The sequence below is a fragment of the Cryobacterium sp. Y82 genome (assembly GCF_002929495.1).
Lineage (GTDB): Bacteria > Actinomycetota > Actinomycetes > Actinomycetales > Microbacteriaceae > Cryobacterium > Cryobacterium serini.
Map to the genome: position 1 here is coordinate 114352 of NZ_PJJJ01000037.1, position 113831 is coordinate 228182.

The 113831-nt window shown below is 64.2% G+C and carries 105 protein-coding genes, 2 pseudogenes and 1 riboswitch (2 of these 108 only partly in view); of the genes and pseudogenes, 31 read left to right on the forward strand and 76 right to left on the reverse strand.

Annotated features, from left to right (window positions below):
* Positions 1-509, forward strand: the 3' end of a protein-coding gene (galK, locus tag CXY70_RS15835) for a galactokinase (RefSeq protein ID WP_104193566.1). It extends 655 nt beyond the left edge of the window; 509 of the gene's 1164 nt are visible here — the last part of the coding sequence; its start codon lies beyond the left edge, outside the window; the stop codon is at positions 507-509.
* Between the two features lie 74 nt (positions 510-583).
* The gene (locus tag CXY70_RS15840) at positions 584-1126 is read left to right on the forward strand and encodes a gamma carbonic anhydrase family protein (protein ID WP_104193307.1); all 543 of its coding nucleotides are present in this window, start codon (positions 584-586) and stop codon (positions 1124-1126) included.
* Positions 1127-1244: 118 nt separating this feature from the next.
* On the opposite strand, the gene CXY70_RS15845 is transcribed toward CXY70_RS15840, so the two are convergent.
* From CXY70_RS15845 to CXY70_RS17885, 3 genes are all read right to left on the reverse strand, one after another.
* Complete coding sequence (locus CXY70_RS15845) at positions 1245-2129, reverse strand: bifunctional methylenetetrahydrofolate dehydrogenase/methenyltetrahydrofolate cyclohydrolase (RefSeq protein ID WP_104193308.1); 885 nt, start codon at positions 2127-2129, stop codon at positions 1245-1247.
* Between the two features lie 140 nt (positions 2130-2269).
* A complete protein-coding gene (gene glyA / locus CXY70_RS15850; RefSeq protein WP_304481728.1) occupies positions 2270-3562 on the reverse strand; it encodes a serine hydroxymethyltransferase in 1293 nt (430 codons plus the stop codon).
* Between the two features lie 23 nt (positions 3563-3585).
* Positions 3586-3674, reverse strand: a riboswitch (ZMP/ZTP riboswitch).
* Positions 3652-3798, reverse strand: coding sequence for a hypothetical protein (locus CXY70_RS17885; RefSeq protein ID WP_158251006.1), 147 nt, complete (start codon positions 3796-3798; stop codon positions 3652-3654). (Overlaps the previous riboswitch by 23 nt.)
* 28 nt (positions 3799-3826) lie before the next feature.
* Here CXY70_RS17885 and CXY70_RS15855 point away from each other — a divergent pair, with 28 nt between their 5' ends.
* Complete coding sequence (locus CXY70_RS15855; protein WP_104193309.1) at positions 3827-4921, forward strand: LLM class flavin-dependent oxidoreductase; 1095 nt, start codon at positions 3827-3829, stop codon at positions 4919-4921.
* An 87-nt stretch (positions 4922-5008) separates the two neighbouring features.
* Here CXY70_RS15855 and mnhG read toward each other — a convergent pair whose 3' ends face one another.
* The 6 genes from mnhG to CXY70_RS15885 are packed head-to-tail and all read right to left on the reverse strand — an operon-like array spanning position 5009 to position 11323.
* Entirely contained in the window at positions 5009-5341 is a 333-nt protein-coding gene (mnhG, locus tag CXY70_RS15860; protein WP_104193310.1) for a monovalent cation/H(+) antiporter subunit G, read from the reverse strand.
* Between the two features lie 37 nt (positions 5342-5378).
* Positions 5379-5648 (reverse strand): monovalent cation/H+ antiporter complex subunit F, encoded by a 270-nt coding sequence (locus CXY70_RS15865; RefSeq protein ID WP_174844548.1) that lies wholly within the window; start codon positions 5646-5648, stop codon positions 5379-5381.
* A gap of 2 nt (positions 5649-5650) precedes the next feature.
* Complete coding sequence (locus tag CXY70_RS15870) at positions 5651-6247, reverse strand: Na+/H+ antiporter subunit E (protein ID WP_104193311.1); 597 nt, start codon at positions 6245-6247, stop codon at positions 5651-5653.
* Positions 6244-7851, reverse strand: coding sequence for a Na+/H+ antiporter subunit D (locus tag CXY70_RS15875; RefSeq protein WP_104193312.1), 1608 nt, complete (start codon positions 7849-7851; stop codon positions 6244-6246). Before CXY70_RS15875 ends, CXY70_RS15870 begins: the two co-directional genes overlap by 4 nt.
* On the reverse strand, positions 7848-8378 hold the full coding sequence (locus CXY70_RS15880) for a sodium:proton antiporter (RefSeq protein WP_104193313.1): 531 nt from the start codon (positions 8376-8378) through the stop codon (positions 7848-7850). Before CXY70_RS15880 ends, CXY70_RS15875 begins: the two co-directional genes overlap by 4 nt.
* Positions 8375-11323, reverse strand: coding sequence for a Na+/H+ antiporter subunit A (locus tag CXY70_RS15885; protein WP_104193314.1), 2949 nt, complete (start codon positions 11321-11323; stop codon positions 8375-8377). The genes CXY70_RS15880 and CXY70_RS15885 overlap by 4 nt, the downstream gene beginning before the upstream one ends.
* 417 nt (positions 11324-11740) lie before the next feature.
* Here CXY70_RS15885 and CXY70_RS15890 point away from each other — a divergent pair, with 417 nt between their 5' ends.
* The gene (locus CXY70_RS15890) at positions 11741-13198 is read left to right on the forward strand and encodes an amino acid permease (protein ID WP_369852852.1); all 1458 of its coding nucleotides are present in this window, start codon (positions 11741-11743) and stop codon (positions 13196-13198) included.
* Between the two features lie 36 nt (positions 13199-13234).
* Here the strand turns inward: CXY70_RS15890 and CXY70_RS15895 are convergent, their stop codons facing one another.
* A complete protein-coding gene (locus CXY70_RS15895) occupies positions 13235-14500 on the reverse strand; it encodes an MFS transporter (protein ID WP_104193315.1) in 1266 nt (421 codons plus the stop codon).
* A gap of 197 nt (positions 14501-14697) precedes the next feature.
* On the opposite strand from CXY70_RS15895, the gene purU reads away from it, so the two are divergent.
* Together purU and CXY70_RS15905 are read left to right on the forward strand one after the other, a co-directional pair.
* A complete protein-coding gene (gene purU / locus CXY70_RS15900) occupies positions 14698-15558 on the forward strand; it encodes a formyltetrahydrofolate deformylase (protein WP_104193316.1) in 861 nt (286 codons plus the stop codon).
* Positions 15559-15677: 119 nt separating this feature from the next.
* Positions 15678-16034 (forward strand): YrdB family protein, encoded by a 357-nt coding sequence (locus CXY70_RS15905; RefSeq protein WP_233205983.1) that lies wholly within the window; start codon positions 15678-15680, stop codon positions 16032-16034.
* Here the strand turns inward: CXY70_RS15905 and CXY70_RS15910 are convergent.
* The 8 genes from CXY70_RS15910 to CXY70_RS15940 form a co-directional block, all read right to left on the reverse strand.
* A complete protein-coding gene (locus CXY70_RS15910) occupies positions 16006-16686 on the reverse strand; it encodes an alpha/beta hydrolase (RefSeq protein ID WP_104193317.1) in 681 nt (226 codons plus the stop codon). The two genes, CXY70_RS15905 and CXY70_RS15910, sit on opposite strands and share 29 nt — an antisense overlap.
* A gap of 34 nt (positions 16687-16720) precedes the next feature.
* Positions 16721-17728, reverse strand: a complete 1008-nt coding sequence (locus CXY70_RS15915; RefSeq protein ID WP_104193318.1) for a ring-cleaving dioxygenase — start codon at positions 17726-17728, stop codon at positions 16721-16723.
* 73 nt (positions 17729-17801) lie between these two features.
* Positions 17802-19049, reverse strand: a complete 1248-nt coding sequence (locus tag CXY70_RS15920; protein WP_233205984.1) for an MFS transporter — start codon at positions 19047-19049, stop codon at positions 17802-17804.
* Positions 19050-19195: 146 nt separating this feature from the next.
* On the reverse strand, positions 19196-22870 hold the full coding sequence (locus tag CXY70_RS15925; protein WP_104193571.1) for a S8 family serine peptidase: 3675 nt from the start codon (positions 22868-22870) through the stop codon (positions 19196-19198).
* 256 nt (positions 22871-23126) lie between these two features.
* Positions 23127-26702, reverse strand: coding sequence for a S8 family serine peptidase (locus CXY70_RS15930; protein ID WP_233205985.1), 3576 nt, complete (start codon positions 26700-26702; stop codon positions 23127-23129).
* 286 nt (positions 26703-26988) lie between these two features.
* Positions 26989-28926 carry a heavy metal translocating P-type ATPase gene (locus CXY70_RS15935; protein WP_104193320.1) on the reverse strand — a complete coding sequence of 646 codons (1938 nt, stop codon included), beginning with the start codon at positions 28924-28926 and terminating at the stop codon, positions 26989-26991.
* On the reverse strand, positions 28923-29063 hold the full coding sequence (locus CXY70_RS17890) for a hypothetical protein (protein WP_158251007.1): 141 nt from the start codon (positions 29061-29063) through the stop codon (positions 28923-28925). The genes CXY70_RS15935 and CXY70_RS17890 overlap by 4 nt, the downstream gene beginning before the upstream one ends.
* Before the next feature lie 18 nt (positions 29064-29081).
* The gene (locus CXY70_RS15940) at positions 29082-30296 is read right to left on the reverse strand and encodes an NADP-dependent isocitrate dehydrogenase (RefSeq protein WP_104193573.1); all 1215 of its coding nucleotides are present in this window, start codon (positions 30294-30296) and stop codon (positions 29082-29084) included.
* A 158-nt stretch (positions 30297-30454) separates the two neighbouring features.
* Between CXY70_RS15940 and CXY70_RS15945 the strand changes: the two genes are divergently transcribed.
* Positions 30455-30907 carry a GNAT family N-acetyltransferase gene (locus tag CXY70_RS15945; protein WP_104193321.1) on the forward strand — a complete coding sequence of 151 codons (453 nt, stop codon included), beginning with the start codon at positions 30455-30457 and terminating at the stop codon, positions 30905-30907.
* A gap of 18 nt (positions 30908-30925) precedes the next feature.
* Positions 30926-31264, forward strand: a complete 339-nt coding sequence (locus tag CXY70_RS15950) for an MGMT family protein (RefSeq protein ID WP_104193322.1) — start codon at positions 30926-30928, stop codon at positions 31262-31264.
* Positions 31265-31368: 104 nt separating this feature from the next.
* On the opposite strand, the gene CXY70_RS17635 is transcribed toward CXY70_RS15950, so the two are convergent.
* A complete protein-coding gene (locus CXY70_RS17635) occupies positions 31369-31791 on the reverse strand; it encodes a LacI family transcriptional regulator (RefSeq protein ID WP_146066164.1) in 423 nt (140 codons plus the stop codon).
* Positions 31792-31812: 21 nt separating this feature from the next.
* On the opposite strand from CXY70_RS17635, the gene CXY70_RS15955 reads away from it, so the two are divergent.
* The 3 genes and pseudogenes from CXY70_RS15955 to CXY70_RS18410 form a co-directional block, all read left to right on the forward strand.
* Positions 31813-32556 (forward strand): extracellular solute-binding protein, encoded by a 744-nt coding sequence (locus CXY70_RS15955; RefSeq protein WP_233206009.1) that lies wholly within the window; start codon positions 31813-31815, stop codon positions 32554-32556.
* A pseudogene (locus CXY70_RS18405) lies at positions 32532-32882 on the forward strand (ABC transporter permease subunit); the annotation flags it as partial. The gene CXY70_RS15955 and the pseudogene CXY70_RS18405, both read left to right, overlap by 25 nt.
* Positions 32863-33705 (forward strand): annotated as a pseudogene (locus CXY70_RS18410) (sugar ABC transporter permease); the annotation flags it as partial. The pseudogenes CXY70_RS18405 and CXY70_RS18410, both read left to right, overlap by 20 nt.
* A gap of 45 nt (positions 33706-33750) precedes the next feature.
* On the opposite strand, the gene CXY70_RS15970 reads toward CXY70_RS18410, so the two are convergent.
* Positions 33751-35349 (reverse strand): DUF4389 domain-containing protein, encoded by a 1599-nt coding sequence (locus CXY70_RS15970; RefSeq protein ID WP_199183464.1) that lies wholly within the window; start codon positions 35347-35349, stop codon positions 33751-33753.
* Positions 35350-35503: 154 nt separating this feature from the next.
* On the opposite strand from CXY70_RS15970, the gene CXY70_RS15975 reads away from it, so the two are divergent.
* Complete coding sequence (locus CXY70_RS15975) at positions 35504-35860, forward strand: cupin domain-containing protein (RefSeq protein WP_104193326.1); 357 nt, start codon at positions 35504-35506, stop codon at positions 35858-35860.
* Between the two features lie 143 nt (positions 35861-36003).
* Here CXY70_RS15975 and CXY70_RS15980 read toward each other — a convergent pair whose 3' ends face one another.
* Together CXY70_RS15980 and CXY70_RS15985 are read right to left on the reverse strand one after the other, a co-directional pair.
* A complete protein-coding gene (locus tag CXY70_RS15980) occupies positions 36004-37809 on the reverse strand; it encodes an ABC transporter ATP-binding protein (RefSeq protein ID WP_104193327.1) in 1806 nt (601 codons plus the stop codon).
* Positions 37806-39668 carry an ABC transporter ATP-binding protein gene (locus CXY70_RS15985; RefSeq protein ID WP_104193328.1) on the reverse strand — a complete coding sequence of 621 codons (1863 nt, stop codon included), beginning with the start codon at positions 39666-39668 and terminating at the stop codon, positions 37806-37808. Before CXY70_RS15985 ends, CXY70_RS15980 begins: the two co-directional genes overlap by 4 nt.
* Positions 39669-40254: 586 nt before the next feature.
* On the opposite strand from CXY70_RS15985, the gene CXY70_RS15990 reads away from it, so the two are divergent.
* On the forward strand, positions 40255-40944 hold the full coding sequence (locus tag CXY70_RS15990; protein WP_104193329.1) for a DedA family protein: 690 nt from the start codon (positions 40255-40257) through the stop codon (positions 40942-40944).
* Positions 40945-41037: 93 nt separating this feature from the next.
* Here the strand turns inward: CXY70_RS15990 and CXY70_RS15995 are convergent, their stop codons facing one another.
* The 6 genes from CXY70_RS15995 to sucC all read right to left on the reverse strand — a co-directional run bounded on the left by CXY70_RS15995 (position 41038) and on the right by sucC (position 48035).
* Positions 41038-42117, reverse strand: coding sequence for a Glu/Leu/Phe/Val dehydrogenase dimerization domain-containing protein (locus tag CXY70_RS15995; RefSeq protein WP_104193330.1), 1080 nt, complete (start codon positions 42115-42117; stop codon positions 41038-41040).
* 227 nt (positions 42118-42344) lie between these two features.
* Positions 42345-44012 carry a bifunctional phosphoribosylaminoimidazolecarboxamide formyltransferase/IMP cyclohydrolase gene (gene purH, locus CXY70_RS16000; RefSeq protein WP_104193331.1) on the reverse strand — a complete coding sequence of 556 codons (1668 nt, stop codon included), beginning with the start codon at positions 44010-44012 and terminating at the stop codon, positions 42345-42347.
* A 3-nt stretch (positions 44013-44015) separates the two neighbouring features.
* Entirely contained in the window at positions 44016-44600 is a 585-nt protein-coding gene (gene purN, locus CXY70_RS16005; RefSeq protein ID WP_104193332.1) for a phosphoribosylglycinamide formyltransferase, read from the reverse strand.
* Between the two features lie 10 nt (positions 44601-44610).
* Positions 44611-45858, reverse strand: coding sequence for a DUF6350 family protein (locus CXY70_RS16010; protein WP_104193333.1), 1248 nt, complete (start codon positions 45856-45858; stop codon positions 44611-44613).
* Between the two features lie 106 nt (positions 45859-45964).
* Positions 45965-46852: a succinate--CoA ligase subunit alpha gene (sucD, locus tag CXY70_RS16015; protein ID WP_104193334.1), complete on the reverse strand. Its 888-nt coding sequence runs from the start codon at positions 46850-46852 to the stop codon at positions 45965-45967.
* Positions 46853-46865: 13 nt separating this feature from the next.
* Positions 46866-48035 carry an ADP-forming succinate--CoA ligase subunit beta gene (sucC, locus tag CXY70_RS16020; RefSeq protein ID WP_104193335.1) on the reverse strand — a complete coding sequence of 390 codons (1170 nt, stop codon included), beginning with the start codon at positions 48033-48035 and terminating at the stop codon, positions 46866-46868.
* A 253-nt stretch (positions 48036-48288) separates the two neighbouring features.
* Between sucC and CXY70_RS16025 the strand changes: the two genes are divergently transcribed.
* Entirely contained in the window at positions 48289-48999 is a 711-nt protein-coding gene (locus CXY70_RS16025; protein WP_104193336.1) for a VIT family protein, read from the forward strand.
* An 88-nt stretch (positions 49000-49087) separates the two neighbouring features.
* Entirely contained in the window at positions 49088-49498 is a 411-nt protein-coding gene (locus CXY70_RS16030) for a DUF3054 domain-containing protein (protein WP_369852775.1), read from the forward strand.
* 34 nt (positions 49499-49532) lie between these two features.
* Here CXY70_RS16030 and CXY70_RS16035 read toward each other — a convergent pair whose 3' ends face one another.
* The 7 genes from CXY70_RS16035 to CXY70_RS16060 all read right to left on the reverse strand — a co-directional run bounded on the left by CXY70_RS16035 (position 49533) and on the right by CXY70_RS16060 (position 56560).
* Complete coding sequence (locus CXY70_RS16035; protein ID WP_233205986.1) at positions 49533-50294, reverse strand: FAD:protein FMN transferase; 762 nt, start codon at positions 50292-50294, stop codon at positions 49533-49535.
* A 9-nt stretch (positions 50295-50303) separates the two neighbouring features.
* Positions 50304-50777: an FMN-binding protein gene (locus CXY70_RS16040; protein ID WP_104193338.1), complete on the reverse strand. Its 474-nt coding sequence runs from the start codon at positions 50775-50777 to the stop codon at positions 50304-50306.
* Positions 50774-52198, reverse strand: coding sequence for a ferric reductase-like transmembrane domain-containing protein (locus CXY70_RS16045; RefSeq protein WP_233205987.1), 1425 nt, complete (start codon positions 52196-52198; stop codon positions 50774-50776). The genes CXY70_RS16040 and CXY70_RS16045 overlap by 4 nt, the downstream gene beginning before the upstream one ends.
* Positions 52199-52263: 65 nt before the next feature.
* A complete protein-coding gene (locus tag CXY70_RS18415; RefSeq protein WP_369852778.1) occupies positions 52264-52668 on the reverse strand; it encodes an FUSC family protein in 405 nt (134 codons plus the stop codon).
* Positions 52669-52672: 4 nt separating this feature from the next.
* Entirely contained in the window at positions 52673-52909 is a 237-nt protein-coding gene (locus CXY70_RS18420; protein ID WP_233205988.1) for a hypothetical protein, read from the reverse strand.
* A 64-nt stretch (positions 52910-52973) separates the two neighbouring features.
* Complete coding sequence (locus tag CXY70_RS16055) at positions 52974-55514, reverse strand: ATP-dependent helicase (RefSeq protein WP_104193339.1); 2541 nt, start codon at positions 55512-55514, stop codon at positions 52974-52976.
* A gap of 50 nt (positions 55515-55564) precedes the next feature.
* Positions 55565-56560 carry a glycerophosphodiester phosphodiesterase family protein gene (locus CXY70_RS16060; protein WP_104193340.1) on the reverse strand — a complete coding sequence of 332 codons (996 nt, stop codon included), beginning with the start codon at positions 56558-56560 and terminating at the stop codon, positions 55565-55567.
* A gap of 220 nt (positions 56561-56780) precedes the next feature.
* Here CXY70_RS16060 and CXY70_RS16065 point away from each other — a divergent pair, with 220 nt between their 5' ends.
* The 3 genes from CXY70_RS16065 to CXY70_RS16070 all read left to right on the forward strand — a co-directional run bounded on the left by CXY70_RS16065 (position 56781) and on the right by CXY70_RS16070 (position 59276).
* A complete protein-coding gene (locus tag CXY70_RS16065; RefSeq protein ID WP_104193341.1) occupies positions 56781-57599 on the forward strand; it encodes a Bax inhibitor-1/YccA family protein in 819 nt (272 codons plus the stop codon).
* A gap of 90 nt (positions 57600-57689) precedes the next feature.
* Positions 57690-57839, forward strand: a complete 150-nt coding sequence (locus tag CXY70_RS17895; RefSeq protein ID WP_158251008.1) for a hypothetical protein — start codon at positions 57690-57692, stop codon at positions 57837-57839.
* Between the two features lie 225 nt (positions 57840-58064).
* A complete protein-coding gene (locus CXY70_RS16070) occupies positions 58065-59276 on the forward strand; it encodes an MFS transporter (protein WP_104193342.1) in 1212 nt (403 codons plus the stop codon).
* 66 nt (positions 59277-59342) lie between these two features.
* Here the strand turns inward: CXY70_RS16070 and CXY70_RS16075 are convergent, their stop codons facing one another.
* The 11 genes from CXY70_RS16075 to guaB all read right to left on the reverse strand — a co-directional run bounded on the left by CXY70_RS16075 (position 59343) and on the right by guaB (position 71739).
* Complete coding sequence (locus CXY70_RS16075; RefSeq protein ID WP_104193343.1) at positions 59343-60299, reverse strand: phosphotransferase; 957 nt, start codon at positions 60297-60299, stop codon at positions 59343-59345.
* 298 nt (positions 60300-60597) lie between these two features.
* Positions 60598-61182: a GNAT family N-acetyltransferase gene (locus CXY70_RS16080; protein ID WP_369852782.1), complete on the reverse strand. Its 585-nt coding sequence runs from the start codon at positions 61180-61182 to the stop codon at positions 60598-60600.
* A 508-nt stretch (positions 61183-61690) separates the two neighbouring features.
* The gene (locus CXY70_RS16090; protein WP_233205989.1) at positions 61691-61936 is read right to left on the reverse strand and encodes a hypothetical protein; all 246 of its coding nucleotides are present in this window, start codon (positions 61934-61936) and stop codon (positions 61691-61693) included.
* A 148-nt stretch (positions 61937-62084) separates the two neighbouring features.
* The gene (gene guaA, locus CXY70_RS16095) at positions 62085-63698 is read right to left on the reverse strand and encodes a glutamine-hydrolyzing GMP synthase (RefSeq protein ID WP_104193345.1); all 1614 of its coding nucleotides are present in this window, start codon (positions 63696-63698) and stop codon (positions 62085-62087) included.
* Complete coding sequence (locus tag CXY70_RS16100) at positions 63695-64129, reverse strand: DUF3817 domain-containing protein (RefSeq protein ID WP_104193346.1); 435 nt, start codon at positions 64127-64129, stop codon at positions 63695-63697. Before CXY70_RS16100 ends, guaA begins: the two co-directional genes overlap by 4 nt.
* Positions 64130-64138: 9 nt before the next feature.
* Positions 64139-64918 (reverse strand): SURF1 family protein, encoded by a 780-nt coding sequence (locus CXY70_RS16105; RefSeq protein ID WP_104193347.1) that lies wholly within the window; start codon positions 64916-64918, stop codon positions 64139-64141.
* Positions 64919-64923: 5 nt separating this feature from the next.
* Positions 64924-66399 (reverse strand): cation:proton antiporter, encoded by a 1476-nt coding sequence (locus tag CXY70_RS16110; RefSeq protein WP_104193348.1) that lies wholly within the window; start codon positions 66397-66399, stop codon positions 64924-64926.
* Positions 66400-66402: 3 nt separating this feature from the next.
* The gene (locus tag CXY70_RS16115) at positions 66403-66936 is read right to left on the reverse strand and encodes a cation:proton antiporter regulatory subunit (RefSeq protein WP_233193339.1); all 534 of its coding nucleotides are present in this window, start codon (positions 66934-66936) and stop codon (positions 66403-66405) included.
* A gap of 148 nt (positions 66937-67084) precedes the next feature.
* Positions 67085-68815 carry a glycerol-3-phosphate dehydrogenase/oxidase gene (locus tag CXY70_RS16120; RefSeq protein ID WP_104193349.1) on the reverse strand — a complete coding sequence of 577 codons (1731 nt, stop codon included), beginning with the start codon at positions 68813-68815 and terminating at the stop codon, positions 67085-67087.
* A gap of 207 nt (positions 68816-69022) precedes the next feature.
* Positions 69023-70141: a GuaB3 family IMP dehydrogenase-related protein gene (locus CXY70_RS16125; RefSeq protein WP_104193350.1), complete on the reverse strand. Its 1119-nt coding sequence runs from the start codon at positions 70139-70141 to the stop codon at positions 69023-69025.
* A gap of 95 nt (positions 70142-70236) precedes the next feature.
* A complete protein-coding gene (gene guaB, locus CXY70_RS16130; protein ID WP_104193351.1) occupies positions 70237-71739 on the reverse strand; it encodes an IMP dehydrogenase in 1503 nt (500 codons plus the stop codon).
* A 296-nt stretch (positions 71740-72035) separates the two neighbouring features.
* Between guaB and CXY70_RS16135 the strand changes: the two genes are divergently transcribed.
* Genes CXY70_RS16135 through CXY70_RS16150 form a run of 4 tightly spaced genes read left to right on the forward strand, consistent with a single transcriptional unit; the run spans position 72036 to position 75991 of the window.
* Positions 72036-73301: a branched-chain amino acid ABC transporter permease gene (locus CXY70_RS16135; RefSeq protein WP_104193352.1), complete on the forward strand. Its 1266-nt coding sequence runs from the start codon at positions 72036-72038 to the stop codon at positions 73299-73301.
* Positions 73302-73310: 9 nt separating this feature from the next.
* The gene (locus tag CXY70_RS16140; protein WP_104193353.1) at positions 73311-74291 is read left to right on the forward strand and encodes a branched-chain amino acid ABC transporter permease; all 981 of its coding nucleotides are present in this window, start codon (positions 73311-73313) and stop codon (positions 74289-74291) included.
* A gap of 55 nt (positions 74292-74346) precedes the next feature.
* The gene (locus CXY70_RS16145) at positions 74347-75237 is read left to right on the forward strand and encodes an ABC transporter ATP-binding protein (RefSeq protein WP_233206011.1); all 891 of its coding nucleotides are present in this window, start codon (positions 74347-74349) and stop codon (positions 75235-75237) included.
* A complete protein-coding gene (locus CXY70_RS16150) occupies positions 75224-75991 on the forward strand; it encodes an ABC transporter ATP-binding protein (RefSeq protein ID WP_104193355.1) in 768 nt (255 codons plus the stop codon). Before CXY70_RS16145 ends, CXY70_RS16150 begins: the two co-directional genes overlap by 14 nt.
* 57 nt (positions 75992-76048) lie before the next feature.
* Here the strand turns inward: CXY70_RS16150 and CXY70_RS16155 are convergent, their stop codons facing one another.
* The 4 genes from CXY70_RS16155 to groES all read right to left on the reverse strand — a co-directional run bounded on the left by CXY70_RS16155 (position 76049) and on the right by groES (position 79601).
* Positions 76049-77350: an ABC transporter substrate-binding protein gene (locus CXY70_RS16155; RefSeq protein WP_104193356.1), complete on the reverse strand. Its 1302-nt coding sequence runs from the start codon at positions 77348-77350 to the stop codon at positions 76049-76051.
* 127 nt (positions 77351-77477) lie between these two features.
* Positions 77478-78185, reverse strand: a complete 708-nt coding sequence (locus CXY70_RS16160; protein ID WP_104193357.1) for an ABC transporter substrate-binding protein — start codon at positions 78183-78185, stop codon at positions 77478-77480.
* A 75-nt stretch (positions 78186-78260) separates the two neighbouring features.
* Entirely contained in the window at positions 78261-79205 is a 945-nt protein-coding gene (gene rarD, locus CXY70_RS16165; RefSeq protein ID WP_104193358.1) for an EamA family transporter RarD, read from the reverse strand.
* 99 nt (positions 79206-79304) lie between these two features.
* Positions 79305-79601 (reverse strand): co-chaperone GroES, encoded by a 297-nt coding sequence (gene groES / locus CXY70_RS16170; RefSeq protein WP_092107311.1) that lies wholly within the window; start codon positions 79599-79601, stop codon positions 79305-79307.
* Positions 79602-79726: 125 nt separating this feature from the next.
* Here groES and CXY70_RS16175 point away from each other — a divergent pair, with 125 nt between their 5' ends.
* A complete protein-coding gene (locus tag CXY70_RS16175; protein WP_104193359.1) occupies positions 79727-80932 on the forward strand; it encodes a class I SAM-dependent methyltransferase in 1206 nt (401 codons plus the stop codon).
* Between the two features lie 55 nt (positions 80933-80987).
* Here CXY70_RS16175 and CXY70_RS16180 read toward each other — a convergent pair whose 3' ends face one another.
* The 10 genes from CXY70_RS16180 to glmS all read right to left on the reverse strand — a co-directional run bounded on the left by CXY70_RS16180 (position 80988) and on the right by glmS (position 88968).
* Complete coding sequence (locus CXY70_RS16180; RefSeq protein ID WP_104193360.1) at positions 80988-81389, reverse strand: hypothetical protein; 402 nt, start codon at positions 81387-81389, stop codon at positions 80988-80990.
* 102 nt (positions 81390-81491) lie between these two features.
* Complete coding sequence (locus CXY70_RS16185) at positions 81492-81929, reverse strand: DUF4190 domain-containing protein (RefSeq protein WP_104193361.1); 438 nt, start codon at positions 81927-81929, stop codon at positions 81492-81494.
* Positions 81930-82013: 84 nt separating this feature from the next.
* The gene (gene tsaD / locus CXY70_RS16190) at positions 82014-83084 is read right to left on the reverse strand and encodes a tRNA (adenosine(37)-N6)-threonylcarbamoyltransferase complex transferase subunit TsaD (protein ID WP_104193362.1); all 1071 of its coding nucleotides are present in this window, start codon (positions 83082-83084) and stop codon (positions 82014-82016) included.
* Positions 83081-83587, reverse strand: coding sequence for a ribosomal protein S18-alanine N-acetyltransferase (rimI, locus tag CXY70_RS16195; RefSeq protein WP_104193363.1), 507 nt, complete (start codon positions 83585-83587; stop codon positions 83081-83083). Before rimI ends, tsaD begins: the two co-directional genes overlap by 4 nt.
* Positions 83584-84219: a tRNA (adenosine(37)-N6)-threonylcarbamoyltransferase complex dimerization subunit type 1 TsaB gene (gene tsaB / locus CXY70_RS16200; RefSeq protein WP_104193364.1), complete on the reverse strand. Its 636-nt coding sequence runs from the start codon at positions 84217-84219 to the stop codon at positions 83584-83586. Before tsaB ends, rimI begins: the two co-directional genes overlap by 4 nt.
* Positions 84220-84273: 54 nt before the next feature.
* On the reverse strand, positions 84274-85041 hold the full coding sequence (locus CXY70_RS16205; RefSeq protein ID WP_104193365.1) for a sulfite exporter TauE/SafE family protein: 768 nt from the start codon (positions 85039-85041) through the stop codon (positions 84274-84276).
* Positions 85042-85109: 68 nt separating this feature from the next.
* Positions 85110-85631, reverse strand: coding sequence for a tRNA (adenosine(37)-N6)-threonylcarbamoyltransferase complex ATPase subunit type 1 TsaE (gene tsaE, locus CXY70_RS16210; RefSeq protein WP_104193366.1), 522 nt, complete (start codon positions 85629-85631; stop codon positions 85110-85112).
* Positions 85624-86745, reverse strand: coding sequence for an alanine racemase (gene alr, locus CXY70_RS16215; protein WP_104193367.1), 1122 nt, complete (start codon positions 86743-86745; stop codon positions 85624-85626). Before alr ends, tsaE begins: the two co-directional genes overlap by 8 nt.
* The gene (locus CXY70_RS16220) at positions 86742-87098 is read right to left on the reverse strand and encodes a holo-ACP synthase (RefSeq protein ID WP_104193368.1); all 357 of its coding nucleotides are present in this window, start codon (positions 87096-87098) and stop codon (positions 86742-86744) included. The genes alr and CXY70_RS16220 overlap by 4 nt, the downstream gene beginning before the upstream one ends.
* Before the next feature lie 19 nt (positions 87099-87117).
* A complete protein-coding gene (glmS, locus tag CXY70_RS16225; RefSeq protein WP_104193369.1) occupies positions 87118-88968 on the reverse strand; it encodes a glutamine--fructose-6-phosphate transaminase (isomerizing) in 1851 nt (616 codons plus the stop codon).
* 34 nt (positions 88969-89002) lie between these two features.
* Here glmS and coaA point away from each other — a divergent pair, with 34 nt between their 5' ends.
* Complete coding sequence (gene coaA / locus CXY70_RS16230) at positions 89003-89959, forward strand: type I pantothenate kinase (protein ID WP_104193370.1); 957 nt, start codon at positions 89003-89005, stop codon at positions 89957-89959.
* A gap of 54 nt (positions 89960-90013) precedes the next feature.
* Here the strand turns inward: coaA and glmM are convergent, their stop codons facing one another.
* The 4 genes from glmM to truA all read right to left on the reverse strand — a co-directional run bounded on the left by glmM (position 90014) and on the right by truA (position 93460).
* Entirely contained in the window at positions 90014-91375 is a 1362-nt protein-coding gene (gene glmM, locus CXY70_RS16235) for a phosphoglucosamine mutase (protein WP_104193371.1), read from the reverse strand.
* A 19-nt stretch (positions 91376-91394) separates the two neighbouring features.
* The gene (rpsI, locus tag CXY70_RS16240) at positions 91395-91880 is read right to left on the reverse strand and encodes a 30S ribosomal protein S9 (protein ID WP_104193372.1); all 486 of its coding nucleotides are present in this window, start codon (positions 91878-91880) and stop codon (positions 91395-91397) included.
* 50 nt (positions 91881-91930) lie between these two features.
* Entirely contained in the window at positions 91931-92377 is a 447-nt protein-coding gene (gene rplM / locus CXY70_RS16245) for a 50S ribosomal protein L13 (protein ID WP_104193373.1), read from the reverse strand.
* A gap of 132 nt (positions 92378-92509) precedes the next feature.
* Complete coding sequence (gene truA / locus CXY70_RS16250) at positions 92510-93460, reverse strand: tRNA pseudouridine(38-40) synthase TruA (protein ID WP_233205990.1); 951 nt, start codon at positions 93458-93460, stop codon at positions 92510-92512.
* A gap of 109 nt (positions 93461-93569) precedes the next feature.
* On the opposite strand from truA, the gene CXY70_RS16255 reads away from it, so the two are divergent.
* From CXY70_RS16255 to CXY70_RS16270, 4 genes are all read left to right on the forward strand, one after another.
* Positions 93570-95525: an acyltransferase family protein gene (locus CXY70_RS16255; RefSeq protein ID WP_104193375.1), complete on the forward strand. Its 1956-nt coding sequence runs from the start codon at positions 93570-93572 to the stop codon at positions 95523-95525.
* Positions 95526-95934: 409 nt separating this feature from the next.
* Positions 95935-96834, forward strand: coding sequence for a 3-hydroxyisobutyrate dehydrogenase (mmsB, locus tag CXY70_RS16260; protein WP_104193376.1), 900 nt, complete (start codon positions 95935-95937; stop codon positions 96832-96834).
* Entirely contained in the window at positions 96831-98318 is a 1488-nt protein-coding gene (locus CXY70_RS16265) for an aldehyde dehydrogenase family protein (protein ID WP_104193377.1), read from the forward strand. The genes mmsB and CXY70_RS16265 overlap by 4 nt, the downstream gene beginning before the upstream one ends.
* 11 nt (positions 98319-98329) lie before the next feature.
* The gene (locus CXY70_RS16270; protein ID WP_104193378.1) at positions 98330-99631 is read left to right on the forward strand and encodes an MFS transporter; all 1302 of its coding nucleotides are present in this window, start codon (positions 98330-98332) and stop codon (positions 99629-99631) included.
* A gap of 109 nt (positions 99632-99740) precedes the next feature.
* Here the strand turns inward: CXY70_RS16270 and CXY70_RS16275 are convergent, their stop codons facing one another.
* Complete coding sequence (locus CXY70_RS16275) at positions 99741-100661, reverse strand: LysR family transcriptional regulator (protein WP_104193379.1); 921 nt, start codon at positions 100659-100661, stop codon at positions 99741-99743.
* Positions 100662-101074: 413 nt separating this feature from the next.
* Between CXY70_RS16275 and CXY70_RS16280 the strand changes: the two genes are divergently transcribed.
* From CXY70_RS16280 to CXY70_RS16290, 3 genes are all read left to right on the forward strand, one after another.
* On the forward strand, positions 101075-102511 hold the full coding sequence (locus tag CXY70_RS16280) for a GntP family permease (RefSeq protein WP_158251009.1): 1437 nt from the start codon (positions 101075-101077) through the stop codon (positions 102509-102511).
* An 81-nt stretch (positions 102512-102592) separates the two neighbouring features.
* Positions 102593-103423 (forward strand): enoyl-CoA hydratase/isomerase family protein, encoded by an 831-nt coding sequence (locus CXY70_RS16285; RefSeq protein WP_104193381.1) that lies wholly within the window; start codon positions 102593-102595, stop codon positions 103421-103423.
* The gene (locus CXY70_RS16290; RefSeq protein WP_104193382.1) at positions 103423-104610 is read left to right on the forward strand and encodes a CaiB/BaiF CoA-transferase family protein; all 1188 of its coding nucleotides are present in this window, start codon (positions 103423-103425) and stop codon (positions 104608-104610) included. The genes CXY70_RS16285 and CXY70_RS16290 overlap by 1 nt, the downstream gene beginning before the upstream one ends.
* A gap of 126 nt (positions 104611-104736) precedes the next feature.
* On the opposite strand, the gene CXY70_RS16295 is transcribed toward CXY70_RS16290, so the two are convergent.
* The 11 genes from CXY70_RS16295 to ptsP form a co-directional block, all read right to left on the reverse strand.
* Positions 104737-105780: a GNAT family N-acetyltransferase gene (locus CXY70_RS16295; protein ID WP_104193383.1), complete on the reverse strand. Its 1044-nt coding sequence runs from the start codon at positions 105778-105780 to the stop codon at positions 104737-104739.
* Positions 105781-105866: 86 nt separating this feature from the next.
* Positions 105867-106412 (reverse strand): 50S ribosomal protein L17, encoded by a 546-nt coding sequence (gene rplQ, locus CXY70_RS16300; protein ID WP_104193384.1) that lies wholly within the window; start codon positions 106410-106412, stop codon positions 105867-105869.
* A 50-nt stretch (positions 106413-106462) separates the two neighbouring features.
* Positions 106463-107452 (reverse strand): DNA-directed RNA polymerase subunit alpha, encoded by a 990-nt coding sequence (locus tag CXY70_RS16305; RefSeq protein WP_104193385.1) that lies wholly within the window; start codon positions 107450-107452, stop codon positions 106463-106465.
* Positions 107453-107577: 125 nt separating this feature from the next.
* Entirely contained in the window at positions 107578-107976 is a 399-nt protein-coding gene (gene rpsK, locus CXY70_RS16310) for a 30S ribosomal protein S11 (RefSeq protein ID WP_092107270.1), read from the reverse strand.
* Between the two features lie 46 nt (positions 107977-108022).
* A complete protein-coding gene (rpsM, locus tag CXY70_RS16315) occupies positions 108023-108397 on the reverse strand; it encodes a 30S ribosomal protein S13 (RefSeq protein ID WP_092449488.1) in 375 nt (124 codons plus the stop codon).
* Positions 108398-108540: 143 nt separating this feature from the next.
* A complete protein-coding gene (gene rpmJ, locus CXY70_RS16320) occupies positions 108541-108654 on the reverse strand; it encodes a 50S ribosomal protein L36 (protein WP_035834639.1) in 114 nt (37 codons plus the stop codon).
* Positions 108655-108722: 68 nt separating this feature from the next.
* Positions 108723-108944 carry a translation initiation factor IF-1 gene (infA, locus tag CXY70_RS16325; RefSeq protein WP_035834638.1) on the reverse strand — a complete coding sequence of 74 codons (222 nt, stop codon included), beginning with the start codon at positions 108942-108944 and terminating at the stop codon, positions 108723-108725.
* A gap of 127 nt (positions 108945-109071) precedes the next feature.
* Positions 109072-110220: a mannitol-1-phosphate 5-dehydrogenase gene (locus tag CXY70_RS16330; protein WP_104193386.1), complete on the reverse strand. Its 1149-nt coding sequence runs from the start codon at positions 110218-110220 to the stop codon at positions 109072-109074.
* Positions 110217-110654: a PTS sugar transporter subunit IIA gene (locus CXY70_RS16335; RefSeq protein WP_104193387.1), complete on the reverse strand. Its 438-nt coding sequence runs from the start codon at positions 110652-110654 to the stop codon at positions 110217-110219. Before CXY70_RS16335 ends, CXY70_RS16330 begins: the two co-directional genes overlap by 4 nt.
* Positions 110651-112141 (reverse strand): PTS mannitol transporter subunit IICB, encoded by a 1491-nt coding sequence (locus CXY70_RS16340; protein ID WP_104193388.1) that lies wholly within the window; start codon positions 112139-112141, stop codon positions 110651-110653. The genes CXY70_RS16335 and CXY70_RS16340 overlap by 4 nt, the downstream gene beginning before the upstream one ends.
* Positions 112138-113831: the 3' portion of a phosphoenolpyruvate--protein phosphotransferase gene (gene ptsP / locus CXY70_RS16345; RefSeq protein WP_104193389.1), read on the reverse strand. 22 nt of this gene lie beyond the right edge of the window; 1694 of the gene's 1716 nt are visible here — the last part of the coding sequence; its start codon lies off the right edge, out of view; the stop codon is at positions 112138-112140. The genes CXY70_RS16340 and ptsP overlap by 4 nt, the downstream gene beginning before the upstream one ends.

Genomic DNA, 113831 nt, shown 5'->3' on the forward strand with positions numbered 1-113831 from the left:
CGCACGCGACGGGCGGGTACGCTGCCCGCCGAACGTCGTGCGAGGCCGGCGCCCGCGCTTTGGGCGTGCCGGCTCTGCGCGATCTCAGCCTGGACGATCTCCCCCGAGCGCACGCACTGCTCGACGACGAAACTTTTCGCCGAGTGCGTCACATCGTGACGGAGAACCAACGCGTGCTCGACACCGTGCAGATCCTGCGATCGAGCGGATGCACCGCGATCGGACCGCTGTTGGATGCCTCACACCGGTCGATGCGTGACGACTTCGAGATTTCAGCCCCCGAACTAGACGTGGCCGTGGACACCGCCCGGAGTGCAGGTGCCATCGGCGCGCGCATGACCGGCGGCGGCTTCGGTGGCGCCGCCATCGCCCTGACGCCGACCGACCGAGTGCCGGCCGTGACGGCCGCCGTGATGGCGGCCTTCGCCGAGCGAGGCTTTGCAACCCCCGACCTGTTCGTAGTGCACGCTGCCGATGGGGCAGCCCGCGACAGTGGCGAGCGCCCCTGAGCCGTTAGGTCCCGGGCTTCTCGGGGCTTCTCAACGGAGGGGGCCCCGGGAGCGGCTCGGCTAGGCTGACGCGTATGACTACTGAGCGCGCCGCCCGAATCATTGCCCTGCCGAACACCCCGGCTCCGAGCATCGCTGAAACCGCGTTCATCGCCCCCGGCGCCGTCATCGTCGGAAATGTCACCCTCGCCGACCGGGCCAGCGTCTGGTACAACTCCGTGCTGCGCGCAGAACTCGAGCCGATCACGATCGGGGCCGGTTCGAACCTGCAGGACAACGTCTCCTGCCACGTCGACACCGACTTTCCTCTCACTCTCGGCACCGGAGTGTCGGTCGGGCACGGCGCCGTGCTGCACGGCTGCACGATTGAAGACAACGTGCTCGTCGGCATGGCCGCGACCATTCTGAACGGCGCCGTCATCGGCTCCGGATCGCTCGTGGCTGCCGGAGCCGTCGTGCTCGGTGGCACCGTCGTGCCGCCCGGATCGCTCGTAGCCGGTGTCCCCGCCAAGGTTCGGCGCCCCCTGACCGACGAGGAGATCGCCAGCATCCGTCATAACGCAAAGAACTATCTCGAGCACACCGAGCTGCACCGCGCAGCCCTCGCCCAGCACTAGCTGCGAGTAAATGCCGCGCGTCCGTTGTGCCGGTAAACATGCGACACGCCGGGCCAGTTATGCTGAGGCGACGGCGTGTCGCGAAATTTACCGGCGTTAGCTACCTGCGGCCGAGCCGCTACCCCAGCAGGGACTGTTCGGCGGCCTTCACCACGTTGGAGAGCAGCATGGCGCGGGTCATCGGCCCGACTCCGCGCGGGTTGGGCGAGAGGTGCCCAGCGACGGATGCCACGTCGGGGTGCACGTCACCGGTCAGCCGGCCCTTACCCGTGAGCGGGTCGTGCACCCGGGTGATTCCCACGTCGAGCACGGCAGCGCCCGGCTTGATCCAGTCGGCCTGGATCAGCTGCGGCACGCCAACAGCGGCCACGACGATGTCGGCGCGGCGCACCTCCCCGGCCAGGTCGACCGTGCGCGAGTGGGTCAGGGTGACCGTCGCGTCGAGGCCCTTACGGGTGAACAACAGGCCGAGCGGGCGACCGACGGTGAGGCCACGGCCGACCACGACGACCTTCTTGCCCACGATCGGCACATCGTAGCGGCGCAGCAGCTCGACGATGCCGGCCGGAGTGCAAGGCAGCGGAGAGCGCAGCTCGCCCTCGATCCCGAGCACGAGGCGCCCGAGGTTGGTCGGGTGCAGGCCGTCGGCGTCTTTCGCCGGGTCGATCAGCTCGAGCATGGCGTTCTCGTTGTGGCCGACCGGAAGCGGCAGCTGGATGATGTAGCCGGTCACCTCGTGGCTGTTGTTGAGATCCTTGATCGCGGCGCGCACATCGGCGCTGGTCGCCGAGCCGGGAAGGTCGATGCGCAGCGATCCGATACCAACCTCGGCGCAGTCGCGGTGCTTGCCCGCGACATAGGTCTCGGAGCCCGGGTCGTTGCCGACGAGCAGGGTGGCCAGACCGGGTACCACGCCGTGCGAGCGCAGGGCAGCGATACGGCCCCGCAGCTCGGCCTTGATGTCGGACGCGGTCTTGACCCCGTCGAGTGTGATTGCCGTCATGGTTCCCTACTGTTGTCGTTCGGTTCAGTTCAGTCGCTGGGACGGGGCCCGGGCCCCGCCCGATGGGGATGACCGGGTACGGGGCGGGCTGGGCGCGAGCGGATGCCGCCGGCCGGCCCGGCCGGCGGCATCCGCGAAAGCTACTGCTGCAGGCCGGAGTACAGCGGGAACGCCTGGGTGAGTGCGCCGACGCGGGCGCGGAGCGCAGGGATATCGGCGCCGGGCTTGAGAGCCTCGGCGATGACGTCGGCGACCTCAGCGAACTCCACGTCGCCGAATCCGCGGGTGGCGAGGGCCGGCGTGCCGATGCGGAGGCCGCTCGTGACCATCGGCGGGCGCGGGTCGAACGGAACCGAGTTACGGTTCACGGTGATCCCCACCTCGTGCAGGGCATCTTCGGCCTGCTGGCCGTTGATCTCGGAGTGGCGCAGGTCGGCGAGCACGAGGTGCACGTCGGTGCCGCCGGTGAGCACGTCAATGCCGTGTGCCCGCGAGTCGTCGGCGGTGAGGCGATCAGCGAGGATGCTGGCACCGCGCAGCGTGCGCTCCTGGCGTTCCTTGAACTCGGGCTCGGCGGCGAGCTTGAACGCGGTGGCCTTGGCGGCGATCACGTGCATGAGCGGCCCGCCCTGCTGGCCGGGAAACACGTTGGAGTTGAGCTTCTTGGCCAGGGCCATGTCGCGCGACAGGATGAAGCCAGAGCGCGGGCCGGCGAGGGTCTTGTGCACGGTACTCGACACGACGTCGGCATAGGGAACGGGCGAGGGGTGCAGGCCGGCGGCAACGAGACCAGCGAAGTGGGCCATGTCGACCCAGAGCAGCGCGCCGACCTCGTCGGCGATGGCGCGGAAGGCTTCGAAGTCGAGGTGACGCGGGTAGGCAGACCAGCCGGCGATGATGACCTTCGGCTTGCTCTCGAGCGCCTTGTCGCGCACGACGTTCATGTCGACGCGGAAGGTCTCCGGATCGACACCGTAGGCGACCGGGTTGTACAGCTTGCCGGAGAAGTTCAGTTTCATGCCGTGGGTGAGGTGGCCACCGTGGGCCAGCTCGAGGCCGAGGATGGTGTCGCCGGGCGTGGCAATGGCGGAGAGCACGGCAGCGTTGGCGGTCGCGCCAGAGTGCGGCTGCACGTTTGCGTAGGCAGCACCGAACAAGCTCTTGGCCCGGTCGATGGCCAGCTGCTCAGCGACATCGACGTACTCGCAGCCGCCGTAGTAGCGGCGCCCCGGGTAGCCCTCGGCGTACTTGTTGGTGAGCACCGAACCCTGCGACTGCAGCACGGCGCGCGGAACGAAGTTCTCACTCGCGATCATCTCGAGGTAGTCGCGCTGGCGGCCGAGCTCCTGCGCGAGCACGGCGGCGATCTCGGGGTCAACGACCGAGAGCGGTTCGTTGAAGGTTGACGTCAAAGCGGTGGCGGAATCAGGCACGGAGTTCTCCTTATATATATGGATGTTGCGGCCCAGGCGTGCGGCCACTAACCGTGTCAGTCGCTCCCCGATGGTGACCCATCTTCGTGCTACGCCAGTTGCGACTCCGCCAGCATATCAGCGGATGCCGTTGCCTGCGCCGAATCGCGGACGACAACGGCCAGAGCCACGCGAACGGATCGACCGCATAGTGCGGGAATAGCTGCGGGCTGCCCGCCGTTGACATTGATATACATGCAGACGCATTGAATTTTGGAGGATGGTATGCAGTTCGGAATTTTCACGGTCGGAGACAGGACCACCGATCCCACCACGGGCGAAACACCGACCGAGAACACCCGGATCAAGGCCATGCTCACCATTGCGCAGAAGGTCGAGGAGGTGGGCCTCGACGTCTTCGCGACCGGCGAGCACCACAACCCGCCGTTCGTTCCGTCGTCACCGACGACCATGCTCGGCTACATCGCGGCGAAAACCGAACGGATCATCCTATCCACTGCGACGACGCTGATCACGACGAGCGACCCGGTGAAGATCGCCGAGGATTTCGCCATGCTGCAGCACGTCGCCGACGGCCGCGTGGACCTCACGCTCGGCCGAGGAAACACCGGCCCGGTCTACCCGTGGTTCGGAAAAGACATCCGTGAGGGCATCCCGCTGGCCCTGGAGAACTACGCCCTGCTCCGCCGCCTTTGGCGCGAGGATTTCGTCGACTGGGAAGGCCAGTTCCGCACCCCACTGCAGGGGTTCCAGTCCACCCCGCGGCCACTCGACGGTGTGCCGCCCTTCGTCTGGCACGGCAGTATCCGCAGCCCCGAAATCGCCGAGCAAGCCGCCTACTACGGCGACGGATTCTTCTCCAACCACATTTTCTGGCCCGCCTCGCACACCGCGAAAATGGTGCAGTTTTACCGCCAACGCTTCGAGCACTACGGCCACGGCACCGCGGCACAGGCCATCGTCGGACTCGGCGGCCAGGTGTTCATGAGTAAAAACTCCCAGGACGCCAAACGTAGGTTCCGCCCCTACTTCGACAATGCGCCGGTCTACGGCAATGGCCCGAGCATGGAGGACTTCACCGCACAGACCCCGCTCACCGTGGGCAGCCCCCAGGAAGTCATCGACCGTACCCTCGGCTTTCGGGACTACGTCGGCGACTATCAGCGCCAGCTCTGGCTGATGGATCACGCCGGCCTGCCGCTGAAGACCGTGCTCGAGCAACTCGACATTCTGGGCGAACAGGTCGTGCCCGTGCTCCGCCGCGAGTTCGCGAAGAACCGCCCGGCCGACGTGCCAGAGGCCCCGACCCACGAGTCCCTGCGTCTGGCCGTCGTGGCTCCGGTGACCGCCGCGCGCTAGTGGCACTCGCGGCACTCGTTGAGGAAGCAGGCACCCCGAGGTAGAGGTGCCGTCATCCCCCATCAGTGCCGCGAGCGATGCCGCCGGTCAGCGGTTCTTTAGCTCGTCGACGATGAGCAGGTCGGGCCTTCGGTGCTCGGTCTCGTAAGCAGCCCGGCCCACGAGGTGCGCGGCCATCGGCGCTGTCAGGGCTTGGAAGACGACGATCGCGACAACGAGGGTCACTGTGCCGACGGAGAAATTGTTGATCGCGACATCCGCTGTCACGGCCAGGAGACCGAAGATCTGCGGCTTGGTCGCCGCGTGCAGGCGCGACAGGACGTCGGGAAAACGGATGAGCCCGATTCCGGCGGCGAGGCACATGGTTGCGCCGGCGAGCACGAGAATCGCCGTGAGCACATCATGCAGCACGGCACTCATTCGTGCACCTCGCGTCGGGTCGGGTTCAAGACGGCACTCATGCGCTGTCCCGGCCGGGCAGAAAGCGGGCGACGCTCAGCGAGCCGAGCACCGCGAACAGGGCCAGCACGAGCAGCACCGGCAGGGTGTCGGTATGCCGATTCAGGGCCATCTCGGCGCCGAGTGCGCAGATGATCGTCGCGACGAGCACGTCGGAGGCGATGACCCGGTCGAGCACGCTCGGGCCGATGACGATGCGATACACCGAGAGCAGCGCCGCGATCCCGAACATGATCGAAGCGAGCACGGCCACAATCTGCAGAATCATGATTATCCCTGTTTGTTTTGGTCGGCGCGACGAGCATCGAGCCGGTTTGCGGGGATAACCCCGCGCATCCGCTCGACGTCTTCGCGAGAGCCGAAAGCGCGCACAATACGCCGCTCGGTGTCGAGTACCTGCCGCCGAAAACTCTCGATGTGAGCGGCGCTGTGCATGTTGAGCACGTGCAGGTACAAAATAGATGATTCCCGGTCGATGTCCACCACGATCGAGCCGGGCACGATCGACGTGGCGACGGCGGTCCAGGTGAGAATGAGGTCGCTGCGGGTGTGCAGCCGAATCGCCAGGATTGCGTTCGACGCGATCAGCCGGGGCTTGACGGCCAGCCAGGACACGTCGATCGACGCCCGCACGATATCCAGAATGAGGCGCACGAAGAACACGACGGTGTGCAGCGGATGCACCCGCCCACTCAGTTGCACCGGCACCAGATAGAAAGCCACGGTCACCACGAGGCCCACGACGAACGCGACCAGCAGGTTGAGCCAGGAGAACTCGCCCCAGAGCAGCATCCACAGCACGATCAGGGCGATCAGTGGAGGAATCTGGTTGCCGATCGCTTCGAGGCGTTCGCGCGGTGTGGTCACTTCACGCCACCCTCGAAGTTGGTGCCCACGTTACTGTCGGCGATGGAACCGGTGCCGCCAGGGAACACGGCGTCGATATAAGTCGATGGCGAGCTGATGTTGGCAGCGGCGCGGGTAGTCAAGTCGAAGATCGGCCCGGCGAAAACGCTGAGGCTGACGGTCAGCACGAGCATGGCGCTGGTCGCGCCGACCATGAGCGGTGAGATCGTCTTCTTGAGTACAAGCCCCGCGTCTTCAGGGTCTTCGGTGAGCGACATCGACATCGACGAGGTGTAATCCTCGACCTGCTTTTTGGGCCGCCAGAACGCCATGTTCCAGGCCCGGGCGAGGGCATACAAGGTGAGCAGCGAGGTGAGCGCGCCGACCGCGATCAGAACGTAGATGATTGGGTCGCCGACGATCGTGCCGGCCTGAAAGAGTGCGATCTTGCCGAGAAAGCCCGAGAACGGCGGAATACCACCGAGGTTGAGGGCCCCCAGAAAGAACAGAATAGCCACCAGCGGCGACGACCCCAGCAGCCCGCCGAGCCGCGACAGCGATGTGGTGCCGCCGACCCGGTCAACGAGCCCCGCTGCCAAAAACAGGGTCGTCTGAACGGTGATGTGGTGCACGACGTAGAAGATGGTCGCGGCAATGGCGAGCGGGGTGCCGATCGCGATGCCGAACAGCATGTAGCCAATGTGGCTGACCAGCGTGAACGACAGCAGCCGTTTGATGTCGGCCTGGGCGAGCGCGCCCAAAATGCCCACGAGCAGGGTCAGCCCGGCCACGATCATGAGCGGCATCGAGAACTGATTGTCGGGAAAGAACAGCGTCTGGGTGCGCAGGATCGCGTACACGCCGACCTTGGTGAGCAGCCCGGCGAAGACCGCGGTGACTGGCGCCGGCGCGGTCGGGTAGGAGTCCGGCAGCCAGAATGACATTGGGAATACGGCCGCCTTCACTCCGAACGCGATCAGCAGCAGCAGCCCGAGAACCAGCTGGATGTCGGCGGGGAGGTCGGGCATCCGCTCAGCGATCAGGGCGAGGGTGACCGTGCCGGTGGCGCCGTAGATGAGGGCGATCGCGCTGAGGAACAGCATGGACGACACCAGGCTCACGACAATATAGGTGATGCCCACTCGAATGCGGGCGCCGGTGCCACCGAGGGTCAGGAGCACATAGCTGGCCGAGAGCAGCATCTCAAAACCGACATACATGCTGAACAGATCGCCGGCGACGAAGGCGTTGAACAGTCCGGCAGCCAGCACGAGATAGGTCGGGTGAAAAATCGAAACCGGTGTTTCGGTATCACCGTCAATGATGCCCTGGCCCACCGCAAACAGCAGCACGCCGAGCAGCATGAGCGCCGAGATGAGCAGCATGATCGCCGAGAGCCGGTCGACGACGAGCACGATGCCCCACGGTGCCTCCCAGCCGCCGACCTGCACCACGGCAGGGCCGAATCGGTCGACCAGTACGAGCAGCACGGCACTCATCACCATGGCGGCGGTGAGGCTCAGCACGCTGACCAGCACCTGCAGGCGGCGGCGCCGGCCGAGCATCAGCGCTATGGCAGCACCAAGCAGCGGCAGGCAGACGATGAGGGGAACGAGGGCGGTCACCGCGCGTCCCCCCGATCAGAAGCGGATGCGGCGGCCCGGCCGGCAGCATCCTTCTTGTGGGAGACGGTGTCTTCGTCGCTCGTCGCGCCGTCACCGCGCTCGAACTCGTCGATCGATTCGGCGACTGCATCGTCGTCGTCTGAGGAGGAACGGAAGGTGGTGTCGGCGTCGTCGGCGCTCTCGGCGGCGTGTTCGTCGGTGAGGGTATCGCCCTCGTCGCCGAGCTGGGCCAGCCACCAGGACCGGTAGATGAGGGCGAGCAGCAGCGCGGTGATGCCGAAGTTGATCACGATCGCGGTGAGCATGAGCACCTGCGGAATCGGATCGACCATGTCCTCAACGCTCGCATCGGTAACGATGGGGGAACTGCCCGGTCGGCCGCTCATGATGAAGATGAGCAGGTTGGTGGCGTTGCCGACCAGCAGAAAGCCGATCAGCACCCGGGTGAGGCTGCGTTCAAGCATCACGTAGACGCCGGCCGCGTACATGACGGCCATCACGATGACGAGGGTGAGGGAGGCGCTCATCGGGTGACCTCCTCAATAGCCGTTGATGCGCCCTCTGGGGCGGTGTCCGGCCGCGGTCCGATCTCGTCGTTCTCGCTTTGCCGATCGATCTCGCTGCCGAGGCTGCGCAGAATGTCGTAGGTCAGGCCGATGACGACGAGGTAGACACCGATGTCAAAGATGGTCGAGGTGCCAAACGACAGGTCACCAAGCACGGGAACGGTCGCCGTGAAGTAGGCCGATTCGAGCGGGATACCGTCGGAGAACAGCGAGACGACGGCCATACCGACGGCGAGAATGACGCCGAGGCCGAGAAGCTTGCCCGGGTCGATCGGGGCGGCTTCGCTGAGCTCGTAGCGTCCGCCGGCGAGATACCGGGCCACGAGCGCCAGGCCTGCCAAAAGTCCGCCGGCGAATCCACCGCCGGGCAGGTTATGGCCGGCGAAAAGCAGGTAGATCGACACGATCATCGCGGGGTGGAAGAGCAGGCGCACGAGCACTTCGATGAGAATCGACCGGCTGCGTGGATCATTTTTGCGCCCGGCGAGTAGAAAAGCCTGCCGGGTGACGGCGTGGCCCTCGCTCGAGAGTTCGGGATCGGCGACGACTCGGCGGCGGTTGGCCGCCGAGCGCAGGCTGCGGGATTCCTTCAGGCGCGGCACGACGGCGTTGCGACCCGAGACGAACAGCAGGCTCGCGACGCCGGTTGCGACGACGATGAGCACCGACACTTCGCCCATGGTGTCCCAGGCGCGTATGTCGACGAGCATCACGTTGACGATGTTGTCGCCGTGACCGTCTTCGACCGACAATCGGGGCAGGGCGCCGGCGATGCTCTCGAACTGGCGAGCGCCGAGCGCGATGAAGCCGACGGTTCCCATCACGAGGCCCACGAGGCTGCCGATAAGCAGGCGGCGCTTGGGGCGCACCGGTTTGTTGTGCTGGGCGATGTTTGCGGGCAGGCGGCGCAGTACGAGCACGAAGATTACGAGGGTGATCGATTCGACCAGCGCCTGGGTGAGGGCGAGGTCGGGCGCGCCGTGAAAAGCGAACAGGACGACGAGGCCGTAACCGGTGACACCGGCAAGGATGACCGCGGTCATCCGCTGCCCGACCCGGGCCGCCATGACCGCGCAGATGGCCATGATCAGCGCGATGAGTACCTGGCCGGGGTAGTCCCAGAGCACGATTGTGTCGGGCCAGGTGCGATTCACGAAGGCCGCAAAGCCGAGGGTGAGCACGAAAACGGTGAGGATGGTGCCGAGGTACTGCGGGAGCCCGCCACGCTGGGCAAAATGGGTGACCCGGGCCGCAAGACGGTCGACGCCGCGAATGGCCTTGCCGTAGCCGCGACCGGCATCGATAACGTCAGGAACCTTAGCCTGCAGCCGCAATACTCCGCGGCGAGCGCGGAACATAAGCGCTCCGAGCAGCAGAACAACTGCGCTCAGGTACAGCGCTGGTTCCAGCCCATGCCAGAGCGCCAGGTGATACGGCGGTTCGGTCAGGCTGCCAGCGCCCGGAACCGTGTCAGCGTAGGGCGCGAGCAACGGGTCAAGCACCGAGGCGAACAGGCCAAGGCCAATCGTCGCCACCGTGAGCACACCGGGGGCGAGAAGCGTGTCCCACGGGCTCGCGTGCAGCACCGTGACCGGCTGATCCTTGCGCGTTCCGAAAGCACCCCAGAAGAAACGGATGCTGTAGGCCACGGTGAGAACGGATCCGACGGCGGTACCGACCAGCGCCGCAAAACCCCAGCCGGAACCGCCAACACCGGCGTCGAGCAATGAGGTGAACACGGCCTCCTTGGCGACGAAACCAAGTAGCGGTGGCAGGCCGGCCATCGACGCGACCGCCACGAGCGCGATAACGGCGAGCGCAGGGGCGCTGCGACCGACCGCGCTGAGTTTGCGCCAGTCCCTTGTGCCGGCCCGGTGGTCGATGACGCCGACCACGAGAAAGAGTGTGGCCTTATACAACGCGTGCGCCAGCAGCAGTGCGGCACCGGCGAGCGCGGTGTCGCGGGTGTTGAACCCGATCGCGATCATGAGAAAGCCGAGCTGGCTGACCGTGCCGTAGGCGAGCAGCAGTTTGAGGTCATACTGGCGCAGCGCCCGCCAGGCGCCGACGACCATGGTCCAGACGCCAAGGGTGACGAGTACCGGCAGCCAGCCGTCGCTGTCGGCGTAGCCGGGGGCGAGGCGGGCGACGATGTAGATGCCGGCTTTGACCATGGCGGCGGCGTGCAGGTAGGCGCTGACCGGGGTCGGCGCGGCCATCGCTGCGGGGAGCCAGAAGTGGAACGGCACGAGCGCACTCTTGGAAAGCGCCCCGACCAGAATGAGCAGAATCGCCCAGGTGCCCATCTGGGTGGTCACCGGGTTCGCCACGATATAGGCGAGGCTCGTGGTGCCGGAAGCGACCGAGATCATCACAACGCCGACCAGCATCACCAGGCCGCCGAAGGTCGTCACGATCAGGGCCTGCAGGGCGGCGCCGCGGCTCTCACGTTTGTGCGTGTAATGCCCGATCAAAAGGTAGGAGAGCACGCTCGTGATCTCCCAGAACATGAACATGATCACCAAGTCATCGGCGGTGACCAGCCCGTACATGGTGCCAGCGAAAGCGAGCAACAGCGCGGCGAACCGGCCGAGACTCGGCTCGTCATCGGTGAAGTAGCGGGCGCAGTACACCAGTACGAGGGCGCCGATTCCCGTGACGACGAGGGCGAGCATCCAGGCCAGGGTGTCGACCCGAAAGGAGAGGCTGATGCCGAGCTGCGCAATCCACGGGATCGACTGGGTTACGGCCCCGCCCGTGGTGACCGTGGCCGTCTGGGTGAGCGTGTAGGCGAAGGCACCGGCCGGAAGCAGGGCGATCAGGTAGAAGACGCGGGTACCCAGATGCCGGGTGAGCCACGGCGTGAGTACCGACAACACGACGAATGCGAGAAGGAATGCAACCATGCGTCCTCCAGGCTTGTCAGGTCGGGGCGTGAAGATTTAGTCTACCCGCCAACAGACGGCACCCGAACGGGGAAGAGGGATGTCGGCGCCTCTCACAGCCGAGCTCAGGGGACCGCGGGGTAGGGTTACTTCATCCCCCCGGCCGACGTTGCCCGCCGCTAGAAGCGCGCGAGTGTACAGTTTCCGGCCACTTCCCGTGCCGCTCTCGACCGCTTCTTTGAATGCACACTTGTTGTGTAGAAGTTGCTCCTGAGCGTCCGGCCAGCGAAATCGAGCACCGTTGTGAGCCCCTCCCGCGGCCAGAAGCCCTCCCCCACTCCCGCACCGGGTGCCTCGTCTTCTGAGCCGCACGGACACCACGACCACGCGAATCCGCCCGAGGAGACCCCCTTCGAGCACATCGAAGACGCCCTGAGCGTGCACGAAGATGACGCGCTGCATAAGGGGCTCAAGTCTCGCCACGTGCAGATGATCGCGATCGGCGGGGCGATCGGCACCGGGCTGTTCCTCGGTGCTGGCGGACGCCTGGCCAGCGCAGGCCCCGCCCTGGTCTTTGTTTACGCGATCTGCGGTTTCTTCGCCTTTCTCATTCTGCGGGCGCTCGGTGAACTGGTGCTGCACCGTCCGAGCTCGGGATCCTTCGTGTCCTACGCACGCGAGTTCTTCGGCGAAAAGACGGCATTCGTAACCGGCTGGCTGTACTGGCTGAACTGGGCCATGACAGCCATCGTCGATGTGACAGCCGTTGCCCTGTACATGAACTTCTTCGCCACCTACTGGGCACCGTTCGGCTCGGTACCGCAGTGGCTGTATGCCCTCGCGGCCCTCAGCCTGGTCATGTTCCTCAACCTGCTCTCGGTCAAGGTGTTCGGTGAGCTGGAATTCTGGTTTGCGCTCATCAAGGTGCTCGCGATCGTGGCATTTTTGATCGTCGGAACCTGGATGGTGATTTTCGGCACGCCGCTGGACGGCGCCACGGCCGGGTTTACGCTGATCGGCGAAAACGGGGGCTGGCTGCCCAACGGGCTGATCGCATCCGTTTTGGTCGTCCAGGGCGTCGTTTTTGCCTACGCCTCGATCGAGCTGGTCGGCACGACCGCGGGCGAGACGAAGAACCCCGAGAAGGTGATGCCGAAGGCGATCAATACGGTCATTATTCGCATCGCCGTGTTCTACGTGGGCTCGATCCTGCTGCTCTCGCTGCTCTTGCCATACACGGCCTACAAAGCGGGCGAGAGCCCGTTCGTCACCTTCTTCGCCACGATCGGAGTCGACGGCGTCGACGTGATCATGAACCTCGTCGTACTCACGGCAGCGTTGTCTTCGCTGAACGCGGGCCTGTATTCCACTGGACGCATACTCCGGTCGATGTCGCTCGCCGGTTCGGCGCCGCGCTTCGCGGGCAAGATCAGCCGCAACGGGGTGCCGTTTGGCGGCATCCTGTTGACCGGGATCGTGACGCTGCTCGGCGTCGGACTCAACGCCATTGTGCCCGACGATGCCTTCGAGATCGTGCTCAACATGGCTGCGATCGGCATCGTGAGTGCTTGGGGCATGATCGTGCTGTGCCAGCTTCGACTGCAAGCCTGGGCCAAACGGGGCATTCTGCTGCGCCCGGTTTTTCGCATGCCGTGGGCGCCCTACTCCGGCTACGTGACACTCGTGTTCCTGGTCGCGGTGCTCGTATTGATGGCATTCGACTGGCCGGTCGGCACGCTCACGATCAGCTCACTGGTGCTCATCATTCCGGGACTGATGATCGGCTGGTACGCCTGCCGCGGCCGCATACTCGAAATCGCGGCGGCCCGCGAGGGCTTCACCGGCCACGTACCGGTGGTCGCCAACCGTCCGTTGTCCGACCGACCCCGCCACTAGCCGTCCGCTTTCTCTGAGCGTCACGCCGCTCGCTGCTCAGTCGCGGCGGCGGATCGTCATGCGGTCGGTGATGATCACGAGCAGGAGCGCCACGACCAGCACCCCGACGTAGACGATCGGCACCGTGTCGAGTCCGACGTTGTCGATCAGCACCGCGCCGAGCAGTGCGCCACCGCCGATACCAGCGTTGAACGCGGTGGTGTAAAAAGCGCTTGCGGTGTCGCGGATGTGCGGCGACGCAGCGTGCAGCATCCGCGTTTGCAGCAGCGGCGGCAGCATGCCAAACGTCATGCCCCACAGCACGAACGCGGCGATCGCGACGGGTAGGGTCGCCGTGAACATGGCGAGCAGGCTCACGCTGACGGCGCTCGCGGCGAGGCCCAGAACCAGGCCGAGGCTCGGTCGGGGTCCGAAAACCGTGCCGACGAGCAGCAGTCCAACAGCACCGGCCACGCCGTAGGCGAAGAGCAGCGGGGCCAGGAGAACGGGGTCGACGCCGAGCCCATCGAGCAGGAACGGCGTGATGTACGTGTAGAAACTGTAGTGGCCGATCATCGTGATGCCGGTGATGCTGCAGATCAGCGCCACCGCCGGCACAGTCGCGTCCCGACGGTTTTTCGTCGCCGGTTTGGTCGTGTCAGCGAATGCCGACGCGCCCGTGGAGTGCCGCGCCACCGGTGGCAGAAACTTCCAGACCAGTACCGCACCGACGAGCATCAGGGCGGCGAGCACGACGAAAGAGAGGCGCCAGCCGAGCAGATGCCCGCCCGCGGTGCCGAGCGGCACCCCGAAAACGAAGGCCAGCGTGCCGCCTGCAACCGTGATGGAAACCGCGCGGCCGATCTGCGCTTTCGGCACGAGGTGAGCAGCGTAGGCACCGACAACCGACCAGAACAGGCCGTGCGCGACGCCGCCGAGCACTCGGGCGGCGACGACGAACTCGTAGGTCGGAGCGATGGCGGTGAGGATATTGCTCACCGCGAAGATGATGAGCACGACGATGATCAGGCCGTGGCGCGGAAAGCGGCGGGTCCAGATGGCGACCGGGGCGCTTGTGAGCACGACAGTGAAGGCGAACCACGAGACGAGAAGACCGATTTGCGACTGCGCGACGCCCAGACTTCGGCTCATTTCGGGGAGCAGACCGGTCGGCAGCATTTCGCTCGTGACCGAGAGGAATACGACGGCGGACAGGGTGATCAGCCCGGCCCAGGGAAACGGAAGTTTGGTCGCGCGGGAGCGGGCGGAAGGAACGACGGGGATCGAGCCGGTGGGCAAAAAAATATTTGCTGTATTAGTCATGTCTGCATTCGTGCCGAGAGCCGAAGCTGGCCGCTCTGACCATTCACACCGAGGTCACGGCCACTCGACTACGCGCCGACGTGCGCGCCCGGGGTCGACTTGTTCAGTACGACCGTCGAGTAGTCTACCCACGCGAGGTGAGGCGGCAAGGTGGCCCAGCCACGGCATCCGCCCAAGCCGCCCGGTATTCTGAGGCAATGACTTCTTCCACCCCGCATCACTGGGTTATCACCCTGGTCTGTGCCGACCAGCCGGGAATCGTGCACGCGGTCAGCGGCGCGATCGTGCAGGCACAGGGCAATATCTCCGAGAGCCAGCAGTTCTCCAGCGATGACACCGGGCGGTTTTTCATGCGCCTGCAGGTGCAGTCACGGGCGACCCGGCCCGAGCTCGAGGCGGCGCTCGCCCCCGTGATCGAACGCTATGCGATGGCGTCGATCATCGATGTCGTCGGACGCCCCCTGCGCACCCTCGTGCTCGCCTCGTCGGCCGGCCATTGCGTGAACGACCTGCTGTTTCGACAGCGCGGTGGGCAGCTTTCGGTCGAGATTCCGCTCGTACTGAGCAATCACGGCACGCTGCGCGACCTGGTCGGGTTTTACGGGGTTCCGTTTGAGTCATTACCGATAACGGATGCCGCCAGCAGGGCCGCTTTCGAGGCGCGCGTCGTCGAGGCGGTCGACGAACTCGATATTGAACTCGTCGTGCTTGCTCGCTACATGCAAATTCTGTCGCCGGAGCTCTGCGCGAAGCTCAACGGTCGGGCGATCAACATTCACCACTCGTTCCTGCCGGGGTTCAAGGGTGCCAACCCGTACCGCCAGGCGCACGCGCGGGGCGTGAAACTCATCGGGGCGACGGCGCACTTCGTGACCGGCGATCTCGACGAGGGGCCGATCATCGAGCAAAACGTGGTGCGGGTGGACCACTCGCGCACGCCCACCGAGCTCGTCTCGATCGGCCAAGACGAAGAGAGCCGCACGCTCACGCAGGCGGTGAAGTGGTTCGCCGAGAACCGTGTGCTGCTTGACGGAGCTCGCACGATCATCTTCAAGTAGCCGCGCGCTTTCGTGGGCCCACCTTGAGGCCACGGGCCCAGTCTCTATCCTGGGCCCGTGGCCCGGGCCTAGGCCCGGTCTTGGAACGCAGGGGCGGAGCGCATCGCTAAGCTTGATGGGTGACAGATAAGCGCGAACTGCCGAAAATTGGCCCCAACGACATGCTCCGGTTCGTGCTCGAACTCTTCGCCTTCATCAGCCTCGGATTCTGGGGCTTCATCGCCTGGCCACTCCCCTGGCCCGGCATCCTGTTCGGCCTCGCCACCCCGGCTTTCGCGATTCTGGTCTGGGCCCTGTTCCGGTCGCCGAAGGCTGTTTTTCGGCTCGACCCGTTCGGTAAGGCCTTTATTGAAATTGCCATCTTCGGCGCGGCCGCGATCGCCTGGTGGGACCTCGGCTTTCCCATAATCACCGTGATCTTCGCCGTCGTTGCTACCGTCAGCGGCGTTATTTCTGGGCGCAAAGAACTCCGCTAGCGCGCTCGAGAGCGCGGAGCCAGGCCACCGCGGCCGCAACATCCGTTTCGGCAATGCCGTGCCCGCCGGGGCGCAACTCCTGCTGCACCCGCGCGCCGCGCGCTTCGAGCAACGTCACGAGTTTCTGAACGCTCGACAGCGGTGCCATCGGATCGCTTCGACCGTTCAATAGCAGCAGAGCGGATGCCGCCAGCTCGCTCCCTGCGGCAGGTTGTGCATCCGGTGCAGCCCGGTCGAGCGGATGCATGCCGGAGAACGCGACCACCCGCGGCACCGTTTCGGGGTGTAACAGCGCCGTCGCAATCGCGATGTTGGCGCCGTTCGAGAATCCGACGGCGACCAGCGGGCGGTCACCCAATTCGTAGTGGTCACGCGCCCAGACCAGGAATCCGGCGAGCTCATCGGCTCGTCGAACCACGTCGTCGGTGTCGAAGACACCCTCCGACAGGCGCTTAAACCAACGGTTCATCCCGTTCTCCTGCACGCGACCGCGCGGGGCGAGCACGGCGGCGTTCGGGTCGAGCGCCGCGGCCAGAGCACTGATCTGCTGTTCATCGCCGCCGGTACCGTGCAGCATCAGCAGCACGGGCGCGTCGACAGACCCGGGTTGAAACAGGTGCGGCCACTGGGCATGCCCCCTGACGGCGCTCATTCGGCCGGTCCGCCAGACGGCTGCGCGGCGACGCTCATTCGCTGACCGAGGCGGCAGCCGGAACCGGCGGCGTAGCATCCGCTGCCACGGGGTTGTTCTCGGGCGGCAGAGTGATCGGTACGACCGCATTCTCAATGGCCTCGCGGCTCGGCTCGAGCCACGGCGGAAGCTTGAGCGACCGGCCCAGCTCGAGCAGCGGCTCGTCAATGTCGAATCCGGGGGTGTCGGTCGCGATTTCAAAGAGTACGCCACCGGGTTCCCGAAAGTAGATGGAGGTAAAGTACTGGCGGTCGAGAATGGTGGTCACGCCGTAGCCGCGGTCTGCGAGCTGCTCACGCCATTCGATCTGTGTGGCCCGGTCAGGCACCCTAAAAGCCACGTGGTGCACGCTGCCGCCGGCAGTCAAGCCGGGCTCATTCGTCGGGTCGGCCAGCACATCGACGAGGTTGCCGGGCGCGCCGTCGCCGGCACCGACGCGAATGCGACCATCCGTTTCACTAATGACATGCATACCGAGGTCGGTTGTGAGCACCTGCACGGTCTTGGCCGGGTCGGCAACGGTGAGCACGGACGAGTGCTGCCCGCGCACCGCGAACTCGGCGGGCACGGCTGCGGAGTCCCAGGGATTACGCGGATCCACCGTCGACGACGCCACCAGGTCGAGCTGCAGCCCGTCGGGGTCGCGCAGCGAGAGCCGCTCCTCATGGGAGGAACGCCCGGTTACGCTGGACTCCACGCCGAGCTTCGCGAAGTGGTCCTTCCACCAACCGATGCTGCCGGCCGGGACCGAGAAGGCGGTAGTCGTCGACTGGCCGGCGCCGGTGCGGCCGCTGCGAATGCCGGTCCAGGGAAAGAAGGTGAGCAGCGATCCTGGGCGGCCGGAATCGTCGCCGTAGTAGAGGTGATAGGTGCCCGGGTCGTCGAAGTTCACGGTTTTCTTGACGAGGCGCAGGCCGAGCCCGGTGACGTAGAAGTCGATATTACGCTGCGGGGCTCCGGCGATCGCGGTGACGTGGTGCAGCCCGCTGGTCTGGACGGTCATGGGCATTCTCCTTGAAAGTCAATCGTTCGATGTTCATGCAAACGCATGTATCGCGGATTTCATTCCCTGATTCTCAGACGCGACGTTCCGACGGCATCCGTAGCGCGTAGGCGGCGGCGATGACCAGGAAAATACCGCCGACTGCGAACCCGGCCGAGAACGAGAAGGTGTCAACGAGCAGACCCGCGACGAGCGGACCGACGATAGCACCGGCATCCGCACACATCGAGAACACCGATACCGGGCGTCCGCCGCGGGCCCCAGCGGCATCGCCTACGGCTGCGGCCGGCGCGGTTCCCATGAACGCTGCAGCGACTCCGTAGACGCAGAGCAGGGCGCCGAGAACCCAGATATTCGGTGAGAACGCGATCGCCACAATCGCGAGTCCGGCGACAGTGAACGCCCCGATGATGGCCGGTCTGCGCCCGACGGTGTCGACAAAGCGGGCGGCCGGCGCGAGGGCGAGCGCCTGGGCCACGGCGGCAGCGGCGAGGGCGAGACCGGTCCACGAGCTCGTTCCACCGAGAACCACGACGACGAACAGGGGGATGAGGGTCGTACGCACCCCGAGCGAGGTCCAGCCCTGGGCAAAGTTGGCGATGCAGGCCGCACGAAAGCGCTCATCGCGCAACACGGTGCGAAACGGCGTGCGCTCGGCGGATGCGTCGGCTCCGGCCAGCGCGGCGTCTCGGCCGCCCGAGCGCAACAGAAACAGCCCGATCAGGCCAGCAACGGTGAGGGTGCCGGCGTAGAAGAAGAAGGGCGCGGTCAGGGAGATCGTGGCAAGCAGGCTGCCGATCGCCGGACCGGCCATGCCGCCGATGAGGAATCCGCCCTGATAGAAGCCGATCGCGCGGGCTCGCCGGCCCGGTTCCGCTGTGCGCAGCAGCAACGTCATCGCCGACACCGAGAACATGGCTGAGCCGATACCACCCGCACCGCGCAGCAGCAACAGTTGCAGATAGCTGTCTGCGGCGCCGACCAGCCCGCTGGAGAGGGCGACGATTCCGATGCCGATTGCCAGAACGGTGCGTTCCCCCGCCCAGTCGATCAGGCGCCCGCAGACCGGACTGAACACGAAACGCATGAGCGCGAACGCCGATACAACGGCTCCGACCGCGAGGTTGCCCACCCCGAAACTCTGCACATAAACCGGAAGCACCGGAACGACAACGCCGAACCCCACCATCACAAAGAAAGCGATGACGCCGAGCACGATCACGTCACGATTCAAGCGGGGCTTCGGACCGGTGCTGCCCGCGGCTAATTCGGGTACAGCGGATGCCCGGCGTCGCCCCCGCATCCATTCCGCCACTCGCATCCCTCCAGCCTAAGCTGCCGCGCTGGTTGCCCCGTGCCGGGTCCGGGCCCACCTTATGTCCCTGGGCCCAGTTTCTAATCTGGGCCCAGGGACGGGGCCCGGGCCCCGTCCAGAAAGAGACGAGGCCCGGGGCGAGGGCGGCGGGGCTACCGCACGATCAGCAGGGAACGCGTCGGGCTCGTCGCGGCAGCGACCGCGTCGTTGCCGGCGTAGTGCCCGACGATTTTGTACAGCCCACGACTGAGCTTCGGCAGCGTGACGCTGCCATGCCCGTTCGCGTCGAGCGCCACGGTGAACCGGCGCTTATCGACCGTGACTGTCGCTGTGTCGCCGACCTCACCCTTGCTGGCAACCGTGACGGACACGGTGACCCGGCTGGAGAAGAAGACGGCTCGGTGGCTGATGCTCAGCGCAACCTTCGCGGCATACTTCACGACGAGACCGGCCGACGTTGCTATGGAACTCGGCCCGCCCGATACCGTGGCGGTCACTATCACGGTCACTGTCGTTCCGGCGAGCGCCTTGGCCAGTGTAAAGCTCGCCGAGGTTGCACCGGCAATATCGACGCCGTCGCTCTGCCACTGGTAGCCGAAGGCGAGGCCCTCGGTGTTCCACTGGCCAGGATCAGCAGTCAACACCGACCCGATCTCGGCCGTACCCGACACGCTCGGTGCCACCGTGTTCACCGGGGCATCCGTGTCGCCGCCTTCGCTGGCAGCGACAGTGAGGATCGTCGACGCGGTACTGTCGCCATAGTCGACCACACCGAGGTATGGCGTGTTCGGTACGAGTCCGGCCCAGCTCAACGTGTACGTGACCGGTACGCCCTGCGGTCCCTGGATCGCCGGCGGGGTCGCTGTGAACCCATTGCTGGGCTCCCCCGACGAGACCGAGAAGGTGTTCACGTCGAACGCGGTCGAACCGGAGAACACATCAACGACCACCTGGTAGAAACCGGCCTCGGGGTCGTCCAGGTCGACGTGCTCGTCGGCCGAACCGGTAGCCGATTGCCAGCCGGCAACCGGGTTGCCGCCCGCGCCGTCGAGCAACAGCACGAACAGGTCCAGGTCGGTTGAATCATCGACGGCGTTCAGATCGAACCGGGCCAGCCGGCCCTCCTGGATCTCCACCTCGTAGGTGAACTGATCGCCGGTCGCGCCCGCATCGGTGTGCGGGGCGAAGGGGTCGTCGGCGTTGTTCTGGTGCACCCCGTTGGCCAGGCCGCTGAGGTTCAGCGCCACCGGATCTGAACCGCCGGGAGCAACGGTCACGTCGACCGTGCCGTCCATACCGGCGCCGGCCACCTCGGTCGGAGCGACGACCGTGACCGGACGAACAGCGATCGGGCTGTGCACCACGTCGAAGAAGTCGCCGGGGTCACCCGAGCCACCGTTTCCGAAGCCCCAGTCCAGCGAGCCGGTTGCGTACACATCGAGCGGGGCATCCGTTCTGGTGAACGTCACCGTGTAACTCTGCTTCTCGCCGACCGCAGCGAAAGTCATCTCGGACGGCGAGACGACAGCGTTGATGCCAGGAATCTCGATGGGAGTGGCGGTGTAAGTACCTACCCGTACGGCGGTCACCGTGCGGGTGATCGTCTCGGGCGCGGTCAGGGCTCCGATTTGGATCGACGGAAGGTTCAGGTTGCTCGCGTCGATCGGCTCCACGCCGGCATCGAACCCGATCCCCTGCAGGTAGGCCAGCCAGTCGGCCGGTCCGCTCTGGTAGACCAGTCCTGGAAAGTCGAAGGACGAGGGATTGACCTGCCCGGCACCCTGCGCGAACGGGTCGGTCACCCGTTCACCGTTGGCGTCAACCGTGTCCTTCGCGGTCGTCATCATGACCGATTTGATCTCGGACGGGGTCGCGAGCGGCCGAAAGCTCAGAATGAGCGCGGCGAGACCGGCGATATGCGGGCTGGCCATGGAGGTGCCCGAGAGAAACTCAAACGTCGGGTCGGCCCCGGCCGCGTTGGCGCCATCAGCCAGGATGCTGACACCGGGTGCGGCGATATCGGGCTTGAGCAGGTCGCCGCCGTCGGCGGTCACCGGCCCGCGAGAGGAGAAACCGGCTATCTGGGGCACCGGAGTCTGCGTGGCGGTCGTGTTGTCGGTTGTGAAGGTGACCGTCGCGCCATCCGTCGCCGCGTAGGCGTAGATCGGGTCGAAGGCGTTCGCGTCCAAGTGGATGCTCGGCACCGAGTGATCGTCAGTGGCGACGTCGGCCGGTGTGCGGTTGACCAGCAGCATGCCGCTGCCGCCCGCCCGCAATACCTCGGCCGACTTGGCCACTCGGTCGTAAACGCCGCGTTGGCAGAAGACGATCCCGCCAGCCACCTTGTCGGCGTCGAGCGAATCCGGTGCACAGAGCAGTGCGTCGGCCGCGTCAAAGCCGTCCACCGACACGAGGTCGGCCCGCAGCAGGTCGCCGGAGAGCGGGGTGGCGCCGGGCGTGCGGTCAACGGTGATCGAGGCACCGGCGTATTGCGAGCCGTCACCGAGGGTGGCGGTGGCCTCGTACGAGGGGATCGTGCTCGCGGCGACCGTGGTGATCCACGGAGCGACGTTTTCCACGGTCGACTCACCGGGGCCGTCGTTTCCGGCCGAGGCGGCCACGAAGATGCCCGCTGCCGCCGCGCCGAGGAAGGCCTGGTCGGTGGGCGAGAACGTGGTCTGGGCCGGGCCGCCGCCGATCGAGTAGTTGATCACGTCGACGCCGTCGGAGATGGCCTGGTCGACAGCGCGCAGAATATCGGTGTCCGTGCATCCGTCATCGGTCGTGACCGAGTTGTCGGGGCCGGACCAGCACACCTTGTAGGCGGCGATCTTGGCGGCCGGCGCCACGCCTGAAATGGCGCCGAAGTCGACGCCGTTCACATTCGCGGCAACGTCGACGTTTCCGCCGGCAGTGCTCGCGGTGTGCGACCCGTGGCCGTCGCCATCGCGCGGGGAGACATATTCCCCCGTTGAGGCGTCACCGATCTGGTCGGCGCCGAATCCGTCGAGGAAGTACCGCGCACCAATCACCTTGGTGCTGCAGGCATCAGCTGTGAATTGTTCGCCGATCTGGCAGGTGCCCGTGAAGGTGGTTCCGTCGGCTTTGTTCATGGTGATCGTGTCACCGTCGAGCCACGGCTCATCGCCGGGCGTCGTGCCGAGCGCTGAGCCGGCAAAGGAGGGGTTCTCCGGGGCGATACCGGTGTCGAGCACTCCGATCACCACGCCCTTGCCAGCTTCACTCGATCCGCCCAGCTTGGACCATAGTCCGGTCGGCCCGCTCAGCCGCAAAAAGTCGGTCGACGACTCGGCCGTCACGTGACGGAGGGCGTCGGGAACGACCGACACCACATTCTTCTTGACAGCGAGGGCTGCCGCCTGCTTGCCGGTCAACTCCGCAGCGAACCCGTTCACCGCCAGGGTGTAGGAATACGCCACGGTGGCGTCAACGGATGCTGCCACCTCACTTTGCAGCCGGGTGAGATAGTCCTTATAGGTCTCGGCCGAGCGGCTTTGCGCGTCGAGCTTAGCTCCGGCGCCCGGCATAGTGGCCGAGAAACCGTTGACACCGCCCTGGTACAAAGCAACGGCCTCGTCGCTGAGGGTAACGATGTAACGTCCGGCGGTGAAGTCCATGCGTTGTCCGCCGGGAGAGGCGATGCTGCCAGAGAGGCCGGTCGCAGCCGGGGCCGCGCCGGCGGGAAGGGTGCCGCCGACGAGTACTGAAGCGCCCACCAGGGCTACGGTGACGGTGGCCGCGATTGTGGCGCGGCGACGCGTGCGGAATGTCGGCGTCGGGTTCAGCGCTGAATCCGGCGCAGACATCGTGCGCCTGAAGAAAGAACTCACGTTGGTGTCCAATCTAGTAAGGGTGCGAGGTGGTCTCATTCCACAGCGGGAACGGTTCGCTGTTCCGATCCGCGGGACAGTTCGCTGGTGACCGTAGCGCGCTGACCGCCCCGCGGATAGGGGCATGCCACAGGTACGTCTGGCAGCGGTCCGCGTCGGCGTGCACGCAAACGCGCGCCGCAGCATCCGCTTCGAAACGGATGCTGCGGCGCGCGCCGTACGCTAGGCCCGGCTACCGCACGATCAGCGTGCGTGGCTTACTCGTCGCCGCGGCCACGAGGTCGCTACCGGCATACTGCGCGGTCACCGTGTAGGTGCCGCGGTCCAGGTCGGTCAGGGAGAGTGATCCCCGGCCCTTGCGATCGAGGGTTATGTCGTAGCTCTGGTCATCGACTAGAACCTGCACTGTCCCGAGCTGGGCCGAGCGCGGGGCGTCCGTCTGCACCGACACCTCGATCTTCACGCCCGTCGAGTGCGGCGTGGCCCTCGAATCAACCGTGAGCTCAACCGTGGCGCGGTACTTGACGAGGACCCCGGCCGAGGTGGCCGTGCCCGTCGGCAGCCCGTCGGCCCGCGCCGTCACGACCACGGTGAGCGTCGTGCCGCCGAGCGACTTGGTCGGTGTGTAGTCGGCTTTGGTGGCCTTCCTCACGTCGCGACCATCGGCCTGCCACTGGAAGGTGTACTCCAGCCCGGTGACATCCCACATACCGGGGTTGACGGTCAACGCCTGGCCCACCACCGCGGTGCCCTCGATCGAGGGGAGAACCGTGTTCACGGGCGTCTTCGGTTCGGGCGCTGCGCCGCTGGCGACCGACACCACCGTCGATACCGTGGTGTCGCCGTAGCCGACTAGACCCAGGTACCCGGTCTCGGGCGTCAGGCCAGACCAGGACAGCGAGTACGTTGCCGCAACTCCCTGCTGACCGGCAATGACCGGCGGGTCAGCCACGAGTGCACCTTCGCCGGCGCCGGTGAGCACCGAGTAGGTGTTCACGTCGAACGCCGTCGTTCCGCTGTAGACCGATGCGATCACCTGGTAGAAGCCAGCCTGCGGAGAGATTAGGTCGATCTGCTCATCGGCCGATCCGGTCGCGGACTGCCAGCCGGCAACCGGATCCCCGCCGTTGCCATTTAGGCGGTAGACGATCAGGTCAAGGTCGGCGGTTTGATCGAGCGCGTCGAGGTCGAACCGGGCAAGCTGGGTGCCCGCGGGCACCTCGACCTGGTAGCGGAATTCGTCGCCGGCGGTGCCGGTGCCGGTGGTCGGGCTCGACGGGTTGGCAGGGTCGCTCTGGTGCAGCCCCGCCGCGAGACCGATCAGGTTGAGGGCCACGTCCCCGGTGGCTCCGGGGGTGATGGACACGTCGACCGAGCCGTCAACCCCGGTGCCGTCCGCGGTGGCGGGGGCTACGAGGGTCACCGGCTGAATGGCGACGGGGCTGTGCACGATCGCGCCCGAGTCACTCACCCAATTGAGCGAGCCGGTCGAGAACGTGTCGAGCGGGGCATCCGTTCGGGTGAAGGTGACGGTGTAACTGGCCGATTCACCCGCGGCACCAAAAGTCAGGGTGCTGGGCGAGACCATCGCGTCGATGCCCGGCACCGTTACCGGCTGGGCGGTGAAGGTGGCGGCCTCGGTGCTCGTGACGGTGCGGGTGATGGTTTCCGGCGCGGTCAGCGAGCCGATCGCGATGGAGGCCAGGTTGAGGTTGCTCGGGTCTATTGGGTCGGCACCGACGTCATAACCGATGCCCTGAATGTAGGAGTACCAGTCGGCGCTACCGTTCAGGTACAGCAAGCCCGGTTCGAACATTCGCGTCGGGTCGACGTGTCCGGCCCCTTGAGCGAACGGGGCGGTGATGGTGGCACCCTCGGCGTCGACGGTATTGTAGGCGCTCGTCATCATGGCCGATTTGATCTCACCCGGGGTCGCGAGCGGGCGTTCGCCCAGGTACAGCGCAGCCAGTCCGGCAATCTGAGGGCTCGACATCGACGTGCCTGAGAGAAACTGCCAGCTCGGCTCACCGCCAGCAGCGTTGGGGCCGTCGGCGAGAATGGCCACGCCCGGAGCGGTCACGTCGGGCTTGAGAATATCACTACCGTCGGCGAGAACCGGTCCACGCGACGAGAACCCGGCCACCTGCGGTGTCGGCGGCGTGTAACTGGTCGTATTCCCATCCGTGAATACAGCTGAGGCCCCGGCGCTGCCCGCATAGGAATAGGTAGCCGCCCAGTACGGGGCGTCAAGGTGAATCGTCGGCACGGTGTGCTCGTCAGTATCGACCGAGCCCGGATTTCTGTTGACCAGCAGCATTCCAATACCGCCGGCCCGCAGGACTTCAGCGGACTTTGCGACCCGGTCATAGATCCCGCGCTCGCAGAACACGATGGTTCCGGCGACCAGTTCGGCGTCGAGCGAACCCGGGCCGCAGAGCAGAGCGTCGGCCGGGTCGTGACCGGTAGCAGCCACGAGGTCACCGCGCACGAGGGTACCGGCCAGCGGTGTGGCGCCAGCTGTTCGGTCGACGGAGATCGATCCGCCCGCGTAGGCCGTGCCATCGCCAAGGGTGGCGGTGGCCTCATAGCCAGGAATGGTGCTCGCCGCGACCGTGGTGATCCACGGGGCGGCGTTGTCGAGGGTGGACACACCTGGACCGGAGTTGCCGGCCGAGGCGGCCACGAAGATTCCGGCTGCGGCTGCGCCGAGGAAGGCCTGGTCGGTCGGGGACACCGTGGTGTCGGCTGCTCCGCCGCCGATCGAATAGTTCAGCACGTCGACGTTATCGGCGACGGCCTGATTGATGCCGGCCAGCAGGTCGGAGGTAGCGCAGCCATCGTCGGTCGACACCGCCTGGTCGGGGCCGGACCAGCACACCTTATAAGCGGCGATCTTGGCCGCCGGGGCGACGCCGGAGATGAGACCGTAGTCAAGACCGCTGATGGTCGCTGTCACGTCGTGGTTTCCGCCAGCGGTACTCGCGGTGTGCGACCCATGACCATCGCCGTCGCGCGGCGAGAGGTATTCGCCGGTGCCTGCAGTGCCGATCCGGTCGACTCCGAAGCCGGTCACGAAGTAGCGTGCACCGACCACCTTGGTGCTGCAGTCAGTTGCGTCAAACTGCACGCCAGTCATGCACTCACCCGTGAAGGCAGTGCCGTCGCTCTTGGTCATGGTGATCGTGTCACCGTCGAGCCACGGCTCGCCTCCGGGCGTACTACCGAGCACGTCGCCGGCGAAGGAGGGGTTCTCGGGAGCAAGACCGGTATCGAGCACGCCGATAACGACGCCCTCCCCCGCGGTGTCTGCGCCACCGGTCTTCGCCCAGACCCCACCGTCCGCGGAGAGACCGAGGAAATCAGTCGATGAGGTAGCCGTTATGTGCTTGAGCTCGTCTGGAGTGATGGCCACGACGTCTTTCTCGGCCGAGAGGGCTGCGGCCTGCGCGGCAGAGAGCTCGGCGGCAAACCCGTTGAGGGCGAGGGTATACGAGTAGTCGATCGTGGCATCGACGGATGCCGCCACCTGTTTCTGCTTCCCGCGCAGGTAATCAGAATAGGTCGCCGAGGCGCGACTGTGCGGATCGAGGCGGGCACCGGCATCCGGTGTGGTCGGAGCAAACCCGTCGACCCCGCCGTTGTAGGTGGCGACGGCGTCGTCTGCCAGGGTCACGATGTAGCGGCCGTCGGTAAAGTCCGTGGCCGACTGGCCGGCACCGATAGCGCCGGCCAGCCCGGGGGCCATGGGGGCTGCGGTCGCTCCGGTCACAACAACGAGGGCGCCGGCAGTGACCATGGTCGTGGTCACGCAGAGCGCAATCAGCCTGAGTCCCTGCCGCTGGGGAAGCGTCTGATGGGGGGCGAAACGAGAAACGAAAGTCGGGCTTTCGTGCGGAAGTGTGGTGCGCCTGAAGAGTGATCTCACGTGCGTGTCCAATCCGATCGGAGTGCGCTAGCCGCTTTGCCCCAGTTCGGGGTACGGCGTGATCGTGAACGTATCGCACGGGCCATGGGCTCGTACAGTGTGCAGATTGCTCGGTAACACGATCGTTACCTAGGCGAGTGCACAATTCGGGTCGCTCCAAACTCCCAAATCAGACCGGTCTGTCTACTGCTGGGTGTACCGGTCTGTCCGCTTTCTCGCGCGTTTCGGCAGCGGTCGACGCCACACCGGCCGGCACCCGCCGCGCTGCCGCCTCGTCCCGCCGACCACCGATCGCACGCAGCGCATTCAGAATAGTCAGAAGGTCGACGACCTCCTGGCTGATAGCGCCCGCGGTCGCCGGAATCAGCCCGAACGCCGCAACCACCATGAGCATGACGCTCAGCATGATGCCGAGCCAGATGCTCTGCAGGGCCACCCGCACGGTGTCTTTTCCGATGCGCACGGCCCGCACCGTGCGCGAGATATCGTCGAGCAGAATGACCACATCGGCCGATTCGCTCGCCGCGGTGGAGCCTTTCGCGCCCATTGCGATGCCCACATCGGCGACGGCCAGCACGGGAGCGTCATTGACGCCGTCCCCGACCATGATCACTGGCCGTCGGGTCAGCGCCTGCACCGCTTCGACCTTGTCACTCGGCAGGCAATCCGCGCGCACATGCACGATACCCACCTGGCCGGCGACGTGCTGGGCGGTGGCACGCGCATCGCCAGTGAGCATAAGACTCTCCCGCACACCGAGGCGTGCGAGGTCGTCGACGGTCTGGCGGGCGTTGTCGCGTACCCGGTCGCTCGCCACGATACTGCCGGCGAACCGCCCATCGACGGCCACGTATATGGCGAGCTCGCCGCCGGCGAGGTGGGTAGCCGCCGCATCCGCTGTTCCGTCATGAATGAAGGCGAGCTTGCCGACCCGCACCACACCGGCCCCGAATCGGGCCTCGACGCCGAAGGTTGCGGCCTCGCTCGCCGAGTCCGCCGCGTGCAGTTCGAGACCGCGCTCGCGTGCGGCCGCAATAACGGATGCCGCCAGCACGTGACTCGAATATTGCTCGGCCGACGCCGCGAGCGCCAACAGCTCATCGGGGGTGAAGTCCGCTTCGGGGCGCACTTCGGTAATCGCCGGTGTGCCGTAGGTGAGTGTTCCGGTCTTGTCGAAGACGACAGTTTTAGCTCGGGAGAGTGCTTCGAGCACCCCGGCACCCTTCACGATGATGCCGTTGCGGGCGGCGCGACTCATGCCGCCCATGAACGCGACGGGTGCGGCGAGCAGCAGCGGGCACGGTGTCGCCACCACGAGAACCTCGGCAAACCGCACCGGGTCGCCGGAGAGCACCCAGGCCAGCGCGGCGAGGGCGAGCGAGCCGGCGGTGAACGGCACGGCGTAGCGGTCGGCGAGCCGCACCACCGGGGCCTTGCTCGTCGACGCCTCCTCCACGAGGGCGATGATGCGCTGGTATTGGCTGTTCGCGGCGGTCGCCCTAGCGACGATACGGGCCGCCGTCTGTCCGTTGATCGACCCGCTAAGAACCCCGTCACCGGCTGCTCGCTCCACCGGAAGGCTCTCGCCCGTGAGCGAGGACTCATCGAACGCGGCACTGTCGCTCTGCAGCTGCCCGTCGACGGGCACGATCTCGGAGGGGCGCACCAGCAGCAGATCCCCCACGCGCACCTCGGTGGCGGGCACATCCGTGGTCCCGCCCGTGTCGGGGTCGAGTCGATGCGCTATTTGCGGGGCCCGTTTCAACAGCGCGTCCAGTTCCCGCGCCGCTCGCCCCGCGGCGAAGTCTTCGAGGGCCGCCCCGCCGGCGAGCATGAGCACGATGAGCAGGGTCGCCACGTATTCGCCGACGACGATGGTCGCGACGATCGCGATGATCGCGAGCAGGTCGATGCCAAAGCTGCCTCGGCGCAGCCGGCGCAGCATCCCGACGAGTTCGATCAGGGCGATGACGAGGCCGTATCCGCTGAACAGCCACCGCACGGCATCGGTCGCTTCGACGGTCCACAGGGCCAGGCCGATCAGTCCGACGACCATCGTCGCCGCGACGATGGGATACCTCAAAACGAAGGCCGGGATGCGGGTCATGCACTGAGTCTGGCCCCTGCGCGTTCAGGCCGCCACTCGTCCTGGGCCAGTCCAGCCATTCCCTGCGCCGAACGCAGCGCACCGGCATCCGTTCGTGTACTCATGAAGGCCCCGACCAGAGTGGTCGAGGCCTTCATGAGTACGGCTGGTACGAACTACGCCAGGCGCGTCTGCAGGTTCTCGGCCAGTGACGCGAGGAATTCCTCGGTGGTCTGGTAGCTCTGGTCCGGGCCGACCAGGAGCGCGAGGTCCTTGGTCATCTTGCCGCTTTCGACGGTCTTGATGACGACGTCTTCGAGCGTCAACGCGAACTCGGCCAAGGCCGGGTTGTTGTCGAGCTTCGCGCGGTGCGCGAGCCCCCGTGTCCAGGCGTAGATCGACGCGATCGGGTTGGTCGAGGTGGGCTTGCCAAGCTGGTGTTGGCGGTAGTGACGCGTCACGGTGCCGTGGGCGGCCTCCGCTTCGACGATCTTGCCGTCGGGGGTGGAGAGCACGCTGGTCATGAGGCCGAGCGAGCCGAAGCCCTGGGCGACGGTGTCGGACTGAACGTCGCCGTCGTAGTTCTTGCAGGCCCAGAGGTAGCCGCCCTCCCACTTCATGGCCGAGGCGACCATGTCGTCGATCAAACGGTGCTCGTAGCTGAGGCCGGCCGCTTCGTACGCGGTCCTGAACTCGGCGTCGAAGATGTCCTGAAAGATGTCCTTGAACCGACCGTCGTAGGCCTTGAGGATGGTGTTCTTGGTCGAGAGGAAGACCGGCACGTTGCGCTCGAGGCCGTAGGCCAGGGTGGCGCGAGCGAAGTCGGTGATCGACGAGTCGAGGTTGTACATACCCATGGCGACACCGTCGCCGGGAGCTTCGAACACCTCGAACGTCGATGGCTCGCTGCCGTCCTGCGGGGTGAAGGTCATGCTGAGCGTGCCCTTGCCCTTGAAACGAAAGTTGGTGGCCTTGTATTGGTCGCCGTAGGCGTGGCGGCTGATGATGATCGGCTTGTTCCAGCCCGGCACCAGTCGCGGGATGTTGGAGATGACGATCGGCTCGCGAAAGATGGTGCCGCCGAGGATATTGCGAATGGTGCCGTTCGGCGAGAGCCACATCTTCTTGAGGCCGAACTCTTCCACCCGAGCTTCGTCGGGCGTGATGGTCGCGCACTTCACGCCGACGCCGTGCTTCTGAATGGCGTGGGCCGCGTCGATCGTGACCTGGTCGTTGGTTTCGTCGCGCTTCTGAATCGAGAGGTCGTAGTACTCGAGATCAATGTCGAGGTACGGGTGAATGAGCGTTTCCTTGATGGCGTGCCAGATGATGCGGGTCATCTCGTCGCCATCGAGCTCGACAACTGTTCCCTCAACCTTGATCTTCGACAAAAAATTCTCCTCTTTGCTCAGTGTGGCCGTCACGACCACCGTCGAGCTTACTAGAAGCTCACAACTATCTTGACATCGAGATAAATGTAGGAGCCAATCGCGGGTGTCGAAGTGTTGCTCGACTACCGGCGACCCCGGGCGCACGTTAGCCTGAGCACATGGGTGAGCTGACGCTGGAAGAACTATCCGCACGTAACATCGTTGCGGCCAACAACCTGAGCCTGAAACCGGGCCAGGAGCAATTCATTGCGCCGGTGTCGTATTCGGTAGCCGCCTCTGTGATCAACCCGGCCACCTCGTGGCAGCGCGTGGTGCTCCTCGACGGCGTCGTCGCTGGTTTCATCCACGGAAATTTCGACCCCAATTCCGAGCATGAAGAATTTCGCGCCTGCATCTGGCGCATCAACGTCAACGCTGAGACCCAGGGGCAGGGCGTCGGCAAGTTCGCTGCAGAAGCCCTCGCCGCCGAAGCTCGCGAGCGCGGCTTCGAGCACGTCAACGTCATCTGGGAGCCCGGCACCGACGGCCCCGAGGCTTTCTTTCACCGCCTTGGCTTCGTCGACGTCGGCGAAACCCAGTACGGCGAGGTCATCGGTTCGCTCAAGCTCTGAGCCGCGTTCAGTGTGCGCATGACCACGCCGGAGCACGACGACTTCGTGTCACGGGTGCTCGGTGTGGTTGAGTCCATCCCGGCGGGTCGCGTGATGACCTACGGCGGCGTGGCCGCGGAGCTTGGCTCTCGCGCCGCCCGTGCCGTCGGCCAAGTCATGGCTCGTTACGGCTCTGACGTGGCGTGGTGGCGGGTGGTTCGTTCTGGCGGGCATCCGCCCATCGGGCATGAGGCCCAAGCGCTGCCGCACTACGAGACCGAGCGCACGCCGCTGATTCGCGCAGTCCAGGAGCGGGCGACAACGGATGCCGCCTACCGCGTCGACTACGCGGCTGCCCGCTGGTCGCCGCGCACATGATGCAAAGGGCACAGCCGACTCCATCGCCACTCGCCAAACGATTACGGCGGAGGCGGAAGTGCTGGCCGGTCACACCATCGGGCGCGCCGTGCTGCCCCGCACGATCAGCTCGAACGGCATGTTGATATTGAGACCCGTGCGGGACTCCGGATGCGGTCGGAGTTCTTCCATGAGCACTTCGACAGCTTTCTCGCCCTGCCGCTGCAAAAACTGTGCAACGGTGCTGTCAGCTCGAGCGAAACCGCAATGACAGCATCCACTCTCTGGCGCAGCAGAAAGTGTTCGAAAACGCTGCGGCGAGCCTCGAGCCCGCCGGTGAGGTTGCACAGAGTGACGTCGTACCCGTGACGTTGCAGCGCTTGTTGGGCGCCTTCGACGACACTCGCGAAAAACCAGTGATTTAAAAACGGCACGACGACGCCGATATTCTTCATGCGCCCGAACGCGAGGCTGGACGCGTTCGACGACACGACATACCCGAGATGGGCAGCGGATGCCGCAACGCGCAGGCGGGTGGCCGGCGACACATGAAAGCTCCCGACATCACCATGGGTGCCAACGACTGGCTCGGCGAACTGGTCACCAACGGCGTCGTGAGCCCGATCGAACTCGGCGACAAGGCCGACGATTTTCTCCCCGTCGCCATCACGGCGTCCACCTATGACGGCCAGGTCTACGAACTGCCCTATGCCGTCGAGAACCTCGCCCTGTTGCGCAACGCGGACTTCGTTCCCGAAGCGGCCAGCTCCTATGAAGACATGATCGCCAAGGGCACGGCCGCCGGGGTGACCTACCCGTTCCTCGTCGAGCAGGGTGTTGACGGCAACCCGTACCACCTGTACCCCTTCGAAACCTCCTTCGGCGCACCAGTCTTTGGCACCGACGCTTCCGGCGGTTATGACGCCACAAAGCTTGAGATCGGCAATGCCGGGGGCGAGGCCTTCGCGAGCTGGCTCGCCAGCCAGGGCAAAAACGGTACCGGGGTGTTAAACACCGAGATCACCGGTGACATCGCCAAGACCGCCTTCACTTCCGGCGACGCGGCCTTCTGGCTGACCGGTCCGTGGAACGTGGGCGCTGCGCTCGACGCCGGCATCAATCTCGCCGTCGACCCGGTCGCCGCTCCGTCAACGGGCACTGCGGCTCCCTTCGCCGGCGTCAAGGGGTTCTTCATTAGCGAGCAGAGCGCGAACAAGGTCGCCGTGCCGATGCCCGCCATCCCTGCCATGGGCCAGGTCTGGCAGTTCTGGGGCATCGCCCAGGCCGCCGCAAATTCTATCGCGTCGCCATGATCTTGCCATACGCTTTTCCCGCGTTCCTGTCCGCGCTGGTCTGGGCGGGAATGCTCAGTGAAAGCTTCGGCTTTGTGAACCAGGTTCTGCTCGGCGGCGCCGAGATTCCATGGCTGACCAATGCGTGGTTAGCCAAGCTCAGCGTTCTCGTGGTGAATCTGTGGCTTGGCTTCCCCTATATGTTCCTGGTCTGCACCGGGGCGCTGCAATCCATTCCGGCAGAGCTGGAAGAGGCGGCCACGGTTGACGGCGCCAGGCCCTGGGCGGTGTTCCGGCTGATCAAGCTGCCACTGCTCCTCGTCTTTTTTTCGGCGCTGGTTTGCTCGCACTGGCTGGCGCCACCTGGTGGGCATCGTCATGGTCGTGTTCTCCGGCTTTCCGCTGCTGTACGTGCTGTCGGCGTCGCTCAATCCGCATGGCACCCTCACCGGATCGAACCAGTTGTTCTCGCGCATCGGCTTCGATGCCTACGCTCGCATTCTCAGCACGCCGGAGGCCCCGTTTGCGTTGTGGTTCGGCAACACCATCATCATCGCCGCGACGACGTCGATTCTCACCGTGTTCCTCGGCGCCCTCGCGGCATATTCCTTCTCGCGCATGCGCTTCACCGGTCGTCGGGTGGGCCTGCTGACCCTCGTGCAGATGTTTCCGCAGCTGCTCGCCGTCGTTGCGATCTTTCTGGTGATGAGTACGATCAGCGACCTGTTCCCGGCAATCGGCCTGAACACACAGATCGGCCTGATCATGGTCTACCTGGGCGGAGCTCTCAGCGTGAACACGTACCTCATGTACGGGTTCTTCAACACCATTCCCGCATCGATCGATGAGGCGGCCAAGATCGACGGGGCCAGTCACGCTCGTATCTTCTTCACGATCATTCTGCGGCTCGTCGCCCCGATTCTGGCCGTCGTGGGGCTGCTCTCGTTCATCGCGACGACGAACGATTTCGTGGTCGCCAGCGTTCTCTTGATCGACCCGGACAAGCAGACCCTCGCCGTGGGACTGTACCGGTTGGTGTCCAACCCGAACTACGCCGACTGGAGTGCCTTCTCGGCCGGGGCAGTGCTGGCCGCCCTGCCGGTGATGGCGTTATTCCTCTACCTGCAGAAGTGCATCGTGGGCGGCCTCACTGCTGGGTCAGACAAGTAGCCAACGGCTGGCCCGACCGCAGCAAGTCGCACGGACCGGCACGGTCTAGGGGGTCGACCTGGCGAACGTTTCAGCGGCGGGTTCGATGGCCGGCTCGGTCGAGCCCTGATCCAGTCGGAACGGTGGGTATTCGTCGCGCAGCAGCGCCGTGTACGTCACGACGCGAAACACCCAGCGGTTGACCCCCATGATGACGTTGAACAGCGGCCGCTGATACTGGCTGGTGAACAGCAGGATGACCCCGGCGACCACGACGAGAATGCCCAGGAGGGACACTCCGTCGGTTCCGCCAGCGCCTGTTCCACCGTCTCCTCGCCAGGGGTTGGCCCCGGCCGCCCCTCCGCCGACGAAAACCGTGAGCACCACCAGGTGCGGAATGGCGAGCAGCCAACTCTTCACGAGCACGAGGCCGCGTGACAGGCGTTCGGGGTACTCGACGTCGAAATCGGCCGGGTAATCGGTGCGCGCGAGCGTGAACGGCGGGTACCGGTCGGTACCGAGGGCTGAATAGGCGTAGAACGACACGCGCCAGCTCCACCGCAGCACGCCCACGTTAAAGTGAAAGATCGAACGCGGGTAGCGACCGGTGAACAAAATCGCAAACGCTGCCACCACGGTCGTGACCAGGAAAGCGAACCACAGGCCGGCGAGCAGCACGAAGTGCGGAACGGCCAACAGCCATTTGATCAGCCACAGTCCACGCGAGAGCACGGGGTCGAGGTGCCCGGTCAGCGCTGCCGGATACACGGGTTTGGGCGAAATGGAAGCGACCAAAACGGCTGCCGGCAGCGCGGTCGCCGCCGCGGCGACCGTGCCATCCACTCGGGCAAACGCGGGCGGCTGCGCTGGCGCACCAGCATCACCCCGCGCACCAGGCCCGTGTGACGTCGGCGTGAGCCTTCTCCCGAGTCCGATGGCACCCAACACGACGAGCAGAACGCCCAGCAGAAAGAGGATGCCACCCGCGAGGAGGAGCCCCACGCTGATCGGCCCCAGCAGGTCGGTGTGTACGCCGCCCGCGAGGTTCACCGCGATTCCGGGCGTGGCATCGGCATTCATCACGACGACCGACCAGTCGCCCGCGGCGGGTTTCCAGATGATCTCCTGAGTGCCGGCGCCCGCTGCAGATTCGGTCCAGAAGGTCTGTTCGGCGGGAGCAGCGGGCGCTTGGGTGCCCGGAACGTCGAGGTAGTCGACCCGAAACGGTGTCGTCTGTACGTCACGCAGCTCGCTGTAGTTCACGTCGGCGAGGTAGGCATCGACGTCGGCGCGTGGCGCGATGCCGATGAAGACGTCCCGATCGGTCGCGACATTACTCGCTTGCAGGCGCAGCGTGGCGATGTCGAATCCGACTCCTGTCGGCACCATAAAGTCCATGCCGACGTCAAAATTCGGCGACGTGATCGCGGAGGAATCGACCGTGAAGGTCTCGGCCTGCGACGTGAAGTATCCGTCGTTCCCCTGGGCAGCCGTGGCAACGGCCAGCGCCGTTCCCCCGGACAGCATGCCAGCACCGACCAGGCCCAGCACCGCGCCCAGTACGAGCATGATGATCGGTCCCGTCCGTGCCCCTGACGGCACACGAGCTGGGGTTGTCGGCGACGAATCGGGAGGGGGTAGCCCGGGTCGGGTAGGCGAGTTCATGTTACTCATCGTCTGGCGGCCTTTCTTAAAACGTGCATGCCAAGGGACGGAAAGTCCGACCCCAGCATGCCCCACCTCCGCACGCCTGACCAGTGACCAAAGACCCGACTGTGGTTTGCTGTGCTGACCGTCGGCGCGGTGCTACCGTGCTGGCATGCAGAGCGATCCGGTCGTCACCAACCCGCAGTTCTATCGGGTGATCTTTGAAAACGAGCGGGTGCGGGTGCGGGTGCTTGAGTATCTCGACCGGCCCGGCGATGAAACAACGCCGCATCGGCATCCGGACAGCGTCATGTTCACCCTCACGGCGTTCACTCGGCGACTGACCACCGGTGGTCGATCCGTCGACCTCGAGCTGCCGGAGGGCGTAGCCCGGTGGCTTCCCGCGCAGGAGCATTCCGGTGCGAACACCGGAGAAACGGCCACGCATACCATTTTCGTGGAACTCAAGGAGCCGGCCCCGAATCCGCTCGCCCCCGGCTCCCCCGAACCCCTCGGTCCCCTGCCCTGAAGCAGTTCCAGGACGCGCGGGAGTTGCGCCAGTGCGCGGGAGGCGCAACTCGCACGCACTGGCGCAAATCCCGCGCGTCGCGTGGCGCGGGACCTGCGCCAAACTCGAACCCTCGCGCACCGGCGCAACTCCCGGAGGGACTGCTAGACGAGGGACTCGCGCCAAGCCGCGTGCATGGTCGCGAAGCGGCCGGTTCCCGAGATGAGGTCGTTCGGGGTTCCGTCCTCCACGATGCGACCGTGTTCCATCACGAGTACCCGGTCGGCGATCGCCACCGTCGACAGGCGGTGGGCGATGATCACGGCCGTGCGATCAGCGAGCAAAGTTTGCAGCGCCTCCTGCACGAGCCGTTCGCTCGGAATGTCGAGCGACGACGTGGCCTCATCGAGGATGAGCACCGCCGGGTTGGCGAGAAAAGCGCGCGCAAACGAGATCAGCTGGCGCTGCCCGGCTGATACGCGCCCGCCGCGCTTATTCACGTCGGTGTCATATCCGTTCGGTAGATTCTCGATGAAGTCGTGAGCGCCGACGGCAGCCGCGGCGGCCCGAATTTGTTGCGCCGAAGCATCCGGCTTTCCTATTGCGATGTTCTCGGCGACCGAACCGCTAAACAGGTACGCCTCCTGGGTGACCATGACGATCGCGCGCCGCAGGTCCTTGGGATGCAGGTCGCGCAGGTCAACGTCGTCGAGCCGAACCCGGCCATCCGTCGGGTCGTAGAACCGACTCATGAGCTTGGCGAGCGTCGATTTACCGGCTCCGGTCGACCCGACCAGGGCGATGGTCTGCCCGGCCGGAATATCGAGGTCGAAGTGCGGCAGGATCTCCCGATCAGCCCGGTATGCGAACTGCACGTTCTCGAACCGCACCCGACCACGAGCCTCCCAGAGGTCCACCGGAGCGACCGGATCGGGCACGCCGGGGCGTTCCTCAAGCACGCCCGAGATCTTCTCGAGCGCCGCAGCGGCCGACTGGTAAGAGTTGTAGAACATCGCCATCTCCTCCATCGGGTCGAAGAACCGGCGAGTATAAAGCAACGTCGCGAGCAGCGCGCCGATGGCCAGCTGGCCGTCAGCCACCCGAAAACCACCAACGAGCAGCACGGCAGCGACCGTGACGTTGCCGATGAGAACGAGCCCCGGGTCGAAGACCCCGAACAGCTGGATGACGCGCGCGTTGACCAGGCGGTAGCTTTCGACGAGCTTGCCGAACACCGACTCGTTGTGCTTTTCGGTGCGAAAAGCCTTCACGGCACGAATTCCGGTCATCGTCTCGACGAAACGCACGATCAGGCTGGCCGATGCGACCCGCGACTGCCGGAACAGGCTCTGCGAGCGCACCTGGAACCAGCGGGTGAGAATGACGAGCGGCAGCAGTGCGCCCAGAAGCACGAGTCCACTGGTGCCGTCGAGCAGCACCAGGGCAATCGCGGTGAACGACATGTAGAGAATGCCCTGCACCAACTGGTTGATGCCGGAATCGAGCAGTTCGCGAATGGCATCGAGGTCACTGGTCTGCCGCGAGATGATGCGGCCGGAGGTATACGATTCGTGAAATTCGAGGCTGAGCTTCTGAGTATGCAAAAACACGCGCTTGCGCAGGTCGATCAGTACAGCCTGGCTCACCCGGGCGCTCAACACGGTGTACCAGGCGATGAGCAGCGCGCCGAACACCCCGGCGACCAAGTAGATCGCGCCGGTCGCGGCGAGCGGCACCCAGTTTTGCTTGAGCAATGCGGGTAGCCCGCGGTCGATGCCGAAGGCGATGAGCGTGGGGCCGGCGACCTGGGCTGCGGTCGAGACGACGACCACGAGCATGGCGAGCACGACCTTGCCGCGCACGGGCAGCAGCAATGAACCGAGCAGGCGCAGCGAACGTGCACGAATCTGCTTGCTTTCGGCCTTGGTGAAGTCGTGGCGTTCTTCGCCCTTGACGCCGCTGACGGTCACAGTGCTTCCTCCGCTCGGTTCGATTCTCTGCGTTCTTCGTCTTCGAGGCTGGAGATGACGAAGGTGTAGTGCGCGCTGGTGCGCAGTAGCTCGGAGTGCGTTCCGACGGCGGTAATGCGGCCGTTCTCAAGCAGCGCCACGCGGTCGGCGAGCATGACCGTTGACGGTCGGTGCGCCACGATGAGCGCGGTGGTGTCGACGAGCACCTCCCGCAGCGCGTTCTCCACGAGCGATTCGGTGTTCACATCGAGCGCCGACAGCGGATCGTCCAGAATAAGAACGGATGGCCGCGCCGCGACCGCGCGGGCAAGCGCGAGACGCTGCCGCTGCCCGCCGGACAAGCTCATTCCCTCCTCACCGACGAGGGTGTCGACGCCAAGCGGCAGGTCGTGCACGAAATTGGCCTGCGCGATCTGCAGGGCCTGCTCGAGTGCGGCATCCGCTTCGGGGCTACTGTCGGCAAGGTCGGGGCGACCGAGCAGAACGTTGTCCCGAACGGATGCCGAGAACAAGGTGGCATCTTCGAATGCCATCGCGAGGTGGCTGCGCAGTTCCTCCCGGCGCAGCGCCCGCACGTCGACACCGTCGAGCGTCACGGCGCCCGCAGTCACGTCATACAGCCGGGTGGTGAGGGCCGTGAGTGTGGACTTGCCGCTTCCAGTGAGGCCGACGAGCGCCATGGTCTCCCCCGGTTCGAGAACGAGGTCGATGCCGTTGAGCAGGTCGGGAAAGCGCTCCGGCGAGTCCGGATAACGAAAGTGCACGTTATCGAACGTGAGTCGGCCGAGCGGCGCGGCCACGGTGGCCGGGTCCTTCGGGTCGGTGATCTCGTTCGGGGTGTCGAGAATGTCGAAGAAGCGGTCGGTCGCGGTGCGCGCGTCGAAGGTCATCGACAGCAGAAATCCGATCGATTCCACTGGAAACCGCAGCACGGTCGCGGTGGCGAAGAACGCCAGCAGCTCGCCGCCGCTGAGCTCGTCCAGGCTGGTGAGCCAGACGCCGGCCACGAGACAGAGCGCGAACGCGACGTCGGGCACGAGCAGCAACCAGAGCCAGATACCGGCGATGGCGCGGGCCTTCTCGATCTCGGTGCCGCGCAGGTCTTCCGCCTGCGAAGCGAAGTTCTTGAGCGCGAACGATCCACGGCCGAAGGCCTTGAGCACGCGAATGCCGTGCACGGACTCCTCGACGGCGGTTGCGAGGTCGCCGGCCTGATCCTGGCTGCGGCGGGCGATCACGGAGTACTTCTCCTCGAAGACGTAGCCGTAGATCCAGATCGGGATCGAGCAGACCACGAAGATCACACCGAGCAGCCAGTGCATCCAGAGCAAAATAACGACGCCGACGACGATGGTGAAAAAGTTGACCACGAGCAGCACGAACCCGAACGACACCCAGCGGCGGATAAGGTTCAGGTCGCTCACGGCGCGCGAGAGCAGCTGGCCGCTCGGCCAGCGGTCGTGAAAGCTCACCGGTAGGTCCTGCAGCCGGGCGAAGAGGTGGTTGCGCATGCGCGCCTCGATGTGGGTGCCGGGGGTGAGCACGAACCAGCGGCGCAGCGCGATCATGATCGCCTCGAGCACTCCGAGTCCGAGAACAATCCACACGGCCGGCCAGATCTGCGCGGCACTGTCGCTATTCCCGGCCTCGCTGAGCGGGCCGTCGACGAGCCAGGCCAGCACCTGCGGTATGGCCAGTGCTACGAGTCCGGCGAGAAGCGCGGCGACCATGCCGAGGTAGATGCGGGGCAGAGCCGGTTGGGCATAAGGATAGAGCCGTTGCAGGCTGCGAAAGGTGTTGCTGCGTATTGGGGCGTCGTTGGTGGGAGGCGGCGGTACCTTCGGTGCGGTGGTGGTCATGGTCCAGTCCTGATTGTGGTGCGGCCGCGCCTCGGGTTGCGCGGGTGCAGCGGATAACTCTGGTCGTCGATAGCGTGCCCGCAATGTGCCGGGAGTGCTGACGAGACGTGTCGCAGTGGGTGAGGCGTCACGTGCGGCGGTACGGTGCGGCTATACGGTCAGGCGGTGTTGGCTCACGGGCACAATTGCAAAGTGCCTGCCCTGATGAGCAACGACGAAACTAGTCGGCGCAGGTCACAATGACGGCGCCGCGGGAGGTTACGGGGCAGGGAAAGAAGCGCCAAAGGGAGCGCCGTCGTTCGCAACCGTTGCGAGCGTGACCGGTGCTGTCTTTGTCATGTCTGCCTCCTGGGCGCCTCAAGTCTGTCTGTCACATGCCCCTGGAACAGGCAGCCTTTCAGAATATTGGAAAACGGGGGCAGAACGCAAGTATTTTCTGAGCCGGGAACATCCGCTCACCTTGAGGGCATACCAGCGCCGACGCTCAACAGCCCGGCATATCCCAGCATCACGTCACGTAGTCTGGAGTCTGCGCCTCTCGTTGGCATGGCCATGCCCCCGCGCACCCGTGTTGGAAGGACTCTTCATGCTGCCCACCCTGTTCGGAATCGATTTTCTCGACTCTGAGTGGCTGATCTACTCGTTTGGATCGTTCGTGCTGCTGGGCGTCGCCGTTATCGTGTTCGTCGAGACCGGCTTCATCGTCTTGTCGTTCCTGCCGGGCGATTCACTGCTGTTCACCGTCGGCCTGCTCACCGCGACCGGCGTCGTGCCGCTGCCAATCTGGGTGACCTGCCTGGTCGTCTTTGCGGCCGCATTCGCCGGTGACCAGCTCGCCTACGTCATCGGCCGAAAGGCCGGCCCCGCAGTGTTTTCACGCGAGAAAAACCGGTTCTTCAACCCGAAGAACGTCGAGCGCACCAACGCGTTTTTCGTGAAGCACGGCGGTAAGTCCATCATCCTGGCCCGCTTTCTGCCGGTCTTCCGTGCCTTCGTGCCGGTTGCCGCCGGCGTCGGCAAGATGCGCTACCGCAGCTTTGTGACCTACAACGCGATCGGCGCCTTCGCCTGGGGCGTCGGCCTCACCCTGGTCGGATTCTTCCTCGGCCAGTTTGCCTTTGTCGCCAAGTACTCCGAATACTTCATCATCGGAATCATTCTTCTTTCCGGAATTCCGATCCTCACCGAGCTGGCCAAGGCCGCCCGCACGACGCTGAAAGACCGTCGTGCGGCCGCCCGTGTTGTGCCCACCATCCCGGCCGACCTGCGCGAATAAGCTATGCGCCTGCCGTGACCGAGCCCAACCTCGGTGGTCGCTACAATAACCGTACATAGCGTCCCAATGGGGCGCGCTCATGCAGTGGGCTTACTACCGGGCAGCGTTCAGACGGGTCGCGGCGAGCATCTCGGCGGCCGCGAGGGTCGTGATCTCGTCCGCCCGGGCATCCGTGAAGATCTGCGTGAGCACGGACCCGATGGCCGCAACGCGCTCGGTGATTTCGGCGCGGTCAGCGTTCGGTTCGCTCGCCAGATCGAGGTAGACGACGCCACCGGCGTTGACGACGAAATCGGGTGCCCAGAGAATGCCCCGCGCATCCAGCTGGGCGGCACCGGCCGGGTTTTCGAGCTGGTTGTTGGCGGCGCCGCAGATGCCGAGCACATTCAACTCCGCGATCACGGCTTTCGTCAGCACACCACCCAGGCCGCACGGCACGAACAGGTCGGCGTGCACCCGGTGCGCATCCGCGACCGACACCCACCGGGCTCCGAGTTCGTCGGCAAGCGCGCGCTTGTCGGGGTTGATGTCCGTGACGGTGAGGGTGGCGCCGGCGGCGGCGGCGGCCGTAGCCACCCGGCCACCCACCTGGCCGAGGCCCGAGATCACCAGGTGGCGGCCGCGCACATCACCACTGCCGAACAGGGCTTCGAGAGTGGATTCGATGCTCGCGTATACGCCGGCCGCTGTGGCGTCCGCTGGCTCGCCAACGCCGCCGCTCACAGCGGGCAGTCCGCAGACGTGGCTCGTGCGTTCGGCCACGATGGCCATGAGCTCAGCGCTCGTGCCGACGTCCTCTGCCGTCATGTATGCGCCGTTCAGGCTCTCGATGGCGTCGCCGAGGTCGAGCATCGCCAGACGCTTCTGGGCCTCCGTCAATACCGTGCCAAGCGGCAGGTAGATGACCGACTTACCACCGCCGCGATTCAGACCGGCGGCCGCGTTTTTCAGGGTCATGGCGGCGGAGAGGCGCAGTGCGTCGGCGACCGCGTCGGTCCAGCTTGCGTACTGCCACAGGCGGGCGCCGCCGAGGGCCTGACCGAGACGGGTCGAGTGGATAGCCACCGTGATCAGCAACCCGGATCGTTCCCCGGTCGTGATCAGCACTTTTTCATGGGAAAGTGGAATCTCTGCGAGGGAATCGAGGGCGGCGGCAGGGTGCGTGAGGGTCATGGAAACTCCGTTGTCTCGGGCCTTGTGGGCCGAATGCGGCGGTGCCGGTGTGTGGCGCCGCCTCGATTAGGATACTCGGAGCTGGCGCCGTCGTGAACAGCTGCGCTCCGCTCGGCAGGCATGAGAATTCCGCAACCGGATTTACCTCTCACCCCTGTGGGAGGACGTCTGGGTAGGCAAAAAGCACCTTCAATTCAACATCGAAGGTGCTTTTCGTGCGCGGGGACCTAGTGGAAGAAGTGGCGCTCTCCGGTGAAGTACATTGAGACACCCGCCGCGGCGGCCGCAGCGATGACCTCAGCGTCGCGCACCGATCCGCCCGGCTGCACGACGGCCGCAATGCCAGCCTCAAGCAGCACTTCGAGTCCGTCAGCGAAGGGGAAGAACGCATCCGACGCCGCAACCGAGCCTTCGGCCCGTTCGCCGGCCCGGCTCACGGCGAGGTGACAAGAGTCGACCCGGTTGACCTGGCCCATGCCCACACCGACAGATGCCCCGGCGTGCGCGAGCAGAATGGCATTGGACTTCACGGAACGACACGATTTCCACGCGAATTCAAGATCGGCGCGGGTGGCGGCATCCACATCGGGGCCGGCCACGAGAGTCCAACCGGCTGAGCTGAAGTCTTCGAAGCTGTCTGCTTCCTGCACGAGCAGGCCACCGGAGATTTGGTGCAGCTCGAGCGAGGAACGCTCGTAGTCGGCCGGCAGCTCAAGCAGGCGAATGTTCTTCTTCTTGGTGAGCAGTGCAACCGCTGCCGGCTCGAAGCCGGGAGCGACGAGTACCTCGGTGAAAATCTCGCTGATGGTTTCGGCCATGCCGAGGGTGACGACGCGGTTCGCAGCGATCACGCCGCCGAACGCGGAGATCGGATCGCAGGCATGAGCGCGCAGGTGCGCGGAGGCGATGGCATCCGGGGCGTTGGGCTTGGCGATGGCGATACCGCATGGGTTGGCGTGCTTGACGATGGCAACGGCCGGCTCGCTGAAGTCGAAGGCGGCGCGCACAGCGGCATCCGCGTCAACGTAGTTGTTGTACGACATTTCCTTGCCGTGCAGTTGCCTGGCTTGCGCGATGCCGCGACCGCCTTCGCCGACGTAGAGCGCGGCCGCCTGATGCGAGTTCTCGCCGTATCGCAGGATAGCGTCGCGGGTGACCTCGATGCCGAGCCCCTCAGGGAACGGCGACTCGTCGTCATCCTCTTCTTCGGCTGCCTCGAACGTGACGTCCTCGCCCGGCGCTTCGACGTCGTCCTGCCACTGGTCGTAGACGTTCTCGGTGAACCAGGCCGACACGCTCAGGTCGTAGTCGGCGGTGTGCTCGAAGGCGAGCGAGGCGAGTTTCTGGCGCAGCTTGAGGGTCGATCCGCCAGCGGCGACGGCTTCGATGATCTCGCCGTAGTTGGCCGGGTCGACGACGATGGCCACGTTGGCGTGGTTTTTAGCGGATGCACGCACCAGCGCCGGTCCGCCGATGTCGATTTGCTCGATCACGTCGGCCGGCTCAGCGCCGCCCTCGACGGTTTCGACAAAGGGGTACAGATTGACCACGACGAGCTGGAAAGCCTTGATGCCGAGCTCGGTCAGCTGCGTTTCGTGCGCTTCCAGGCGCAGGTCGGCGAGGATTCCGGCGTGCACGCCGGGGTGCAGGGTCTTGACGCGACCGTCGAGGGATTCCGGAAAACCGGTAACCGCGGAAACGTCGGTTACGTCTAGGCCGCTGGCGCGAATGGTGGCCGCGGTGGAGCCGGTGGAGACGATTTCAACGCCATCCGCGGACAGAGCGGCGGCGAGCTCGAGCAGTCCGGTCTTGTCGCTCACGGAGATGAGTGCACGCTCGATCACGATCTGGTCCCGGTTACGGTCCGAGCTGGGCGCGTTGGTGTTACCACTCATGCGTTAGTTCTCCTTGAGGTTCATGTGTCCGTTTGCGATGTCGAGCACAGCCTGGATGAGCAGGCGTCTCTCGACGATCTTGATGCGATTCTGCAGGGAAGTCTCGGTGTCTCCGGGCAGAACGTCGACGCGCTCCTGCACCAGGATGGGGCCAGCGTCGACACCGTTGTCGACCACGATAATGCTCGCTCCGGTCTGTACCGCGCCAGCGGCCAGGGCGTCGCGCACGGCGTGCGCCCCCGGAAATTCGGGAAGGTAGGCGGGGTGGGTGTTGATCAGGTTTGGCGACAGGGCGGCGACCACGCGCGGCGGAAGCAGGCGCATCAGGCCGCTCAGCACGACCAGGTCGGGCTGCCACTGTTGAATCTGCGCGAGCAGTTCGTCGCCCCAGGCCGCCCGGTCTGCAAACGAGGAGAACGGAACGGAAAAGGCCGGGACACCGAATTCGACGCCGAGCTCCAGCCCGTCGGCGTCGCGGTCAGCGCCGATCGCCACGATTCGTGCCGGAAACTCGGCGTCTTCCGACGCCTCCAACAGGGCTCGAAGGTTGGATCCTCCGCCGGAGATCAACACGACAATAGACAGCACGATCTTGAGCCTACCGTTTGGAAGAGCGCCGACCGGGGAGCCGTACCCGGCCGGCGAGCATGCCGAGGGCCGCAGCGACGCCAATTTCGGCGGCGGCGAGCGCGCCGACCAGCAGCGGATTCGGCCCGACCTCAACCAGACGGCCCGGGCCCATCGCTCCGGCCGACCACCAGGCGAGTAGACAGAGGAGCGCGCCGGCGACGACGCCCATGCCGAGACCGGTGAGAACGTGCGCGAGTGTGGTTCTCTCGGGGACACCAGCACGGTCTAAAAGCTGCCGGGTCACGACCGCGAAAACGAAACCGATCAGAACGGGCGCAAGTAACCCGAGAAAGCCGTAGGTCGGGGTGCCCTGCGGCAGCGCGCCAAACAGGGGCAGGCCGGGAAGGGTTCCGACGACTGTGCCGATCGGCGAAACTGTAGTGCCAACGCCGAGCGCGATACCGGGCCCGACAAACCATGCGGCAGCCCAGATCACGAGGTTGGGAATGAGTGCGAGCTGCGCCAGGGTGATGGTAGCGCCACCGAAGACACCGGCCTGAACCGCCTCATAGAGCCCGATAATGGTCGCGTAATTGACCGCGATGAGCACGGCGACAGCCACGGCCGACACGATCAGCACGCCCGCCGCGGCGGCTATTCCGCCGCGCAGCGCACCCTCGATGACGGTACGAGTGGTGTGCGGTATCCGCTGGTAGGCCGCGCGGATGCCGCGGCTCACCAAATCCAGGCCCTCCGCGGCCCCCGCGATCTTCCGCCGCCCCAGTTCCGCCCCCACCAGAACCCCGGCAGCATAGATGAGCGTCGGCAGCACGATCCCCTGCAGTTGGTTGGGCGCAACCGTTTCCGACACCGCGGACAGGGTCACCAGCGCGGCGAGAATCGCATACGTGCCCACGGCGACTCCGACGCCGGTCCACCGGTGCGGGGTCTCGGCGGCGCGACGGCCGGTGTGCACGCCCATCAGTACCGCGAGCATCGCGAAGCCGAGCGGCACGACCGAGATGAGAAAGGGGGTGTCTGCGCCGGTCAGGGCGAGCGCTGCGGCGACGTCAGGGCCAAGCTGCACCGTGAGGTCGACGCCATTGCCGAGCAGCCAGATATCGGCGGCAGCGCGCCAGAAGACGAACCATTCCACGGAGAGGCCAAAGTGGGCGGCCCAGAGCACGGTGAGCGGCACCATGGCGATACCGATGCCGATGGCGACGACAAGTAATGCCTCGAGAGCGGCGAGCAGGGCGGTCGTTATGCGGTTCATCCGTTGCGAGCCTATATCGCCGCACCGACAATGCTCGCCAGCACGCGCCCGATACGCCGAAGGGGCCCGCCGCGAATCGGCGAGCCCCTTACGACGTGCGTGCTGCCTACAGTGCGGCTAGTGCCTCGCGCAGCAGGTTCGCAGCCTCGCTCGGCGTCTTGCCGACCTTGACTCCGGCGGCCTCGAGGGCCTCCTTCTTGCCCTGGGCGGTTCCGGCTCCGTCGGAGACGATGGCGCCGGCGTGGCCCATGGTCTTGCCCTCTGGTGCAGTGAAACCGGCCACGTAGCCGATGACCGGCTTCGTGACATGCGCCTTGATGTACTCGGCGGCCTTCTCTTCAGCGTCGCCGCCGATTTCGCCGATCATGACGATCGCCTTGGTCTCCGGGTCGTTCTCGAAGGCCTCGAGGGCATCAATGTGCGTGGTGCCGATGATGGGGTCGCCACCGATACCGATCGCGGTGGAGAAGCCGAGGTCCCGCAGCTCGTACATCATCTGGTACGTCAGGGTGCCCGACTTGGAGACGAGACCGACCGGGCCCTTGACGGTGATGTTCGCCGGTGTGATGCCGACGAGTGCCTCACCGGGCGTGATGATGCCGGGGCAGTTCGGACCGATGATGCGGGTCTTGTTGCCCTTTTTGATGGCGTAGGCCCAGAACTCGGCCGAGTCCTGCACGGGAACACCCTCGGTGATGATGACGAGCAGCGGAATCTCGGCGTCAATCGCTTCGATGACGGCGTCCTTGGTGAACACCGGCGGCACGAAGATGATCGACACGTCGGCGCCGGTCTTGGCGACGGCCTCCGCGACCGTTCCGAAGACGGGCAACTCGACCGAGCCGTGCACGACGGTGGTGCCGGCCTTGCGGGCGTTGACGCCACCGACGACCTGGGTACCGGCCTTGAGCATGAGGGCGGTGTGCTTGGTGCCCTCACCTCCGGTGATGCCCTGAACGATGACCTTGGAGTCTTTGTTGAGGAAGATTGACATGCGTGGTTGTCCCTTACTTCGCTGCGTGGGCGAGTTCGGCGGCCTTGGCGGCGCCCTCGTCCATGGTGGCGGCCAGTGTTACGAGCGGGTGGTTCGCCTCGGCGAGGATGCGACGACCCTCCTCGACGTTGTTACCGTCGAGGCGCACCACGAGCGGCTTGTTGGCGCTCGCACCGAGCTCGGCGAGCGCGCCCACGATGCCCTTGGCGACGGCGTCACACGCGGTGATTCCACCGAAGACGTTGACGAAAACGCTCTTGACCTGCGGGTCGCCGAGAATGACGTCGAGGCCGGCGGCCATAACCTCAGCGGATGCTCCGCCCCCGATGTCGAGAAAGTTGGCCGGCTTGACGCTGCCGAAGTTCTCACCGGCGTAGGCGACGACGTCGAGCGTGCTCATGACGAGCCCCGCTCCGTTGCCGATGATGCCGACTTCACCGTCGAGCTTGACGTAGTTGAGGCCGGCAGCCTTGGCCTTGGCTTCGAGCGGGTCGGCCGCGGAGGCGTCCTCGAGGAGAGCGTGCTTGGGGTGACGGAAGTCGGCGTTCTCGTCGATCGTGACCTTGCCGTCGAGGGCGATGATGTCGCCCTCTTCGGTGAGCACGAGGGGGTTGACCTCGACCAGGGTCGCGTCTTCGCCCGTGAATACGTTGTACAGCTTGACGAAGACCGGGGCAACCTTATCGATAAGCTCGGCCGGGAACTTGGCGTCGATGGCGATCTGCTTCGCCACCGCCAGGTCGATGCCAACCGAGGGATCGACGGCCGTGTAGGCGAGCGCTTCTGGCTTCTCGACGGCGAGAACTTCAATCTCCACGCCGCCCTCATAGCTAGCGAGCGACAGGTAGGACCGGTTGGACCGGTCCAGCAGCACGGAGAAGTAGAACTCCGCCTTGATGCGGGCTCCGCCGGCCACCATGACGCGGTGAACGGTGTGACCTTTAATGTCAAGGCCCAGGATGCTCTGGCCAGCGGCCTCTGCGTCATCCGGAGTCTTGGCTACCTTGACGCCGCCGGCCTTGCCGCGGCCGCCGACCTTGACCTGTGCCTTGACGACAACAACGCCACCGAGCTTCTCGGCCGCTGCACGGACTTCGGCGGGGGTGTCCGCGATGATGCCCGGCAGAACCGGCACACCATATTCCTCAAAGAGGTCTCTCGCTTGGTATTCGTAAAGATCCACGCTGCTCTTCCAATCCGCGTCTTGGCGATCACACCGCCGGTGAAGATATATGAGGTTGTTGGTAACAGCAGTCGTTGCCGTAAATTAGCTCGACATCAAGACATACCGGCCCGAGAAAACTCTAGCGCGTGATTCGAACGGCGCGGCGCACGCGCCCAGCCGCCGAAACACCACTGTGGTGCCACGAAACACCACCGCGAAGGCTAGCCACACCTTGCTGGACGAGGCCCCCACTCAGTGCTTATCTAGGTCTATGACTGATCTTGTTCAAGCGGTGGAACCGCACGCCGCCGGCCTCGCTTCCCGGCTGAACTGGCTGCGCGCCGGTGTTCTCGGCGCGAACGACGGCATCGTCTCCGTCGCTGCCCTCGTTGTCGGTGTTGCGGCCGCGACGACCGATTCCCACGTCATTCTCATCGCCGGTGTCGCGAGCCTCCTCGCCGGCGCGATTTCGATGGCCCTCGGCGAGTACGTGTCGGTGAGCAGTCAACGTGACTCCGAACGCGCCCTCATCGCCAAGGAAACCTGGGAACTCGAGAACGAGCCCGAGGAAGAACTCGCCGAATTGGCTGGGTTCTACCAAGCCAAGGGACTCTCATCCGCGACCGCCCAGCAGGTAGCGATCGAGCTCACCAAGCATGACGCCCTCGCAGCGCACCTCGAAGTTGAGTTGCACATCACCGAGCAGGACGTATCGAATCCGTGGCATGCTGCCTACGCATCCGCTATCGCCTTCACCGTCGGCGCTGCACTCCCCCTGCTGGCCGTTCTGCTGCCCCCGGCCGAGTGGCGCATCGCAGCCACCTTTGTCGCGGTTCTCGTGGCCCTGGTCATCACCGGCTGGCTCAGCGCGCACCTCGGCAACAGTCCCAAACCGCGCGCTATTGCCCGCATCGTCATCGGCGGCATTCTCGCACTCGCCGTGACCTACGTCATCGGGGCGTTGATCGGCGGCGGTGTTTAGTAGCGGCGGTGTTTAGTGGCTGCGTCTACCGTGCTGGGCTCACAGCCAACTCCGGGTTCCATCTCGACCGGGTGGATAGGCTGAAAATATGGCATCACTGCACATCGGAGCTGGCCCTATGTCGCGATCCTCGATCGGTACGGCGGGCGCTCTCGACGCGGCCCTCGTGCTGGCTTTCGCCGCGATCGGCCGATTGAGCCATGGCGAGAGTCTGGCGGGACTGGGCGTAACCTATTGGCCGTTCCTCGGCGGTTTAATCATCGGCTGGCTTGCGCTGCGTGCCTGGCGACACCCGCGCCGCATTGTCTGGACCGGCCTCGGCATCTGGATCGCTACCGTGGCGGGCGGCCTTCTGTTGCGCCTCGCCAGTGGCCAGGGCGTTCAACTCAGTTTTGCGATCGTTACGACCATCGTGCTCGGCCTGTTTCTCCTCGGCTGGCGTGCCATCGCCGCGCTCCTGCGCCGCCGCGACCGCCAGCACATGCCCGCCGCCGCCTGATTTCAGGATCACGCTGGCCCACACGCACACTCACCTATTCGGCCCGCCTCAGACCCGGAGTCGCGAGCAACTGGCCGTCACGCAGCACCGCGAGGACGTCGATGGCGAAGTGCTCGGTCATCTTGTTCAGGGTCGTCTCTCCGCCGGCCACGATCGCCGTCGCGAGTATGTCGGCAGTGACGATATCGGCTGCGAATACACTCACCTGGCGAAACGGCGACGGTTCGCCGTTCAGGGCGGTCCAAATGTGTTCGCCGCGTTCGGCGCTACCCGACGTTGCCACGGCCCGCAGCGGATGCCCCAGCGGTACGTGCGCAATCACGTTGCCCCGATTGCCCGGATCGACGATCGCTACGACCCGTTCGGGGTGCCCGGCCTCCTCGCTGACCAAAACATCACCGCCAGCGTTGATGGACCAGTTGGCCGGGCCGCGCGCCGTCAGAGCTGCTCCGGCTTCGGCGATGGCGAGCGCCTTAACGATGCCCGAGAGGTCGACGACGCCATCGGCACGATGAGGTGTGAACACGCCCTGGGTGCGTTCCCGCCACGTCAACGCGAGGGCGTAGCAGTCGCGCAGACCCTGACTCGCCTCGGTCAAACGGATGTCCCCGCGCGCGATGCGACTCAGCTCTGAGTGCTCTCGGTACAGGCTGAACTGCTCGTCCCAGCGACGGAACACCGTCTCGACCAGCTCTATGGCATCGGCAGGGGCAGGCGAATCGGGCAGTCGCAGACTCACGACCGTCCCCATCGTTTCGAAGGTGAGCGCGGGCATCCGCTTGTAATCGCGGCGCACGGTGGGCACCTAGAACCCCGCCGTATCGAGAGCCGATTGCAGTGATTGCCGGTAGCCGTCGCTCGTGTACGTGGCGCCGCTCACGTTTTGCACGCTCGCGGACTGCGCGGCAAGCACCTCGGTGCGCAGGATTGGTGCAGCTCGGTTGCTGATCTGCACCGACCTGCCGTCGTGGTTGGTGAGCTGGAGGGCGGAGATGTCAGTGATGGCACCAGCTGCGATTGTCACGGAGACCTGCATGTTGCCAAACCGGGTGGCCACCACCGAGCCGGTGAAGGTTCCCGATTGAGCGGCGGATGCGGCCGTCGCGCTGATCGCTTCAGCAGCTGCCGGATTGGCCGCGCTCGCCGCAGCGGCGTCGGTTCCGGAGGTACTCGAGGCAAGACTGTGCGACGCGTCGATCGCCTGCGATCCAAGTTGCCAGCCGACGCCGACAATCGAGATGGAGGCCAGTGCGGACAAGGCCACTGCACGTGCTCTCACCAGTCAAACCTTTCGTAGTGGATCTGCTTCTTGGGAACTCCGCCAGCGCGGGCATCTCGCACGACGGCGTCGGTCCACGGCCGGGGGCCGCAGACGTAGATATCGGAGTCCAGTAGTTCAGGCACGACCGTGTGCAGGGTGATGCCGGCGCGGACAGCATCCGCTGGAAGCCAGGTGCTCACGCCCGTGGGTCGTTTGCCGGCGATGATGCGCAGCTCGGCGCCGCGAAGCCGGCACAGGTCGGTGAGTTCGTCAACCAGGTAGGTATCGCCGAGGCTGTGCGAGCGGAGCAGCACGGTGGCGTTGCCGGGCACGAATGACACCGTTTCCAGCAGCGACCGAATGGGGGCGACGCCGATACCGGCCGCGATCAGCACGACGCGGGGCGAGGTTCGAGCGTTCTCGGTGAAGAGCCCGTACGGGCCTTCGAAGCTGACCCGGGTGCCGCGTTTCACCCGGGGAAGCTGCTGCGAGGCATCGCCCAGGCCGCGAACCGTGATGCGCAGTCCGCGCTCACTCGGCGCTGACGACAAGGAGAACGGATGCGCCTGCCACCAGAGTCCATGGGCCCAGAACCGCCAGACGAAGAACTGTCCGGAGGTCGCCCGGAGTTTGTCCAGCTTTCGGCCGGTCAGGGTGATGGAGACGACGCCAGGGGCGACGGCGTCCACTCGGTCTACCACGAGACGGTGGCGCAGCGACCGGGTGACCGGCAGCAGGAACCGAAATACGATAATGGAGCCGGCAACGGCAACGTAGAGGGCGAGCCAGTAGTAGCGGGCGATGGCGCCCTCACTGAGTAGGTTCCCCACGCTCAGCTGGTGCGGGATGGCGACAAGCACGGACAGGTAGGCGAGCAGGTGCACGGCATGCCAGGCCTCGTAGCGAAACTTACGACGCACGACCACGAGCGAGGTGATGACGACACCGATCATGAGCGCGAGGCCGAGAAAGGCAAGCGGCATGTCAGGCAAGCCCGTGAACATGTTCCAGGTCTCGGCAACTACGTTCACGTTCTCGGCGAGCGCGTAGCCGGTGATGAGCAGAGCCGCATGGCCCAGGATGAGGTACAGGGCCGGCTTACCGAGCGACTGGTGCACGGCCATGGCCTGATCGTGCCCGAAGGCGCGGTCGATCGGGGGCAGCCGCGCGGCCAACACGAGCATTACGAGCAGAAGGTCGGTGCCGACCAGCCCGGCGACGATTCCGAGCGAGCTGAAGGCCTCGGCGGGCGTTCCGAACCTGGCAGCTCCCCCGTCAGCGAGAAAGATGGCGATCACGATGGCGACCGATGCGACGCAGAGAATCTGCAGGCTATCGGCCAAGCGCATCCGCTTGTTGTAGGCGGGGTGCAGGGTCGCAGCGCGGCTTTGGCGCGTGGGCACCGGGGCGGTTCGAGTGGTGCGCGTGTCGAGGCTCATGAGTAGAGCATCGACCGGGGTGCCATCGAATGGCTATCGATAACCTGTGAACAGTCTGTGTGTCGTCAATGCCTCTTTTTCAGCTGCCCCCTCGCCCGCACGAGCAGCACGATCGCCAGGGCGATGACGCTGCCGAGTACCGTCTCGAGCACCCGATCGACCAGTAGCGCCGGCACCGGAACCGGGCTCGTGAGGTGCACCACGGTGAGAGCGAGCGGGGTTACGAACAGCAGGGCCGCTCCGTAGTGGCGACCAATCAGAATTTCGGCGCCGAACTGGCCGAGCGCGATGACCAGAATGAGCACGGCGACCGGAGGCCCGGGCAAAAGCACGAGGGCGGTCAGGCCGACGCCCAGCGTTGTGCCGATCATACGGTGGACCGCTCGCGACACGGAGTGCTTCGCTCCCGGTGGCGGCAACACCGCAATCACGCTGACGACCGCCCAGGTTCTTGTAGAGGTCGGGCTCACGGCGTCAGGGCGAGTATGAGGGCGAAGGTGATGATGGCGAGCAGAGCGTGCCGGCAACGGTGACGGTGCGCAGCCGCACCCGGTAGGGCTCGTTGCGGCCTAACAACGCCGTCATCCCGCCGAAGGCCGCGTAGGCGGCCCAGTCCAGTTGTCCAGTGAGCACGAGCACGGTGAGCGGCAGCGCAATGGCGACTGCGGCGCGGGCGGCGACCTCGAGTTGGAAGGCACTCAGGGAAACCACCCACTGTTTTAGGGATTCAGGCTTGCCCGGTTCCCTGTCCGGGCCGGGACCAACGGCGTGCACCCTAGATTTTTTCGATCGGGGCAATCTTGATCAACAGCTTTTTGGCGCCCGCAGCGTCGAACTGCACGTGCGCGATGCGCTTGGTGCCCTCACCGGTGACCTGGTTGACCCGGCCTTCGCCGAAGTCGTGATGACGGATACGGTCGCCCGCCGTCAGTTCGAGGCTGCCGTTGTCGCGCACCGTTCCGGTGATTTTGTTGGCCCACTCGGTCTTCGGCTTGCCTGGCGGCAGGCCGGTCTGCTGCCTGCTGCGACCGCCGAAGTCATCTGAACTGCCCGATCCACTCAGCGAGTTGCCGAAACCGCCGAAGCCACCATCGCGGCGCGCGTTGAGCGCCCGCGGCTGGGTACCGCCGCGGGAGTTGGCCATGCCCGGCGACTGTTTCCAGTCGATGAGATCGGCCGGAATCTCCTGCAGGTATCGACTCGGCATGGCCACGTTAATATCGCCGAACTGGGCCCTCGTCAAAGCGAGGGAGAGGTAAAGCCGCTTGCGGGCGCGAGTGATGCCCACGTAGAACAGGCGGCGTTCTTCAGCGGGACCGCCCGGCTCGTTGGCCGACATCTGGTGCGGCAGCAGCCCCTCCTCGACGCCGGTCAGGAACACGGCCTCATATTCGAGGCCTTTCGCGGTGTGCAGCGTCATCAGCGAGACGGTGCCGGAGGCGTCGTCGAGGTCGTCGGCCGCGGCCACAAGGGAGACCTGCGTGAGAAAGTCAACGAGACCGCCGTCGGGGTTTTCTTTATTGAAGTCTTTGGTCTGGGCGACGAGCTCCTCGATGTTCTCGGCCCGCACCTCATCTTGCGGGTCACGGCTGTTTCGCAACACGGCGAGCAGCCCGCTGCCGCTCAGCAGAAACTCGAGCACCTCGCTGACGTTAGCCGCACCGACATTGGAGCCGCCGACCGGCACACCATCGTCGGTGACCGAGGTCGGCACGAGCATGAGCGCTGCGGCGTCGAGCAGCTCGGCCAATTTCAGGATGGCGCCGGTCACCTTCGGGCCGAGGCCGAGTGCGGCGGAGTTGCGCATGGCCTGGCGAAAGGTGAGTTCGTTGTCGTCGGCGAAGCTCGACAGCCCGGTTTCGGTGGCCGGGCCGATGCCGCGCTTGGGGGTGTTCAGAATGCGGCGCAGCGCGAGTTCGTCAACCGGGTTGGCGACGGCGATGAGGTAGGCCAGGGCATCCTTGATTTCGGCTCGCTCATAGAACTTGGTACCACCGACCACCCGATACGGCGTGGCCGAGCGCACCAGAATCTCTTCCAACGCTCGAGTCTGCGCGTTGGTGCGATAGAACACGGCCATGTCGCGGTACGCCATGCCGGCGGCGTGCAGCACCTGGATCTCGTCGGAGACGAACTGGGCTTCGTCGTGCCCGGAATATGCGGTGAAACCGACGATCTTCTCACCGTCGCCGCCCGCACTCCAGAGCTTCTTGTCGGTGCGGTCGAAGTTGTGGCCGATCACCGCGTTCGCTGCCGAGAGAATGTTCTGGGTCGACCGGTAGTTCTGCTCCAGCAGAATCACCTTCGCGCCCGGGTAGTCCCGCTCGAAACCGCTGATGTTGCGGGTGTCTGCGCCGCGGAAGGCGTAGATCGACTGGTCGGAGTCGCCGACAACGGTGAGCGACGCCCCGGGGATGGCGCCGGTGGCGTCACGCAGGTTACGCACGTGCACGCCGTCGTCTTCCATCTCCTGGGCGAGCTCGGCGGTGACCGGCCGGGTGAGCTCGTGCACGAGGGCATACTGGGCGTGGTTGGTGTCCTGGTATTCGTCGACCAGCAGGTGCCGAAACCGACGTCGATACAGGGCGGCGACCTTGGGGAACGCGCGGAACAGGTAGACAGTCTCGCCGATAAGATCGTCGAAGTCGAGCGCGCTCGCGGCGCGCAGCCGGGCGGAGTACTGCCGAAAAATCTCGACGAACATGACCTCCTGCGGGTCGCTCATGTTCGCATTGCGGGCGTAGGAATCGGCGTCGGCGAGCTCATTCTTGAGCTTGGAGATCTTGGCGCCGGCCGAGCCAGGAGTGAACCCGTAGGTATCGGCGTCGAGCCCCTTGATGATGCGCTTGAGGGTGACCTTGGTGTCGGCCGAGTCGTAGATGCTGAAGGTGCTCGACAAACCGATCTTCTCGGCTTCGCGGCGCAGAATGCGCACGCAGGACGAGTGGAAGGTGCTGATCCACATTCCATCGGAGCCCTGGCCGAGGATGGCGTGCACCCGCTCGCGCATTTCGGCGGCGGCTTTATTGGTGAAGGTGATGGCAAGAATCTGGCTCGGCCAGGCATCGCGGGTTTCGAGCAGGCTCGCCACCCGCCGGGTGAGCACGCTGGTCTTGCCCGAGCCGGCGCCGGCGATGATGAGCAGCGCCTGGCCGCGATATTTGACGGCCTCTTTCTGCTGCGGGTTGAGCCCGTCGAGCAGTGGGCTCTGTTCGCGTTCCCCCGTGCCCGCGTACCCGTTCGAATCGAGAATAATCGGCGTGGCCGAACGATTTGAGGTTGCGGGCGCGGATTCCGCGTTCAGAGGTGTGGTCATGTCGGTTTCCAGTGTAGGCGAGGCCCCTGACAGGCGGGCGGGCGGCATACTCAGAGCGCGTCCCGCACGTGCACGGCCAGATCGGGGTGGTCAGCGAACACACCGTCGATGCCTGTCGTAAGGATGAGGCGAAACTCCGCCTGCCATTGACCGAAGTCCGCCCTGCGGATACCGCGCCGAAACGTTTTCGCCAGAAACTTGTTCTCTGGACGCAGGGTCCAGCAGTAAATCTCCAGCCCGGCGGTCTGCGCGTCATTGACCAAAGCGGATGCCCCAGTCACCTCCCCCGCGGCATCCGTTTGGAGAATGAGGGATTTGGGCACACTGATGCCGTCGATCCCCGTAAATTCCGCGGCCAGGTTTGCGAGCCCATTAGCGGTCAGGTGATCGGTGTAGCTCACGTCGCCGGCCTCGGCGTCGGCCGGGTGGCCCTTAGCTTCGAGCAGAAAGATGCGTTTGCCGCGCACGCCCTGAGCCCGAACCGCGGCGAGCACGCTCGGTTCGAAGCTCTCCACGGTGAGTCGGTCGGTGTTCCAGCCGGCCGCGGATACTTCGGCGGCGAACAGCTCGGGCAGCGGCAGGTCGAGCGCTGCGAAATAGTTGCCGTGCTTGATCTCGGCGACGATGCTGAGCACCCGATCGGTCTTCTCAGCCGCAGCGTCGACGAGGTTGAACAGGTCCCGCAGCCGCAGAATCGGCTGCTGGTCATCAAAGGTCGTGTTGCTCTGCCGCAGCGACGGCAACCGTTCCCTGGAACGCAGGGTGCTCAACTCTGCCCAGGTGAAGTCCTCGGTGAACCAGCCGGTGACCAGCTTGCCGTCGACGTGTTTTTCGGTGCGGCGAGCGCCGAATTCAGCGCGCGTGGCGACGTCCGTTGTGCCGGAAATCTCGTTTTCGTGGCGGATCACGAGCACACCATCTCGGGTTGCCACCAGATCGGGTTCGACGGCGTCGGCGCCGAGCGCAAAGGCAAGATCGAAGGCGGCACGCGTGTGCTCTGGCCGGTGGCCGCTCGCCCCGCGGTGGCCAATGACGATAGTGTGCATGTTTTCAGGCTATCCGCGCCGAGAGGACGCATGCTGAGGGGTGCTCTCCGCTTGTAGCGAAACGTCTGCATCTGACGCCCGGAATGCTGCAAATCGGCTGATCCCCAGCACATTCGAATGCGCACTCGGGTAGCTTTGATGAAGTGCCGCACCAGGCGCTGCGTGTTGGTTCGCCCGCGCGCAACCGTTACTCCCCAGCTGATTGTGAGTACAGCAACACATGGCATCCTCCAACCCCGCTTTCTCCCGCAACGAGGCGTTCGGCCCTCGCGGCGCAGTGGCGTCGTCGCAGGCCCTCTCTGACAACGATCTGCAGTCGATGTACAACCGGCCTTCCGCCGGTGCGCAAGACACCGAACGCATGACCTACGAAGACACCATCACCAAGACCGGCCTCGGCTTCGCGCTGCTGCTCGTGGCGGCAATGATCTCCTGGGTCGCGACCCCGGTGCTCCCGTTCCTGTTCATCCTCGGCGCCATCGTCGGTTTTGTGCTCGGCCTCGTAAACACGTTCAAGAAGGAGCCGTCGGCTCCGCTCATCCTCGCCTTCGCTGCGGCACAGGGCCTGTTCGTCGGCGGCATCTCGCGCGTCTTTGACGAAAAGTACGGGGGCGTCGTAGTGCAGGCGGTCCTCGCCACCCTCGTCGTCGTCGCCGTCACCCTGGCACTGTTCAAGAGCGGCAAGATTCGCGCCTCGAAGAAGGCCACCAAGATCTTCCTGATCGCCATGATCGGCTACGCAGCGTTCTCGCTCATCAACGTGGGAATGATGATCTTCGGTGGCACCGACCAGGCCTTCGGCATGCGCAGTGCGAGCATCAACATTCTCGGCTTCGACCTCAAGCTCGGCATCATCATCGGCCTGCTAGCGGTGCTCCTGGCCGCGTACTCGCTCGTGCTCGACTTCGACTTCATCCAGAAGGGCGTCAACAACCGCCTGCCCCGCAAGTACGGCTGGACTGGCGCGTTCGGCATCATCATGACCGTCGTCTGGCTCTACGTCGAAATGCTGCGCATCTTCGTGCTCACTCGCGAGTAGCAGCATCCGCTTTCGATCAGGCGCCCTCGTTCTCGTAACGCGGGCGCTTTTTCGTACCCCGCGAACGCCACACTGTGGTTGGCTTAAGCAATGAGTTTCACTGACCTGTACGTGCTGCCCCTCGAAATCAGCGGCTCGAATGCCACGTTCGGCTATATCGGTAGCGCCATCGTGCTCCTCGGCCTCGCCTGGGTTGTCGTGCTCGCCATTCGCCGCTATCTCAAGGCCCCCAAGGACTGACTTCACATCTGCTTCGGCCTCATAACGATGTGAGGCTGCTCGATCCATTCGTGCGCTTTGTTCTTGGCCGGCCGGTACAGCGTCAGAGCCCGCTCGTGTCGGCGATCCTGCTCCGGTTGTCACTCGCCAACGTGACCTGCGCCATCACCGCAAGAAGGTACCGTAGCGAGCCATCGCGTTCACCTCGAGGGCGTACGCGTGGGCGTCTGCTTTAGACTCGGGGTCATGTCCCTCGGTCGCCCATTTCGAGCGCTGTGGGTATCGAGTGCCTCCGCTAATCTCGCTGACGGAGTCGCGTTCATCTCGATGCCACTTCTGGCGGCATCGCTCACCGACGATCCGCGACTGGTTGCCGGACTGGCGACGACCTACGCCCTGGTGCGGCTTTTGGTGGCGCTGCCTATCGGGGTGTGGGTCGATCGGATCGATCGACGCAACCTGCTGATCGCCGCTAACCTCATCCGGGGACTCGTCGTGATCGCCCTCGCGGTCTCCATACAGTTGGAACTTGGAACCTTGCCGCTGCTCTATGCAGTGTTTGCGGTGGTCGGAACGCTGGAGAGCGCGGCGGATAACGCATCCGTTTCTCTCCTGCCCGGGGTCGTGCCGGTGAAGCAGTTGGATCGCGCGAATGGCCGCATCTCGGCAGCACAGCTTGTTGCCGATGAGTTCGCGGGCCCGCCGCTTGGCGGACTGTTGTTTGCCGTCGCGGCCGCGGCTCCCATGTATCTCATGGGCGGGCTATGGGCTGCGGCCGGGCTTCTCGCACTGGCATTGCCGATCCGGCGGCTCGAGTCGAGTGCTGAGCGCACGCATCGCCAGCCCGTTTTCCGCGAGGCGCTGGACGGAGCGCGATGGCTCGCCGGCAACCGCACCGTTGGCGGGCTCGCCCTGATCGGCGCCCTCGCGAGCGTGGGCTACATGCTCCCGTTCTCGATCCTCGTGCTGTTCGGCGCGCAAAATCTCGACCTCGATGCCGTCGGCTATGGAGTGATCCTCGCCGTTTCAGCGCTCGGTGGGCTGGTCGGTTCGTTCATGACAGCACGGTTCACCAGCTGGATCGGCTACCGCCGCACGATTATTGCGAGCCTCGTCACGGGGGCGGCAGCGCTGTTCGCGCTGTCACTCACCACGAACGGGGTCCTCGCCGCGGTGCTTCTCGCGATCTACATCCTGCACGCCGTAGTGTGGGGAATCTGCGCCACCTCCCTTCGCCAACGACTCGTGCCCAATGCCCTCCGAGGCCGAGTCAACGCTGCGTCTCGCGTGCTCAGCCTCCTCGGGCTGGCGCTCGGTTCGGCGCTCGGCGGCCTGCTGGCTGTCACGAGCCTGCCGCTGCCGATCGCCGTCGGTGGCGGAGTCTTCGTGGGTTGCGCGGTACTGGCGGCCATCGTCCTCCCGCACGATCCTGCTCATAGCCGCGCCCGAAACGGGTAGCCGCTAGACCGGTTACCGTAGCGGCCACCCGTTTCGGGCGCAGTCGCGCGCAGCACGTGCAAATTTCTAGCTATCTATCGTCCAGCCGAGCCGTTCTCCCAGCCAGGACAGACCGGCCAGGCCTTCGGAGAGCTGAAAGGCGCGCAGAGTCGGCATATTCACCGGAGCGGGTTTCTGCGCTGCATCCAGAAAGTAGGCAGTCAGCCCCGACAGCACGGCGTTGATGGCGGGGTCATCCGCTTCAGCGAAGAGCGGATGCGTCGCGATGATCTCATCAGAGTCAGCGTCACTTCCGCGCAGGCGCGCGTCGAGCAGGAACGTGAGGGCGTCGAGCCACCGCACCCCGACGCCGGCCCACGGCCAGTCGACCAGCCACGCCCGGCCGGTGTCATCGAGCAGGATATTGTCACTCCGCAGGTCAAGGTGCAGCAGATAGTCTCCCTCGACTGCCCGCACAGCGCTGGCGGCAAGCTCTTCGAGTTCGTCGAGGTGCTGGTAAGCGCAGGCAGGCAGGGACACCGCACGCCCCTCAGAGTGGATGCTGCGCCAACCAGCAAACGCAGAAACCAACTCTGCCGTCGCGTCCGGTACACCGGCCCAGCCCGCGCATCCGCGAATCCTGGGAAGTGACTCCAGCGCCGACAAAACGGCGAGGATCTCTGGCAGGGACGGAGTCTCCCTCGGGTGCACGCCGTCGATGCTCTCGATGACCAGTGCGACCCACTCGCCGTCGTCGAAGGAGCCCAGGAGCCGCGGTACCGCCAGGGAGTCGGGCAACATCCGCAGCACGGCCAGCTCGCGCCGGTGAAGGTCGACGGTGTCGGAGTTTCGCTCTCGACTCGCGGCCTTCACGAAGGCACGGCGGCCGTTGTCCGCGCGCACCCGGTCGGCGCTTCCGGGCGAGAATCCGTTGGCCTGGCTGTGTGCTTCGACGACGCATCCGCCCAGAAGGTTCTCAACGGTCGTGTGAATCGAGGCCGGTAATTCCGGCCAGGTCAGTCGCAGCTGGTGATGGTCCGTCATCTGGCGAGCCTAGTGGGCGGGCGCGCCCGACGGTCCTGCGCGACGGAGGGCATGGTTGAGATCGTCATCTGCGTGCCTGTGCGGTGCTTCGGGCATGAACCCTGTGCTGTTGACTTTCGTGCTCACGCTCGTTGAGACCCGCGAGCGAGGCGATCTGCGGCTTCAGGTTCTGGCTGCTCGCGATGCTGGAGTACATCAGCTATTTCGCTACCAACTGATGTAAGACAAGGCGGTCTGCAACGGATTGAAGCGGGCACACCTGGCCCGCGACCTCGCGAGCGTGCACGGGCCGCCGGGTTCACGGGCGTCCGGTGGCCGTACCCGCGTTCCGTAATCTCGCAGTAGCGTCGCCGCCGATGGTCATCCGCACGCTGTCGCCACGGACGGCATCGGCGTCGACCCTGCCGTCTGCGGTGAAGCCGATCTTTTCGAGCACACGAAATGACGGGGCGTTCCACGAACGAACCGTGGCCCAGAACCGCGTGCGCCCCGTAGCCCGAGCCGCGTCGAGCACGGCCCGTGCGGCCTCGGTGGCGTATCCGTGGCCGTGCGCGGCCCTGAAGAGTTCAAAGGCGATTTCGGGCTCCGCCGGCGTTCCCTCCCCCACGATCAGGCCGCAATAGCCGATGAAGTCGCCCTCGACTTTGCGCTCGATCGCCAGCAGCGACAAGCCGGTACGGGTTGATTCTTCGAGCTGGCCCAGAATACGTGCGCGCATGTCGGCGACCGTGGGTCGGTCCGCCGAGTCGATCACATGCCGAGACCGAGGATCACGTTCGGCCCACAGCCCGCGCACGGAAGCGCTGTCGGAAAGCCGCCAGGGCCGCATCAGCAATCGCGGGGTTTCCAGGTGCTGGGGAAACGGCTGGTGACGGTCCGTCATCTGGCGAGCCCAGCGGGAGGCTCGAATCCGTCGTCCCCACTCGCCGAATCTTTGTAGACGTGCAGGTAACGGTAGTTCTCACTGAACCCGGCGGATGCGTACCAGGCGTTCGCGCTCTCGGTTGCTCGCGTCCACGCATCCAACGACGTCACGTTCTCCGGCAGGCGCCGAAGCGCCTCGTGCAACAGCTTCGACGCGAGCCCCTGGCGCTGGGCGCGCGGGTACCAGCAATTGAGTCGATTGTCGCGGCGTTGCCGTCAATCTCCACGTCAAGCAGTCCCAGGACTTCGTCTCCACGCCCTGCCACCAATTCCACACGACCATTCGTAAATGTGGTCTTGCAAATTTTGACATCGTCGTAGTAATCGGTGTCGAAAAAACTCAGCAACCGGCAAATGAGCCAGCTGCGTTCGTCGGCAACGCGGTAGTTGCGTATCTGAAGCATCGTGTCCTTGATCGTTGCAAGCTCGGTAGTCAATCGTGCGGAAGGCACGACAGCGCGAAACAATCAGGAGCAGAACATGTTTTGACTGTACTGCGCAGCCCTCTGCTTCGGCAAGCGGATCGCGGCGGACTCAGGCATCCGCTCGGATTGCTCGCGCCTCAATGACCAGAACGATCGCGACACCCCGCCGCAGAGCGCGAACCCGGCCAGGGTCAGAAGCGTCAGCGGCTCACCGAGCAGCATGGCACCGGTCATGGCCGTCGCGGGCGCGACCAGAAACAGAAGGGCGTTGAGGGCGGTGATGCCCACTCGATGCAGCAATGCCCGCGCCCGCTACGGGTGGCCGCTCCAACTACCACGGGTGCGCTCACCCATAGCGGGCACGCCCACGGCAGAGGGGCCGGCTCCTGCGAGCCGGCCCCTCTTGTCACGCTCCTGTTTCAACGGTGCTGCGGGATCACTCCCACTCAATGGTTCCCGGCGGCTTCGACGTAACGTCGAGCACGACACGGTTGACGCCGTCTACCTCGTTCGTGATGCGGTTTGAAATCTTCGCGAGCAGGTCGTACGGAAGGCGAGTCCAGTCGGCGGTCATGGCGTCTTCCGACGACACGGGTCGCAGCACGATGGGGTGGCCGTAGGTGCGGCCGTCGCCCTGCACGCCCACTGACCGCACATCGGCGAGCAGCACGACCGGGCACTGCCAGATCTCGCGGTCGAGGCCGGCGGCGGTCAACTCGTAGCGCACGATGGCATCCGCTTTGCGCAGCAGATCGAGGCGTTCCTGGTTGATCGAGCCGACGATGCGAATGCCGAGGCCGGGGCCGGGAAACGGCTGGCGCTGCACGATTTCGGCAGGCAGGCCGAGCTCGGCGCCGATCGCGCGCACCTCGTCTTTGAACAGGGTGCGCAGCGGTTCGACCAGTTCGAACTTGAGGTCGTCGGGCAGCCCGCCGACGTTGTGATGGCTCTTGATGTTGGCAGTACCACTACCGCCGCCGGATTCGACGACGTCGGGGTAGAGCGTGCCCTGCACGAGGAAGCGGATCGGGTCGCCATCGATTTCCTTGGCCTCCTCGATCAGTTCAGCCTGGGCCTGCTCGAAGGTACGGATGAACTCGCGGCCGATGATCTTGCGCTTGGTCTCCGGGTCGCTCACGCCCTCGAGCGCCGTGAGGAACTGCTCGCGCACGTCGACGGTGACCAGGCGAATGCCGGTGGCCTTCACGTAATCCTCTTCAACCTGGCGACGTTCGTCTTCGCGCAGCAGGCCGTGGTCGACGAAAACGCAGACCAGCTGGTCGCCGATGGCCTTGTGCACGAGGGCCGCGGCCACGGCAGAGTCGACTCCGCCGGAGAGTCCGCAGATGACCTTGCCGCTGCCGACCTGGGCGCGAATCTTCGCGACCTGCTCAGCGATGACGTTGCCGCTGTTCCAGTCGGGGTTGATTCCGGCGGCGCGGTGCAGAAAGTTCTCGAGCACGTGCTGGCCGTTTTCGGAGTGCTTGACCTCGGGGTGCCATTGCACACCGTAGAGCCGCTTTTCATCGTTGGCGAATGCCGCGACCGGAGTCGACGTCGACGAGGCGAGCACGGTGAAGCCTTCCGGCGCGGTGGCAACCGAGTCGCCATGGCTCATCCAGACCGTCTGGCTGTCGGGCTGATCGGCTAGCAGAACGTTGTCGGCGTTGCTCACAGCGACCGGGGTCGAGCCGTATTCACGAGCTCCGGTGTGGGCGACGGTGCCGCCGAGGGCGGTCGCCATCACCTGGAAGCCGTAGCAGATGCCGAGAACGGGCACGCCGAGTTCGAAGATCTCGGCGTCAAAGGTGGGCGCACCGTCGGCGTAAACGCTTGACGGTCCCCCGCTCAGCACGATTCCGCGCGGATTTTTGGCTACCACCTCGGCGGCAGTGATGGTGTGCGGCACGATCTCTGAATATACGGATGCCTCACGCACGCGCCGCGCGATCAGCTGCGCATACTGCGCGCCGAAGTCGACCACGAGAACGGGGCGATCCAGCCCCGAGTCGGCGACGGGAGCATCCGGTGCATCGGCGGCGGCATTCATGAACGTACCTCGGCGGTCTTTTTTGCTTCGAGCTGCGCGAGGGAACGTTTGACGCGGCGGGTCATGGGGCCTTCCAGGAAGAACGAGAGCGTGGGAATGACGCCGCCGAGAGCGATCAGCACGAAGCGCGGGAACGGCCAGCGCATCAGGCTCCACAAGCGAAAGTCGGCGAACAGGTACAGCACGTAGAACCAGCCGTGCACGATCAAAATGGTCGTGCTGAGGTTGATCGCGGCGACCGTGTCTCGGGGCACGAGGGCGAGAAAGCCTTCGGAGCCGTTCATCTCGAGTTCGTAGCCGAGCACGAACTTGGCGTAGACCTCGGCGCAGAGCAATAGCAGAAAAACACCGGTAATGATGGACGACACCTGGTAGAGCCGAAGCGCACCGGGGATTCGGGAAATATCGGCGGGCTTGGGATCAAGTGGCATGAGCTAATTCTACGCGCCCGCGCTGGGAGCCCCGGCAGCGGCGCTCTCGAGCGCTGCTTCTTCCTGCTCGCGTTCCACGGCATCACGCACCATCCGGTACCAGAAGAACACGGCAAACCCGGCGAAGACGACCCACTCGATCGCGTAGAAGATGTTCAGCCAGTTCAGCGACTGGTCGACCTGGGGTATCGGGGAGTCAATCAGGTCGAGGCCCGTCGGGGCCGCAGCGTCGACGATATAGGCGGAATACACCGACTGGTCGGTGAAATCGGTCCACAGATTAATCAGAGCGGATGGCGCGACCTTCGTCAGCTCCATTGAATCGCCCTCGGGGTCGGGCAGCTCGGGGGCCTCGCCCGTAAGAAAACGCCCGGTCAGGGTGACCGGAGTGTTTTCCGGCTCGGTCTGCAGTGCTTCGATGACGGCCTCGGCCGTGGCCCTGTCTGAAGCCCACCCGCGCGCGACGGCGATGCTGACGGCGGCATCCGTTCGAAAATGGCTGACGACCCAGAACCCTTCGACGCCGCCGTTGAAGCGCGTCGTGATCAGCGTCTCGTCACCGGCCACCCATCTGCCGTCGGCGGCGACCATCTGGCCGGTCGCGATCTGCGTCACCCCGCCGTCAGGTTGCGCCACTTCGGCGAGCGGCTTCACCTGCTCGGTACTGCGCTCCACAACAACGCCGGACTCGATGGCGCGCTCCAACTGCCAGTGCCCGAGCAGGGCAAAGGCTGCGGCAATGCCGAGGGCAAGCAGCAGCGCGGCCACCCAGCGGGGGCGCAGCATCATTCTGATCACGAATAGTCACCTGTGTGGGTTTCTCGCCCGGGTTTGCGTGCCGGTGTGTCGGCCGTGTCATCGGGTTCCGGGGAATGCTGACCGAGAGCGAAATCGGCCATCGAATCGAGGTCTGAATCGCCCGAATGCGAGCGTCGTACCGTATTGACAGTATCGCCCGACGCTTGGGAATTGGCCGAATCGCGCTTGGACCCCCGGCGGGTGGATGCGTCGGCATCCGCTGCCTGCGCGGCCGTCGCCGCATCGACGAGGGCGATCTCTTCGTCGAGCATCGGGTTGCGCGGCGTACGAGGTTCAACGGATGCTGGCACCCGGCGGCGCAGCGCCGACCCGATCTTCTCGGAATTCGCCGCGAACAGCGGACCCAGAATTGCCATGACCAAGACGTAGAGGCCCGCGAACGGTTGCAACCGCGGGTCGAGCCCGGCCGAAACAGAGAGCGTTGCCAGGATCAGCGTGAACTCGCCGCGGTTGACGAAGATCGCGGCGGTGTTGAGGGCCTCGCGTGGACCCATTTTGTGCAGCCAGGCCAGCAGCGCTCCCGACAGCAGGCTCAAGACGAACGTCATCACGATGGCGATCAGCACGACGAAGATCACTGATCCGAACTGGGCCACGTCGAGGGCGAGGCCGAAGTTGAGAAAGAAGAATGCTGCGAAAACATCCCGCAACGGTACCGCGACGCGCTCGATCCTGGCGCGATAGCTGCTCGCGCCAAGCACGACGCCGATCAGGAATGCGCCAATCGCATCCGTCACACCGATGATCTCACCGATGCCGGCGAACAGGACTACGAGGCCGAAGAACAAAATAGTGAACAGTTCGTCGTCTTTGGTGCGCATGACGCGTGACACGACTCGGCCGCCCCATCTGGCGAGCGAGAACATGGCCACGAGAAAGAGGAATGCGATGGAAAGCTGGATCACGATCGGCCAGATCTCGGTCTTGCCACTGAGTACAACGGAGACGATCGACAGGTAGATGGCGATGAAGATGTCGCCGACCACGGTCACGCCGAGGATCATCGGTGTCTCTTTGTTCGCGAGGCGGCGAAGTTCGATGAGCAGTTTGGTGATGATCGCGCTCGAGGAAGTACCGGTCATGCCTGCGATAACGAGAGCTTCGCGCGGTCCCCAGCCCACGAGCAGGCCGAAAATGAAGCCGGCTCCCATGTTGATGAGAATCCAGGAACCACCGGAGATGATCAGGGTTTTGGCGTTGCCGAAGAATTCCTCCTGGTCGAACTCGAGGCCGAGGCTGAACAACAATAGAATCAGGCCGAACACCGCGATGAGTTCGATGTCGCCGGACTCAAAGTCCAGGGGAAAGAAGTCGGTGTTCGGGCTCGCGAGAAGGCCCACAATCATGTAGATCGGGATGGTGGGGAGCCCGATCAGTTTGCCCAGGCGGCCAAGAACATAAGCGACGACGAGCAGTATGCCAAGAACGAGGAGATCTCCGCCCAAGTGCATCGCTTACCCCCCGGGTGGAGCGTCGACGGTCTTCGCCTTCACTTCACCGGTGCGGAAGAACGCAAAGGCCTTGACGACTTTTTCAGGCGAGCCCGCGACGACCAGCGTGTCACCGGGGAAGACCTTGAAGTCGGCAGCTGGGGCGGGGTTGGCCGATTCGCCGCGCACGACGGCAACGACGGTGAGTCCGGCGATGCCGCGGTCGGCCGGGTTACCGAGGGCCTGGCCTGCGATGTGGTCTTCGTAGTCCACGGTGAACCAGTCGATGCTGAGTCCGGGAATCTGGTCGAGGGCGCTGAGCGACTCGGTGATCTGGGTGCCGCCGAGCAACTCGGCGAGGGTGTGCGCCTCGTCCTCATTGAGCCGCAGCGAGACCTTGCTCGCGTCCGGACCTCCTTCGTCGTCGGCGAAGGTAATAAGGTCGCTGTGGCCGGAACGATGCGCGATGACGCCAACCTTGCCACCGTCATCCGTGATGAAGGTGTGCAATACACCCACGCCGGGAAGTTTGACCCGCCGAACATCAACCATTGTCATGACTCCTGAGGTCTAGGTGCAGTAGCCCTAGTCTACCGGAGCCTCTTTTACCGCTGCGCGCCGCGCGCGAAGCCGCGCCAGTTAGAGCTGGAGCGGTTACCGATAATGGGCGCGGCCACCGGCACCTGGCGCAGTGACGCGGTCGCAGCTAGTTAGTGACCACAATGTCGGGGGCCTCGAGGCGCACCCGGTCGGCGGATTCGTCGTTCGGCTCCTCCTGCGAAGCACGCTCGGCGGCAACCCGGGTGAGGTAGAAGCCGACCTCGCGGTCGATGCGCTCCTGGTCCCAGCCGAGCACTCCGGCCATCAGCGCGGCGGCGACGGGCGCGGCCGAGACCCCGCGGTCCCACGCCTCGATCGAGATGCGAGTGCGGCGCGCGAGCACATCTTCGAGGTGAAGCGCGCCCTCGTGCGAGGCCGCGTAGACGACTTCGGCGCCGATGTAGTCGTCGGCGCCGGGCAGCGGTTCGGCGAGCGCCGGGTTGGCGCGAATGAGGTCCAGCAGCTCGTCGGTGAGGGTTCCATAGCGGTTGAGCAGGTGTTCCACCCGCACGGTGTGCACGCCAAACGCCCTGGCTATCTTGCCGCGCTTATTCCACGCCGCCTGATAGCCCTCGGCACCGAGCAAGGGGATGTCCTGGGTAACCGAAGCGGGAATGCGGCCATCGAGGGCCGAGACCGCGGCATCCACTGCGTCCTTGGCCATGATGCGGTAGGTGGTCCACTTTCCGCCGGCGATCACAACGAGGCCGGGCACCGAATGCCCTACGAGGTGTTCGCGGGACAACTTGGAAGTCTGATCACTCTCACCGGCCAGCAGCGGACGAAGACCCGCATAGACACCCTCGACGTCTTCCCGGGTGAGAGGTACCGTCAAGACCTCATTGATGTGTTCGAGGATGTAGTCGATGTCGGCCGCCGTCGCGGCTGGATGCGCCTTGTCGAGATACCAGTCGGTATCGGTCGTGCCAATGAGCCAGTGCCGGCCCCACGGAATCACGAACAGAACACTCTTCTCGGTGCGCAGCAGCAATCCCATGGCACTTTGGAACCGGTCGCGCGGAACCACAAGGTGCACGCCTTTCGACGCCCGTACCTTGAAGGTGCCACGTTCGCCGACCATGCGCTGGGTGTCGTCGGTCCAGACGCCGGTCGCGTTCACGACCTGTTTGGCCCGCACCTCGAAGTGTTCGTCAGTCTGCAGGTCGTGGGCGCGCACGCCGACGACGCGCTCCCCCACCTTGATAAAGCCTTCCACGCGCACCCGGCTGGCCGCATGGGCACCATAGAACGAGGCGGTGCGCACAAGGGACGAAACGTAGCGGGCGTCGTCGACCTGGGCGTCGTAGTAGGTGATACCGCCAACCAGGGCATCGTTGGCAAGACTCGGGATGAGCTTCTGCACCTGACTCTTCGACAGGTGGCGGTGGTGCGGCACGCCGGGCGGTCGCCCGCCCGTGTAGGAGAAGATGTCGTAGAGCAGCATTCCGGCGCCGATATAGAACCGTTCGGTGAAGCGCTTCTTGAGCGGGTACAGAAACCGCACCGGCTTCACCAAGTGCGGCGCGATGCGCTGCAGCAGCAGGCCCCGCTCGGTGAGCGCCTCACGCACGAGGCGAAAGTCGAGCTGCTCCAAATAACGGATGCCACCGTGCACGAGCTTGGATGACCGGCTCGACGTGCCTGACGCCCAGTCCCGCGCCTCGAGGATGCCCACGCTCAAGCCGCGGGTGACGGCATCAAGGGCAGCTCCGGCACCGACGATGCCGCCGCCGACGACGAGAATGTCGAGTTCTTTTTCCTTGAGCTTGACCAGAGCGGCGACCCGCTCCTCAGGCCCCAATTTCGTGGACCGGGTAACCGAATTGTGGGAGGCCATTACTACTCCTGTTCAGACTCAGTGGTGAAGACGAGAGGTCAGGGGAGGTGCGACAAACAATTGCGACATCAGTGTTGCGCGTAATGCTGAAAGTACGTCTGTCCTCGACAGTTAGTTCACACCGAAGCCAGTTCATACCGAAGCCAGTTCATACCGAAGCCAGTTCATACCGAAGCCAGTTCATACCGAAGCCAGTTCATACAGACGCTAGTTCACTCGGTACGGCGCGACAACCACTTCAACCCGCTGAAATTCTTTGAGATCTGAGTAGCCAGTGGTTGCCATCGACCGACGCAGCGCACCGACGAGGTTGGCGGTGCCGTCCGCGACCGGTGCCGGGCCGTACAGAATCTCTTCTAGCGGGGCGACCGTGCCCACCTCGACCCGCTTACCGCGCGGAAGCTGGGGGTGGTGCGCCTCGGCGCCCCAGTGGAACCCGCCGCCGGGGGCATCCGTTGCCCGCGCCAGGGCGGTACCGAGCATGACGGCGTCGGCGCCGCAGGCGATGGCCTTGACGATGTCACCCGAGGTACCGAGGCCGCCATCCGCGATGACGTGCACGTATCGCCCGCCGGATTCGTCCATGTAGTCGCGACGCGCGCCAGCGACATCCGCTACGGCAGTCGCCATTGGCGCGTGGATGCCGAGGGTCGCGCGGGTGGTCGACGCCGCTCCCCCGCCGAAACCGACCAAAACGCCCGCGGCGCCCGTGCGCATGAGGTGCAGCGCCGCCGTGTAGGTGGCAGCGCCGCCGACAATGACGGGCACGTCGAGTTCATAGATGAACTTCTTGAGGTTGAGCGGTTCCTGGTTCTGCGACACGTGCTCGGCCGACACGGTGGTGCCGCGAATGACGAACAGGTCCACGCCAGCGGCGACGACGGTTTCGTACAATTCCTGGGTGCGCTGGGGCGAGAGCGCCCCAGCCACGGTGACGCCGCCCGCGCGAATCTCGGCGAGCCGGGCGGTGACCAGGGCTGGCTGAATCGGGGCGGAGTACATCTCCTGCATGCGCGCTGTCGCCTTATCGGCGGGCAGGCTGTGAATTTCGGCGAGCAGCGGCTCGGGGTTCTCGTGCCGGGTCCAGAGGCCCTCGAGGTCGAGCACGCCGACGCCGCCCAGCTGCCCCATCATGATGGCCGTGGTGGGCGAGACGACGGAGTCCATGGGCGCGGCCAGGACCGGAATGGCGAACTGGTAGGCGTCGATGGTCCAGCCGACCGACACGTCCTCCGGATCGCGGGTGCGCCGACTGGGCACCACCGCGATGTCGTCGAAGGCATATACGCGGCGTGCGCGCTTGGAACGGCCGATCTCGATTTCCATGGTTCCAGTTTAGAGGCAGCCACCGACATCCCTTTTTCAAGCGGATGCTGCTACCCCCGCCCGATTCAGAAGCGGGGGTAGCGGCCCGAGAAGCCCTACCGCCGGTAGTTCGGGGCCTCGACCACGATCTGCACGTCGTGCGGGTGCGATTCCTTGAGCCCGGCGGGCGTGATGCGCACGAACTTGCCCTTTTGCTTGAGCTCGGCGATGGTGCGGGCCCCCACATAGAACATGGACTGGCGCAGGCCGCCGACCAGCTGGTAAGCCACAGCGGCGAGGGGTCCGCGGAACGGGACCTGGCCCTCGATGCCCTCGGGAATCAGTTTCTCGTCGCTGGGAACGTCGTTCTGAAAGTAGCGGTCCTTGGAATACGACGTCTTCGTGCCGCGGGTCTGCAGCGCTCCGAGAGAGCCCATGCCGCGATAGGTCTTGAACTGCTTACCGTTGACGAACACGAGCTCGCCGGGGCTTTCGGTGCAGCCGGCCAGCAGGGAGCCAAGCATGACGGTGTCGGCGCCGGCCACGAGGGCCTTGGCGATGTCACCGGAATACTGCAGCCCGCCGTCGGCGATGACCGGAATGCCGGTTTCCCGCGCGGCAAGCGAGGCCTGGTAGACGGCAGTGATCTGGGGTACGCCCACCCCGGCCACGATGCGGGTGGTGCAGATTGAGCCGGGGCCCACTCCCACCTTGATCGCGTCCGCGCCCGCGTCGATGAGCGCCTGGGCGCCAGAGCGGGTAGCCACGTTTCCGCCGATCACGTCGACGTCGGCGAACGCCTTGTCCGATTTCAGCCGGCGGATGATGTCCAGCACGCCGGCACTGTCACCGTTGGCCGTGTCGACCACAAGCACGTCCACCCCGGATTCGAGCAGGGCGGTCGCCCGCTGCCAGGCGTCACCGAAGAAGCCGATGGCCGCGCCTACGCGGAGGCGTCCGGCATCGTCCTTGGTGGCGAGGGGATATTCCTCGCTCTTGTCGAAGTCCTTCACGGTGATCAGGCCGGTGAGCTTGCCGTTGGCATCGATCAGGGGGAGCTTTTCGATCTTGTGCTTCGCGAAGATTGCCAGTGCGTCTTCCGGGGCCATTCCAACCTTGCCGGTGATCAGCGGGGACCTCGTCATGACCTCGCTCACCCGGGTGAGCGCCTTCTTGGCGTACGGCACGAAACGCATGTCCCGGTTGGTGATGATACCGACCAGGATTCCCTCGCCGTCAATGACGGGGAGCCCGCTCACGCGGAACTGGCCGCACAGGGTGTCAACCTCGGCCACGGTGGCGTCGGGCGACGTGGTGACCGGGTTGGTGATCATTCCGGATTCGCTGCGCTTGACCAGGTCGACCTGTTCGGCCTGATCACCGATTGCGAGGTTGCGGTGCAGAATTCCGAGGCCGCCCTCGCGGGCCATGGCGATGGCCATGCGCGTTTCGGTGACCGTATCCATGGCGCTGGAGAGCAGCGGCAGCGACACGTCGATGCGCCGGGTCAAGCGGGATTTGGTGACCGCTTCGCTGGGAATGACGTCGGTGTGCCCCGGCAGGAGCAGCACGTCGTCGTAGGTGAGCCCGGTGAATCCGAACGGATCTGGCTGATCCATGTAACCCCTTACCTATAGCTAAAAACAAAAAATTATGCGGCAAAACGCGTGATCACCCCATGGGACGTGATCTGAAATAACCGCTCCTTCAATGTTAAGCATGTTTGGGGTCATCACATTCCGCTCACATTTACTGTCTGGTGCAAAGTTTCGAAACTTATAGGACATAATCGGCAAATACTCTCAACGACGACGTTGGCAGCAGTTACCCGGCGCCCGCCCGGTTACCCATCGGTCGGCACCAACATGGAGGTCCCGTGCAGCCCACACCTACGGCTCAGAGATACATACCCAGGATGCTCGCCATCCTGTTTGTCACGCTTCTGGCGGCCTTGACCATGGCCACCTTCTCGGTGAGCAGCGCTCACGCCGACGAGGTGGGCACCGAGTTCGATTTCACCATCTCGGGCAACGTACAGTTCAACGGTGATGCGCTCGACGGCGTCGCGATCGCCGTTGACGGCAACGGCTACCAGGCTGACACGGTCACAGATACTGAGGGTCGGTGGGCGATCGGGGTTCCCGAAAAGGGCACCTACGAGGTCACTCTCGACGAAGAAACCCTACCGAAGGGCGTCGTCGTCGCTAAGGGCGCCAACGTCATCAACGCGGAGTTCGGGCTGACCGACCGAAAGTCGGTCAACTTTTTTCTCGGTGAAGACACTCGCAATACGGTGAGCTTCTTCGACCAGTTCGTCAACCGTTTCGTCAACGGCCTGAATTTCGGCCTGCTGCTCGCCCTCGCCGCGATCGGGTTGTCGCTCATCTTCGGCACGACCGGGCTAAGCAACTTCGCCCACGCCGAGATGATCACCTTCGGCGCGCTGATGACTCTGGTCTTCGCGGTGCAGCTGGGCTTGCCCATCTGGCTCGCCATCCTCATTGCAATCGCGCTCAGCGGCGCGCTCGGTTGGGGCCTCGATGCGGTGATCTGGAAACCATTGCGACGCCGGGGGGTCGCGCTCATCCCACTGATGATCGTCAGCATCGGTCTCTCGCTGGCGCTGCGCTATCTCTTTCAATATTTCTTCGGCGGCAGTACGAGTCAGCTACCGGGGGCCGGGCAGACAGACCTCAAATTCGGCCCGATCTCGCTGTCTCCGATCGATCTGATCAGCATGGGCATCAGTGTGGTCGTGCTGCTCGGGGTGGCTTATTTTCTGCTGCGCACCCGCATCGGCAAAGCCACGAGAGCCGTCTCCGACAATCCCAGCCTCGCCTCGGCCAGTGGTATCGACGTCGACAACGTCATTCGCATCGTCTGGGTCACCGGTGCCGCGCTGGCCGGACTCAGCGGAGTCTTGTGGGCGTACTTCCGTCCAGGGGTCAGCTGGGATATGGGATTCCAGATGCTTCTGCTGGTCTTCGCCGCCGTCACCCTCGGTGGCCTCGGCACCGCCTTCGGAGCCCTGATCGGCTCGATCATCGTCGGCCTCTTCGTGGAGTTGTCGACGCTGTGGCTTCCGTCCGACATGAAGTACGTCGGTGCACTCGTGGTCCTGATCCTGGTTCTGCTGTTTCGGCCGCAGGGCATCATGGGTCGCAAAGAGAGAATTGGTTAGGGGTTCACGATGGACTGGGAAGCAATCTTCAACAACGCAGCCGTCGAGCTGATCAGCCCGACCACCGCAGCGTACGCACTCGCCGCGCTCGGCCTCGCCGTGCACTTCGGCTACACCGGCCTGCTGAACTTCGGTCAGGCCGGCTTCATGGCGCTCGGAGCCTACGGCTACGCGATCTCGATTCTGACCTTTGGGTTTCCGGTCTGGGGCGCGTTTCTCGTCGGTGTCGGGGCCTCCGTTGTTTTCGCTTTGATTTTGGGTATTCCTACGCTGCGACTTCGCGCTGACTATCTGGCGATCGTCACAATCGCTGCCGCAGAGATCGTGCGGCTACTGTTCACGACGAACACTTTTGCCTCGGTTACCGGGTCGGCCAACGGCCTGAGCGGGTACAAGAACGGGTTCGCGGCCCTCAACCCTCTCGCTGAAGGCAGCTACGGTTTCGGACCGTTCGAGAACAACGCCTACGACACCTGGCTGCGCATCGTAGCCTGGTCCATCGTGATCCTGGCGGCACTGTTCGTGTGGCAGGTCATGCGCAGCCCGTGGGGTCGAGTGATAAAAGGTATTCGAGAAGACGAAGACGCCGTGCGCGCCCTCGGCAAGAACGTCTACGCCTACAAAATGCAGTCGCTTATTCTAGGCGGGGTGTTCGGCACCATCGCCGGAATGATCTTCGCGCTGCCGCGCGCGGTGGTGCCCTCGAACTACCAGACAACGCTGACCTTCTTCATCTATGCCATTCTGTTGCTCGGCGGCGCAGCGACAGTGCTCGGCCCGATCATCGGCTCGATGATCTTCTGGGTGCTGTTGTCGTTCTTCTCCGGCTTCGTGTCCCGAGCCGTCGAGGCGGGCTGGCTGCCGTTCATGACGACTATTCAGGGCGGCCAGCTGCGCTTCATTCTGGTGGGAGTGGCAATCATGCTGATAGTCATTTTCAGACCGCAAGGCGTGTTTGGCAACAAGAAGGAGTTGGCTTTTGTCCGCTAACGCTGGTCTCGATCCGGTCGCTCCCCTTGAGCCGCCCGTTCCCACCCAAAAACCAATTAAAACGACCGGTTTGCACGTCGGCGACGCCGAACCGGGCTGCCGCAAGGTAGACCCGATTCTCGTCGTCGATAAGGTACGCCGTTCTTTCGGCGGACTCACCGCCGTCGACGTCGACCACCTGGAAGTTCCGCGCGGCGCGATCACTGCGCTGATCGGCCCGAACGGTGCCGGCAAGACGACCCTGTTCAACCTGCTGACCGGCTTTGACAAGCCCAACGACGGCAAGTGGATGTTTGATGGTCGTTCCCTGGCCGGAATGCCCGCCTATAGGGTCGCCCGCATGGGCCAGATTCGCACGTTCCAGCTCACCAAAGCCCTCGGACTGTTGAGCGTCATGGATAACATGCTCCTCGGCGCCAAGGGTCAGACCGGCGAGAACATGTTCCGCGCCCTGCTACCGTTTCTCTGGCGTACCCAAGAGGAGGCGAACCGCGCCAAAGCGCTCGACCTGCTCACCCGGTTCAAGCTCGATACCAAGAAAGACGACTACGCGGCAAGCCTCTCCGGTGGCCAGCGCAAACTCCTCGAAATGGCGCGGGCACTGATGAGCGACCCCACCCTGGTGATGCTCGACGAGCCAATGGCCGGGGTCAATCCGGCCCTCACCCAGTCGCTGCTCGATCACATTCTCAACCTCAAATCGCAAGGAATGACCGTTCTGTTCGTGGAGCACGACATGCACATGGTGCGCCACATCGCCGACTGGGTAATCGTGATGGCCGAGGGCAAGGTGGTCGCCGAGGGCGACCCGCACGAGGTCATGAAGAACCCGGCCGTGATCGACGCCTACCTCGGCCAGCATCACGACGAAGACATTGGGCAAGACCCGGGCGCCGAAACCGAGCACGTGTCAGCCATAAAGGAGTTGCTCGATGACGAACGCTAACCCGCTGAACACACCAATGCCGACCGAAACCCGTGAAGCCGTCGTCGAGGTCAAGAACGTCACCGCCGGCTACGTCACCGGCGTGAACATTCTCAACTCCTGCTCGCTCACCGCCTACGCCGGCGAACTGATCGGCATCATCGGCCCGAACGGTGCCGGCAAATCGACGTTGCTCAAGTCGATCTTCGGCCAGGTGAAGGTGCGCGACGGCGAGATTCTGCTCCGCGGCACAAACATCACCAACCTCAAGGCGAACAAGCTGGTCGCGCAGGGCGTGGGGTTTGTACCGCAGAACAACAACGTGTTCCCCACGCTGACCATTCGCGAGAACCTCGAAATGGGCATCTTTCTCAAGCCAAAGGGACTCGTCGAACGCCTGGCATTCGTCACTGAGATTTTCCCGGAACTCGGCAAACGGATGTCCCAGCGTGCGGGGTCACTCTCCGGCGGCGAACGGCAGATGGTCGCCATGAGCCGTGCGCTGATGATGGGACCACACGTGCTGCTGCTCGACGAACCGAGCGCCGGTCTCTCACCCGTGCGCCAGGACGAGGCGTTCCTGCGGGTGAAGGAGATCAACAATGCTGGCGTGACCACGATTATGGTCGAGCAGAACGCGCGCCGCTGCCTGCAGATCTGTGACCGCGGTTACGTGCTCGATCAGGGCCGCGACGCCTACACCGGCACCGGACGCGAGCTCTTGAACGACCCCCAGGTAATCGGCTTGTACCTGGGCACCCTAGGGCAGGACTAATCAAGCATGACTAAAGGGCCCCGGCCGAAGCCGGGGCCCTTTAGTCATGCCGGGTGACTAGTTGGTGCGAGAGTACGTGTTGTCCTCGGCGTACTTGTAAATACCGATGGTGGCCTCGGTCGGGTCACCATTCTCATCGAGGGTGATCGGACCGGAGAACCCGTCATAGTCGACCTGCTCACCGTTGGCGAGAGCCTCGGCTGCTGCACCGAAATCTTCGACCTTGGTTCCATCTCCGGAACCGCCGGAGACCTGCTGCATGTAGCTGGCAATCGACTCGCCCGATACATCGTTACCCGCATAGGCGGCCAGGGCGATCAACATGACGGCGTCGTAGGCTTCGGCCGCGTAGAGATAGTCCTTGAGCGTCGGATCGATTTCGAGCAGTCGGGACTGGAACTCGCCGAGGGTGGCCAGGTCGAGGCCGGGGGCCGTCCCCTGTGATCCGGCGATCAGACCGGCCGAAAAGTTGGTGCTGTAGTCCTTGAGGCTGCCGTCAACGAAGTACAGCTTGTCTCCGGGGAATCCCCCGGCGACCAGCGCGGGAACGATCGATATCGACTGGTCGAAGGTGACGATCGCAATCGCGTCGGGGTCTTCGGCGGTCACATCGGAGATCTGCGAAGTGAAGTTGGTTTCCCCGGTATTGAAGAGCGAGGTGGCCACGACTTTGCCTCCAGTGCCCTCAAAGGTTGACGTGATGACGTCGGCGAGACCTGTTCCATAGGCATCATTGACCACGATCAAGCCCAGGGTGCTCACACCATCCTCGGCGATCTTGGTTCCGAGAACTTCGCCCTGCAACAGGTCAGACGGCGAGGTTCGAAAGTACAGGCCGCCATCGTTGTAGGTCGTGAAGTCGAGCCCGGTATTCGATGGCGAGACCTCGACGATGCCGGCGCCGGTGATCGAATCGATCACGGTTCTGGTCACAGCGGATGCCGCCGCTCCCACAATCGCGGTGACGTCCTGGCCGATGAGGTCGATGACGGAACCGGTGGCGACGTCGGTCGTGGTGTCGCCCTCGTCGGCATTGATCGCTTCGACGGTGATTCCGAGGCCCAGAGCATTGATGTCTTGTACGGCCAGCGCAACGCCAGCGACCTGGGGCGGGCCGAGGAAGGCGAGCACGCCACTCTGCGGTGCCAATGCGCCAATCTTGAGGGTGAGATCGCGATCACCAGCCGCGACCGTCTTGACGTCTGCAGAATCCGCAGTGGGGGCTGCGGAATCGCTCGGTGCCGTTGCAGCGCCATTGCTGCAGCCGGTGAGCAAAAGGGCGCTCACGCCGATGAGGGCGACACCGGTGACGAGGGTACGAACTGAGCGGGAAGCCGAGGCCTTCGCGAAAACGCTCATGGTGCTCCTTGATTAATAAAGAGGGGCAAGACTGGTCAGCCGGTTGACTGCCGTGGTGTCAGAGTAGGCAATCAAGGGCCCGGAAACCTACCCCTTCACGGGAGAACTTTGTAAAGCGACCAAATCGTTACGAACGACGGCCGGTAATCCCTTGATAATCGACGTTCTGCTTGTCCATCAGGGCAAATACACACTCTCCCCAGGATGCGCACACGGCGGATCCTGAAACCACTTGGGGCCAGCCCGCTTTGAGCGAGGCGCCACCATCGTCCGCGGTGATGACGGCGGCCATGGCGGCCGTGATTACCCCGTCGTATGCTTCCGCGCCGCCAGCCGTGGCAGTCAGCCCCGGGTCGGCGGTCTTCAGCCGTGCAGTGAACCCCTCGTCGGCGGAGAGCGGGGTTCCCCCGTTGGCAAAGTCAATGAGGGCCACGGCGACGGCGTTGCCAACGAAGCCTTCAACATCCGCTGGCAACGCTGTCGTTGCGTCCCACAGCACCAGGTCGACGCCGCGCGCCGAGAGGTCGGCGTAGGCGGCGGCGAGGTCACCGGCGGAGTTGCGGTGAATGAGCTGCACGGGACGGGTGGGAGTGGTCTGGTCAGCAAGGATGTCCCGCACGGCAAGTTGGGTGCCGGCGACCTGGGCCGCGCCGCTCGCGGCATTTGCACCGGTCATGGGAAACAGCGTGCCGATGCTCAGCGTGCCGTCGCCGGTCGGGCTGGTGCTCGCGACCGGAGTTGGCGCCGTACTCGGCTTGGCCGCCGGCGCACCGGTACAGCCGGTCAGGGCCAGGGCCAGCAACAAGACGGCGGCGATAGTGGGGCGACGGGGCATGTGGATCCTCTGGTGCTGAACTGGGGGTGGCGCAAGCTGTTGGTCCAGCGTATCGGCTGGCCAGACCGGAGAGAGCTAGGCCGGTTCGAGGGCGCCGCGACGGGGAGCGAGACCGGAGGCCACCATATCCAGTATCAAGATGATCAGGGCCACCCAGACCAGACCGAAGCCGATCCAGCGTTCGAACGGCATTGCCTCGTCCAGAACGAACACGCCCACGAGGAACTGCAGCACCGGCGCCACGAATTGAATGAGACCGAGCACGGTCAGCGGCAGCCGCCGCGCGGCCGCGGCGAATAGCAGCAGCGGTACTGCGGTGATGACACCGGCCGCGAGCAGGCCAGCTGTATGCCAGGGCGACACCGTGCCGAAGGTGATTCCGGAGAGTCCAGAGACGACAACGAGTTGCACGACGGCGACCGGTGCCAGCCATGCGGTCTCAAGGGTGAGGCCGGTGACGGCATCCACGCTCGGACCGACGCGCTTTTTGATCAGGCCGTACAGCCCGAAGGAAAACGCGAGAATGAGCGAGATCCACGGCAGGGAGCCGTATCCGACGGCGAGAACGACGACGGCGACAAAGCTGATGGCGATAGCCACCCACTGCAGCCGCCGCAAGTGTTCCCGCAGCACGAAAACGCCGAGCAACACGGTGACGATCGGATTGATGAAGTAGCCCAGGGCCGCTTCGACGACGTGCCCTGTGGTCGCGGCGATCACGTAGGTCTGCCAGTTAATCAAAATGAAAACCCCGGCCAGGCCCATAGTCCACACCAGGCGCCACTGCCGCAGAGCTCGCCCCAACACCGCCCACGTGCGGGTAATTGTAATGATCAGAGCGCAGAAGGCGAGCGAGAACAGCACCCGCCAAGCCACGATTTCAAATGCCCCGGAGGGTGCCAGGAGCAGAAAGTAGAGCGGCAGCACACCCCAGAGGGCGTAGGAGAGGCCACCAAAGATAAGGCCGGTCCGGTGTGTGGAATGGGCCGTCGTGTGGGCCGATGCGGCAGCATCCGTCATGATCTTCTCCTGCGTAACAGAAAGCGCACAAACAAAAACTCCCGAACGGCGATGCCATTCGGGAGTTTCAGTCTAGAGACTAGGAGCGAAGAGAACTGCCTAGCGGACGACGACGGCGAGCACGTCGCGAGCGGAGAGAACCAAAAGGTCATCGCCACCGAACTTGACCTCGGTTCCGCCGTACTTGGAGTAGATCACCTTGTCGCCGACGGCGATGTCGAGGGGGACGCGGTTGCCATTGTCGTCAATGCGGCCGGGGCCGACTGCAACAACTTCACCCTCCTGGGGCTTTTCCTTCGCGGTGTCAGGAATGACCAGACCTGATGCGGTGGTCTGCTCGGCATCGACCTGCTTGATGACGATGCGATCCTCGAGCGGCTTGATGGAGACCGACACGGTTGACCTCTTTCTAAGATTTGGGTTAGCAGACTCACAGCGAGAGTGCCAAGTGAAGTTTAGGGGGGTTCTGGCACTCACGCAACGTGAGTGCCAGATGGGGGCCATTTTGGTAGCGTTGCAGCATGGATAGAACCGAACTCGTTGAGCTGCTTTCCCCCGCGAGTTTGCGACTGCTGGACTCCCTGCCGCCCTACGACAGCCATGGCGACGTGGTGAAGCTCGTGAGCGATTTACGTAAGGCAGGCCACGCCCCAGGGCTCGTGTCGGCCGTGCTCAGCCAGTCCCGGCTGCGAGTGAAAGCCACCCTCAAGTTCGGTGAATTCGCCGAACGAATGCTGTTCACCGAGGCTGGCCTGGAACAGGCGACGCGATTGCGGGTCGCCGCGCTGCACGCCGGCCGATTCGTTGGGCTTGGCACAGCTCTCGGCCACCCGCCGCGGGTCGCCGACCTCGGCTGTGGCATCGGCGGCGACGCAATGGCCCTCGCCGCCCTGGACTTGCCGGTGGTCGCCATTGACGCCGACGAGGTCACGGCGACCGTCGCGAGCTTCAACCTCGCACCGTTTCCGAACGCCTCTGCCTTGCAGGCCGATGCGGAAACGTTTGACCTCGCCGATTTCGACGCGGTCTGGCTCGACCCGGCGCGCCGCACGAGCGGGCACAGCAATACGACGCGGCTGACCCGCTCCGAGGACTACTCCCCCTCACTCGACTTCGCCTACCTGCTGGCCACCCGCTTGCCGCTCGGGATGAAGCTCGGGCCCGGTCACGACCGCGACCTGATTCCCGTCGACGCCGAGGCCCAATGGGTGTCGGTGGATGGCCAGCTGGTGGAGATGGGGCTCTGGTTTGGTGCACTCGCGCGCCCCGGCATCCGTCGATCGGCACTGCTCATAACTCCCGGCGGCACGCACGAACTAACTGCTCCCGAAGACAGTGCAGACGTCGAAGCGGGTAGCCTCGGAAATTACGTCTATGAACCCGACGGCGCGGTGATTCGGGCACGTTTGATTGGTAATCTGGCCCGGTCGCTGGACGCTCACATGGTGAGCGAGGGCATCGCCTACCTGACCAACGACAGGCTTACTCCGACACCGTTCGCGAGCGCGTTCCGAGTGCTCGAGACCCTGCCCTTCGACGAAAAGAAGCTTCGGCTGGCGCTGCTTGAGCGACGGATCGGCACCCTGGAAATCAAAAAGCGCGGTGTCGATGTGGATCCGGCGACGTTGCGCACTCGGCTCAAGCTCAAGGGACCCGAGTCTGCGACCCTGATTCTGACGCAGGCGGCCGGGCATCGCATTGCGTTGCTCGTGGAGCGCGTGCGCTAGCTGGCGAGCAGCGTATCATCCCGCAAAGCTCCGAAGCCCGACACGGGGCCACACCCTAGAGCAGGGGCAGCACGGTCTGACTGATGTAGACGATCCAGCCGGCCGCGATTAGAACCCCAAATAGACCGCTCAGGAGACCGCTAAGCCAGAGGGTGCGCGCCCGGTTCTCGGTGGTGCGCGCGATCAGTGCGAGGGTGATCGCAATGAGTGCGAGCGGCAAACCGAACACACCGAGCACTCCCAGGCCGAGCCCGGCCAAGCCACAACTCACGGCGGCGATCGAAAGCCGACGGCGGCCGGTGATGCGCTCCACCTCCGCCGCAGTGTAGATGTATGGCACGAACTCGGTGGGTGCAGTAACCGTGGACGACCAGTCGAGCTGGCTGCCAGGCGGCGCGGGAGCACGCGTGTAGCCCAGCTGCGCCGAGGTGTCATCGTGCTGGTGGGGTGTCGTCATGGCTGTCCTCTGGCCGCGAACCGCAAGCAACGGCACGTTGGGATCGACCCGGAGTCGGTCGAAACGGGCCTAGGAGCCCCCTACGGGGCCAACGCTGCGTCGCTATCTGTAGTAGCCCGCGCCCGTGGAGGCCGCGGCGATCACTAAAGCGATCGTGATAATAACGAAAATGGTGCTGACAAGCAGTCCGACGTAACCGAGAATGGTCCCCCAGAGAGCGAGCCCGCGCCCCTTTTCACCGGTTTTCTTGATCTGGCTCAGTGCGATGTGGCCGGTGATGATACCGACGACCGAGATGAGGAGGATCGAGGTGACGAGCGAGATGATCGACAGAACGTTGTACTTGTCCTGCGGGTTCTGCTGCCCGTACGGATTCTGGCCGTACGCTGGCGGCTGGTCGTACGCGGCCGGCTGACCGTAAACCGGAGCCTGACCGTATTCCGGCGCCTCCGGGCCTACCGGTGCCTGGTAGCTCGGCGCGGCCGGGTAGGCCGGGTCGTTGCTCGCCGGATTGACGGGGGGCTGGGTGGGATCAGACATCTGCTTCTCCTTTTTGCGAAGAAATTCGGGGTCGTTAGTCCAGAATATCGCGTGAGCCTACAAGTCGGTAAATTCCGGGGCAGATCAGACCTGAACCTGGTCGACCGGCAGGGTGGAATCGGCGCCAAATTCCAGCGTTGACGGTTCATGCCCGGCCATGATGAGCTGCGCGCCCAAGGCTGCGATCATGGCACCGTTGTCGGTGCATAGAGACAGAGGCGGGATACGCAGGGCGATGCCCGCGGCATCCGTTCTTTCGGTGGCTATTTGACGCAGCCGCTGGTTAGCGATGACACCGCCGCCGAGCAGCAGCCGCGGCACGCCGTAGTCGGCGCAGGCCGCAAGGGCCTTGATGAGCAAAATATCGACGACCGCCTCGCGAAAACTCGCCGCGACGTCGGCCGTGGGTACCGGTTCACCGGCATCCTGACGCTGCTCCACGAAACGGGCGACCGACGTCTTCAGGCCAGAGAACGAGAAGTCGTAGCGGTGTGCGGCTATGTCCTTGGGCTGGCTGAGCCCGCGCGGAAAGCGAATGGCCTTCGGGTTACCTTCAGCGGCGACCCGGTCGATCTGTGGGCCGCCGGGGTAGGGCAGCGAGAGAAGCCGGGCCACCTTGTCGAAGGCCTCACCAGCGGCATCATCGATGGTCTCGCCGAGCAGCTCGACGTCGCTGACCAAGTCGCGCACCAGAAGCAGCGAGGTATGTCCGCCGGAGACCAGCAGCGCGATCGTCGGGTACTCCAGCGGTTCGGTGTCGCTGCCGTCGATGTCGCTGCCCAGCAGGTCGGCCCCGACGTGGCCGACCAGGTGATTGACCGCGTAGATCGGCTTGTCGAGCGCTACGGCGAGCGCCTTCGCGGCGCCGACGCCGACCATTAAGGCGCCGGAGAGTCCGGGCCCGCAGGTGACGGCGATGGCGTCCAGATCGGCCAAACGGATGCCGGCCTCGGCGACGGCCGCGTTGATGGCCGGCACAAGTTCGTCGAGGTGCGCACGGGCCGCGATCTCGGGGACGACGCCGCCGTAGCGGGCGTGCTCGTCCATCGAGCTCGCGATGGTGTTGGAGAGCAGAACGGTTCCCCGCACAATACCGATGCCGGTTTCATCGCACGAGGTCTCGATGCCGAGCACGAGGGGATCGGAGTGATTCATGAGGGCACGGTTACTGCCGGTGTGGTGAGCATAGATTCCAGTTCGGGAATATTCAGGCGCATGACGATGGCGTCGACGTTGTCGGGTTGGTAGTAGCCGCGTCGCACCCCGACCTCAAGGAAACCGAGGCGTTCGTACAGGCGCTGGGCGCCTGGGTTGTCGGCCCGCACCTCGAGAAAGATCAGCCGGGAGCCGCGCTTGCGGGCCTCGTTGATGAGCGCCTGCATAAGCGTCCGGCCGAGCCCCCCTCCGCGCGCCGACTCGGCGACGGCGATGGTCTGAATGTCGCCCTCGGCAGCTCCCTGCGGGGCGAGCAGCCCGGCGTACGCTTCAACGTTGCTCGGGTCATCGGGCCGAAAGGCCACAAGGTAATAGCAGGCCGGGTCACCGAGGTCGCGCACCATCATGGGCGCCGACCAGGCATCGTTCTCAAAAATGGTCGTCTCGAGGTGCATGATGGCGGCCAGATCGGGTTCGTGCGCTCGGCGCAGCTGCCAGGTCATCGACTGACCCGCTTGGGGCCGGCGGAGAGCGTGACGTCGGGCGACCGCAGGTACAGCGGCTCATTCAGAGCGAACGAACGGTGGTGCGAGTGGGTCAGCTCGGCGACCATACCGAGTTCCCCAGCCGACACCGTGGCAGCGTCGAGGCGATCCCAGCCCGCATGCAGCCAGTTCGGGTCGTCGAGCTCGGCCGGCTTGGCCAGACCGGGCCGGCTCACACGCACGGGCAGACCCACGGCATCCGCGTGGGAATAGGCGCTCCAGTAGATTTCGCGGCGGCGGGCATCGGTCACGACCACGAGCGGGCCACTGTGTCCACGGCGGTAATGGCCGTAGGCGATGGCGTCGTGGCTAATTACCGGTACGAGCGGCTTGCCGGCGCCGAGGGCGAAGACGCGGGCCGAAGCGATGCCGACGCGCAGGCCGGTGAACGGCCCGGGGCCCATACCGCCAACCACGCCGGAGAGCGCCGCAGGGGCGATATCCGCTTCCCGCAGACACTCGACAATGAACGGGCCGACGATTTCAGCGTGGCGCATCGTATCGGCCTCGCCGCGTTCGGCGATCACACCACGGGTGAGGTCGACGACGGCCACGCTCGTGCCAGCAGAGGTATCAATGGCAAGTAGCACCCGTTCAGCCTAGCTTTGATGAGACAAGCGTTTCGCGCGCCGGGCGCGGAGCGATCAGGTCAGAAAGAGCACGACGGCGGCCGTCAGCGCAACGACGACGAGGATCGTGCGCAACACCGGGGCAGGGAGGCGCCGACCGATGCGGGCGCCCATCCAACCGCCGAAAGCAGACCCCACGCCGATCAACAGAGCGATTACCCAGTCCACGGTCCCGCTCGAGATGAAAATGATGGACGACACGAGGTTGGCCATGCCGGCCAAAACGTTCTTGGCTCCGTTTGCCCGGTGCATGTCGGTGGACCAGAGGATTCCCAGCAGGGCCAGGAGAACGACGCCCTGGGCAGCCCCGAAGTATCCACCGTAAACACCCGTGCCGAGAATACCGAGTACCAAACCGAACGTGACCGGACGGGTGTCGATGGTGGTGCCTTCGGGCGCTTTGCGCCGAACGTACCGTGCCACTCGAGGCTGCACCGCCGAGAGTACGGCGGCCACCAGCAAGAGGAACGGAACGACCGCCGCGAAGGCCTCCTCCGGCAGGATCAGCAGCAGCAAACCGCCGGTCACCCCACCGACAGCAGAGAACCCGGCCATCCAGGCCACCGGCCGCCATTGTGACTTAAGTTCCCGTCGGTAACCGTATGCACCCGCGACCGACCCGGGGACCAGACCAACGGTGTTCGACACGTTCGCGGTGATCGGCGGAACGCCCAGGGCCAGCAGCGTAGGAAAAGTTATCAGCGTCCCCGCGCCGGCCACCACATTGATGATACCGGCGATGATGCCGGCGACCAGAATAATCGCGCCTTCAAGAAGAGTCATTTAGTGAGAGTTTCCTGTGTTCGAGTGTTTAACGGTTACGTCGCCGACAGCGCGCACCAACGCACACGCTAGGCCACCGCCAGACGTGCCCAGCGGGGGCCGTGACCGGCCAGGGTCACGGTACGCGGCTCATCCAGGTCGTGATCCAGATCGAGAACGGAGGCCGTAGCATCCGTTTTTGACATCATCATCAGCGCCGGGCCTTGCGGCCGCTCAATCTCAATGTCCAACCAAGATTCGGTGATGCCGTCGAGCAGCCCGCGGCCCCACTCGACCACGACGATGGAGCGGACGAAGTCGATGTCAAGGTCGTCGAGTTCCATGGCGCTGCCGAGGCGGTAGGCGTCGACGTGCACGAACGGCGGCCCGCCCACGAGACTCGGGTGCGTGCGAGCGAGCACGAAGGTGGGGCTGGTCACGGCTCCACGCACTCGCAACCCCGCGCCGAGGCCGCGCGTCAGTGTGGTTTTGCCCGCCCCGAGCGGTCCGGTGAGCACGATGAGGTCACCGGCCCGTAAAATCCCCGCGAGGTTCACCCCGAACCGGTGCATCGCCGCCGCATCGGCAATCGTTCGGTGCAGCTCAGTCATTGATGTGCCGCCGCGTCACCCTGGGTCCGATTCGGGTGACGATCTCGTAGTTGATCGTTCCGGCGGCGTCGGCCCAGTCGGTGGCACTCGGCGCGCCCGTGGCCGGGTCGCCAAACAGTATGACCTCGTCGCCGACGGCCACACCCGGGTTCTCGGGACCGAGATTCACGACAAACTGGTCCATCGCCACCCGTCCGACCAGCGGGTAATTGTCGGTGTGAATTTGCACGAGCGCAGCACCCGAGGCCTGCCTTGGGATGCCGTCGGCATAGCCGAGAGGCACGAGCACGAGCGTGGAGTCCTGCGGAGCGCGCCAAAGATAGTCGTAAGAAACGCCGGCGCCAGCGCTAACCCGACGCACGAGGGCCACCCGACCGCGCAGGGTCATGGCCGGAATCAAGCCGAGATCGGCACTCGTCGCATCCTCGAACGGTGACAGCCCATAGATGGTGATGCCCAATCGCACCATGGTGAAACGAGCGGCTGGCAGCCGCAGTGCCGCTGCGGACGATGCGAGGTGCACGAGGGTGGGGGTCAGCCCGGCTGCGCGGGCAGCGGCGACGCCACGTTCGAAGCATTCGAGCGCCTGCTGGTCGTCGAACGCCGACGCGTTGGCGAGGTGGCTCATGACACCGTCGACACGCAGCAGCCCGACGCGCTCAAGCGCAGCGGCGAGCGCGAAGACCTCGGCCCAGTCGCTTTCGTGCACGCCGTTCCGGCTGAGGCCGGTTTCGAGTTTTAGGTGAACGGATGCGCTCTGGCCGAGTTCCGCCGCAGCATCCGCTACCTGTTGCAGCTGTCGCACCGAGGAGAGCCCGAGAGTGACGTCGTCGTCGATCGCGGCGCTGAAATCGGCGTCGGGGTCGTGCAGCCAAGCGAGAATCGGTGCATCGATTCCAGCGTCACGCAGGACCAGGGCTTCGTCGATGTCGGCGACGCCGAGCCAGTCGGCCCCGCCGGCGAGGGCAGCACGCGCCACCTGAACAGCACCATGCCCGTACGCGTTGGCTTTGACGACCGCCATCGCGTGCGGGGTTCCGGCGACAGCGCGCAGGTGGGCTACATTGTGGCGGATGGCGGCGAGGTCGATCACTGCCTCGCGAAAACCGGTCATGACTCCCCCTCGGCAACAACGAATGCGCAGGCCACGCCGGCATCGTGGGTCATAGTGACGTGCACGCGGCTGATCCCGCGAGCGGTCAGGGCGGCCAGGGCCGCCCCACTGAGCTTGAATTCGGGGTTACCGTGCGGGTCGTTCACGATTTCCATCTCTTGCCATGTGGCCCCAGCGCTGTCGCCGAGGGCTTTGATCAAGGCCTCCTTGGCGGCGAAGCGCGCTGCGAGGGAGTGCGCCGGCAGACCGCGTTCGTTTTCCGCGAACAACCGCGGTACAAGGCGCGGCGTGCGCTCGACCTGGCGCACGAAGCGCGCCAGGTCGACCACGTCGACCCCAATGCCCTTGATCACTGCGCCGTCTCGACCAGCACTATTCAACCGTGACGGACTTTGCGAGGTTGCGCGGCTGGTCGACGTCGAGGCCCTTGGCGATGGCGAGTTCCATGGCGAACATCTGCATCGGCACCACGGCCAGCAGCGGTTCGAACAGCGGAGCGGCTAAAGGAATGTGGATGACGGTGTCGGCAAACGGCAGCACGGCGGCGTCGCCGACCTCGGCGATGGCGATGATGCGGGCACCGCGCGCGCGGATCTCCTGAATATTGGAGACGACCTTCGGGTGCAGGTGGGCGGAGCCGCGCGGGCTCGGTACGACGACGAACACCGGCTGGCCGGGCTCGATCAGGGCGATCGGGCCGTGCTTGAGCTCACCGGCGGCAAAGCCTTCGGCGTGAATGTAGGCGAGCTCCTTGAGTTTAAGCGCACCCTCGAGCGCGATCGGAAAACCGACGTGGCGGCCGAGGAACAGTACCGCGCGGGTGTCGCTCATCCAGCGGGCCAATTGGCGCACCTCGTCTTCTACTCCAAGAACGGCCGTGATCTTCTCCGGAATGGCCTGGAGTTCGGCAACCTGCGCGGCCTGCTCGACAAAACTGAGGCTGCCACGCACCCGGGCGAGGTGCAGGGCGAACAGGTAGAGGGCGGTGATCTGGGCGACGAAGGCCTTGGTTGACGCCACGGCGACCTCGGGCCCCGCGTGGGTGTAGATTACCGCGTCACTTTCGCGCGGGATGGTCGCGCCCTGCGTGTTGCAGATGGAGATGGCCTTGGCGCCGAGCGACATGGCATATTTGACGGCCATGAGCGTGTCCATGGTCTCGCCGGACTGGCTGATCGAGATCACCAGGGTGTCGTCGCTGAGGACCGGGTCGCGATAGCGGAACTCGTGGCTCAGTTCCACGTCCACCGGCACCTGCGCCCACTTTTCAATGGCGTACTTGGCTGTCTGGCCGGCGTAGGCTGCGGTTCCGCAGGCGATGATCACGACACGACGGATGCCCGCGAGCACGTCGTCGCCAAATTCGGTCAGTTCGGGAACGATGACCTGCCCGTCGGCAATGCGCCCGCGCAGGGTGTTCGCGACGGCATCAGGCTGCTCGGAGACTTCCTTCGCCATGAAGCTGGACCAGCCGCCCTTATCACTGGCGGAGGCGTCCCAGGCAATGTCGAACTCTTCGGTTTCGACGGGGTGACCGTCGAAGTCGGTGACGGTGACGGCATCCGCTGTGATGGTGACGATCTGGTCCTGGCCGATCGCTACGGCGCGGCGCGTGTACTCGACGAACGCGGCGACGTCGGAACCGAGAAAATTCTCGCCCTCACCGAGACCGATGACGAGCGGTGAGTTGCGGCGGGCGCCCACGACAACGCCAGGCTGGTCCTGGTGCACGGCGAGCAGCGTGAACGCTCCGTCGAGGCGGGCCACGACGGTGCGGAAGGCCTCGGCCAGATCGCCGACGCGCTGGTATTCGCGGCCGAGCAACACTGCGGCGACCTCGGTGTCGGTCTCACTCAGAAAGGTGAAGCCTTCGGCGAGCAGTTCGCCCCGCAACTCGGCGAAGTTTTCGATGATGCCGTTGTGGATGAGGGCGAGCTTGTTGTTGTCACCGAGGTGCGGGTGCGCGTTTTCGTCGTTGGGGCCGCCGTGGGTGGCCCAGCGGGTGTGACCGATTCCGGTCGTGCCGTCGTTGATGGGATGAGCTTTCAGCTCACCGACCAGGGCCGACAGTTTGCCAGCCTTCTTGGCGGTGTTGAGCACCCCGAACTCGTCGATGACGGCGATACCCGCGGAATCGTATCCGCGATATTCGAGCCGTCCGAGGCCTCCCATTAGAACGTCAACGGTCTTGTTGCTTCCGACATAACCTACGATTCCACACATAGAAGTCGATTTTAGTCGGACTAAGCTTGGGGGAATGTCCGATCCGGTGCTGGCCCCTGTAATGAACGGCCACGGTACCCCTTTCGTGGAACTCGACCGAGCGGACTGGGCAGCTCTCGCTCCGACCACTCTGCTGCCGCTGAAAGAGACCGAAATCGTGCAATTGCGCGGCATCGGTGAGCCACTCGATATTAACGAGGTGACGGATGTCTACCTCCCGCTCAGTCGCCTGCTCAACCTCTACGCCGCGAATGCCCGTACCCTGCACCGTGCCACCAGCGGTTTTCTCGGCGAACGCGCTCGTCCGACTCCGTTTGTGATCGGCGTGGCCGGCTCGGTCGCGGTCGGCAAGTCGACCACCGCCCGGCTGCTCCGCGAGATGCTCGCTCGTTGGGACGACACTCCCCGGGTGGAACTTGTCACGACCGACGGTTTTCTGTTTCCCAACGCCGAACTGAACCGGCGCGGACTGATGGAACGCAAGGGATTTCCCGAGTCCTACGACCGGCGCGCGCTACTGCGGTTCGTTAGTGCGGTCAAGAGCGGCGCCCCGGAAGTGCGGTCACCGTTTTACTCGCACCTGAGCTACGACATCGTGCCCGACGCGCAGATCGTGGTGCGACAACCCGACATTCTTATCGTCGAGGGCCTCAACGTGCTGCAGCCTCCCGCCCCCGGGCACGGTCTCTCGGTGAGCGACCTGTTTGACTTCACCATTTACGTCGATGCTCGTACCCAGGACATTGCCCGCTGGTATGAGGAGCGATTTCTTAAGCTGCAGCGCGGAGCGTTTGCCAACCCCAACTCGTTTTTCCACCGCTACGCGACGCTCACCGAAGATGAAGCGCGCGGCAAGGCGCGCAGCATCTGGACCAGCATCAACCAGCCCAACCTGCTTCAGAACATCCGCCCCACCCGCTCGCGCGCGACCCTGGTACTACGCAAAGACCCCACGCACGCCGTCTCCAAGGTGTTGCTGCGCAAGGTCTGACCCCGCGCACGGACTTGTTGTCTCTGGACGGGGCCCAGGCCCCGTTCCGTAGCACTAGAGGGGCAGGCGCTCCCGCACTACGTCGGCGAGGGAGTGCGCCAGGCGGTCGGCGGTGGGCTGGTCTGCCGCTTCCACCATGACCCGAACCATTGGCTCGGTACCGGAGGGGCGCAGCAGCACACGACCGGTGTCGCCGAGTTCGGCTTCAGCAGCGAGCACGGCTTGCGCGATGACGTCGTCGGCGCCGAGACCCGTGTGGTTGACACCACGCACGTTTACCAGAATCTGCGGGTATACCGTCATAACGGATGCCAGTTCGGCCAGCGTCTTACCGGTGCGCGCCATTTCGGCCACGAGGTGAAGTCCGGTAAGAATGCCGTCGCCCGTCGTGGCGTACTTGGTCATGATGACGTGACCGGACTGTTCGCCGCCGAGGGAATACCCGTGGGCGTTGAGTTCTTCTAGTACATATCGGTCGCCCACCTTGGTCTGCACGACGGTGATGTCGTTGGCCGCCATGGCCTTGCGCAATCCGAGGTTACTCATGACGGTCGCCACGAGCGTGCGGTCTTTCAGCACTCCGCGTTCGGCCATCGACACGGCGAGAATCGCCATAATCTGGTCGCCGTCGACGATATTGCCGTCGCGGTCAACCGCGAGGCACCGGTCGGCGTCACCGTCATGGGCGATGCCAATGTCGGCACCGTGCTCGAGCACAGCCTTGGCGAGATTGTCGAGGTGGGTCGAGCCCACGCCGTCATTGATATTGAGACCGTCGGGGTCGGCCCCGATCACGGTGAGGCGAGCACCGGCATCCGTGAATACCTGCGGCGAGACGCCAGCAGCGGCGCCGTGGGCGCAGTCGAGCACGACGTGGATGCCGTCGAGGCGGTGCGGCAGCGTCGTGAGCAGGTGCACGACATAGCGGTCTTCGGCGTCGGCGAACCGACGGATGCGTCCAACGTCGCCGGCGATCGGCATCAGCGTGTCGCGACCGATGTAGGACTCGATACGGTCCTCGACGTCGTCGGGAAGTTTGGTTCCGCCATAGGCGAAGATTTTGATGCCGTTATCGGGCGCCTCGTTGTGGGAGGCAGAAATCATTACACCAAAGTCGGCACCGATGTCGTTGATCAAAAACGCTGCGGCGGGCGTGGGGATGACCCCGGCATCGAGAACGTCGACACCGCTGGAGGCCAAGCCGGCCGACACGGCAGCATTGAGAAATTCACCGGAAATTCGCGGGTCACGGGCGACCACTGCGACGGGCCGGCGGCCCGCTTCGAGGCGTGCCTCGGCACGACGACCCTTGGTCAGCACTGCTGCGCTGGCCTGGGCAAGGCTCAGGGCCAAGCCAGCCGTGAGATCACGGTTGGCCAGGCCCCGAACGCCGTCCGTGCCGAACAGACGAGTCATATCGTCGTCGGCTTTCGGGCTAGCGCTTGCTGAACTGAGGCGCCTTACGGGCCTTCTTGAGTCCAGCCTTCTTGCGCTCCTTGACTCGAGCGTCGCGGCTCAGGAAGCCGTTCTTCTTGAGGATGGCGCGGTTGTTCTCTTCGTCGATCAGGTTCAGCGAGCGTGCAATACCGAGGCGAAGCGCGCCGGCCTGGCCAGACGGGCCACCGCCGGTGATGCGGGCGATGACATCGTACGAGCCGAGCAGGTCAAGCACCTTGAACGGGTCGTTGATGAGCTGCTGGTGCAGCTTGTTCGGGAAGTAGTCGGCGAACTCGCGGCCGTTCACAACGATCGTTCCGGAGCCGGGGACAATGCGCACGCGGGCGATAGCCTGCTTGCGACGGCCTACGGCTGCGCCGGGAACGTTGAGGACGGCGCGGGGCACCTTGGTTACGGTTTCGGCCGGAGTCTCGGTGGAGTAGCTCTCCGGAGCCTGGTCAATCTGGTCTGCGATCTTCGCCACGATGATGGGAATCCTTTTTATCTAAGAGTCGAGAAGTCTGGTTGCCGGCGCTACTGCGCGACCTGGCTGAGGGTGTACGGGGTGGGCTGCTGAGCGGAGTGCGGGTGCTCAGGGCCGGCGTAAACCTTCAGCTTGGTGAGCTGGGCGCGACCGAGCGAGTTCTTCGGCAACATGCCGCGAATCGCTTTTTCAACCGCACGGGTCGGGTGCTTCTCGAGCATCTCGGAGTAGTTGGTCGCCGTGAGGCCGCCCGGGTAACCCGAGTGGCGGTACGCGATCTTCAGGTCGAGCTTTTTGCCGGTGAGGGCAACCTTCTCAGCGTTGACGATGATGACGAAGTCGCCCCCATCCATGTGCGGGGAGAAGGTGGCCTTGTGCTTGCCGCGCAGCAGAATTGCCGCGTGGCTGGCCAGGCGTCCGAGGACGATATCGGTGGCATCGATGACTATCCAGTCGTGCTGGAGTTCGCTTGCCTTGGGAGTGTAAGTGCGCGTCACTGTTGTGCTGCTTTCTTCTTTTTCGAACGGAGGTGTTCGTGAATCCCGCTCCGGGTGCGTTCTCGTGAGGAGAACACTGTCGATGGAGGGCTCACGTTCGGGTGCCGCGCTGCAACGCACAGACACCAATGGTCAACGATAGTCGGCTCCGACCGCAGGCGCAACTTGGGAAGCCGTCGGCAGTGAGCGCCGGTTGCGCGTGTCGATGGCACGCTGTGCCAAGGAAGCGTCATCGGGGTAACCAACGTCGATGAGGGTGAGGCCGTGCGCCTGCATCACCTTGAACTCGCTGATGCGGTGTTTATCGAAGTGCAGGTGGGCGAGGGTCTTACCGTCGAGGCGCCCCTCCCCCACTGCCACGCAGGCACCGACCATGGCGCGCACCATGCTGTGGCAGAAGGCATCCGCTTTGATGCTGGCAACGATCAGCCCATCGTCGTCGCGGTGCCAGCGAAAGTCCTGCACGGTTCGAATGGTTGTCGCGCCCGGGCGCGGCTTGCAGTAGGCGGCAAAGTCGTGCAGGCCCACCAGGGTCGCCGCTGCGGCATCCATCGCGGCGAGGTCCAGTTTAAACGGATGCCACGTCGTGCGCAGGCGCTGCTGCGGGTCGTGCAGGCCCAGGGGGTCGGCGATGCGGTATTCGTAGCGGCGCCACATGGCCGAGAACCGGGCGTCGAAGCCGCCGGGCACGACCGTAGCGCGGCGCAGCACGATGTCGGGCTTGGTGACGAGGATGCCACCGAGGCGACGCAGCACGGCGGTGCCGAGGTCGACCGGCGGGCGGTTTCCGGTGCCACGCTGGATGCGCACGAGGGAATGGGCCTGTTCGGCGGTGAGGTCGAAATGGGCGACCTGCCCACGGGCGTGTACCCCGGCATCCGTTCGTCCGGCAACGATGAGGGTGGGATGCGGAGGAAAGCTTTGCAGAATGCCAGCGAGCCCATTTTCGATGTCGGCCTGAACGGTGCGAAAGCCCGGCTGGCGGGCCCAACCGGTAAAATCGGTGCCATCGTAGGCGAGGTCAAGGCGGATGCGCGTGGAGCCGAGCGCTGCGTTCGCGGCGCGGGGCACGAAAAGATTCACGAGGGTAAGCCTAGGCGGCGCGCTCGGGTTATCGTTGAAACCGGCCCTTGGCCCACCCCCATAATGAGTGCCAGAGAAACCCCGTATTGTCCATGACTCGGTATTGTCCATGACTCGTTCCCCGCGCTCGTTCCCATTCACCGGGAGGACTCGGTCAACGACCCTGGCAATCGGTCCCGAGAACACACCCGTTCTAGGGCCGAAAAACGCGCCGCGCCCGGGTCGATTGGCCGGCCTCGACGGCCTGCGCGCCCTCGCCGTCATCGCCGTCGCGATCTATCACTTCTTCCCGTCGATACTGCCGGGCGGCTTTATCGGCGTCGATGTTTTCTTCGTCATCAGTGGTTTTCTGATCACCGGCCTGCTCGTCTCCGAGCACACCCGCACCGGGCGCATCTCCCTGCACCGGTTCTGGCAACGGCGTGCCCGCCGACTGGTCCCCCCACTCATTCCGGTCGTCTTGATCAGCTGCACGATCGCCTTTATCATTGGTGGCGACGTGCTCGTGGGTCTCGGCGGCCAACTGCTCGGGGCCAGCACTTTCGGCTACAACTGGGTGTCGATCGCAACCGACGCAAGCTATTTCAGCCTCAACGAACCCGAACTGCTGCGTAACCTCTGGTCGCTTGCCGTAGAGGAGCAGTTTTACCTGGTCTGGCCGCTGCTTCTGCTCGCCGTCTTGCTGGTTCGCCGCCCTCGCGTGCGATTGGCCATCGTCACCACGCTGTTCGTCGCCGCCGCCCTGTGGATGGGCCTGCTGTACCAGCCCGGCGCCGACCCTACCCGGGTGTACTACGGCTCGGACACGCACAGTTTCGGCTTGTTCGCGGGTGCCGCGCTCGCTCTGCTGCTGCGCCGCCCGAGCGGGCAGCGCAACGAACTGCCCCGGTTGCGTCCGTGGCTTGGCTGCGGCGCCATTCTGACGATCATCGCCCTCGCCCTCTGGCTGCCGGAAGACGGCACCGCAACCTATCGGGGCGGCCTTGTCGCGGTGAGCCTGGCCACGGCCGTCGTCATCTGGGCGGGAGTGCGCGGCGGCCCGTTCGGTCGGCTGCTCGACGCCGCCCCGCTGCGCTACCTCGGTGAGCGCTCCTATGGCATCTACCTGTGGCACTGGCCGGTGCTCGTGCTGGTGCAACTGCTCTGGCCGGCATCGTCCCCGGCTGGCAGTCTCCTGCCGATCGGTCTGCTCGCCACGGTCATTACCCTCGTCGTGGCCGGCGTGTCCTATCGCTGGCTGGAATTGCCGATCCGGCGGGTCGGCGTGCGCGGCAGCATCCGTCAAATCGGTGAACTGTGGACCGGGCCCACCCGCCGCCGCCGCCTGGTTGCGGCGACGGTCGCCCTATCACTGCTGCTGGTCGGCGGCACTACGGCCGCCGTCGTCGCCGCGCCGGCGCAGACCTCGGCGCAGCTGCGCATCGAACGGGGCCAGCGGGCAATGGATGCTGCGGCGCGGGCCGCCGCGCAGGCTGCGGCCACCGAGGCGGCCCGCCAGGCTGCAGCGACCCCCTCCCTGACCGAGAGCCCGATCACGGCCATCGGCGACTCGGTCATGCTGGCCTCGGCTCCAGAATTGCAGGCCACTTTTACGGGTATGACCGTTGACGCGTCGGTCTCCCGTGGAATGTATTCCGCGGATGACATATTGGTGGCCCTCAAAGCGGCGCGCCAGTTACAGCCGATTGTGGTTATCGGCCTCGGCACCAACGGGCCGATCAAGACCGATGAACTCACCGAGATTCTGCGCATTCTCGGGCCCGACCGGCAGCTCGTGCTCGTGAACGCCTACGCCGAACGCGACTGGACCGCCGCCGTCAACGCCACGCTCGCCGATTTCGCTGCGGGCAATCGTCGGGTCGAGCTCGCGAACTGGCACGACACGATCGCGGGGCGACTCGACCTGCTGGCCGGCGATCACGTGCACCCCGGGCCGACCGGCGGCCAGCTCTACGCCGACGAGGTGCATGCCGCGCTCAAGCGTCTCGCGGCTGTGCCTCCGCTGCCCGACAACAGCTGGCTGATGCGTGACCCCGACGCTCCCCGTTCGCCGCCGTACCGCTGAGAGTCAGAACTCAAGCACGAAAGCGAGATCCCGGTTGGGCGTCACGAGGCCCGTCTGGGCGAATCCATAACTTGCCAATCTGTGAATAGTGAGGCAGTGCAACTCGCGTAAGGCCCCAGACTTGAGGACAAACGCAGCCGCGAATTGGCCGGGCGCGCTCAAACTTCAGCGAGTGATGCCGCTGGTGCACGGGGCTACGAGCATTCACCGGAGAGACGCAACCGGTGGCCGTCAAACTCCTCAGTTTCCATTACCAGGCTCCTCACATACGGGGCCGGTTCAAGAGCGTGCACAAATATGATCACTCCATGATCGGATCCGGCTCTTTTGTTTCCTAATTGTGTAGATAACACTGATGACTTGACGTCCCATCGGGGTGGCGGCATTAGACACAAGGAAGTGAAGTCGCATGAGCGTAATTGCATTCATTGGGCTGGGCGCAATGGGAGGACCTATGGCGGCCAATCTCATTCGAGACGGGAATACGGTCAGGGGATTTGATCTTTCGAAAGAAGCCCGCGATGCGGGTGCCGCCAACGGCATCGAAATTCACGATACAGCCGCCGCAGCGGTTCGGGGCTCAGACGTCGTCATAACAATGTTGCCCAACGGGGCAATTTTGGACGATCTGATGCTGTCGAAGGATGGTCTACTGTCTTCCATCAAGACTGGCGCGGTGTTGATTGATTCATCCTCCATTGACGTAGCTACGTCAAAAAAATTACACGCGGCTGCGAAATCTGGCGGGTTGCACTGTCTGGACGCTCCAGTTTCCGGTGGTATCGCGGGGGCCAAAGCAGGCAGCTTGACATTCATGGTGGGAGGAAGCTCGGAAACTCTTGATCTCGCCCGCCCCGTCTTGGAGTCTATGGGGCACACCATTATTCACGTCGGTGGCCCTGGATCCGGCCAAGCTGCCAAAACGTGTAATCAGATGCTTTTCGGAACGACTCTCACCGCTGTTAGCGAGATGTTCGTTCTGGCGACAGCACTTGGACTCGACCACGAAACCCTGTGGAACATCGTCACACAATCAACGGGAGATTGCCGGGCGATTCGGAACTTCTGTCCTGTTCCTGGCGTCGTTTTGAACTCTGCGGCTGACAAGGAATTCAGTCCTGGCTTCGCCGCGCCGCTGATGCTTAAAGACCTCAACCTTGCGCTAACTGCGGCCGATGCGGTTGGACAAAGGTTGGCTCTGACGGAGGCTGCGACCAACGCCTATTCCACCCTTGTTGATGAATACGGTGCACTCGACTGCTCGGCGGTAATCAAGACGATGTCAGCACAATTGGAGACAGTCAAATGATCTCGGCCGATATCGCTAAGAACGAGCTGGGTATTTCTTTCGCAGAACACATCATCAACGGCGAGCTGACGGGATCTGCCGACGAACGCATCATCGATGTCGTGGCACCGCGGGATCGTGGTGTTATGGGAGCTGCGGCACAAGGCGGAATCGCTGACGTAGAGAGAGCGGTGAATGCTGCCAGACGAGCATTCCCTGCGTGGCGGGATATGGCTCCGCGCGCACGAGGCCGACTTTTAGCCAAGATTGCCGACGAGCTGGAAGAAAACGCGGAACGGATAGCGAGAATCCTCTCGCTCGAGAACGGCAACGCACTGCGCACCCAGTCACGGGGAGAATTGGCCTTTGCTGTAGACGTATTTCGATACTTTGGCGGGCTCGCCAGTGAGACGAAAGGCGAACAGATTCCGCTGTCCTCCAATACGCTGGACTACTCCAGACGCGAACCCTATGGTGTCGTGGGCGCGATTATTCCGTGGAACGCTCCCGTTCAGTTGGGCTCGATGAAGATCGCCCCAGCTATCGCCACGGGTAACACCGTGGTTCTTAAAACAGCTGAAGATGCCCCTTTCGCTATCCTGGAAGTCGCAAAGATCTGTCAAAAGCACTTGCCGGCCGGAGTGGTGAATGTTGTGCACGGCAAGGGCGCTGAGACCGGTGAGGCACTCATCAATAATCCCAACGTGGACAAGATTTCGTTCACCGGATCAACCGCCGTGGGGACCAGGATCCTTGAGGCAGCAGCGCCGAGGGTTGTCCCTGTCACCCTTGAACTGGGTGGCAAGAACCCACAGATCGTGTTCCCAGATGCCGACGAAGATTGGGCTGTCGACGCCGCCTTGTTGGGTATGCGGTTCTCGCGTCAAAGTCAGTCATGTACCGCCGGATCCCGGCTTTTTGTCCACAGGACAATTTTCGACTCATTCCTCGAGAAGTTTACGGCGAAGGCAGCCGAGATGAAGGTTGGCGACCCGTTAGAGGAGACAACTGATATCGGCGCCATTGTCAATCAAAAGCAGTTCGACCGAGTCTGCGGTTTCATCGACGAGGGCCTGAAAGTAGAGGGCGGACGACTCCTCGTAGGTGGACTCCCTCCGGCCGTCGGGCCGCTCGCGGCCGGATTCTTTACTCAACCAACAGTGTTTTCGCAGATCGATAACAGCTTTAACATCAACCGTCAGGAAATCTTTGGCCCCGTTGCCGTAGCAATCCCGTGGGACACCGAGGATGAGGTCATCGCAATGGCGAATGACACGCATTACGGCCTCTCAGCATACGTTTATACCAGGAATCTTGGCGCTGCCCTCCGAACGGCGCACCGCATCGATGCGGGATGGATTCAAGTAAACCAAGGCGGCGGACAAGTTCTCGGCCAGTCCTACGGCGGTTACAAAAGTTCGGGTATGGGGCGAGAATTCTCACTCGAGGGAATGATCGACGGGTATACGCAGCGCAAGCACATTTCCGTTAATCTCAACATTTGAAAGGGACGATTATGACAATTGCAAAGACGCGATCCGATGTCGATCCGATAGATACTAACTCGAGCCAGAAAGTCAGGGCGGCGACCGGCAGTACTATCGGGGCGATCATTGAGAATTACGATTTTCTGGCGTATGGCACGGCTGCGGCACTGTATTTGGGTCCAGCCTTCTTCCCTTCCAACGATCCGCTAGTTTCAACGCTGTCGGCTTTCGCAGCTCTCGGCGTAGGTTTCCTGATGCGTCCAGTTGGCGGCATCATCGCCGGTCATCTTGGTGACCGCATAGGACGTAAGCCGGTATTGGTCGGAGCCCTTATTTTGATGGGAATCGGAACCGTTCTCATCGGGATTCTCCCGACCTACGAGACGATTGGCGTTGCGGCTCCTATCCTCTTGGTGTTGCTGCGTCTAGTCCAGGGAATTGGCTACGGCGCTGAATGGGGCGGCGCCGTCTTAATGGCTTTCGAACACGCTCCGATTCGGCGCCGGGGCTTTTACGCCGCTATCCCGCAAATTGGCGTTCCCGCCGGCCTCCTATTGGCAAACGTCGCCTTCTTGTCCGTGACCGGTATCACCGACGATTGGGCGTGGCGAATTCCGTTCTTGTTCAGTGCCGTTCTCGTTTTTGTCGGATTGTGGATCCGATACGGTGTCAACGAGTCGCCCGAGTTTGAACAGGCCAAGTTGAATAAGCAACTGGTCAAGAATCCAGTCGGTGAGGTTCTCCGCCGTGATGGGAAGACCGTCTTGCAAGCAATCTGTTTGCGACTAGCCGAGACTTGTGGCTTCTACGTTGTAGTCACCTTCCTGCTCACGTACTTGGTGCAGGAGGACATCGCAACGAAGGAAACAGGCCTGTTCGGCGTCGTTCTAGCGTCGATCATCGGACTTGTCAGTCATCCGATATACGGTGCGCTCAGCGACAGATTCGGTCGCAAAACCGTCTACATTTGCGGCTCTGCTTTCACCACACTTTTCGCAATCCCTCTGTTCCTTCTCATCAATACGGGCAACGCCGTACTGATTATCACAGCGATGGTGCTGGCTCTGGTTCTCGGCCACGATTCCCTGGCAGGAGTGCAAAGTTCGTGGTTCCCGGAGCTTTTCGACACTTCCAAGAGGACATCAGGCGCGTCACTCGGATACCAAGGTGCAGCGGTGATCGCTGGATTTGTTCCCTTTATCGCGACAGGTCTGTGGGCCCTGTGGGGCTGGGTAGGGGTCAGCGTGCTCATTGTGATCGTCGGGCTGATTTCCTTGATCGCAGCTCTAATCACCCCCGAGACCGCACCAGTAAAAACCGGACTCCGCTAGACGACTGACGCAAGCCCACCATCGCCGCTCACGGAGCGACGGAGCAGTCGAACGTCGAACCGTAGACGCTGTTGTGGGCGTCGTGATGAGGCCGGTGCCGGGGGAACTGTTACCCAGGGTTAACGTCGAGCGTTCCCTCAAATCGTGCTCGTTCCTGCGCAGCTCGCCTCAGTAGTATCTCCATCACCGCCTGAACTTGCGGCAGCCTCATGGAAACTTCTCGGACGACAAGGTAGAAGGTTCGCCGCACCTCCACTTCGGTGGCTAGAACGCGAGTCAACCGATCATTGGAATCTGCTGAAAATCTTGGCAAGAGCCCAATTCCTACGCCTGCGGCGGCAGCAGCCTGCTGCCCATTAACGGTGCTGAATTCCGCAACAATTTTCGCTCGCGGAATAATTGGGCGTAGGAATTGCAGTTCAGGAAGATCGTGCAAGGACTCAACGAACCAAACAAAGTTGTGTTCCTCTAGGTCTTCTCGGGACTGGGGATCTCCGAAACGCCTAAGGTACTCCGGCGATGCGTACAGGCCAAGAGTGTAATCCGTCAATTTTCGAGCTTTAACTTTGGTCGAGTTCGGATGGTGGACTGTGATCGCGATATCGAAGTCTCGAGTCATGAAAGGCGAGACTCTGCTCGTCGTTACGATCTCCGTACGAACATTCGGTAGGGCCTCATAGATATCAGCGGTCCAGGGAGATAACACGTCGTGACCGAAACCATCAGTAGTTACTATGCGCACGGTACCCGATATGTTTTCTGGTTTATCGCTATCGGAAACATGCATCTCAAAAAGCCTCTTCGCGATGGCTTCGATGTCTTCTGCCTGCGCGAGGAAACCGACCGCATCATTTGTCATCACCCAACCGCCTGACGTCTTGTCAAACAAACGGGCGCCGATTTCCTCCTCAATTGAAGCGATGCGCCGACTGACCGTCATGCGTGAAACTCCCAAGGATTCTGCGGCCTTGACAAGACTTGCGTAACGAGCCAGGGCGAGAAAATAGCGCAAGTCATCCAAATTAGCCATGCAATTCCTCCCGTCACTCCCCTGTCAGCCAGACTTTGACGCCGGCCCCAGACAGGGGCGATGGTGCCGTTTGACGAAAAGGCTCACTATTTGTGTTTTTCCACTATGCCGTACCAGCGGCCGCGAAGCTCGCGGTTCTCGCACACCGGTCACGAAGCGCTTCAAGTTTGAGCTGACTCGGCGTTGGCCGGTTGGGTGCCAGGTGATCGCGCTCTGCTGAGGAGATCATCGCGTCGACGAGCGCCACTACGGGTGAAAATAACGCACACAGGCAGGAGGCCAGAGCCGCGTTGAGTTGGAATTCCCGCGGTCGTGCCATAGAGTCTGTGGTCAGACCACTATGCACCCCTTGTACTCGTGTAGGTATGCAGCGACATCGGTGGTACCAGCATTTCAATGGAGAAAGGCTCGACATGGACGATCCGTTCGTCATCATCCACAGTGCGATTGCGATCGTTGGAACGATTGTGCTTATAACGAAGGCCAAAGTTCACCCGATTTATGCCCTCATCGTGGCCATCCTGTATCTCGGCCTCACTGGAGGCCTGGGTTTCACCGAGACGCTGGATACGCTCACAAATGGGTTCGGTGGCATCCTCGCAAAGATCGGCTTGCTCATCGCGTTCGGAATCACGATGGGCACTGCCCTCGCCGAAATTGGCGCGATCGATCGAATCGTCCGAGCATTACTGCGGGTCTTCGGCAAACGGATGGCACCGTATGCCCTCGGCATCACGGCCGGAACCGCGCTCCAGTCGATCTTCGCGGACGTCATGCTGGTTGTGACAGCTCCCGTCGCTCGCGGCGTTGCACGCAGGATCGGCGCCAAAGGAATTCCCATCGTCGCGGCCTCGTTGGTCACAGGCATTCTTGTCGGTCTGGTCATGATGATTCCCAGCGTCGGTTCCCTGGCGCTCTCAGGAGTCATTGACGTGCCACTTTGGCGCTATCTCGTCTTTGGAACAATCGTCGGAGTGATCACAATTATCGTGACTATTGCGATAATGAAATTCTTGATCCTGCGGACGAGATTCTGGAACTCGGCTAGTGACGAGGACTGGGACGCCATGGACGTGCTGGACGGCACGCCAGTAGCCGACGAACCTGGCCTGCAACAGGAAGGTTTCGGATCAGAGTCGGTCTCCGGCACACGCGACGGCGGTGCGTTAACGCAAACTATCGACGTCGGAACCAGACAACTCCGACAAGCTCCCATTCTCCTCGCCCTGATGCCGATCGTGTTGACGCTAATGCTCGTTGCTTTCGGATCCATCAGCGATGTCTTTGAGGTAGACAGCGACTTCCTGGGCTTCATCGCGAACCCCACATTCGCCCTGTTCGTCGGTTCAGCTCTTTCATTAGTGATCGTGGCGTCGTATCGCGGGAACGAAGGCGTCAAGAACGCCCTCAACAGGTCTTTCGCCAACCTCGGTGAGGTCCTCGTCCTGACCGGACTCGGTGGAGCCCTGGCCGGAACGGTAACGGCGATCGGCCTTGGCGATATTCTGGCGTCATTTTTTCAAGAGAGTTTCGGGCCGCCAATCCTGATCGCCTGGATCATCGCGGTCGTGCTCCACATCGCAATCGGGTCCGTCAGCGTGGCGGCAATCACATCCGCGGGCATCCTGGGGCCCGTGGCTGCCGCCTCCGGTGTCGATCCCCTGCTCATCGCGCTCGCCGCGGGAGCTGGTTCGCTCTTCATGATGACCGTTCACAGCAACTTCTTTTGGATGGCGAAGAATCTGCTGGGCCAAACGACAAACGGCGCGATCAAGTTGATCGGCCTGTCGACCTCCGTGGCGTCTATTACGGGCCTCTTGGTAGTGCTCCTCCTGAGCCTCGTCCTCTGAGTCCGGAACCATCTGTACGAACTGTTGCCTGTGCGGCAACACCCATGGAACTCTCGTTCCGTATTGACCAAGGAGTTTTGTATGTACGAAGAATTAATCGCACGACCCGATAACGGAGACGGCGGCCACGGATCCGTCGAGGTCTACCTGGAAGCGAACGTCGCGCTCGTGGTCCTGTCAGACGCACCCGCCCGGAATGCGCTATCCCTGTCGATGTGGATTCGAATAGCCGAAGTGTTCGACGAGTTGAGGAGTGAGCCGGGCGTTCGAGCTGTTGTCATTCGTGGATCGGGCACGGCGGCGTTCGCAGCTGGAGCCAACATTGCTGAATTTCCCGAGAACAGGCTGACCGCATCCGCCGCCACCGCCTACAACGACCATTTAACCCGGGCCTTACGCGCCGTTGCTGCAATCGAGGTGCCGACGATCGCGATGATTCGCGGCTTCGCTGTGGGCGGCGGATGCGAGCTTTCCGCTGCGTGCGACCTCCGGATCGGCTCGGAGACGGCGCAGATCGGCATTCCCATCGGCCGATTGGGAGTGATCCTCGGACTGACCGAAACGCGATTGCTGACCAGGCACATCGGCGTTAATGGACTCAAGCGCGTGTTGTTCAGCGGTCGCCTCTTCAACGCCGCCGAATCCCTCCAGATCGGCCTCCTGGACGAGGTTGTTCCCGATATCGAACTTGCCGCGCACATTGCCGTTCTGCTTAGGACGATCACAGGGTCCTCCGCTACAACGATCACAGCAGCGAAGGTCGTCACAGACCTCGCCGGCGCACTCGACGACGCCGCCGCTGATCGAGTTCAACGGCTTCATGTCCAGGCCTACGACGGAGACGATCTGAAGGAAGGCGTAAATGCTTTTCTGACCAAGCGCCGGCCGATCTTCACGAAGGCAGGAGCCTGATGAGCACGCTAGACGGTCTCGTGGTCCTCGATCTCTCCCGTTACATCGCCGGACCCACTGCAAGCATGATGCTCGCCGATCAGGGCGCTGAAGTAATTAAGGTCGAACCAGTGCCGCTGGGAGACCCTTCACGCCAATCCGGCCCATTCGACAACGGTCATAGCGTGTACTTCATGTCGGCTAACCGGAACAAGCGGTCGTTAGCCGTCGACCTCCGCAGTTCGGAGGGACTGGACGCAGTGAAGAAGATCGCCGCGACGGCTGACGTCCTGATCGAGAACTTTAAGCCCGGCACAACCGAGAAGATGGGCATTGGCGCCGACCGCCTCCTTCAAATCAACCCGAAGCTGGTGTACTGCTCAATCAGTGGCTTCGGCGATGGCCCGGTGGGGTCGACCATGGCGGGTTTCGATCAGAACGCCCAAGGCATGAGCGGCCTGATGAGTGTCACCGGCACCTGCGAAACTGGGCCCCTGCGCGTCGGCGTCCCCGTCGCAGACTCCACGACCGGTCTCATAGCCAGCTTTGCCATTCTCGCTAAATTGCTCGAACGAGACCGCACTGGAGCTGGCGGAGTTGTCTCTACCTCGCTGATGCAAAGCACGAATTTCCTCCTTACATACCAGGCACAGAAGTACCTCAGTCTGGGCGTCGTTGCGGTCGGGGAGGGCAACGACCACCCGCTACTGTTCCCGCAGGGAACCTTTGCCACCCGCGACGGGTATGTCACAATCGCATCCGGGAACGAACGCATGTGGCGCCAGCTTTGCACAGCTCTCGGACTCGAGGAACTCGCCGAGGACCCGCTCTATGCCACGAATGAGGGACGTCTGCACAACAAGCGTGAGCTCCGCCACCTGATGGAACAGACTCTTGCCGCGCACGACTCAAGTGAATGGATGTCGATCATCAACGCAGCCGGGGTACCGTGTGGGCCAGTACTGGGTATTAACGAAGCGTTCGAGCATCCCATCGCCGACGAACTAAAGCTAGCTGAGACGGTCGAGCATGCTGAGTTGGGTGAGATTCGAGTTCTGGGTCGCCCCGCAGTAACGGGCAATGAGCCGTGGCTACGCAGTGCGCCCCCTATGCTCGGGCAGCACAGCGCCGAAATTCTAGCGGAATACGGGATATCCGACGCCGAAATCGAGGTGATGCGCGTTCGCGGATCAATCATCCAAAGCTAGTGTCCGAGCTGACCATAAGACGGACAGGGCGATTGTGCATCACCTCGCGCTTTGACGGCTGACGGCGACACCTGCTTTGCATGTGGGATTTAGGAGATCCAGCCTCGAGGCTTGACGGGGCCCGGGCTAGAACGTGAGGGTGTACGCCATCTTGCGGTGGGTGGGCACGAATCCCATGCCGGTGTAAAGGCCGAGGGCCCCGGTGGGGCTGGCCGAGTCGACCGCGAGGGTCACCCGCTCATGCCCGAGAGCCTGCCCGGCGGCCAGCTGGGCGGCCAGCAGCGACTGCGCAATGTGGCGGCCGCGCCATCCGCTTAAAACACCGACCAGATCGATGTAACTGCCGGTGAACCCCTGCGTTGCCCAGACGTTCTCGTTCACGGTGGACAGCACGAAGCCGACAACCTGCTCCGCGCCGGATGCGTTGGTACCGTAGGCCACAAACGAGAGGTCGGGGTGAAACCACTGTCCGCCGACGAAGGCGTTCCAGTTCTCGTCACTCATCGGCTGGCTGCCCCAGTGGTCCATGAAGGCGTCGTCCCGGGCGGCGTGCACGTCGGACGAAACGGCGGGGGTATAGGCAGCAACGCGGATGCCGTCAGCCGCGTCGACGACGCGCACCGGCGCATCCAGCGGTCGTTCGAGGGTGAGAAAGTAGCGCGCGAGGGTCAGGCCACCGCGCTCGAACAAGGCCGCGTTCTGCGGTGACCGTTCGTCGGCATAGGTGAGGACCCAACCAGGCAGGGTTTTGGTCGAGGAAGCTAGCTGTTGCTTCGCCCGGCCCAGCTGCCAGGCCAGCAGTTGGCGACCCACGCCCCGACCTCGAAGCGACGGGTGCACCCCGCCGATCGGCATCGAGCGCACCAGAGTCACCTGTCGCGGGGGAAACATGACCATGCCTACGGCGATGATGCGGCCAACTTGGTCGACACCAACGAGCGAGTCGAGCTCCGGATGAAAATGAGAGTAGCCGAAGTCGGCGGCGATCGCGCCCCGAGCCGTGAGGTAATTGGGGTGGTCGACTTCGCCCATCGCGCAGCGCAGCTGCCAGATACCGTCGATGTCGTCGCTGGTGGCCGCTCGCCACGTTGTAACGTCCGGGTGCACCGGAAGCACCGGAGCCGGTGCGATGCCGATGCGCTCAGCCAGCGAAGTTACGCGGTGATCCATGTTTCAACCCTAACTTCGTCAAGCGAGACGGACGGATACACAAAAAGGGAGGACCAACATGTGTTGGCCCTCCCTTGCTGGTACTGCTACTTCTTGTCGGCCTCGTCGGTTGCTGCATCCTCGGCAACAACGTCTTCGGCTACGACGCCGTCAGCAACGACGGTCTCGTCGACGACAACGTCGTCAGCAATAACGTCGTCGACAACAACGTTCTCGGACCCGACGGGGGTCGCGGCAACGGTCGCGGTCTTGGAGCGCTTGACCTTGGGAACCAGGGGCTCGAGAACGAGCTCCATCTGCACCATGGAGGCGTTGTCGCCCTTGCGGAAACCGAGCTTGGTGATGCGGGTGTAACCGCCCTGACGCTCGTTGACCTGCGGGGCGATGACCGTGAACAGCTCGTGCACGACGGTCTTGTCGGTGATCGTCGCGAGAACGCGACGACGGGCGTGCAGGTCGCCGCGCTTGGCGAACTGCACCATGCGCTCGGCGAGCGGACGCAGGCGCTTGGCACGGGTCTCGGTCGTCTTGATCGACTTGTGGGTGAACAGGGCCGCGGCCAGGTTCGCAAGCATGAGGCGCTCGTGCGCCGGGCCGCCACCGAGACGGGGGCCCTTTGTGGGCTTAGGCATTGGTAATCTCCAGTATCAAAAAATCGAAAGGCAGCGTTGAAGCGCGAGCCTTAGATGGTCTCTTCTTCGTAGCCGCTGTAGAAGTGTGCGCCGTCGAATCCGGGAACCGAATCCTTCAGGGACAGGCCGAGCTCGACGAGCTTGTCCTTCACTTCATCAACCGACTTCTGCCCGAAGTTGCGGATGTTCATCAGCTGGGTCTCCGAGAGGGCGACCAGTTCGCTGACGTTGTTGATGCCTTCGCGCTTGAGGCAGTTGTACGAGCGCACCGACAGGTCGAGGTCTTCGATCGGAACCGACAACTCGGTCGAAAGCACAGCGTCAACCGGCGCGGGGCCGATCTCGATGCCCTCTGCGGCGGTGTTGAGCTCACGAGCCAGACCGAACAGCTCGGTCAGGGTTCGGCCAGAGGATGCGATGGCGTCGCGGGGCGAGATAGCCGACTTGGTCTCCACGTCAACGACGAGGCGGTCGAAGTCAGTGCGCTCACCGGCACGAGTTGCCTCGACGCGGTAGGTCACCTTGAGCACGGGCGAGTAGATCGAGTCGACGGGAATCTGGCCGGCTTCGGAAAACTCGTTACGGTTCTGGGTGCTGGAGACGTAACCACGGCCACGCTCAATGGTCAGTTCGAGTTCGAACTTCGCCTTGTCGTTGAGGGTTGCGATAACCAGTTCCGGGTTGTGCACCTCGACGCCGGCCGGAGCCGAGATGTCAGCGGCGGTAACCTGGCCGGCTCCCTGCTTGCGCAGGTAGGCGGTGATGGGCTCGTCGTGCTCGCTCGAGACGACGAGGCCCTTGATGTTCAGGATGATCTCGGTGACATCTTCCTTCACACCGGGAACGGTGCTGAACTCGTGCAGCACACCATCGATACGGATGCTGGTTACAGCAGCGCCCGGGATCGACGAGAGCAGAGTACGGCGAAGCGAGTTGCCGAGGGTGTAGCCGAAGCCAGGTTCGAGCGGCTCAATGATAAACCGTGAACGGAACTCCGAGATGTTCTCTTCGGTGAGCGTTGGACGCTGTGCAATAAGCACTGTTGATTCCTTTCGGCTAAGTGTCCGCTATATGACACTTGCAATGACGAGAGAGTGAAAAGTGAAAGAAAAGAGTTCCGACGGGCCCGGCTACAGCCGAGCCCGTCGAGATGACAGCGTGTGCTTTAGACGCGGCGGCGCTTCGGCGGACGGCATCCGTTGTGAGCCTGGGGCGTCACGTCGTTGATCGAACCGACCTCGAGGCCAGCGGCCTGCAGTGAACGGATCGCAGTCTCGCGGCCTGAGCCGGGTCCCTTGACGAAGACGTCAACCTTCTTCATGCCGTGTTCCTGCGCCTGGCGGGCGGCCGACTCGGCGGCCAACTGTGCGGCGAAAGGGGTCGACTTGCGCGAACCCTTGAAACCAACCTGGCCCGACGAGGCCCAGCTGATGACGGCTCCGGTCGTGTCGGTGATCGACACGATCGTGTTGTTGAAGGTGCTCTTGATGTGGGCCTGGCCCACAGCAACGTTCTTCTTTTCTTTCTTACGCGGCTTCCGTACGGCCGACTTGGGTTGTGCCATGAATTTCTCCTGAATCCTAAAGGCGTTAGCGGGCTAGGCCGGGGGCCTAGCGCGCCTTCTTCTTGCCGGCTACGGTGCGCTTCGGGCCCTTACGGGTGCGAGCGTTGGTCTTGGTGCGCTGACCGCGAACGGGCAGGCCCTTGCGGTGGCGAATGCCCTCGTAGCTGCCAATTTCAACCTTGCGGCGGATGTCAGCGGCAACCTCACGGCGGAGGTCACCCTCAACCTTGAAGGTACCCTCGACGTAGTCGCGGAGAAGGACGAGCTGGTCGTCGCTCAAATCCTTGACGCGGATGTTTCCGTCGATTCCAGTGTCGGCGAGGGTCTTGAGGGCCCTCGTACGGCCAACACCGTAAATGTAAGTCAATGCAACTTCCACGCGCTTATCGCGCGGGATGTCGACGCCGGCTAGACGTGCCATTGTGTCTCCTGTTAGTGATGGAGGTCTGTAACAGCTCCTGTACATCGGCCTCCAGCCGATGGTGTCACCCCGAAGGGCTCCCGGAACTGCTATCTATATCTATTACTGCAGGTAAATCTCGAAGCGACGAGTCGCGACGCGATCTAACCCTGGCGCTGCTTGTGACGCGGGTTCTCGCAAATGACCATCACGTTGCCGTTACGGCGGATGACCTTGCACTTGTCACAGATCTTTTTGACGCTGGGCTTGACCTTCATGGTAATTCCTTGTTTTTTCGCTGTCTTCGTACCCTCGGGATGCCGAGGGCCGTTACTTACAGCAGCCGTTACTTGTAGCGGTAGACGATCCGGCCACGGGTCAGATCGTAAGGACTCAACTCAACGATCACGCGGTCCTCCGGGAGGATACGGATGTAGTGCTGACGCATCTTGCCCGAGATGTGGGCAAGAACTCGGTGGCCGTTTGACAGCTCAACGCGAAACATCGCGTTGGGCAGAGCTTCGACTACTGCGCCCTCGATTTCGATGACACCGTCTTTTTTGGCCATACCCTCACTGTCGCTCTGTATTGATTGCTGGTCATGCGGGATTGATGTACGGACACGCCCGAAAAGGGCGACACCAGACACCAAGGATCAATCTTATGGTATGAGATTGCCTTTTGGCAATTCAGTCCTATAATCCCTGCGCGCGTCTTACTTCGAGCACGACCGACGCGAAGAGTGGATGCGCCGCATCGAGCCCGCAGACCTGCAGAACCGCGTACTCCGCGCTTTCGGCCCGGAGCATCCGTTGCAGCTCGACGCTCTGCTCGTCGGCCGCAACGTCAAAGCGCAGCAGCGCACCGATGGCGCCCAAGAGCGCCTCTGGCCTGATGCCGGATTCGATCAATTCCGCGGCCGGGCCGATGAACCGCTCGTTGCGGCCAAGTTTGCGCAGGGGCTGGCGGCCCACTCGTTCGACGGTATCGAGCAGGGCTGGGTTGCTGAACCGAACGAGGATCTTTTCACGGTAGGCGCGCTGGGCGTCCTTGTCGAGTCCGTGCTTGGCAACCAGCAGCGCCGACGTCTCTTCGAGCACGGCGCGGGCGGCCGCCACGACGGCCGGCACGTCGAGCGCCTCGGCTATCGTGTTGACGCCGGCCCGGCTGCCCAGGTAGGCAATGGTGGCGTGCCCGGTGTTCACCGTGAAGAGCTTGCGCTCTATATAGGGAAGGAGGTTGTTCACGAACGTGGCTCCCGGAATGACCGGAACAGCATCGCCGAATGCGCCGCGTTCGATGACCCATTCGTAGAAGGCCTCCACCGTCACCGTGAGGCCCGCATCCGCTGCCTGGTTGGGCACGATGCGGTCGACGGCAGTATTCGCGAAGGCGGCGCGCGACGAGACGGCCGGCCAGTCGGCACCGGTCACGTGGCTGTGCACGTGCTCGGCGAGCAGGTCGGTGGCGTTGATGGCGTTCTCACACGCCATCACGGCGAGCGGCGGCAGCGACGCTTCCCGGAGCGTTAGCCCGGCCGCGATGAGCGGGGCAACGAACTTGAGGATGTTCGGTCCGACGGCCGTCGTCACGACGTCGGCGGTGGCGATCTCGTCGATCAGCGCCTCGCTGTCGGTAGCGCTGTTGATGGCGCGGAACCCCTGCACCGTGTGCTGGCGGGCCCCCTCCCCCTTCTCGTGCACCTCATAGCTGGGTGCGGCGTGCAGCGCGTCGATGAGGGTCGAATTCACGTCAGCGAAGACCACCTCGTACCCGGCTTCGTGCAGCAGGAGTCCGACGAAGCCGCGCCCGATGTTGCCCGCGCCGAAGTGAATGGCCTTCATTCTGCGTTGACCTCCTCAAGGAGGGCGAAAATTTCTTCGGCCGAGGCGGCGTCGATGAGTTTGGCCACCTCGTCTTCGTCGGAGAACACGATGGCGATCTTGGAGAGGATCTCGAGGTGCTCGTTGTTGAGCCCCGCGATACCCACGGCGAAACGCACCGGCTGGCCGTTCCAATCGATCGGCTCGGCGTAGCGCACGAGCGACAGGGCGGAGCGCAGGATCGATTCTTTCGCGTCGTTCGTGCCGTGCGGGATGGCGAGGAAGTTGCCCATGTACGTCGAAACGGATGCTTCGCGCTCAAACATGGACGCCACGTAGTCGTCGCTCACGGCGCCGGACGCCACGAGGAGGCCACCGGCCTCGCGAATCGCCTCGTCGCGCGTGCGGGCCGTTCCGCGGGCAATCAGGTTGCGGGGTTCGAGGATCTGGCTCATGAGGTGACTCCTTCGTTGGTCTGGTGTTCGAGCATGCCCACGACTTCGTCGTACTTCGGGCTGTTCATGAAATTGTCGACGGAGACATGCACGGAGTCGGGTGACTTGGCCCGCGCACGGTCGGTCAGGTCCTGGTGCGTGATGACGAGATCGGCGCTGCCGTCGAGGTTGGCGATGGCCTGGTTGGTCACGGTGATTCCCGCGATGCCGGCCTTCTTGATCTTGTTGCGCAGCACGGAGGCGCCCATCGCACTCGAGCCCATGCCGGCGTCGCACGCGAACACGATGTTGCGGAGGTCGCGGGTGGGGGCATTGTCGCCGGCCGCGGCATCCGTTGCGGTGGAGCCAACGAGGCTGCCGAGTACCGAACTGGCTTTGCCCTTGTTTGCCTCGGTCTTCGCCACGGCGGCGGTCAGGTCGAGACCGGCGCCCTCAGCGAGGTCGCGGCGACGGCTGGCGCGCAGGATGACGGCGGCGATCAGGAAGGAGACCGCTGCCGCACCGATGACCGACAAGATGACGCCGATGTAGCTCTCGGGCGACGTCTGGAAGAGCACGGCGAAGATACTGCCGGGCGAGGCGGGAGCGCGCAAGCCGGTGGCGAACGCCACGTTGATGGCCACACCGGTCATGCCGCCGCCGATGGCGGCCAGGATGAGAATCGGCTTCATGAGCACGTAGGGGAAGTAGATCTCGTGGATGCCGCCGAGGAACTGGATGATGATTGCGCCGGGCGCGCTGGCCCGGGCAATACCGGTTCCGAAGAAGGTGAACGCGAGCAGGATGCCCAGTCCGGGGCCGGGGTTGGCCTCGAGCAGGAACAAAATCGACTTGCCGGTGTCGGATACCTGCTGCACGCCGAGCGGGGTGAGCACGCCGTGGTTGATGGCGTTGTTGAGGAAGAGGATCTTGCCCGGTTCGATCAGGATGCTCGCGAGGGGCAGTAATCCGTTGGCGATCAGAAAGTCGACACCGGTTTCGAGCAGTTTGCTCAGCCCGATTACGAGCGGGGCGATACCGACGAACGCGCCGAGGGCGAGGATGGCACCGAGGATTCCAGCCGTGAAGTTGTTCACGAGCATCTCGAAGCCGGCCTTGACCTTGCCCTCCCAGATGCTGTCGACCTTCTTGAGCAGGTAGGCAGCGAGCGGGCCCACGATCATTGCTCCGATGAACATCGGAATGCTGCTGCCGACGATTACACCCATCGTGGCGATCGTGGCGACCACGCCACCGCGGGTGTCATAAATCATGCGACCACCCGTGTTGGCGATCAAAAGCGGCAGCATGTAGATGATCATCGGGTCGACGAGGGTTGCGAACGTCTCGTTGGGGGTCCATCCGGTGGGGATGAACAGCGCGGTGATCAGCCCCCATGCGATGAAGGCGGGAATGTTGGGCATGACCATTCCGCTGAGGAATGTGCCAAAGCGCTGCACGTGCACACGAGTGCCCGTTCGCTTGGTGTCGGCTGACGTCGTCGTCATTTCAGTACCTTTCTAGGGTGTGCTGCACGGGAAGGTTCGGAACGAGAAGATGAATCAAGAAATGTGGCGGCCATGGTCGTGACCGCTTCGCGAGCGGATGCCGCATCCTCGGCGTCGAGGGCAAGCTCGGCCAACAGCCGGGCCTGCTCGCTCGTGAAGTCCGCCAGGGTCGCCCGCACGTCGGCGAGGGCTGAAGCCGACATCGAGAGGCTCGTTGCGCCCAGGCCGACGAGCACCACGGCGAGCAGCGGATCCGCGGCGGCCTCACCGCACACCCCGACGGGCTTGCCGAGCTCGGCACCGGCGGCACCGACCTCGGCCACCAGGCGCAGTACCGCGGGGTTCCACGGGTCCTGGAATGCGGCCACGGAGCCGAGCAGGCGGTCGGCTGCGAGCGTGTACTGGGTGAGGTCGTTCGTGCCGATCGAGGCAAAGTCGGCGTGCCGCAGGATGCGATCGGCGAGAAGCGCGGCGGCGGGGATCTCGACCATCACCCCGGCGGTCTTGAGCCCGAGCTCGCGCGCGAGTGCCACGAAGTAGCGGGTCTCCTCCACGGTGGCGACCATCGGGGCCATTACCCACAGGTCAGCCTCGGTGGCGGCGTCCGCCTGGGCGAGCGCTTCCAGTTGGTCGCGCAGTATCTGCTCGGATGCACGCAGCGCGCGCAGCCCCCGCAGGCCGAGGGCCGGGTTTTCTTCGCGGGCGTCGTTGAGGAAGGCCAGCGGCTTGTCCGCCCCGGCATCCAATGCACGGACCACGACCTTCTTGCCGGGGAAGGCGCGCAGCATCCGCTCGTATTCGAAGCGCTGCTCGGCCACGGTCGGCGCGGTGACGGCGTCGAGAAACAGAAATTCGGTGCGGAACAGGCCAACGCCCTCCGCGCCGAGGGCGACGGCCGCGGCCGCTCCGTCGGCCGACCCGAGGTTCGACAGAAGCGGAATCGGGGTACCATCCGCGAGGCGGCCCGGTGACACCGGCGCGAGCGCGTGGGCGGCCCGAGCGGCCACACATGCGTGCGCCTGGGAGAGTTGCTCGGCACTGGGTGATGTGATCACCAGGTTGTTCGCGGCGTCCAAAATGACCTCGTCGCCATCGGTGAGGTCCGCCGCATCGACCGCGCGCACGATGGCCACAATGGACTTTTCGCGGGCCAGGATCGCGGTGTGCGAGGTGGGGCCCCCGTCGAGGGTGATCAGGCCGAGTACCTGGCCGAGGTCGAGGGTTGCAGTGTCGGCCGGAGCCAGGTCGCGAGCTACGAGGATGAACGGCTGTCCCCGGTCGGGCACCCCGGGCGCCGCGACTCCAGAGAGACGTGCGACGACGCGCTGCGAGACGTCGTCGAGGTCGCCCGCTCGCTCTGCCATGTAGCCGCCGAGCTCGGTCAGCATGTTACGGAAGGCCGCGAAGGCCTCGAAGACCGCCCGTTCTGCCGTCGCGCCAGCGGCAAGCCGCAGCGTGACGTCATCAACGAGGCTGGGGTCTTCGGCCATCATGGACTGGGCCTCGAGTACCTCGCCGGCCACTCCGCCGGCCCGCTTCGCGCGGGCGAGGAGGTCGGCTGCAACGGCGCCGAGGGCTTCGGTGACGCGGTCGCCCTCCTCCGCCGGCGTCAGAGCGCTGGGCGCGGCGACGGGGTCGGGCAGCGGGTCGGACATGCGCACGACACGGCCCACAACGACACCCTGACCGA

Bases quoted from the DNA above. Each gene is read 5' to 3' on its own strand.
- CXY70_RS15840 (WP_104193307.1), top strand. From the start codon at position 584: ATGACTACTGAGCGCGCCGCCCGAATCATTGCCCTGCCGAACACCCCG.
- CXY70_RS15845 (WP_104193308.1), bottom strand. From the start codon at position 2,129: ATGACGGCAATCACACTCGACGGGGTCAAGACCGCGTCCGACATCAAG.
- CXY70_RS17885 (WP_158251006.1), bottom strand. From the start codon at position 3,798: ATGTATATCAATGTCAACGGCGGGCAGCCCGCAGCTATTCCCGCACTA.
- CXY70_RS15855 (WP_104193309.1), top strand. From the start codon at position 3,827: ATGCAGTTCGGAATTTTCACGGTCGGAGACAGGACCACCGATCCCACC.
- mnhG (WP_104193310.1), bottom strand. From the start codon at position 5,341: ATGAGTGCCGTGCTGCATGATGTGCTCACGGCGATTCTCGTGCTCGCC.
- CXY70_RS15865 (WP_174844548.1), bottom strand. From the start codon at position 5,648: ATGATTCTGCAGATTGTGGCCGTGCTCGCTTCGATCATGTTCGGGATC.
- CXY70_RS15880 (WP_104193313.1), bottom strand. From the start codon at position 8,378: ATGAGCGCCTCCCTCACCCTCGTCATCGTGATGGCCGTCATGTACGCG.
- CXY70_RS15885 (WP_104193314.1), bottom strand. From the start codon at position 11,323: ATGGTTGCATTCCTTCTCGCATTCGTCGTGTTGTCGGTACTCACGCCG.
- CXY70_RS15895 (WP_104193315.1), bottom strand. From the start codon at position 14,500: ATGACTAATACAGCAAATATTTTTTTGCCCACCGGCTCGATCCCCGTC.
- purU (WP_104193316.1), top strand. From the start codon at position 14,698: ATGACTTCTTCCACCCCGCATCACTGGGTTATCACCCTGGTCTGTGCC.
- CXY70_RS15910 (WP_104193317.1), bottom strand. From the start codon at position 16,686: ATGAGCGCCGTCAGGGGGCATGCCCAGTGGCCGCACCTGTTTCAACCC.
- CXY70_RS15915 (WP_104193318.1), bottom strand. From the start codon at position 17,728: ATGACCGTCCAGACCAGCGGGCTGCACCACGTCACCGCGATCGCCGGA.
- CXY70_RS15920 (WP_233205984.1), bottom strand. From the start codon at position 19,049: ATGCGAGTGGCGGAATGGATGCGGGGGCGACGCCGGGCATCCGCTGTA.
- CXY70_RS15925 (WP_104193571.1), bottom strand. From the start codon at position 22,870: ATGTCTGCGCCGGATTCAGCGCTGAACCCGACGCCGACATTCCGCACG.
- CXY70_RS15935 (WP_104193320.1), bottom strand. From the start codon at position 28,926: ATGACCCGCATCCCGGCCTTCGTTTTGAGGTATCCCATCGTCGCGGCG.
- CXY70_RS17890 (WP_158251007.1), bottom strand. From the start codon at position 29,063: ATGAAGGCCTCGACCACTCTGGTCGGGGCCTTCATGAGTACACGAACG.
- CXY70_RS15945 (WP_104193321.1), top strand. From the start codon at position 30,455: ATGGGTGAGCTGACGCTGGAAGAACTATCCGCACGTAACATCGTTGCG.
- CXY70_RS15950 (WP_104193322.1), top strand. From the start codon at position 30,926: ATGACCACGCCGGAGCACGACGACTTCGTGTCACGGGTGCTCGGTGTG.
- CXY70_RS15955 (WP_233206009.1), top strand. From the start codon at position 31,813: ATGGGTGCCAACGACTGGCTCGGCGAACTGGTCACCAACGGCGTCGTG.
- CXY70_RS15970 (WP_199183464.1), bottom strand. From the start codon at position 35,349: ATGAACTCGCCTACCCGACCCGGGCTACCCCCTCCCGATTCGTCGCCG.
- CXY70_RS15975 (WP_104193326.1), top strand. From the start codon at position 35,504: ATGCAGAGCGATCCGGTCGTCACCAACCCGCAGTTCTATCGGGTGATC.
- CXY70_RS15985 (WP_104193328.1), bottom strand. From the start codon at position 39,668: ATGACCACCACCGCACCGAAGGTACCGCCGCCTCCCACCAACGACGCC.
- CXY70_RS15990 (WP_104193329.1), top strand. From the start codon at position 40,255: ATGCTGCCCACCCTGTTCGGAATCGATTTTCTCGACTCTGAGTGGCTG.
- CXY70_RS15995 (WP_104193330.1), bottom strand. From the start codon at position 42,117: ATGACCCTCACGCACCCTGCCGCCGCCCTCGATTCCCTCGCAGAGATT.
- purH (WP_104193331.1), bottom strand. From the start codon at position 44,012: ATGAGTGGTAACACCAACGCGCCCAGCTCGGACCGTAACCGGGACCAG.
- CXY70_RS16010 (WP_104193333.1), bottom strand. From the start codon at position 45,858: ATGAACCGCATAACGACCGCCCTGCTCGCCGCTCTCGAGGCATTACTT.
- sucD (WP_104193334.1), bottom strand. From the start codon at position 46,852: ATGTCAATCTTCCTCAACAAAGACTCCAAGGTCATCGTTCAGGGCATC.
- CXY70_RS16025 (WP_104193336.1), top strand. From the start codon at position 48,289: ATGACTGATCTTGTTCAAGCGGTGGAACCGCACGCCGCCGGCCTCGCT.
- CXY70_RS16030 (WP_369852775.1), top strand. From the start codon at position 49,088: ATGGCATCACTGCACATCGGAGCTGGCCCTATGTCGCGATCCTCGATC.
- CXY70_RS16045 (WP_233205987.1), bottom strand. From the start codon at position 52,198: ATGAGCCTCGACACGCGCACCACTCGAACCGCCCCGGTGCCCACGCGC.
- CXY70_RS16055 (WP_104193339.1), bottom strand. From the start codon at position 55,514: ATGACCACACCTCTGAACGCGGAATCCGCGCCCGCAACCTCAAATCGT.
- CXY70_RS16060 (WP_104193340.1), bottom strand. From the start codon at position 56,560: ATGCACACTATCGTCATTGGCCACCGCGGGGCGAGCGGCCACCGGCCA.
- CXY70_RS16065 (WP_104193341.1), top strand. From the start codon at position 56,781: ATGGCATCCTCCAACCCCGCTTTCTCCCGCAACGAGGCGTTCGGCCCT.
- CXY70_RS17895 (WP_158251008.1), top strand. From the start codon at position 57,690: ATGAGTTTCACTGACCTGTACGTGCTGCCCCTCGAAATCAGCGGCTCG.
- CXY70_RS16070 (WP_104193342.1), top strand. From the start codon at position 58,065: ATGTCCCTCGGTCGCCCATTTCGAGCGCTGTGGGTATCGAGTGCCTCC.
- CXY70_RS16075 (WP_104193343.1), bottom strand. From the start codon at position 60,299: ATGACGGACCATCACCAGCTGCGACTGACCTGGCCGGAATTACCGGCC.
- CXY70_RS16080 (WP_369852782.1), bottom strand. From the start codon at position 61,182: ATGACGGACCGTCACCAGCCGTTTCCCCAGCACCTGGAAACCCCGCGA.
- guaA (WP_104193345.1), bottom strand. From the start codon at position 63,698: ATGAATGCCGCCGCCGATGCACCGGATGCTCCCGTCGCCGACTCGGGG.
- CXY70_RS16100 (WP_104193346.1), bottom strand. From the start codon at position 64,129: ATGCCACTTGATCCCAAGCCCGCCGATATTTCCCGAATCCCCGGTGCG.
- CXY70_RS16105 (WP_104193347.1), bottom strand. From the start codon at position 64,918: ATGATGCTGCGCCCCCGCTGGGTGGCCGCGCTGCTGCTTGCCCTCGGC.
- CXY70_RS16110 (WP_104193348.1), bottom strand. From the start codon at position 66,399: ATGCACTTGGGCGGAGATCTCCTCGTTCTTGGCATACTGCTCGTCGTC.
- CXY70_RS16115 (WP_233193339.1), bottom strand. From the start codon at position 66,936: ATGACAATGGTTGATGTTCGGCGGGTCAAACTTCCCGGCGTGGGTGTA.
- CXY70_RS16120 (WP_104193349.1), bottom strand. From the start codon at position 68,815: ATGGCCTCCCACAATTCGGTTACCCGGTCCACGAAATTGGGGCCTGAG.
- CXY70_RS16125 (WP_104193350.1), bottom strand. From the start codon at position 70,141: ATGGAAATCGAGATCGGCCGTTCCAAGCGCGCACGCCGCGTATATGCC.
- guaB (WP_104193351.1), bottom strand. From the start codon at position 71,739: ATGGATCAGCCAGATCCGTTCGGATTCACCGGGCTCACCTACGACGAC.
- CXY70_RS16135 (WP_104193352.1), top strand. From the start codon at position 72,036: ATGCTCGCCATCCTGTTTGTCACGCTTCTGGCGGCCTTGACCATGGCC.
- CXY70_RS16140 (WP_104193353.1), top strand. From the start codon at position 73,311: ATGGACTGGGAAGCAATCTTCAACAACGCAGCCGTCGAGCTGATCAGC.
- CXY70_RS16150 (WP_104193355.1), top strand. From the start codon at position 75,224: ATGACGAACGCTAACCCGCTGAACACACCAATGCCGACCGAAACCCGT.
- CXY70_RS16155 (WP_104193356.1), bottom strand. From the start codon at position 77,350: ATGAGCGTTTTCGCGAAGGCCTCGGCTTCCCGCTCAGTTCGTACCCTC.
- CXY70_RS16160 (WP_104193357.1), bottom strand. From the start codon at position 78,185: ATGCCCCGTCGCCCCACTATCGCCGCCGTCTTGTTGCTGGCCCTGGCC.
- rarD (WP_104193358.1), bottom strand. From the start codon at position 79,205: ATGACGGATGCTGCCGCATCGGCCCACACGACGGCCCATTCCACACAC.
- CXY70_RS16175 (WP_104193359.1), top strand. From the start codon at position 79,727: ATGGATAGAACCGAACTCGTTGAGCTGCTTTCCCCCGCGAGTTTGCGA.
- CXY70_RS16180 (WP_104193360.1), bottom strand. From the start codon at position 81,389: ATGACGACACCCCACCAGCACGATGACACCTCGGCGCAGCTGGGCTAC.
- CXY70_RS16185 (WP_104193361.1), bottom strand. From the start codon at position 81,929: ATGTCTGATCCCACCCAGCCCCCCGTCAATCCGGCGAGCAACGACCCG.
- tsaD (WP_104193362.1), bottom strand. From the start codon at position 83,084: ATGAATCACTCCGATCCCCTCGTGCTCGGCATCGAGACCTCGTGCGAT.
- rimI (WP_104193363.1), bottom strand. From the start codon at position 83,587: ATGACCTGGCAGCTGCGCCGAGCGCACGAACCCGATCTGGCCGCCATC.
- CXY70_RS16205 (WP_104193365.1), bottom strand. From the start codon at position 85,041: ATGACTCTTCTTGAAGGCGCGATTATTCTGGTCGCCGGCATCATCGCC.
- tsaE (WP_104193366.1), bottom strand. From the start codon at position 85,631: ATGACTGAGCTGCACCGAACGATTGCCGATGCGGCGGCGATGCACCGG.
- alr (WP_104193367.1), bottom strand. From the start codon at position 86,745: ATGACCGGTTTTCGCGAGGCAGTGATCGACCTCGCCGCCATCCGCCAC.
- glmS (WP_104193369.1), bottom strand. From the start codon at position 88,968: ATGTGTGGAATCGTAGGTTATGTCGGAAGCAACAAGACCGTTGACGTT.
- coaA (WP_104193370.1), top strand. From the start codon at position 89,003: ATGTCCGATCCGGTGCTGGCCCCTGTAATGAACGGCCACGGTACCCCT.
- glmM (WP_104193371.1), bottom strand. From the start codon at position 91,375: ATGACTCGTCTGTTCGGCACGGACGGCGTTCGGGGCCTGGCCAACCGT.
- CXY70_RS16255 (WP_104193375.1), top strand. From the start codon at position 93,570: ATGACTCGTTCCCCGCGCTCGTTCCCATTCACCGGGAGGACTCGGTCA.
- mmsB (WP_104193376.1), top strand. From the start codon at position 95,935: ATGAGCGTAATTGCATTCATTGGGCTGGGCGCAATGGGAGGACCTATG.
- CXY70_RS16265 (WP_104193377.1), top strand. From the start codon at position 96,831: ATGATCTCGGCCGATATCGCTAAGAACGAGCTGGGTATTTCTTTCGCA.
- CXY70_RS16270 (WP_104193378.1), top strand. From the start codon at position 98,330: ATGACAATTGCAAAGACGCGATCCGATGTCGATCCGATAGATACTAAC.
- CXY70_RS16275 (WP_104193379.1), bottom strand. From the start codon at position 100,661: ATGGCTAATTTGGATGACTTGCGCTATTTTCTCGCCCTGGCTCGTTAC.
- CXY70_RS16280 (WP_158251009.1), top strand. From the start codon at position 101,075: ATGGACGATCCGTTCGTCATCATCCACAGTGCGATTGCGATCGTTGGA.
- CXY70_RS16285 (WP_104193381.1), top strand. From the start codon at position 102,593: ATGTACGAAGAATTAATCGCACGACCCGATAACGGAGACGGCGGCCAC.
- CXY70_RS16290 (WP_104193382.1), top strand. From the start codon at position 103,423: ATGAGCACGCTAGACGGTCTCGTGGTCCTCGATCTCTCCCGTTACATC.
- CXY70_RS16295 (WP_104193383.1), bottom strand. From the start codon at position 105,780: ATGGATCACCGCGTAACTTCGCTGGCTGAGCGCATCGGCATCGCACCG.
- rplQ (WP_104193384.1), bottom strand. From the start codon at position 106,412: ATGCCTAAGCCCACAAAGGGCCCCCGTCTCGGTGGCGGCCCGGCGCAC.
- rpsK (WP_092107270.1), bottom strand. From the start codon at position 107,976: ATGGCACAACCCAAGTCGGCCGTACGGAAGCCGCGTAAGAAAGAAAAG.
- rpsM (WP_092449488.1), bottom strand. From the start codon at position 108,397: ATGGCACGTCTAGCCGGCGTCGACATCCCGCGCGATAAGCGCGTGGAA.
- rpmJ (WP_035834639.1), bottom strand. From the start codon at position 108,654: ATGAAGGTCAAGCCCAGCGTCAAAAAGATCTGTGACAAGTGCAAGGTC.
- infA (WP_035834638.1), bottom strand. From the start codon at position 108,944: ATGGCCAAAAAAGACGGTGTCATCGAAATCGAGGGCGCAGTAGTCGAA.
- CXY70_RS16330 (WP_104193386.1), bottom strand. From the start codon at position 110,220: ATGAAGGCCATTCACTTCGGCGCGGGCAACATCGGGCGCGGCTTCGTC.
- CXY70_RS16335 (WP_104193387.1), bottom strand. From the start codon at position 110,654: ATGAGCCAGATCCTCGAACCCCGCAACCTGATTGCCCGCGGAACGGCC.
- CXY70_RS16340 (WP_104193388.1), bottom strand. From the start codon at position 112,141: ATGACGACGACGTCAGCCGACACCAAGCGAACGGGCACTCGTGTGCAC.